The sequence below is a fragment of the Pseudomonas sp. P1.8 genome (genome assembly GCF_001269805.1).
In the GTDB taxonomy this organism is placed as follows: domain Bacteria; phylum Pseudomonadota; class Gammaproteobacteria; order Pseudomonadales; family Pseudomonadaceae; genus Aquipseudomonas.
The window spans coordinates 172,676-285,459 of the sequence record NZ_LHVM01000023.1 but is presented as its reverse complement, the minus strand read 5'-3'; the positions used below and the strand labels follow the sequence as shown (position 1 = coordinate 285,459).

Sequence of the window (112,784 nt, the reverse complement as noted above, 5' to 3'; positions counted from 1 at the left end):
GCGAGCAAGGCGTTGGGCCTGTTGATCGGCGATCAAGCGTTCCAGTTGTGGCCGTGCGGTTTCCAGCAGCAGAGCGAGACTTTCGTAGAGCCGGCGTTCGCCATCCTCGGGCGGCGCCACGCTATCGAAACGCACCAACGCATGCAGGCCCAGTCGCGCTAGGGCGTCACGCCACGCCGGCTCGCGATGGTTGGCGCTGCTGACGAAATTCAACACCGGCAACAACGGTTTGCCGCAACTGGCGAGCACTTCGAGTTCATCGCGATACTTGGCGAGTACGGGCTCGCGGGCATCGATCACGTAGAGCCCGGCGTCCGACGCCAGCAACTGGCGTAACACTTTGGCTTCCTGTTCAAATCGTTGCCGGGCTTCGCTGCCTTCGAGAAAGCGTTCCAGCCGTTCCGGACCATCCAGGCGCTCGCCGGGACGCTCCAGGCGTTCGAGGTAATCGAGCAGGGCGATAGCGTCTTCCAGGCCGGGCGTGTCGTAGAGATCCAGCAATGGCTCGCCATCCACCGACAGGCGCGCCCCTTCGACGTGCCGCGTGGTGCTGGGGCGATGGGACACTTCGCCAAAGCCGACATCGCGCGTCAGCGTACGCAGCAACGAGGTCTTACCGACGTTGGTGTGGCCGACGACGGCGAGTTTCAGAGGCTGCTTCCTGGTGTCAGTCATGACCCGTCTCCAGCCAGTTCATCGGTGCGCAATCGGCAAACGGCAGTTCCAACTGTTGCAGTGCTACATGCCAATCACCAAGACGCTCGGCGTCCAGCGCTTCACCGGGTGGAGCTTGCAGCAGCCAGACGCGGGTGGCGCTGGCGCTGCGGGCGAGCTCGGCAATCAATGCCAGGCTACCGCGATCCGGCGAGCGTCTTGGATCGCAAGCAATCGCCAATCGTGCCGGGGGGAAACGGCTGAGTTGCTCGAGAAGTTTGTGCCGCGATTCACGGCTGTCGAGAATGCCGGCGTTGCTGACGTTTTTCGGCAGTTGCGGTGGCCAGGGTCGGTCGTTGTCCAGTTCGATGGCGACCAACAATGCGCCGTCGCTTTGCTGTTCACTGACGCCACTTTCCACGCGATGCAGTTGTGCCGGTGCGGCGTCGCTGACACCCAGGCGTTCACTGGTGGGCATCAGCCGTTCTCGCAGCTGGGCGTAACCCGGCAGGTTCAGATCGAGTTGCAAGCTGGCTCGGCCGGACTTCCAGCGCCACAGGCAAAACAGCGCCAGTAACAGGCGCGGCACCACGCCGTAAATCAGTAGCACGCCAACCAGCCACGCGGCCCAGGCCTGACGGGCGCTTTCGATGTTCAGTGCGGCATCGCCGCTGGCGCGGATCATTTCTTCGGTCGGCACGCTGAAGCCGATCAAGGCCGGCAGTGCGCCTAGGGCTTGGGTTACGGCAATGAAGGTGTCGGCGCTGAGGATGGTAGTTTCCCAGACGAAGCCGTAACGCCGGGTCGCCATCAGCGTCAGCAGAATGACCAAGGCACTAAGCATCGCCAGCAACCACAGGCTGTTGACCAGCACGCCAATGGCCCAGCGATTGAGTTTGCGGCGTTGCAGCAACAGGAGCAGGGCGGGGGCCAGTTGTGCCGCTTTGGCGTCGCGGGCGAGTTTCTCACTCAGCCACAGCCACAAGCGCCCGAGGCTGGCGCCGTGCTCGCCAGCGAACAAAAGGCCCAAGGCCCAGCTCAGCAGCAGGATCGAATTCAGCCCGAGCAGACTGCCCAGGGCCCAGAACACATTCACCGGATGCAGGCCGTCGCCCAGCGCGGCAAACGCCAGCCCCGCGCCGCTGACCACAGCCAGCAGCGCCATCACGATCAACGCCAGTTGCGCGCCTTGCAACCAGTGTTTGAGCGCATCGGCCAGACCATCGCGCTCGGCCAGCCACAGGGCGCGGCGTTGAATGCGCGCCGGCAGATCGCCGCCAGCGCTGCGGGCCATTCGGTTGGCTTCAAGGTCTTCCAAAGGGCCTGCATGTTCTTCACGCAGGCGAATGGTTTCTGTCAGCCAGAGGTTATTCAGTTCAGTCACGCGGCATCCCGTCGCTTAATTGAGATGTGAGCATAACCGTTGTGGCGCTTATCGGCGAAAGCGTGGCTCTGGTATCCTCGCCGGCATGACTAAATCACTCCCCCTCAGCCTGATCGCAGCCCTCGGTGAAAACCGCGTGATCGGCGTCGACAACAGCATGCCCTGGCACTTGCCGGGGGACTTCAAGTACTTCAAGGCCACGACGCTCGGCAAGCCGATCATCATGGGTCGCAAGACTTGGGATTCCCTCGGTCGACCGTTGCCGGGCCGCTTGAATATCGTGGTCAGCCGTCAGGCGGATCTGGTGCTGGAAGGCGCGGAGGTTTATCCGTCGCTGGAAGCTGCCGTCGTTCGCGCTGAAGAGTGGGCGAAAGAACAGGGCGTCGATGAGCTGATGCTGATCGGCGGTGCGCAGTTGTATGCGCAAGGATTGGCGCAGGCTGATCGGTTATACCTGACCCGCGTCGCGCTGAGCCCGGACGGGGATGCGTGGTTTCCGGAGTTTGATTTGGGCCAGTGGAAGTTGGTGTCGAATGCGCCGAACCCGGCGGAAGGCGACAAGCCGGCGTACAACTTCGAAGTCTGGGAAAAAGCCTAAAAGCATCGCTGGCAAGCCAGCTCCTACAGGGGAAACGCATTCCATTGTAGGAGCTGGCTTGCCAGCGATAGCGGTCTATCAGGCTCCGATCAAGCCTGCGCCAACGCTGAATGCTCATCCGCATCCAGCAACGCTTTATCGGTCTGCTGCATCACCTGACTGGTAATCGCACCCGCCGTCATCGAACCACTGACATTCAACGCCGTACGCCCCATATCAATCAGCGGCTCGACCGAAATCAGCAGCGCCACCAGTGACACCGGCAAGCCCATCGCCGGCAGCACAATCAACGCCGCAAACGTCGCACCGCCGCCAACCCCGGCGACACCGGCCGAACTCAACGTGACAATCGCCACCAGTGTTGCGATCCATAGCGGGTCCAGCGGATTGATCCCCACGGTCGGGGCCACCATCACCGCCAACATCGCCGGGTACAGGCCGGCACAACCGTTCTGGCCAATGGTCGCGCCGAACGACGCCGCGAAACTGGCGATCGACTGCGGAATACCCAAGCGACTGGTCTGCGCCTCGATGCTCAACGGAATCGTCGCAGCACTCGAACGGCTGGTGAAGGCAAACGTCAGCACTGGCCAGATCTTGCGGAAGAAACGCAGCGGATTGATCCCCGCCGCCGACACCAGCAGGCCATGCACCACAAACATCAGCCCCAGGCCGAGGTAGGACACCACCACGAAACTGCCGAGCTTGATGATGTCCTGCAGGTTGGAACCAGCGACCACTTTGGTCATCAACGCCAGAACGCCATACGGCGTCAGCTTCATCACCAGACGCACGAGGCGCATTACCCAGGCTTGCAGGGTGTCGATGGCGTTGATCACTTTCTGACCATTTTCCACATCATCCTTGAGCAATTGCAGCGCCGCGACGCCGAGGAACGCAGCGAAGATCACCACGCTGATGATCGACGTCGGCTTGGCGCGCGCCAAGTCGGCGAACGGGTTTTGCGGGATGAACGACAGCAGCAACTGCGGCACATTCAGGTCCGCGACCTTGCCTGCATAGTCGGTCTGTATGGTTTGCAAACGGGCCATTTCCTGGGTACCGGCCACCAGGCCTTCGGCGGTCAGACCGAACAGGTTGGTCAGGCCGATGCCAATCAGCGCCGCGATGGCGGTTGTGAACAGCAGCGTGCCAATGGTCAGGAAGCTGATCTTGCCCAGCGACGAAGCATTATGCAGGCGGGCCACGGCACTGAGGATCGAGGCGAACACCAGCGGGATCACGATCATTTGCAGCAACTGCACGTAACCATTACCCACCAGATCGAACCAGCCGATCGAAGCTTTCAGCACCGGGTTGCCGGCACCGTAAACGGTGTGCAACGCCACACCGAATGCCACGCCCAGTACCAAGGCGAGCAGGACTTTTTTTGCCAGGCTCCATGTGGTGTGGCGGGTTTGCGCCAGGCCGAAGAGCAGGGCGAGGAACACCAGCAGATTGAGGATCAGCGGCAGATTCATGAGAACTCCGAAAGTGACTTGTGCCAGCCACCTTCCGGGGCAGCTGCGAACCGGTAAGCCTAACAGCTTGAAAAGTAATGAATTAATATCAAAAAATCAGGGTGTCCGTCGTTTTTGGAATAAGTGAATGTCGCTGTCAGAAATGCAACTGGCGCGAAAGGGACGTGGGCGGTCGCTGACAGACCGGGGATGTCACACTTTTTTGTTAGCGTCGATCTCCTATAAATCAGGGAGATTACCAATGAAGTTCGCACCGAAGTTTCTCGCGGCAGCACTTTGCCTCGGTCTTGCCGGCCAGGTTCTCGCAACGGATTTGAAACACTGGCCAGCCGATCAGGCCAAGGCGCTGGACGCGATGATCGCGGCCAACGCCAACAAAGGTAACTACGCGGTGTTCGACATGGACAACACCAGTTACCGCTACGACCTCGAAGAGTCGTTACTGCCTTACATGGAAAACAAGGGCCTGATCACCCGCGACAAGCTCGATCCTTCCCTGAAGCTGATGCCGTTCAAGGACACCGCCGACCACAAGGAAAGCCTGTTCAGCTACTACTATCGCCTCTGCGAACTCGACGACATGGTTTGCTACCCATGGGTCGCCCAAGTGTTCTCCGGTTTTACGCTGCAAGAACTCAAGGGCTACGTCGACGAGATGATGGCCTCGGGCAAACCGGTGCCGGCCACTTATTACGAAGGCGACGTGGTCAAGAAACTCGACGTCAACCCACCTAAAATCTTCACCGGCCAGCAAGAGCTCTACAACAAGTTGATGGAGAACGGCATCGAGGTCTATGTGATGACCGCCGCCTCCGAAGAACTGGTGCGTATGGTCGCGGCCGATCCGAAGTACGGTTACAACGTCAAACCGCAGAACGTGATCGGCGTGACACTGCTGCTCAAAGACTCGAAAACCGGCGAGCTGACCACCGCGCGCAAGCAGATCACCGCTGGCAAATATGACGAGAAAGCCAACCTCGGTCTGGAGATGACTCCTTACCTGTGGACCCCGGCAACCTGGATGGCCGGCAAGCACGCGGCGATCCTGACCTACATCGACGAGTGGAAAAAACCGGTACTGGTGGGCGGCGACACGCCGACCAGCGACGGCTACATGCTGTTCCACGATGTCGACGTGGCCAAGGGTGGCATTCATCTGTGGATCAACCGCAAGGACAAATACATGACCCAGATTAACGGCATGATGGCCAAGCACGCCGCGGCCCAGGCCAAGGAAGGACTGCCGGTGACGGCGGACAAGAATTGGGTGATTGTGAAACCAGAGGAGATTCAGTAAGACCGGGGTGCCTGCATCGCCAGCAAGCCGGCTCCTACAGGAGGGGCTTCGGTAATGGGTCGGTAAAAACGATCGGCAAAAAAATGCCCCGCACATGGCGGGGCATTTTTATGGGCGACGGTTGACGCTTACAGCCCGTCGAGCATCGCCTTGTTACGCACAGCACCCTTGTCGGCGCTGGTGGCCAGCAGAGCGTAGGCTTTCAGTGCGGTGGTCACTTTACGTGGACGCACTTCCACCGGTTTCCAGCCTTTCTTGTCCTGCTCGACCCGGCGCGTGGCCAGTTCTTCATCGCTGACCAACAGGTTGATCGAGCGGTTCGGAATGTCGATCAGCACTTTGTCGCCGTCCTGCACCAGGCCAATCGCGCCGCCGGCAGCGGCTTCGGGCGAAGCGTGGCCGATGGACAGACCGGAAGTGCCGCCGGAGAAACGACCGTCGGTCAGCAGGGCGCAGGCTTTGCCCAGGCCTTTGGATTTCAGGTACGAAGTCGGGTAGAGCATTTCCTGCATGCCCGGGCCGCCTTTCGGGCCTTCGTAGCGAATGATGACGATGTCGCCTTCCTTCACTTCGTCAGCGAGGATGCCACGCACGGCGCTGTCCTGGCTTTCGAAGATCTTGGCGTTGCCTTCGAACACGTGGATCGATTCGTCGACGCCAGCGGTTTTCACCACGCAACCGTCCAGGGCGATGTTGCCGTAGAGCACGGCCAGGCCGCCTTCTTGCGAGTACGCGTGCTCGACACTGCGGATGCAGCCGTTTTCACGGTCGTCGTCCAGGGTTTCCCAACGGGTCGACTGGCTAAACGCGGTTTGCGTCGGAATGCCCGCAGGACCGGCCTTGAAGAAGTGGTGCACGGCTTCGTCGGAGGTCTGGGTGATGTCCCACTTGGCGATGGCTTCTTCCATGCTGCGGCTGTGCACGGTCGGCAGCTGGGTGTGCAGCAAACCGCCACGGGCCAGCGAACCGAGGATGCTGAAGATCCCGCCGGCACGGTGCACGTCTTCCATGTGGTACTTCTGGATGTTCGGCGCGACCTTGCACAGCTGAGGCACGTGACGGGACAGACGGTCGATGTCGCGCAGGTCGAAATCGATCTCGGCTTCCTGGGCAGCGGCCAGCAAGTGCAGGATGGTGTTGGTGGAACCGCCCATGGCGATGTCCAGGGTCATGGCGTTTTCGAACGCCTGGAAGTTGGCGATATTGCGCGGCAGTACCGAGTCGTCGTTTTCGCCGTAGTAACGCTTGCACAGTTCGACGATCGTGCGACCGGCCTGCAGGAACAGTTGTTCGCGGTCGCTGTGGGTGGCCAGGGTCGAACCGTTGCCCGGCAATGCCAGACCCAGCGCTTCGACCAGGCAGTTCATCGAGTTGGCGGTGAACATGCCGGAGCACGAGCCGCAGGTCGGGCAGGCGCTGCGCTCGTACTCGGCGACTTTCTCGTCAGAAGCGCTGGAGTCGGCGGCGATCACCATGGCGTCGACCAGGTCGAGGCCGTGGGAAGCGAGTTTGGTCTTGCCGGCTTCCATCGGGCCGCCGGAGACGAAGATCACCGGGATGTTCAGGCGCAGGGACGCCATCAGCATGCCAGGGGTGATCTTGTCGCAGTTGGAAATGCACACGATTGCGTCGGCGCAGTGGGCGTTGACCATGTACTCGACGGAGTCGGCAATGATCTCGCGGCTCGGCAGCGAATACAGCATGCCGTCGTGGCCCATGGCGATGCCGTCATCGACAGCGATGGTGTTGAATTCTTTTGCCACACCGCCAGCGCGTTCGATTTCGCGGGCGACCAGTTGGCCCAGGTCCTTGAGGTGCACGTGACCCGGTACGAACTGGGTGAACGAGTTGGCAATGGCGATGATCGGCTTCTTGAAGTCGTCATCTTTCATCCCCGTGGCGCGCCACAGTGCGCGGGCACCGGCCATGTTGCGGCCGTGGGTGGATGTTTTCGAGCGGTAATCAGGCATGAAGCACTCCGGGCGGCTAATCAGGTATCAAAAGGGAAGTGAGCTTCTATTGACGTCTGGAACACTCAGAAATAGCCGCGTGTCCGGAAGTTGCCGATAACTTTGCGGGATCGCCGCGCGCTTCAGCTTGAGCTCATAAACCCGCCGGGGATGACTGGCGATGAATGTTCGCGATTCTACACGGCTGACGGCTGGAGGGAATGCCTGCAAGCATTCACGAGACGTGTGGAAAGACGCAACGCTGTAGGAGCGAGCATGCTCGCGATGAACCTGAGAGCGCTGCGGGGTGTCAGGTTGCCAGCGTTATCGTTGACGATCATCGCGAGCATGCTCGCTCCTACAGTGGGGCGGGCGTCAGAGCCACATAGCGTCCCAGAGTGGGTAATCGCCGATATGGTCGACGAGGCCTGCGCGTAGGGGGTTGGCGATGATGTATCGAGCAGCGGCTTTCAGGTCCTCCTCCCGACGTAGTGCCCGGTCGAAATAACCTCTCTGCCATAGTCTCTCGGGCTGGCCCCGCTTGAGATTGATCGCGCGGGCACTTCGGGCTTTGGTGGCTTGCATCAGTTTCGGTAAATCACCGTTATGCAACTCGACCAGCCAGTGAAAGTGATCCGGCATGACTACCCAAGCGATAGAGGTGGCATTTCCTGTTTCATGAGCCTTTCTGAATTCATGCACGAGCAGGCGCCCCAAGCGCCAGTCTTTGAAGAACGGGGTTCGCTCGTGAGTAACAGCGGTGAGCAGATAGGTGCGGCCATGTTCTGAGTGGCGGCCGGTACGTAAGCGGTGGCCGTGTGGCGTGCTGGACATTCCGTTGTCCTCTTCTGTGATTGGAAGAGAAAACGTTAGACGCCACAGGCGGGGCTGTCGTTATGACAGCGAGTCAGAATGTGTCGCCAATGCTTGATCTGTAGGAGCGAGCAGGCTCGCGATGGACTCAAGGACGTCGCGGGGTGTCAGGTTCCCCGCGTTATCGTTGACGACCATCGCGAGCGTGCTCGCTCCTACAGAAATCGCGTTAGCTGTTTGGCAGCAACCGGCAAGTAATGCTCTTGATGTAGCGTGTCTCAGCAATCGCCGGGTGTACCGGATGATCCGGACCCTGACCGCCACGCTCCAGCATCTGGATATTGCGGTCCAGGTGACGGGCGCTGGTCAGCAGGATGTTCTGCAGGTCGTCTTCCGGCAGGTGCATCGAGCACGATGCGCTGACCAGGATGCCGTCCTTGGTGAGCAGGCGCATGGCTTGCTCGTTCAGGCGGCGGTAGGCGCCTTCGCCGTTCTTCATGTCTTTCTTGCGTTTGATGAACGCCGGCGGGTCGGCCACGATCACGTCGAAGCGTTCTTCGCTGGCTTTCAGTTCTTTAAGGGCTTCGAACACATCGCCTTCGATGCAGGTCATTTTCTCGGCGAAGCCGTTCAGTGCTGCGTTGCGCTCGACACCGTCAAGGGCGAAGGCCGAAGCGTCGACGCAGAACACTTCACTGGCGCCGAACGCCGCAGCCTGCACGCCCCAGCCGCCAATGTAGCTATAGAGGTCGAGCACGCGCTTGCCTTTGGCGTACGGCGCCAGGCGTGCGCGGTTCATGCGGTGGTCGTAGAACCAGCCGGTTTTCTGACCCTGGATGACCGGTGCTTCGAATTTCACGCCGTTCTCTTCCAGTGCAACCCACTCCGGCACCAGACCGAACACGGTTTCGACGTAGCGGGTGAGGCCTTCGGCGTCACGGGCAGCGGAGTCGTTCTTGAACAGGATACCGCTTGGCTTGAGCACTTGGGTCAGCGCCGCGATCACGTCGTCTTTATGGGCTTCCATGGTGGCCGAAGCGATCTGCACCACCAGGATGTCGCCGAAACGATCGACTACCAGGCCTGGTAACAGGTCGGAATCACCATAGACCAGGCGATAGAACGGCTTGTCGAACAGGCGATCGCGCAGGGACAGGGCTACGTTCAGGCGATGCACCAGCAGCGACTTGTCCAGCGGCAACTTGATGTCACGCGACAGCAGTCGGGCGCAGATCAGGTTGTTCGGGCTCATGGCCACGATGCCCAGCGGCTTGCCGCCGGCGGCTTCGAGGATCGCCTGGTCGCCGGCCTTGAAACCGTGCAAAGGGGTCGCGGCTACATCGATTTCGTTGCTGTAGACCCACAAATGACCGTTGCGCAGACGACGGTCGGCATTGGCTTTGAGGCGCAGGCTAGGCAGGGACATGACGTCGCTCCGGAAAAAAGAGCGGGAGTATAGCGTGTTGAGATCCCGGATAGGCTTGCGAATGGACATGTGGCGCGTGCTGTCTTGCGATTGGGTATGTTGGATCCATCTTCATAAAGGTTAGAATCGCCGCCTGACCCAGAGTGTGTACTTATGTCCCAAGAGCTGACTTCCGAACAGATCCAACAAGCCCTGCAGGGCATCAGCGTACCGGCCCAGCCGCAAATCATGGTGGATTTGCAGATGGAGCAGTACATGCCTGACCCGGATCTGGAAGTCATTGCCAAGCTGATTTCCCAGGATCCGGGCCTTTCCGGATCCTTGCTGAAGATCGTCAACTCGCCGTATTACGGCCTCAGCAACAAGATTGCCTCGATCCAGCGTGCGGTGAATCTGCTGGGCAGTCGTTCGATCATCAATCTGATCAACGCGCAGTCAATCAAAGGCGAGATGAACGACGACACCATCGTCACCCTGAACCGTTTCTGGGACACCGCCCAGGATGTGGCGATGACCTGCCTGACGCTGGCCAAGCGAATCGGCATTGAAAATGGCGATGAAGCCTATGCGCTGGGCCTGTTCCACGACTGTGGCGTGCCTTTGATGCTCCAGCGTTTCCCCGATTACATGGGCGTTCTGGAACAGGCCTATGCCAATGCCAGTGCCGAATGCCGGGTGGTCGATACCGAGAACAAGGCCTTCAACACCAATCACTCGGTGGTCGGGTATTTCACTGCCAAATCCTGGCGCTTGCCCGAACATGTGTCTGCCGCGATCGCCAATCACCACAATGCCCTGGCGATTTTCAGCGAAGAGTCGTCGCGCAACAGTTCGCTGAAGAACCTGCTGGCGATCCTGAAGATGGCGGAGCATATTTGTGCCTCTTACCGGGTGCTGGGCAACCAGACCGAAGATCACGAATGGAACAGCATCGCGGCGTCAGTGCTCGATTATGTCGGTCTGTCGGACTACGACTTCGAGACGCTCAAGCAGACGATTCGCGACCTCGGGACTCATCGCTGAGTGTCGGACGTTCTTCTTACAAGAGAGCACCATGCCTGAACTGCCAGAAGTCGAAACCACCCGTCGTGGCATCGCGCCTCACCTGGAAGGCCAGCGTGTCAGCCGGGTGATCGTGCGTGACCGACGCTTGCGTTGGCCGATTCCCGAAGACCTCGATGTGCGGTTGTCCGGGCAGCGCATCGTGTTGGTGGAACGACGCGCCAAGTACCTGCTGATCAACGCTGAAGTCGGCACGTTGATCAGCCATTTGGGCATGTCGGGCAATCTGCGCCTGGTAGAGGCCGGCTTGCCGGCGGCAAAGCACGAGCATGTGGATATCGAACTGGAGTCGGGTCTGGCCCTGCGCTACACCGACCCGCGACGGTTCGGTGCGATGCTTTGGAGCCTTGATCCGCTGAACCACGAGTTGCTGATTCGCCTCGGGCCGGAGCCGTTGACCGATCTTTTCGATGGCGAGCGATTGTTCCAGCAGTCCCGCGGCCGCTCGATGGCGGTCAAGCCGTTCATCATGGACAACGCGGTGGTGGTGGGGGTCGGCAATATCTATGCGACCGAAGCGCTGTTCGCTGCCGGAATAGACCCGCGCCGCGAGGCCAAGAGCATTTCCCGGGCGCGTTACCTGAAACTGGCCATTGAGATCAAACGTATCCTGGCTGCCGCCATCGAGCGTGGTGGCACCACGTTGCGGGATTTTATCGGTGGCGATGGGCAGCCCGGTTACTTCCAGCAGGAACTGTTCGTGTACGGCCGTGGCGGTGAACACTGCAAAGTATGTGGCACAGGGTTGCGGGAAGTGAAGCTGGGACAGCGCGCGAGCGTTTTTTGCCCGCGTTGTCAGAGCTGATGCGTTCGGACGATCTGTAAGCTAATCAAGCCTTACCGGTAATCTTCCGGTACTTCTCCATCAACTGCTCTTCAGTCTCTGGATGGGCTTCGTCCAGCGGAATGCAGTCCACCGGGCAGACCTGCTGGCACTGCGGCTCGTCGTAGTGGCCGACACATTGAGTGCAGAGGTTGGGGTCGATCACGTAGATCTCTTCGCCCTGGGAAATGGCGGCGTTCGGGCACTCGGGTTCGCAGACGTCGCAATTGATGCAATCGTCGGTGATGATCAGGGACATGCTAACTCCAGCCGGGGCGGCAGGCCCGGGCGCAATAAATCAATGCGCGTAATTGTGCCGCATTGGCGCCCGCAGTGCACGCGGGCGCGACGTACTGTAGGAGCCAGCCTGCTGGCGATGAACCCGAGAACACCGCGGGGTGTCAGGTTTTCCGCGTTATCGTTGACGTCCATCGCGAGCAGGCTCGCTCCCACAGTTGCTGGATTTACTTCTTGAAGCGCTCGGTCAGGGCATCCGCCACCACAGGGTGCACGAACTTGGTGATATCGCCACCCAAGGCTGCGATTTCACGGACCAGCGTCGAAGAAATAAACGAATAACGCTCGGAAGGGGTAAGGAACAGACTTTCCACATCCGGCGCCAGCTGGCGGTTCATGTTGGCCAGCTGAAATTCGTATTCGAAGTCCGACACCGCTCGCAAACCACGCAGGAACACATTGGCGTTCTGCTCTTTGGCGAAGTGTGCCAGCAGGGTCGAGAAGCCGACGACTTCAACGTTCGGCAGATGTCTGGTGACCTCGCGCGCCAGTTCTACGCGCTGTTCCATTGGAAACAGCGGGTTTTTCTTGGGGCTCGCGGCAACGGCAATGATTACGTGGTCGAACAGGCGCGAGGCGCGTTCGACCAGATCTCCATGGCCCTTGGTAATAGGGTCGAAGGTACCTGGGTACAACACTCGGTTCATCGCGTCGTCCTGGCGGGAATCCGTTGGGGAGTCGGATGGTATCGCAGCCTTCCCGGTCGGCCAAGTCGCCTGTTGGGTAAGAAAGCACTATAGACGATAGGGATAATCGTCTTTTTCATGGGTTTTTTAAACGTTCGGCCAGGAAAGTCGCCAGTTGCGCCGTCAGTCCGTAGACCGACAGTTGTGGGTTGGCGCCAATGCTGGTGGGGAACAGCGAGCCATCGTGGATCGACAGATTGCCCAGTTGATGATGCCGGCCAAGGCTGTCGGTCACGGCATTTTTCGGGTCCTCCCCCATGGCGCAACCGCCCATCACGTGAGCACTGCCAAGGCGCGTGCGGTACAACTCCAGGCTCAGGCTGTCGATCAGCGTGCGGGCCTCGCCCAGGGTTTTGACGTAGCGAGCGTCGGCGTGCATCGGCATGACCGCCTTGGCGCCGCCGGCAAACTGGATTTCGGCCATGCTGTGGAACGCGCGGCGCAAGCCGTCCCAGGCGTAGGTTGAAACCTGATAGTCGAGCACGGGCGTGTTGTCACCGCGCAACTCGACGCTGCCGCCCTGGCTGTCCGGGTGAAAACCGTCCCTGAGCAATGCCAGCATGGCATGCGTGTGCGGCAGGTTGGCCATGTGTTCTGAGTTTTCCTGGCCGAACCCGCCCAGCAAGGTCGCGGCCAGCGCCGGGTGCAGGGGGGGAACTTCCAGTTTGTAAGCCATCTTGCCGCTGGTGCCGTCCAGCCATTGGAAATGATCGGAGTAGATTGACTGAGGTGCGCCATAGAACGGGTTGATCACCTCGTCGAATAACGCCGCGGACATGTTCACCGGGTGCAGGAACGTGCGTTTGCCGAGCCGCTTGTGCGGATCAGGCGCGCCGGAGCGCATCAGCAAGGCCGGGCTGTTGATACCCCCGCCTGCCAGCACGACATGCCGCGCCTTGACCGTAATGGTGCGGCCCGTCGGCGCAACGCAGCGCTCGTCCATCGCCGAGCATTGCAGCCCCGTGACCTTGTCGCCGCTGATGATGAGCTTTTCCGCCCGAGCCAGGTAAATCAGCTCGCCACCTTTTTCCAGGGTCGCCGGAATGGTGGTGACCATCATTGATTGCTTGGCGTTGGTCGGGCAGCCCATGCCGCAATAACCGAGGTTCCAGCAGCCACGAACGTTACGCGGGATGACGTGCCAGCTGTAGCCGAGCTTTTCACAGCCATTGCGGATCACGTCGTTGTTGGCATTGGGCGGCACCATCCACGGCGCAACGCCCAGGCGCTGCTCCATTTTTTCGAACCAGGGGGCCATTTCGGCCGGGCTGTGACCCTTCACGTTGTGCTCTTTGCCCCAGTGTTCCAGGGTCGGCTCTGGGGTGCGGAAACTGGAGGTCCAGTTGATCAGCGTGGTGCCGCCCACCGCACGGCCTTGCAGAATGGTGATCGCGCCATCCTTGCTCATGCGGCCGATACCTTCCTGGTACAGGCTGGCGTAAGCCTGGTCTTCGAGCAGCTTGAAGTCGGTGCTGGTCTTGAGCGGGCCTTCTTCGATCAACAACACTTTGTAGCCGGCAGCGCTGAGGATTTCGGCGGTGGTACCGCCACCGGCACCGCTGCCGATGATTGCCACGTCGGCTTCGAGGGTCAGGTCCTGGCTCAGTCGCGAGCCGTCATAGGTTTTCCAGCCACGGGCCATGCCCTCGCGGAACGGATCGGGTACGGGCATCTTCGGGTTCTCTTTTTATTGTGTTCGACGGTGTTAGCAAGATCGCCTGTAGGAGCAAGCTTGCTCGCGATCGGGTCGACTCGATTTCAAACGGTAGGCGGCCCGGGATACCCGCAATGCGCCCACGATTCCTTGCGCCCATACCAAGCCATCATCACCAGTTGCACCAAGGAACTGTGACCCATGCGCAGCAAGCTCAACGCGCTGTTTTCCCAGCGATCGAGGAACCGCCGGATGTCGTCGGCACTGGCGTTTTCCCAACTGCCCCAGATCCCGGTCAGCGGTCCGCGGGTGACGGCCATGCCCAGCACATCAAACAGTTGGCGGGTCAGCTTGAGCATTTCCGGTGACAGGTGACCGAGGTTGTAATCCAGGCTTTTCAGCGTGCCATCGACAGCATCGGTCATGCGCTCGACGGGCGCGGCACCGTCGAGCATGACCGGCAGCACGGCCCGCAGAAACAGCAAGTCGGCATCGCGCAACGTGGCAAAACCATTCGCTGAAACACTCGACGAGCAGCCACTGAGGCTGACGCCCAACCCGGCCGTGGCCAGAAAGGCGCTGGCGCCGAGGCTGAATTTAAGCAGGCCGCGCCTTGACAGCGCGGGTGTATCGGACAGGCTTGGGCTCATTATTGTTATTACCCGACAGTGACGATCGTTAGCGGATGAACAGCTTCTGGATCAGCTTCTGAATGGATTTACCGTACGGCGGGTAAATCAGTTTTGCCGCGTTGAGCCGTTGCTTGATCAGTACACCCTTGGCCTTGCTGAAGGTCAGGAATCCTTCATGACCGTGGTAATGACCCATGCCCGAAGCGCCGATGCCGCCGAAGGGCATGTCGTCCTGGGCGACATGCAGCAGGGTGTCGTTCAGGCACACGCCACCGGAATGGGTTTCATGCAGCACGCGGTGTTGTTCGCGCTTGTCGTAGCCGAAGTAGTACAGCGCCAACGGGCGAGGGCGCTGATTGATATAGGCAAACGCCTGGTCCAGATCCTTGTACGGCACGATCGGCAGCAATGGGCCGAAGATCTCGTCCTGCATCAGCGTCATCTCGTCAGTGACATTGAGCAGCAGGCTATGGCCCATGCGTCGGCCCTGGCCCTGTTCGAACAGCGGGATCAGCAGCGCGCCCTTGCTGGTAGCGTCGCTGATGTAGCCGTTGAGTCGTGCCAGTTGTCGTTCATTGATGATGGCGGTGTAGTCCGGGTTGTCGGCCAGGGTCGGATAAAACCCGCGAACGGCAGTGCGATAGGCTTCGACGAAACCGCCGACGCGGTCTTCCGGCACCAGCACATAATCCGGGGCCACGCAGGTCTGGCCGGCGTTCAGTGTTTTGCCGAAGGCGATGCGCTCGGCGGCGTCCTTGAGGGGGACGTCGTGGGAAACGATGGCCGGCGACTTGCCGCCCAGCTCCAGAGTCACCGGCGTCAGGTTCTCGGCGGCGGCGCGCATCACATGTTTGCCGATGCTGGTGGCGCCGGTGAACAGCAGGTGATCGAACGGCAGTCGCGAGAACGCCACGCCGATGTCAGCTTCGCCCAGCACCACGCAGACCAGGTCTTCTGGGAAGATTTTCGCCAGCAGTTCTTTCATCAGCAAACCGGTGGCCGGAGTCGACTCGCTTAGCTTGAGCATCACCCGATTGCCTGCCGACAACGCGCCGACCAACGGGCCGATGGCCAGGTACAGCGGGTAGTTCCACGGCACGATCACACCGACCACGCCCAACGGCTGATAAATGACTTTGGCCGAAGCGGGCTGGAACGCCATACCGACTTTGCGCCGCGAGGCTTTCATCCAGCCTTTGAGATGTCGGCTGGCGTAATGAATGCCGTGCAGGCTGGGCATCAGTTCTGCAACGAGGGTCTCGTCGGCGCTGCGATGGCTGAAGTCCTGGCTGATGGCATCGATCAGGGCCTGACGCTCGTTGTTCAACATGTCTTTCAACGCTTTGAGCCATTGCTGGCGCTGGGCTGCCGGCGGCATCGGGTTGCCGGCATAGGCGGTGCGCTGAGCGTCGAACCGGGCCTGAAGTTCTTCCAGCGGCTGCTGCAGGTTCTGTAGGTAGGAAATATCAGCAGTCATGGTCGGCTCCGGATTTATTGTAATGAGGCACTTTTTAGAGTCTATGCTCTATAAAGTCAAATGACATCCTGGAACAGCTTTGTTTTATCGCCTTCAGTTAGGCCGTAAGATGCCCGTCAACGCACTCTGAATTTAAGCTCAAGCCATGGCCCCAAGGATAAAAACCAGCGAGCGCATCGTGCAGAACAGCCTGGAGCTGTTCAATCAGCAGGGCGAGCGCAGCATCAGCACCAACCACATTGCTGCCCACATGGAAATTTCCCCGGGCAACCTGTACTACCACTTCCCTAACAAGCAGGCGATCATCGCCGTGCTGTTCAGTGAGTACGAAAGCCTCGTGGACAGCTTCCTGCGCCCGCCACAAGATCGTCTCGCCACGGTGGAAGACAAGCGTTTCTATCTCAAGGAACTGTTGTCGGCGATGTGGCGTTACCGGTTCCTGCACCGCGACCTCGAACATTTGCTCGACAGCGATCCGGACCTCGCGGACCGCTATCGACGTTTTTCCCAGCGCAGCCTGATCCACGGAGCAGCCATCTATGAAGGCTTCGTCGCCGCCGGCATCCTGAAAATGGATCGGGTGCAGATCGAATCCCTGACGCTCAATGCCTGGATCATCCTCACGTCCTGGGTGCGTTTTCTGTGCACCACGCGGGAAAATTCCAGCCATCTGAGTGAACAGGCGATTAAACGCGGGGTGTATCAAGTTTTGGTGCTCGAGGCCGGGTTCGTCACGGATCAGTCGCGCGACGAAGTGAATGCGTTGTTCGAAGAGTTTTATGTGCCGCTGTCCCAGGCGCTTGAGGAAGTGAAGTAGCATCGACATTCGAAAACAATCACAGGAGCCCGTTATGCCCATTGCGCAACTGATCAGCCCGCAAGCACTGGACCTGAGAAAGGATCAGCCGGGGTTGGTGATTGTGGATTGTCGTTTTGCCCTCGAAGACCCGGATTACGGCCAGCGTAGCTATGCCGAGGGGCACATTGCCGGTGCGGTATTCGCCGACCTGGAACGTGATCTCAGCGGGAAGGTGGTCAAAGGTGTGACCGGGCGTCATCCCTTGCCTGAACCGGAACAGCTGATCGAGCGTTTGCAAGCCTTTGGCCTTGATGCCGACAGTGAAGTGGTTTTGTACGATGACGGCCCAGGTGCTTTTGCGGCACGGGCCTGGTGGTTGCTGGCCTGGCTGGGCAAGCGCGATGGCGTGTTTATCCTCGATGGCGGACTAAAGGCCTGGCATGCGGCCGGTCTGCCGTTGAGTCTGGATGCTGCGTCGAACATTCGCGGTACTTTCAACGGTAGTCCTGATGCCTCGCTGTTGCTTGATGCCGAGCAACTGCAAAAACGTCTCGGTCAACCGGCGCTGACCTTGCTCGATGCCCGTGCCTTGCCACGTTTCAAAGGTGAAGTGGAACCGATCGATCCGATTGCCGGGCACATTCCCGGTGCGTTATGTGCGGCGTTCACCGACAACCTGGGCAGCGACGGGCGCTTCCTGCCGGCCGATCAGCTCCAGCAGCGGTTTGCGGAGAAACTCGGTAATCGCTCCACCGGTGATCTGGTGGCGTACTGCGGCTCCGGCGTGACGGCTTGCCACAACCTGTTCGCGTTGTGCCTGGCCGGTTATCCGCTGGGTTCGTTGTATGCAGGGTCGTGGAGCGAGTGGATCAACGAACCCTCCAGAGGCATCGCCACCGGCGAATAAATCACCACAAATCCCCTGTAGGAGCGAGCTTGCTCGCGATGGCGGCGTCACAGTCAGCATTTTCAGTGGTTGATAACCGCAATCGCTAGCAGGCCAGCTAGCTCCCCACATTGAATACCGTCGATTCAAGCTCCGTGGAGCTGCCGGGCGCTGCGATACGCCCCCGGCCCAACACCGTAAACCTGCTTGAACTGCCGGCTCAGATGACTCTGGTCGGAAAAGCCCAATTGCATGGCCACTTCGAGTGGCAGGCAGCCACTCTGCAGCAATGCACGGGCGCAGGCGATGCGCTGTTGCATCAGCCAGGTGTGCGGTGGCATGCCGGTTGTGCGGCGGAACACGCGGGCGAAGTGAAAGGGCGAGAGGTTGACGGCGGCGGCGAGTTCTTCCAGAGAGGGCGGTGCTGCGAGTTGTGCTCGCAGCAACTCCTTGGCCAGGCTCACAGCGCGATGTTCCTTGCCGGGTCTGGCTGCGTCGGGAATCGCTGCGTGTCGTTGCAGCAATGACAACATCAATTCGCGCCAGGCCGTCTGCTGTTGCAGGGCGGTGGCAGGGCTTTCCAGCAATCGGTGCAATTGGCAGAACCCGTTCACCAGGTCCAGATCGCGGTACAGCGTGGCACCGAATGACGGCAGGTTATGGGCCGGCAATTCGAGCTCGGCCAACAGCGACAGAATCTGCCTGCTGTCCGGGTAAAACGCCCGATACAGCCAACCGTCCTCGGTGCCCTTGTGGCCGGTGTGCAGTTCGTCGGGATTGATCAACACCAGTGTGCCGCTGCCCGCCAGGTGCTCGGCGCCGCGATAACGGTACCGTTGGGCACCAGCCATGATCATGCCGATCACATAACCGTCGTGCACATGGGGGGCGAAACGGTGATCGATGTAGCGCGCAGACAACAGCTCGACCCCGGCCAGCGGTGCCGTTTGCCAGAAACGAATTGACTCGCCCTGATCCGCGTCCATGGCTCACTCGTGCCCAATGGCGGCGAGCCACTGGGGAATTCGTCGCTCCAGGTAGTAACCTGGTTGCCGGACCGTGCCATCGACAAAGCCGACATGCCCGCCCTTTGCCTGCAATTCGAACTGCGTGCAGGCGGACAATTCGTCTCCGTGCGGCAAGCTGTGGGGAAACACAAAAGGGTCGTCGGCGGCCTGGATCATCAAGGTCGGCGTGCGAATTTCGCCGAGAAAATAGCGGCTTGATGCGCGGCGATAATAATCCTCGGCATCGCTGAATCCGTGAAGCGGCGCGGTGACGCGACCATCGAAGTCCCAGAACGTGCGCATGTTTTCCAGCGAGCCAAGCGCGGCCAACGCTGCCAGGCCATCCTCGCGCCCGTCGTGTTGAAACTGTCGCTGTTTGTTCTTGATGTAAGCCACCATCTCGCGCATGAAATGCGCTTGGTAGACCTTGGAAAATCCCTGGCCGATGCGGTCGGCGCATTGGTCCAGGCGAAACGGCACCGACACCGCCGCCGCGCCGAGTATTGCGCTGTCACTGCCGGTCTCTCCCAGGTACTTGAGCAGGACATTGCCGCCCAGCGAATAACCCACGGCATACAACGGTGCGAGGGGGCGCTTGGCGCGCAAGTGTTTGATGGTTTCGGCCAGGTCTTCGCTGGCACCGGAATGGTAACTGCGCGCCAACAGATTGGGTTCGCCCGAGCAGCCGCGCCAGTTCAGCGCGACGCTGGCCCAGCCACGGTCGCCCAGCGCCTTTTGCATGCCGGCGACATAGGGCGAGTTCGACGAACCGGTCAGACCGTGCAGCACCAGTACCAACGGTGCATCGACGCTGTGTGGGCCATGCCAGTCGAGGTCGAGAAAATCGCCGTCTGCAAGCCAAAGACGTTCGCGTTCGCGGCCGATGTGCACGGTTTTACGCCACAGCGGCCCCCACAAGGTTTGCAAGTGCGGATTGCCGATGCCGAAGGCGGGGGTAAAGGGCGGCGGTAAGGCCAGTGCGGGGTGCGGTTGCACAATCATTCTCGGTGGAAGTGTTCATGAGTCTGCCCGAAGACGCGGTGGGACAGCGCCGCGACCGCGTCATCGTGGCTGTCTAACTTGCCACAATCTCGCCAGGCACGCGACACATGGCATTGGTTGCACTTTCGCTCGGCGCTGGCAGCGGTTGTTGATCTGTCTTCGGCCCGAGGATGACAGCGCGCCATTGGTCGGCGTGGTAATGCCGCTGGAGTGCGTTTTTGATGGATACAAGGTTCAGCTTCAAGCCTGCTTGCGTGGCAAAGTCGAGGTCCAGCGGCAGATTGTGAGCGCTGATGGCGTACAACTGTCTCAGGATCTGCGCGTTGGTAGCGCTGTTCAACGGTGCGCTACCGTTCAGTTGCTGTTGGATGTCTGCGAGTTCCTGTTGGGTCGGCCCTTGGGCGAGGAGGTCGCTGAACATCGTCTTGATATGGGCCAGCACAGCATCGGCCTGTTCCGGTCGGGTTTGCACATTAATGGTCAGCAACCCTTGTGCCTGAAGGGCTGAGAGATCAGCTTCAACGTGGTAGGTCAGGCCTCGGCGTTCACGGAGTTCATTGGTCAGTCGGTTGGTGAAAACCCGCATGGCCAGCTGTAGCGCGACGTAGTCCGGACTGTTTCGCAGGACACTTGGCTGGACAAGGCGAAGGTGAGCCTGGGTCGATGGTCGCTCAATGCGCAGCAGATTTGCAGCGGCTGGACTTGTCACTGGCTGGACCGCGGCAGCGGCCGGTCCCGGGGGCAAGGCCGCGGATATCTGGGCGCCGATGCGCTGGGCTTCTTCCTCGGTGAGGTCGCCGACCAGTATGATTTGGGCATTGCCCGCGGCATAAGCCTGGCGATGAAAGTCTTGTGTCTGGGCGCGGGTGATGGAGGCAAGCCCGGCGCGGGTTCCGTAGAGGGATTGAGCATAACCGTGGCCAGGAAACATCTGGCCGAGATTGGCTTCTCTGGCTTGAGCGCCATGGGACTGGTCTTCACGGTCCAGAAAGTACTGCAGTTGGGATTTCACCGCAGGCAGGGACTCTAGCGGCAACAGCGGTTTGCCGAGTACTTGGGCAAACACCTCCAGGGCTGGAGTACGCCGTGATTCGTCACTCAGGCTACGCAGGGAAAACCAGGTCCGGTCCTGGCTGATACCCATATTCATTCTTGCACCCAGATTATCGAACGTAGTCTGTATGGCATTGACGTCCTTGCCAGCCACACCCTCATTCAAAAGGCTGAAGGTCACTGCGGCCAGGCCGGGTTGATGCGGGGTGTGGGCGCTGCCGGCAGCAAAACTCACCAAGGCATCAAACATCGGCAGGCCAGGGGTGCGGATGAACAGGATCTTGGTTCCACTGAGGGTTTTGTAACCCTTGATCGGCAGCGTGCGGTGGGTTGCCGGAGTCTGTGGTTCATTGAGCGATTGCAGCACGGGTTTGCGGGGTGTCGTGGTTGCAGTGGCATGGGCCTGTGCACTCAACAGCAGGCCGGCCAGGATCAATCCATTGATGAGGCCTTTGAGCTTATCCATTGTTTTTCTCCGGCAGGATTTTCGCGGTACTCAGGCGCTCAGGTGTCAGGTAAGTCTTTGCGACCTGTTGAATATCCAGGGGCGTCACCTTGTTCAGCTCATCCGTATCCTGATCGGCCAGCCGCCAGTCGAGGCCGATGGTTTCCAGCAGGCCCAAGGTATTGGCTTGCCCTTCCAGATCATCCTGCGCATAAACCGTGTTGGCGATCAGGAGGTTTTTGGCGCGCTCCAGTTCTGTCGATTCCGGTGCCTTGCTCTTCAGTGATTCGATCACGTGCCACAGACGGGCGAGGGCTTCGTCAGCGTCATTGAGCTTGTCCGGGTTGAGTTGGGTGCTGATGGTCAGCAACGAATCGCCGCGATTGAAAGCGTCGTACTCTGAGTGGGCCTCAGTGAATATCGCCTCGCTCAGTTGCAGTTGCTGTGTGATCCGCGCGCTACTGGTTCCGGCCAGTAACATATTGAGCAAGCGCAGGGCATGGGCGGTCCTACGATCCAGTGCCGTGGCCAGGCTGGGTGCGTTGAAGCTCATGATCAAGCGCGGGGATGTCACGGGTGCGTGCAGGGTCAGTGATCGTTCACCGACAGAAGCCAACTCCACAGGTGCAGGCGCCACGGGTGTCGCACGTCGCTCAAGATGGCCGAAGTGCTGCTGTGCCAGTGTCTTGATTTGCTCGGGTACAACATCACCAACGACCACCAGCGTCGCATTGCCAGGCGAATACCAGGCCTGATACCACTGCCGCAATTGCACGGCGTTCATTCGTTGCAGATCGTGCATCCAGCCAATCGTCGGGGTGCGGTAGCCACTGGCCGGGTAGGCAATGCTGTTCAGTCGTTCTTGAACCGACACGGTGATTTCATCATCAACGTACATCCGGCGTTCTTCCTGAATGACTTTGAGCTCCGGTGTGAAGTCTTGGGTACTCAGCTCGGCCGTACTCATCAGGTCGGCCAGTATTTCGAAGGCGACGCCAGTGCGGCCGGAAGGCAGTGTCTGGTAAAAAACCGTGAAGTCAGTACCGGTAAATGCGTTTTGGCTGGCGCCCAGTTTTTCCAGTATCGCCGCGAACTCGCCGGCGCAGGCCTTGCTGCTGCCTTTGTAGACCATGTGTTCGAGGGCGTGGGACAGGCCCGACTGACCGGGTGGTTCGTAGCTAGAGCCGGCCTTGATCCAGAGTTGAGCAGTGGCGATGGGGGAGCGGTGGTCCTCGCGCACGACAACCTTGAGGCCGTTATCGAGTACGAAATCTTGCGTCGCAGGGGGTGTCGCCGCGCCAGCCATGAGCGGCAGCCAGGCGATAAAGGGCAGCATGAATGTGCTGGGGGAGATGTTCATCCGTGGTCATCCTCAGTGGTTTGCAGGTCATTGCGCAAACCACTGTGGATGATCCGTAAGGATGTCAGGCGGTAACTATGTAGTGCACCCCACAACCAATTCGTGGGGCAGTGGTGTGGCCGAATGTCAGGCGCTGCGCTGCCACAACGAGTAATACACACGCCCGGATTTCTGCTCTCGGTGCAGGCGCCAGTTCTCCGGCAGGCCCAGGGTCGAAGGCGCGGACTCGCTTTCGGTGTACACCCAGGCGTCCTCGGCCAGCCAGTGGCGCTCTTCGAGCAAGGTACAAACCGCAGGCAGCAGGTTCTGGTTGAACGGCGGGTCGAGGAACACCAGGTCGTAGGCCATGGCTGTCTGGGTTTCCAGGTAGCGCAGGGCGTCGGCGGTCTGGACCTGGCCGTTAGTGCAGCGCAGTGTGCCCAAGTGTTCCTTCAGGCTGGATACCGCGATACTGCTGGCGTCCAGCGCCTGGCCCATGGCCGCGCCACGGGACAAGGCTTCAAGAAACAAAGCGCCGCTGCCGGTGAACGGGTCGAGCACTTTCGCGCCCGGCACGTAAGGTGCGAGCCAGTTGAACAGGGTTTCACGCACGCGGTCCGGCGTCGGGCGCAGGCCCGGGGCGTCGGGGAAGCTAAGCTTGCGGCTGCGCCATTCACCGCCAATGATGCGCAGTTGGTTCACGCCGTTATGGACGTTTTTGGCGGGTTTTTTTGGACTGGCCATTAATGCTCCGGAACCCCGAGCGGTTGCTCGGAAGGTTTATCAGTAGGGGCCGGTAACGGCTTTTGCGGCACGGTCGGGCCAGCGCTGACGATGACCATTTTGTCCGTGCTCAGGTGTTTGTTCAGTGCGGCTTTGACTTGCTCGACGGTCAGGTTCTGGGACTGTTGCATGAAGTCTTCCAGATGACTGAGTGGCAGATTATAGAAGCCGATGGCGCCGAGTTGCCCGACGATGTCGGCGTTACTGGCGGTGGACAGCGGGAAGCTGCCGGCCAGTTCGCGCTTGGCATCGTCGAGTTCTTTTTCGCTCGGACCGGTTTTAAGGTAGTCGGCGAGCACATCCTGCACCAGTTTCAGGGTGCCTTCGCTCATCTCGGCGCGGGTTTGCAGGTTGATCAGGAACGGACCGCGCGCCTGCATCGGGGTGAAGCCCGAATAGACGCCATACGCCAGGCCGCGTTTCTCACGCACCTCGGTCATCAGTCGCGTGCCGAAACCACCACCGCCGAGGATCTGGTTGCCCATGGACAAGGCCGCGTAGTCCGGATCGTCACGGTCGATACCCAGTTGCGCGAGCATCAGGTTGGTCTGCTTGGACGGAAACTCGATGTGGCCGATGCTCGCCTTGGGCTCGGTCGGTTGCGCGATCTTCGGCAACGCCGGGCCTTTGGGTAGGGCGGCGGAAACCTGTGCGGCAATGGCTTCGGCTTCTGCGCGGGACAAGTCACCAACCAGCGCAATCACCACGTTACCGGATGCGTAGGCTTTCTCGTGGAATGCACGCAGTTGCGCAACGGTAATTGCCGGAACGGTTTTCGCGGTGCCATCGCTGGGATGCGCGTACGGATGATCGCCGTACAGGCGGTTCATCAGCTCAAGGCTGGCCAGTTTGCCCGGGCTTTGCTTTTGGTATTCGAAGCCGGCAAGCATCTGGTTCTTGATGCGGGCAAACGAATCGGCGGGGAAGCTTGGCTTGCCGACGACTTCAGCAAACAGCTTAAGCGCGGGTTCGCGTTTGTCCGAGGCGCTCAGGCTTCGCAGGGAGGCAACGGCCATGTCTTTATAAGCGCCGTTGCCGAAATCGGCCCCCAGTCCTTCAAAGCCCTGGGCAATGGCGCCGACGTCTTTACCGGGCACACCTTCGTTGAGCATGGCGTTGGTCAACATGGCCAGACCCGATGCGTCGCCATCCTGGCTGCTGCCGGCGGAAAAGATCAGGCGCATGTCGAACATCGGCAGTTCGCGGGCTTCGACGAACAACACCTTGGCGCCTTCGGCGGTGTTCCAGGTCTGAACGTCCAGTGTGCGGTGGCTTGGGGCCTTTCCGTTGAGCTCGGCCAGAGATTGCAGTTTCTGGCTGGCCTTGGCCTTGTCGAGGGCCTCACTGGCAATGGTTACGCCGGAACGCGACAGGTAGAACGCGGCAGAGCCGATCAAGGCAACGGCGATCAGTCCAGCCAGGACCAGACGGGATGGTTTGCGCTCACTCATGAGTCGTCTCCAGTGGCAGAACATGGGCGACGCTGAGACGTTCGCGGGTGAAATACAGCTTGGCGGCTTTCTGGATGTCTTCCGGCGTGACGCTTTCCAGATCGGCCAGTTCGGTGTCCATCAGTTTCCAGGACAGGCCGACGGTTTCCAGTTGGCCGATAGCGGTGGCCTGGCTGGTGATCGAATCACGTTCGTAGACCAGGCCGGCGATGACCTGGGCGCGGACGCGCTCCAGTTCTTCGCTAGACGGTGCGGTGGTTTTCAGTTGCTCAATCAACCTCCACAAACCGGCTTCCGTCTGGGCGATGGTTTTGTGTTTCTGGGTGTTAGGCGTTGCCGACAAGGTGAACAAGCTGTCGCCACGGGTGTAGGCGTCATAATTCGACGAACCGCCGGACACCAGCTCTTCGCCGCGTTCCAGCTGTGTCGGGATGCGTCCACTGTAGCCGCCGTCGAGCAGGGCGGAGATCAGGCGCAGGGCGTTGACCAGTCGCTTGTCTTCGGCAGTTGCGATGCTCGGTACGTTGAAAGCCAGCATCAGGCTCGGAAGTTGGGTCTGCACGTGCAGGGTGATCTGGCGCTCGCCGGGCTCGGCCAGCTCCAGCGGTTTTTTCGCGGCCGGTACATCGCGTTTGGCGATCGGGCCGAAATAGCGTTGGGCCAGGGCTTTGACTTCGTCCGGGGTGACGTCGCCGACCACCACGAGCGTGGCGTTGTTCGGCACGTACCAGGTTTCGTACCAGTGGCGCAGTTCTTCGACCTTCATGCGGTCAAGGTCCGCCATCCAGCCGATGGTCGGCGTGTGATAACCGCTGGCCGGGTAAGCCATGGCCTTGAAGCGTTCGTGGGCCTTGGACATCGGCTTGTCATCAGTGCGCAGGCGCCGCTCTTCCTTGATGACTTCGATTTCCTTGGCGAACTCATCAGGCGGCAGGCGCAGGCTGGCCATGCGGTCGGCTTCCAGCTCGAAGGCCACGCCCAGGCGGTCGCGTGCCAGCACCTGGTAATACGCGGTGAAGTCGTCGCTGGTGAAGGCGTTCTCTTCGGCGCCGAGGTCGCGAAGGATCAGCGACGCTTCGCCAGGCCCGACTTTGTCGCTGCCCTTGAACATCATGTGTTCCAGGGCGTGGGACAGGCCGGTGTTACCGGGCGTCTCGTAGCTGGAGCCGACCTTGTACCAGACCTGGGAAACCACTACAGGCGCACGATGGTCTTCACGCACAACCACCTTCAAGCCGTTGTCGAGGGTGAATTCATGGGTGGGTTGCGGGTCGGCAGCCAGGGCCGAAAGTGGCAGGCAGACTGTGCTGAGCAGCAGGCCTGCGGCGCGGCGGGCTAGAGCAATCATTCGTTTTTAAACCTTTGGGGCTGCCCGCTTGTTCTTAGCGTCAGCGGGCGAGAGGGTGCTAGGATACTGATCCGTTTTAGCGGCGGCCACGCCTATCAGGCCTTTATGCTTGATCAGGTTGAATGGGTTTGCGACGGAAGGTGGATATTTATCAACTGAATTCCGCTTTTTCGCCGATTTTGCTGCTTTAGTCCAATGAGAAATCGATTCTGGGAGGTGCCATTGAGCACCTCGACAAAATGTTGCGCGTGAACAAGCTGGATCAATCGCAGTCTGTTCTGCATCGATTATTTATTTGCCGGGGCGCCATTGGCGCGTCGCTACCGTGAGATAGCCGTCCTCCATGTTTGGTTCCAACGACGACAAGAAGACCCCAGCTGCGGCTGGCGAGAAAAAAAGCCTGTTCGGATGGCTGCGCAAAAAGCCGCAGGAACCCGTCGTCGAACAGCCACAACCGATTCCCGAGCCTGCGCCGGCGCCGGTAATAGAAGAAACGCCCGCGCCGGTTGTCCTGCCGAATGCCGAGCCCGTGCTGCAACCTGTGGTTGAAGCCGCTCCCGAGCCTGTCAGCGAAATTGCTGTCGAGCAACCGCTGAGTCAAACCGCTGAGCCGTGGCTGACCTTGCCAGTGTCGGAAGAGCCGGTGGCGTTGGTCGAAGATGATCGGGCGCCGCATGTGACACCGCCGATTCCTGCGACGACAGCGTTTACCCCGGCGCCGGTTCAAGAGCCGGTGGTTGAAGCTGTGGTTGAAGCTGTGGTTGTGGCTGAGCCAGTACCTGTTGTCAGCGAACCCGTGGCTGCGGTATTCGTTGCCCCGGTTGCCCCGGTTGCCCCGGTTGCCCCGGTTGCCCCGGTTGCCCCGGTTGCCCCGGTTGCCCCGGTTGCCCCGGTTGTCCAAGAGTCCGCACCTGTTCCCGCTCCAATGCTGGAACCGATCGCCGCTCCCGTCGAAACCCCGGTCGAGCCCGCGCGCACGGAAGAGTCCAAAGCCGGTTTCTTTGCCCGCCTCAAGCAGGGCCTGTCCAAGACCAGCGCCAGCATCGGTGAAGGCATGGCCAGCCTGTTCCTCGGTAGAAAGGCCATCGACGACGAGTTGCTCGAAGACCTCGAGACCCGTTTGCTGACCGCCGACGTGGGTGTCGAAGCCACCTCGGTGATCATTCAGCGCCTGACCCAAAAGGTCGCGCGCAAGGAGCTGGCGGATGCCGACGCCTTGTACAAATCTCTGCAAGCTGAACTGGCCGCGATGCTCAAGCCTGTCGAGCAGCCGCTGAAAATCGCCTCGCAGAACAAGCCCTTCGTGATTCTGGTGGTTGGCGTCAACGGTGCTGGCAAGACCACCACCATCGGCAAGCTGGCGAAGAAGCTCCAGCTGGAAGGCAAGAAAGTCATGCTTGCTGCCGGCGATACCTTCCGCGCCGCGGCCGTCGAGCAATTGCAGGTCTGGGGCGAGCGCAACAAGATTCCGGTGATCGCCCAGCACACGGGTGCCGACTCGGCCTCGGTGATCTTCGACGCCGTTCAAGCGGCCAAGGCCCGTGGTATAGACGTGCTGATCGCCGACACCGCCGGTCGTCTGCACACCAAAGACAACCTGATGGAAGAGCTGAAAAAAGTTCGCCGGGTAATCGGCAAGCTCGACGCCGACGCGCCACACGAAGTGTTGTTGGTACTCGACGCCGGTACTGGCCAGAACGCTATCAACCAGGCCAAACAATTCAACCAGACCGTCGAACTGACCGGCCTGGCGCTGACCAAGCTCGATGGCACCGCCAAGGGCGGGGTGATTTTTGCCCTGGCCAAGCAATTCGGGCTGCCGATCCGCTACATTGGCGTCGGTGAGGGCATTGACGATTTGCGTACCTTTGAAGCCGAACCCTTTGTCCAGGCATTGTTTGCCGAGCGGGAGCGTTCATGATTCGTTTCGAACAGGTCGGTAAACGCTACCCGAACGGTCACGTCGGCTTGCATGAGCTGAGCTTTCGAGTCCGTCGGGGCGAATTTTTGTTTGTTACTGGCCATTCCGGTGCCGGTAAAAGCACTTTGTTGCGACTGTTGTTGGCCATGGAGCGTCCGACCAGCGGTAAGTTGCTGCTGGCCGGGCAAGACCTGAGCACCATCAGCAACGCGCAGATCCCTTTCTTGCGTCGGCAGATCGGGGTGGTATTCCAGAATCACCAGTTGTTGTTCGATCGTACGGTGTTCAACAACGTCGCGCTGCCCTTGCAGATCCTCGGCCTGTCCAAGGCCGAAATCGCCAAGCGAGTGGATTCGGCGCTGGAGCGCGTGGCCCTGTCGGACAAGACCGACCTGTACCCAGGCGACCTGTCCACCGGTCAACAGCAGCGCGTCGGCATCGCCCGAGCCATTGTCCACCGCCCGGCCTTGCTGCTGGCAGACGAACCGACCGGTAACCTCGATCCGCGTCTGGCCGCTGAAATCATGGGTGTGTTCGAAGACATCAACCGCCTGGGCACCAGCGTGCTGATTGCCAGTCACGACCTGGCCCTGATCGCCCGCATGCGCCACCGCATGCTGACCTTGCAGCGCGGTCGACTGATCGGCGACGGGGAGGCCGCGGTATGAGTGCAACACGTAGCCCAAAAGTTTCCGAGCGTGTGGCCCCGAAGGCCGCCGATCCGCAGCCACAGAAGAAAAAGCGCGACGATGACGACGGGCCGGACTTTGCCACGTTATTCCGCGCCTGGATCGAAAGCCATCGCGCCAGCCTTCTGGACAGCCTGCGTCGTCTGGGCAAGCAGCCCATCGGCAGTTTTTTCACCTGCATGGTGATGGCGGTTGCCCTGAGTCTGCCTATGGGGCTGTCACTTTTGCTAAGCAACGTGGAGCGACTTGGCGGCTCATGGCAGCGTGCGGCGCAGATTTCCCTGTACCTTCAACTCGAAGCCAGTCCGTCGGAAGGCGAGTCCCTGCGCGAGCAAATCAAGGGCATGCCTGGCGTGGCCGATGCAGAGTTCGTCAGCCGGGATCAGGCGCTTGAAGAGTTCCAGCAGCAGTCCGGTTTGGGCGATGCGCTCAAGGAGCTACCGGAGAACCCGCTGCCAGGCGTGGTTCTGGTGACGCCGAAGGAAGTCGACAAACCGGCGCTTGAAGCATTAAGACAAAAACTTTCCGAGCTGCCCAAGGTGCAGCAGGCGCAACTTGATCTAGTCTGGGTCGAGCGTCTGGCAGCCATCCTCAAGCTGGGTGATCGATTTGTCTTTGGTCTGACCGTGCTGTTGGTTTCCGCATTACTTTTGGTGATAGGCAATACCATTCGTCTTCATATTGAAAACCGCCGCACAGAGATAGAAGTGATTAAACTGGTCGGCGGCACTGACAGCTATGTACGCAGACCCTTTCTCTACATGGGTGCGCTTTACGGCTTGGGTGCGGGGGTTCTGTCCTGGGGCTTGCTGGCGTTTGGCCTGGATTGGCTGAACGACGCGGTGGTCGGGCTGGCCGGTTTGTACGGCAGTGATTTTGCGCTGGCCGGTGTACCGGCTGCCGACGGTCTGTCTCTCTTGCTTGGCGCGGTGCTGTTGGGGTATATCGGTGCATGGATTGCAGTCGCACGCCACCTGAGGGAGCTTGCGCCTAAGTAGTATCATTTTGCTCGTATTGACCTTTCAGCAAATTTAGGGTTTTGGGAACTTCTTTTTCGGGTTCCGGTCAATTTTCGCAGTGCTGAACTGCACGAGTTATGTAAGTCGGAGGTTTTTTCGTATGACCAATTCTTTGCAGCCTGCATATGCTCTGGTCCCGGGTGCGAACCTGGAGGCCTATGTGCACACCGTCAACAGCATTCCATTGCTGACGCCGGAGCGGGAGCGTGAACTGGCCGAGAGTCTCTATTATGAGCAGGATCTTGAGGCGGCTCGGCAGATGGTGCTCGCCCACCTGCGTTTTGTCGTACATATCGCCCGTAGCTATTCCGGCTACGGTCTGGCTCAGGCTGATCTGATCCAGGAAGGTAACGTCGGCCTGATGAAGGCTGTGAAACGCTTTAACCCGGAAATGGGTGTGCGTCTGGTTTCGTTCGCCGTGCACTGGATCAAGGCTGAAATCCACGAATTCATCCTGCGCAACTGGCGCATCGTGAAAGTCGCGACCACCAAGGCCCAGCGCAAGTTGTTCTTCAACCTGCGCAGTCAGAAGAAGCGTCTGGCGTGGCTGAACAACGAGGAAGTCCATCGTGTGGCGGAAAGTCTCGGTGTAGAGCCTCGGGAAGTGCGCGAGATGGAAAGTCGCCTGACCGGTCATGACATGGCCTTCGACCCGGCTGCCGAAGCCGACGACGACAGCGCTTTCCAGTCGCCGGCCAACTATCTGGAAGACCACCGGTATGACCCGGCCCGTCAACTGGAAGACGCTGACTGGAGCGACAACTCCAACCACAACCTGCACGAAGCGCTGGAAGTGCTGGACGACCGTAGCCGTGACATCCTCTACCAGCGTTGGCTGGCAGAAGAGAAAGCCACGCTGCATGACCTGGCGCAGAAGTACAACGTGTCGGCCGAGCGTATTCGTCAGCTTGAGAAGAGCGCGATGAACAAGCTCAAGGTGTCGATCGCTGCATAAGCGCTGTCCAGGCAATAAAAAACGCCCCGATCATTGATCGGGGCGTTTTTGTTTGTGTGCGGTTCTGCTCTTGTAGGAGCTGGCTTGCCGGCGAAGGCGGTATGTCTGATGCACCGAGTCGTCTGGTTCGCTGGCAAGCCAGCTGCTACAAGGGTCTATTGGTCCTTCCACGGCGCCCGGCGCGAATCATTGAGGCCTACCAGATAGCTATCGCCACCCAACTGACTCATCTGCCGCCGAATCCAGCCTGCACGCCGCGCCACGTACGCGGTCGGATGGCTGGCACTCCACACGCGAGGATTAGGCAGCACGGCCGCCAGCATGCTCGATTGCTGACGGCTGAGGCTCTTGGCGCTCACGCCAAAATGATGCCTGGCTGCCGCTTCGGCACCAAACACACCGTCATCCCACTCGACGCTGTTCAGGTAAACCTCAAGGATTCGCTCCTTGGGCCAGAAAATCTCGATCAGCCCGGTAAACCAGGCTTCCAGGCCTTTGCGCAACCAGCTGCGACCGGACCACAGGAACAGGTTCTTCGAGACTTGCTGGCTGAGGGTGCTGGCGCCGCGGATGGTGCCGCCCAGTTCGTTGTGGGCCAGGGCTTTCTGGATCGCACCGAAGTCGAAGCCCCAGTGCTCGGGGAATTTCTGGTCTTCACCCGCGATTACCGCGACTTTGAGGTCGTCGGAGATCTCGTCCCAGGGTTTCCAGTCGCGTTGCAGATCGATAGGTTCGCCGTCGAACCAGGATTCGATCTTGCGCTCGACCATCAGCATCGTCCCTGGTGGCGGCACCACACGGAAAATCAGCACCAGCAATACGCTACCGCCCATGAACCAGAGCACGGCTTTGATGAAGCGACGGAAATAGATACGCAGCATAGAGATGGCTTGGCCGAACCCGTTGAGCGGGCCATTATACAGACCCTGCTGATCGAGACTGACTGGAGTTCTTCATGCTGCGTGGCTTTTTGATGCTGGCTGCTTTTTTCGGCTTCACCGGTGTCGGTCTTGGGGCGTTTGCCGCTCATGGCTTGAAAAACCGCCTGAGCGCCGAGTACCTGGCGATTTTTCATACCGGTGTCACCTATCAGTTGGTGCACACCCTGGCGTTGTTGGGCGTCGCCTTGCTGGCCACGCAGGTCCCCGGGCGTCTTGTGACCTGGGCGGGCGCATCCTTTGCTATTGGCATCTTGTTGTTCTCCGGCAGCCTGTATCTGTTGACGCTGACCGGTGTCAGCAAACTTGGGATCATCACGCCATTCGGCGGTCTGGCGTTTCTGGTGGGCTGGTTTTGCCTTGGGTTGGCCGCCTGGCGCCTGACCTGAACTTTATCGCTTGACCTGGCCCTGTAGGAGCTGCCGCAGGCTGCGATCCTTTGATTCTAAAAATCAAAGTCAAAAGATCGCAGCCTGCGGCAGCTCCTACAGGATTGCATTTCAAGACGAATGGCTTGGGTCAGTCTGACTGATCGGGCTAGAATGCCTGCCCCTAAAAATGATGGCGGCATTCGGCATGCGCATTCAGTTGAACGGCGAATCCTTTGAACTGCCCGACGGTGAAACCGTTGCGGCCCTGCTGGCCCGTCTGGACCTGACCGGTCGCCGGGTGGCGGTCGAACTCAATCTGGATATCGTCCCGCGCAGTCAGCATGCAGACACCGCGTTGAACGACGGCGACAACGTCGAAGTCGTCCACGCCATTGGTGGCGGCTAGCCGTCCGGCCCGCAGGCCGACAGAATTCTGCAAGTACCTCACCCCTACAGAGGATTTCCCATGAGCATCGTTCGTAGCGACAAGCCTTTCGTCCTGGCCGGTCGTACTTACCAGTCGCGTTTGCTGGTCGGTACCGGCAAGTACCGTGACATGGAAGAAACCCGCCTGGCCATCGAAGCCTCGGGTGCCGAGATCGTGACCTTCGCCGTGCGCCGCACCAACCTTGGCCAGATCGAGGGCGAGCCGAACCTGCTCGAAGTACTGTCGCCTGATCGCTACACTTTCCTGCCGAACACTGCCGGATGCTACGACGCCGTCGAAGCTGTGCGCACTTGCCGCCTGGCCCGTGAGCTACTTGATGGCCACAACCTGGTGAAGCTGGAAGTGCTGGCCGACCAGAAAACCCTGTTCCCCAACGTGATTGAAACCCTCAAGGCCGCCGAAACGCTGGTCAAGGAAGGTTTCGACGTGATGGTTTACACCAGTGATGATCCGATCATCGCTCGTCAATTGGCGGAAATCGGCTGCATCGCGGTGATGCCGCTGGCCGGTCTGATCGGTTCGGGCCTGGGCATCTGCAATCCGTACAACCTGCAAATCATCCTCGAAGAAGCCAGGATTCCAGTGCTGGTGGATGCGGGTGTCGGTACTGCATCCGACGCGACCATCGCAATGGAACTGGGCTGCGACGCTGTGCTGATGAACTCGGCCATCGCCCATGCCCAACAGCCAGTGATGATGGCCCAAGCCATGCAGCACGCCATCCTTGCTGGTCGTATGGCTTACCTCGCCGGCCGCATGCCGAAAAAACTCTATGCCAGCGCCTCTTCGCCGCTGGATGGTCTGATCAAGTAAGAGCTATTGATGACTGAATCGAACGACACGCCAATCCAGACGGAAGAAGGCGACGAGCGCCAACACCGCCGCATCAAGAGTTTCGTGATGCGCGCCGGGCGCATGACCGAAGGCCAACAGAAAGGCCTGGAGCAGGGCACGCCGCTGTTCGTGCTGCCGTTGGCCGAGGCACCGGTGGACTATGACCAGGTGTTCGGTCGCTCGGCGCCGCGCTCGCTGGAAATCGGTTTCGGCATGGGCCACTCGCTGCTGGAAATGGCCGCCGCGTCGCCGGAGCAGGATTTCATCGGCGTGGAAGTTCACCGTCCGGGTGTCGGCGCGCTGCTCAATGGCGTGCTGACGCAAGGCCTGACCAACCTGCGGGTCTACGATTGCGATGCAATCGAAGTGCTCAATCGCTGCGTGGCCGATAACAGCCTTGATCGCCTGATGCTGTTTTTCCCGGACCCGTGGCACAAGAGCCGTCACCACAAGCGCCGTATCGTTCAGGCATCCTTCGCTGAGCTGGTGCGTAGCAAGTTGAAAGTAGGCGGCGTTTTGCACATGGCCACCGATTGGGAGCCATATGCCGAGTACATGCTGGAAGTGATGAACGTCGCGCCGGGTTACCGTAACCTCGCCGAAGACGGCAAGTGCGTGCCACGCCCGGCCGAGCGCCCGATCACCAAGTTCGAACGCCGTGGCGAACGTCTTGGGCATGGCGTGTGGGATTTGAAGTTCGAAAAACTGTCCTGAGCCGTAACGCTTCAAACCTGTAGGAGCCGGCTTGCTGGCGATGGTGTCAGCCCACATCGATGTGGCTGACCCGCCATCGCCAGCATGCCGGCTCCTACAGGTTTTTGGGCAACCCGAAATCAGCGACGGTCGGCTACGACGCCAATCAACACCAACACCACCAGCAACACCGGCGCCAGGCTGTAGTTGTTGAACTGGCTCAAGCCGCGCACGACCCAGGGCGTGGCGTAGATCAGCGCCGCACCGCTGCCGATCACGCACAGCAGGGCCATCATCGGTACGCGCAAGGCGCCAGCGATGCTGCCCAGGCGTTGCTCGACCCAGCCTTTGAAATCGGCACCGAACAGCACCAGCAGGCAGCCCACCAGGGCCAGGGCGATTTCCGAGAGGTTACTGCGGCTCCAGCGAGAAACAGTGGCGAGCAGGTCGAGTACCAAATCCATTCGATTTCCTTATGTCAGAAATTTCTGCAGCAAGTCGTTGAGGAAGAGTTGTCCGCGCTCGGTTGCCGCCAAACGTGACGGTTCGACCTGCAACAGGCCACTTTGTTCGGCTTCGCGACGCGCTTCGGCGAGGCTTTCCAGCGTCAGCCCGGTGCGCTCTGGATAAAGACGCGATTCGACGCCTTCAGTCAGACGCAGCGCGTTCATCAGAAATTCGAACGGCATTTCATCATTGGTCAGCGCTTTCTCACCTGCCTTGAAGCTTTTTGCCGGGTTCAGGTAATCCTTTGGCAAGCGCGTTTTCCAGGTGCGGACGATGCGCCCGTCCGGATGGCTGAGCTTGCCGTGAGCACCGGCACCGATACCGATGAAGTCGCCAAAACTCCAGTAATTGAGGTTATGCCGCGCCGGGCGTCCGGGTTGTGCGTAGGCCGAAACTTCGTATTGCGCGTAACCGTGTTCGGCCAGCAGCGCTTGCCCCGCTTCCTGAATGTCCCACAGCGTGTCGTCTTCCGGCAGCGTCGGCGGTTGGTTCCAGAACACGGTGTTCGGTTCCAGGGTCAGCTGATACCACGACAGATGCGTCGGTTTCAGGGCGATGGCGGTGCGCAGGTCGTTCAGAGCGTCGTCCAGGGATTGATCGGGCAAGCCATGCATCAGGTCCAGATTGAAATTATCGAACCCGGCCTGCCGTGCCATGCCGGCCGCGCGTATCGCTTCGTCACCGTTGTGAATCCGCCCCAGCGCCTGAAGTTTTTCCTGTTGGAAGCTCTGGATGCCGATCGACAGGCGATTGATCCCCAGTTTCCGGTACGCCACAAACTTGTCTTGTTCGAAAGTCCCCGGATTGGCTTCCAGCGTGATTTCGATATCGCTGGCAAACGGGATGCGCTGTTCGACGCCTTTGAGCAGGCGCCCCAATGCCTCGGCACTGAACAGGCTGGGCGTGCCGCCACCAAAGAAGACCGAACTCAACTCTCGGCCATAAACCGCGTGCAGATCCTGATCGAGATCCGCCAGCAGTGCATCGACGTACTCTTCTTCCGGCAGCACAGGGCTGGCGGTGTGAGAGTTGAAGTCGCAATATGGGCATTTGCGAACGCACCACGGGATGTGGATGTACAGTGCGAGAGGTGGCAGCACGGGCAGGGCGGCCCGCGGCGATTGCGCATCGCCGCCGAAGATCAGCGGCGAAGCGGATGATTCAGGGGTCATTTCAAGCCCAGGCGCTGGCGCAGCAAATCCATTGCACGGGCGCGGTGGCTGATCTGGTTCTTGTCGCCTGGGCTCAACTCGGCGCTGGAGCAGTCGCGTTCCGGCACCCAGAACAGCGGGTCGTAGCCAAAACCGTGCTCGCCACTGGCGGCGGTCAGGATGCGCCCGTGCCACAGACCTTCGCAGAGGATCGGTAACGGATCATCAGCATGACGCACCAGCGCCAGAACGCAGACGAACTGCGCGCCGCGTTCGGCTTCAGGCACGTTTTTCAACACGTCGAGCAGTTTGGCGTTGTTCGCCGCATCGCCCTTGCCATCGGCATAACGCGCCGAATAGATACCCGGCGCACCGCCGAGGAAATCCACCGCCAGCCCGGAATCGTCGGCCAGTGCCGGCAGGCCGGAAATGCGTGCGGCATTACGCGCTTTGAGGATGGCGTTCTCGACGAACGACAGGCCGGTTTCTTCAGGCTCCACGCTGCTGAACTCGCCGATCGAGCGCAGTTGCACCGACTCGCCGAGCATGGCCTGGAGTTCTTTGAGTTTGCCGGCGTTATGGCTGGCCAATACGAGTTGCGTGAAGTTGATCATTGGCCGGGGAAGAGCTCTTGGTTGAAATTGATGGTGTTGATTTTGTCGCCGGTCTGCACCTTGATGTCGAAGGTACGGACTTCCTGCTGATCCACCGGGTATTGCGCGATGTAGTAGATCGCGCCTTGTTCGGTGATCTGTCTGAACTGCAGAGGAACACTCTGGCTAGTCAGGTCCTTGACCGAGCCGCTCACCTGGGCCATCAGCGGCTTGCCTTCCTTGATGACCGAAATATTGATCACGCCCTGGTTCTTGCTGCGGGTGAGTTCCGCTGCTTTGGCAATGTCCGGTGTCAGGAAGGTGGAGTTGAAGGTGTTGTAGTGCACCGTCACGTCGCCGAATGTTTCCTGGCGATCACCCTTGATCGCGTCCGCGGCGATGGCGCCGACGCTCAGGCAGGCAGTGAGTAGAAACAGCGCTAGACGACCCATGATCGTTCTCCTCGAAATGTGGTGGTTCAGACCGCGACCTTGTGGTCTGCAAGCCCCGGGCTGCTGACGCGGTAAATACCGATCTCACCTAACAGATTAGGCCAAAGCTTACTGGCCCACCCGTGTCGATGCTGTTGATCCACGGCAAGCCGATCAATGACCTTCGCTTCACGTTCGCGGCACAAGGCTTCAAAGTCGGCGAAGGTGCAGAAGTGGATGTTCGGCGTGTTGTACCAGGTGTACGGCAGAAACTCGGAAACCGGCATCCGTCCCTTGCTCGCCAGGTACCAGCGGCAGCGCCAGTGGCCGAAATTGGGGAAGGTGATGATGCACTGGCGGCCGACGCGCAGCATCTCGTCGAGGATCTTGTCCGGGTAGTGCACCGCTTGCAGCGCCTGGGTCATGACCACGACGTCAAAACTATTGCTGGCAAAGTTGCCCAGGCCTTTGTCGAGGTCCTGTTCGATGACGTTGATGCCCTTGGCCACGCACTCGGCGATGTTGTCCGCATCGTTTTCCAGGCCGTAGCCGGTCACTTGCTTGTTGTCGCGCAGCCAGGTCAGCAGCTCGCCGTCGCCGCAACCGAGGTCGAGCACGCGGCTGCCGGCGGGGATCCATTCCTGGATGATTTCCAGATCAGCTCTCATGGCTATCTCACAACGTAATGCGGTTCATGTAATTGCCGAATGCCTGCAAGTAACGCGGGATCGGAATCAGGAAGGCGTCGTGGCCTTGCGGCGCGTCGATTTCCAGATAACAGACGTCCTTGCGCGCAGCCATCAGCGCGTCCACCAGTTCCCGCGAGCGGGCAGGGGAGAAGCGCCAGTCGGTGGTAAACGACATCACGCAGAACTTGGCTGTGGCGTTTTCGAATGTTTTGGCCAGGTTATCGTCGAAGTTGGCCGCCGGATCGAAGTAGTCCAGGGCTTTGGTCATCAACAGATAAGTGTTGGCATCAAAACGCCCGGAGAACTCTTCGCCCTGATAGCGCAGGTAGCTTTCGACCTGGAACTCGACGCTGTGGAAGTCGTAGTTGAGCTTTTCGCTTTTGAGGCCGCGACCGAATTTCTCACCCATGGAATCGTCGGACAGGTACGTGATGTGTCCGACCATCCGTGCGAGCATCAGTCCGCGTTTGGGGATGACGTTGTGTTCCTGGAACGAACCGCCGTGGAATTCAGGGTCTGTGAGGATCGCCTGGCGGGCCACTTCGTTGAAGGCGATGTTCTGTGCCGACAGTTTGGGTGCCGAGGCGATGGCCAGGCAATGGCGGATGCGGTCAGGGTAGGTGATGCTCCACTGCATCGCCTGCATGCCACCGAGGCTGCCGCCGATTACGGCCGCAAACCGGGCGATGCCCAGTCGATCCGCCAGACGCGCCTGGCTGTGCACCCAATCCTCGACGGTCAAGACGGGGAAGTCAGCGCCGAACGGCTTGCCGGTGTCAGGATTGATGCTGCTCGGGCCGGTCGAACCGTTGCAGCCACCCAGGTTGTTCAGGCTGACCACGAAGAACTTGCTGGTATCGATCGGTTTGCCCGGGCCGATGCAGCTGTCCCACCAACCGGGTTTTCGGTCGTCGACACTGTGATAACCGGCGGCGTGGTGGTGGCCTGACAAGGCGTGACAGATCAGTACGGCGTTGCTCGCCGCGGCGTTCAGCGTGCCGTAGGTTTCGTAGATCAGGTCATAGGCTGGAAGCGAGCGACCGCAGGCCAACGCCAAGGGTTCGCTGAAGTGCGCCGTTTGCGGCGTCACCAGACCAACAGAATCGGGGGGGAAGGCAGCTGGCATCGACCCTGCTCTCATTGAAATGAGGCGTAAGTCTAAAGACCGCTGGGGTTAGCGGCAAGCAACGATCGGGCCTGAATGTTCCCTGTAGGACCGAGGTGTGGCCATCGCGAGCGAGCTCGCTCCTACAGGGGGAATGCATTCCAATGTAGGAGCGAGCTTGCTAGCGATGAACGATGACACGATCAGATCAGAAGGCGCAGGATTTCCGGCATCATCGTCATGGCGGCGAGGTTGTTGATCACCAGCATGTCGATCAGCTTGAGTGCCAGGAACGCGAAGATCGGCGACAGATCCAGGCCGCCCAGGTTGGGCAGAATCTTGCGGAACGGCGCCAGGGCCGGTTCGCAGATGTCGTTGACCAGCTCAGCGCCCGGATTATGGCTGCCTGGCGCGACCCAGGAGAGGATCACGCTGATGATCAGGGCGAAGAAGAATATCTTCAGGAACAGCGCGGTCACGCCGATGAGCGACCAGATCAGCAGTTGCAACGGGTTGCCGGTGGTGCCGTAGGTCAGCAGCAGGGTCAGGGCCATCAGCGCCAGTTGCACCAGAATCGCCAGCACCAGGGAGGACATGTCCAGGCCGAACATGCTCGGGATAATCCGGCGCAGTGGCTTGAGCAGCGGCTGGGTCGCCTTCACGGCGAACTGGCAGAGCGGGTTATAGAAGTTTGCGCGCACCAGTTGCAGCACGAAACGCAACAACACGATCAGCAGGTACAGGCTGCCGAGGGTTTGCAGCACGTAAACCGCTGCGGTGTTCAATCCAATCATGAAAAGCTCCTTAGTTGCCCAGTTGTTCGGCCATCTCGGCCGAGCGGTGCGCGGCGGCGCCGAGTGCTTTTTCGACCAGGGCTTCGAAACCGTTGGCCTGGAACGACTTGATGGCGGCTTCGGTTGTGCCCGCAGGTGAAGTCACGCGGCGGCGCAGTTCGGCGGCGTCGACGTCGCTTGCGACTGCCATGTGTGCGGCACCCAGTGCGGTTTGCAAGGTGAGCTGCGCCGCGATGTCTGCTGGCAGGCCAAGTTTTACCCCGGCAGCGGTCATGGCTTCGATCAGCAGGAAAAAGTACGCCGGACCCGAACCGGAAACGGCGGTGACGGCGTCCAGTTGCTGCTCCTCATCCAGCCACAGGGCGATGCCGACTGCGGACAGCAGTTCTTGAGCCTGCTGACGCTGCTCGGCAGTCACTTCGGCGGTAGCGAACAAACCACTCACACCCTGGCGCAAGAGGGCTGGGGTATTTGGCATGCAGCGCACGATGGGCTGGGCACCGAGCCAGTTGTTCATGCTGGCACAGGTAATACCGGCGGCAATCGATACCACCAGCTGACCTGGTTTGAGGCTTTGGCGAATGGCTTCGCAGACGGTTTTCATCGCCTGGGGTTTTACCGCCAGCACGACCACGTCGGCGCCTTCGATGGCCTGGGCGTTGTCGGCAAAGGTTTCGATGCCATGCTCGGCGCTCACGCGGGCGCGAGTCTCCTCGCCCGGATCGCTGGCGCGGATCTGCGCGGCATCCAGACCCTTGGCCCGCAGGCCGCCGATCAGGCTGGCGGCCATGTTGCCGGCACCGATAAAGGCAATACGCGTCTTGCTCATGTCAGGTCCTTATAAAAGAAGAGAAGCGGCCATGGGTTATGACCGATCGTAATCACGGGCGCCAAACAGGGCGGTACCAATCCGCACCCAGGTAGCGCCTTGGGCGATGGCCGACTCCAGGTCGTGGCTCATGCCCATGGAAAGTGTGTCTAGAGGCAGGTTCAGGCTGTCTTTCAGGCTTTGTACGGCAGCAAAAGCAGCATCCTGCGCGGCGCGATCTTCAGTCGGCTCGGGAATCGCCATCAGTCCACGCAACTTCAGGTGCGGCAAGGCGTTGATGGCGTTGGCCAAGGCTGGAAGGTCGGCCGCAGTGCAGCCGGATTTGCTGGCCTCACCGCTGACGTTGACCTGAATGCAGATATTCAGGGGCGGCAAATCGGCAGGGCGTTGTTCGGACAGGCGTTGTGCGATTTTCAGACGATCCACGGAGTGCACCCAGTCGAAATGCTCGGCGATAGCGCGAGTCTTGTTCGATTGAATGGGGCCGATGAAGTGCCAGATCAAGGGCAGGTCGGCCAGTTCAAGCTGCTTGCCCAGTGCCTCTTGCAGGTAGTTTTCGCCAAAATCACGCAGGCCGGCGGCATACGCTTCGCGCAGGGCTTCGGCGGGTTTGGTCTTGCTCACGGCCAGCAACTGGACGCTGTTTTCGGCACGTTTGGCAGCAAGTGATGCGGCATGTATGCGCGAACTAACCTGGAGAATGTTGTCTGCTATGGTGGACATCAATAAGCGCCAGCGGTCTGAAGGTTCGCGGCATTCTACTGGAATTGAGGGGCGCAATGGATATCACTGAGCTGCTGGCGTTCAGCGCCAGACAGGGCGCGTCCGACCTGCACTTGTCTGCCGGTCTGCCGCCGATGATTCGGGTGGACGGCGATGTGCGGCGCATCAATCTGCCCGCCATGGACCACAAGCAGGTGCTGGCGCTGATCCATGCCATCATGAGCGATACCCAGAAGGAGGACTTCGAGGCGCATCTGGAAACCGACTTTTCGTTCGAAATCCCCGGTGTGGCTCGTTTTCGGGTCAATGCGTTCAACCAAAACCGGGGCGCAGGTGCGGTGTTCCGCACCATTCCCTCGAAAGTGCAAAGCATGGAAGAGCTGGGCATGGGCGAAGTGTTTCGAAAAATGACTGATGCGCCGCGGGGCCTGGTGTTGGTGACCGGCCCGACCGGGTCTGGCAAGTCCACCACGCTGGCGGCGATGATCGATTACCTCAACACCCACCGCCATCACCACATCCTTACCATCGAAGACCCTGTCGAATTCGTGCACGAGCCGCGTAAATGCCTGATCAATCAGCGCGAGGTGCACCGTGACACCCGCAGTTTCGCCACGGCTCTGCGCTCGGCGTTGCGCGAAGACCCGGACGTGATTCTGGTGGGGGAGATGCGTGACCTGGAAACCATTCGCCTGGCGTTGACGGCCGCCGAAACCGGCCACCTTGTGTTCGGCACGCTGCACACCACATCGGCGGCGAAAACGATCGACCGGGTGGTGGACGTGTTTCCAGGTGACGAGAAGGCGATGGTGCGTTCGATGCTCTCTGAATCGCTAGTGGCGGTGGTATCGCAGGCGCTGGTCAAGAAGGTTGGCGGCGGGCGCATTGCCGCGCACGAGATCATGCTGGGGACGTCGGCGATCCGGAATTTGATCCGCGAGAACAAGGTGGCGCAGATGTATTCATCTATTCAGGCGGGCGGGTCGCTGGGGATGCAGACGCTGGATATGAGCTTGAAGGATTTGGTGGGCAGGGGGTTGATCAGTCGCGAGCATGCGCGGGAGAAGGCGCGGTCACCGGATGGTTTTTGATAATGCTGACAGCAAAAGATCGCAGCTCCGGCAGCTCCTACAGGGAAATACGAACCCTGCGTAGGAGCTGCCGAAGGCTGCGATCTTTTGCTCTTGCCGCCAATCAGCGCTGAACAACCCGCAACGCGTTCTGTTCTTTTGGCAGTACACGTTTGGCAACGACGTAGTGTTTTTCCCAGTACGGTTTCTTCAAGGTGTCGATGGAAACCGACTTGCCGCGGCGCGGTGCGTGGATGAAGCGGTCGTTGCCCAGGTAGATGGCTACGTGGTTGACTCGACGGCTCTTGATGTTGAAGAAAATCAGGTCGCCGGGTTTCAGGTCTTCGCGATCGACTTTCTCCCCATGACCGCTGGCCATGGCATTGGAAGTGCGTGGCAGGTCAAAGGTGGCGTCGTTGAACGCGTATTTTACCAGGCCGCTGCAATCGAAGCCTTTGCTCGGGCTGCTACCGCCCCAGCGGTACGGTGTACCCAGGACGTTTACGGCGCGGCTCAGCACGTTGCTGCTTTCCTTGGATGCCATAGGTGGCACCAGGCTGCTTTTGCTGGTCAACTCTGGAGCGTTTTTGACCGATTTATTGCTTTTGCTGGATGGAGCAGAAGCGTGGGATTTTGGGGTGTAACCATTAACGTTTGGAAGACGTTGCTCACGATTGGTGGCGTGGGCGGCCAGTGGCATCAAAAGGCAAATGGTTAGCCATGTCTTTAAAAATGAACGCATTAGGCAGGGCTCGAATAGGTGAACGCGCAACTTTATAACAGCTTTTTTTGTGCTTCCGAGGCCGTTGGTCGATTCAGCTTTTGTTCGGTGGAACTAAAAAAGCGTCTTTTAGAAGCAATTGTCGGACAGAAGTCAGGCTCTATAAGGCTTTGGCGGGAAGGACCATAGCACTTGCCGTACGTCGGGTGCCTGTAAAAAAGTCACAAAGAATTCAACAATATTTATCTATCGTGTGAAACGAGGTTATCCATGAACCCCTATCAACAAGCTGTCCAACAGCAAGACACCCACAGCAAAGTCATCGGTTATTTGCTGTGGGTTTTCGGCTTTACCGGCGCTCACCGCTTCTATTACGGCAAGCCGGTGACCGGGACGATCTGGTTCTTCACCTTTGGATTGTTGGGGATTGGCTGGCTTATCGACCTGTTCCTGATCCCGGCGATGGACCGTGAGGCTGATTTTCGGTTTACCGCTGGGCCGATCGAATACAACGTGGCGTGGATTCTGCTGACGTTTCTCGGCGTATTCGGTGTGCACCGGATGTATCAGGGGAAATGGATCAGCGGGCTGCTGTACCTGGTAACGGGCGGGTTGTTCTTTCTGGGAGTGCTGTATGACTTTTGGACGTTGAATGATCAGGTTTCGGTGCGTAACGCCCAGAGCCGATAAGCGAAGATCAAAAGATCGCAGCCTGCGGCAGCTCCTACACGGGAATATGCGTTTCCCCGTAGGAGCTGCCGCAGGCTGCGATCTTTTTGTTTTTACGCCTGGTGGCTGATCCGTCCGTCCACCAGGGTATAGCGCACCACGCCCGGCAGGCTGTGGCCAATGAACGGGCAGTTCTCGCCCTTCGACAGCCAGGTTTCACCCGCGACGGTCGAAGCTGCAGGGTCGAACAGCACGATGTCCGCCGCACCACCCACCGCCAGTTTTCCTGCTGGCAGGCGCAACGCCTCGGCAGGGCCGGCGCTGAGGCGTGCCAGTAGCGTCGGCAAATCCAGCAAGCCGTCTTCCACCAGCGTCATCGCCAGGGGCAGGAGCAATTCAACACTGCTGATGCCCGGTTCGGTCGCGCCGAACGGTGCCAGTTTGGCGTCGCGTTCGTGGGGTTGGTGATGACTGGAAATGGCCGAGATCACCCCCGACTTTACGGCAGCACGCAGGCCGTCGCGGTCGGCGCGGGTGCGCAGCGGTGGCTGCACGTGATACAGGCTGCTGAAGTCGATCAAGGCTTCGTCGGTCAGAATCAGCTGATACAGCGCTACGTCTGCTGTGACTTTCAGCCCGCGAGCCTGAGCCTGGGCAATCAATTCCACGCCACGGGCACTGGTGAGCTGGCTGAAGTGCGCACGCACGCCACTTTGCTCAACCAGCAGCAGGTCCCGGGCCAGGGCCACGGTTTCGGCGCTTTCCGGAATGCCCGGCAGGCCAAGGAAGCTCGCGGTCGGGCCTTCGTGGGCGAGTCCGCCCTCGGCGAGGTCGTGATCCTGGGAATTGAAAATTACCGTCAGATCGAAGGTGGCCGCGTATTCCAGGGCCCGGCACAGGGTGCGGGTGTTGCGGAAGCTTTCCAGGCCGTTGCCGAAGGCTACGCAGCCGGCATCGCGCAGGGCGACCAGTTCAGCCAGTTGTTCGCCGTCCAGGCCTTTGCTCAGGGCACCGATCGGGAAAACTTTGGTGTTGCCGGCTTCGCGTGCCCGATCAAGGATCAGTTCGGCCACGGCCGAGGTGTCCAGCACCGGTTTGGTTTTTGGCGGGCAGCACAGGCTGGTGACGCCACCGGCCGCGGCGGCGCGGGTTTCGCTGACAATCGAGCCTTTACGGCTGTAGCCTGGCTCGCGCAGGGCGACGTTAAGGTCGACCAGGCCAGGCGCGGCCACCAGACTTTGGGCGTCAAGGGTGTCGACGGCGACAAAACCGGCCGGTGCGGCGCCAAGGGCGACGATCTTGCAGGCTTCGATATGGATGTCGGTAACTTGATCCAGGCCGCTGCTTGGATCGATGACGCGTGCGCCGAGAATGCTGAGCTTCACTGGGCGTTCTCCTGCTCGAATTGACGTTGCGCAGTCTGCCCGCTCATGGCCATGGACAGCACGGCCATACGAATCGCGATGCCGTAGGTCACCTGGTTGAGGATCACCGAGTGCGGGCCATCGGCCACCGCCGACTCAATCTCCACCCCACGGTTTATCGGCCCCGGGTGCATGACGATGCAATCGGGCTTGGCCCCGGCCAGGCGCGCGGTGGTCAGGCCAAACAGGCGGTAGAACTCGCCTTCACTCGGCAGCAGGCCACCGGTCATGCGCTCGCGTTGCAGACGCAGCATGATCACCACGTCGACGTCTTTCAGGCCTTCGGCCATGTCGGTGTAAACCTTCACGCCGTATTGCTCGATGCCGATCGGCAACAGGGTTTTCGGCGCGATTACGCGGATATCCGGGCAGCCGAGGGTTTTGAGCGCCAGCATGTTCGAGCGAGCCACCCGCGAGTGCAGGATGTCGCCGACGATGGCCACCGAAAGGTTTTCGAAGCCGCCCTTGTGTCGGCGGATGGTGAGCATGTCGAGCATGCCCTGGGTCGGGTGTGCGTGTCGGCCGTCGCCGCCGTTGATGATCGCCACTTGCGGGCACACATGCTCGGCGATGAAGTGCGCGGCACCGGAGTCGCCGTGGCGCACGACGAACATATCGGCGGCCATGGCTTCGAGGTTGCGCAGGGTATCGAGCAAGGTTTCACCCTTGCTCGCCGATGATGTCGATACGTTCAGGGTAATCACGTCCGCCGACAGGCGCTGGGCCGCCAGTTCGAAGGTGGTGCGGGTGCGGGTCGAGTTCTCGAAGAACACGTTGCACACGGTCTTGCCGCGCAACAACGGGACTTTTTTCACCGCCCGGGCGCCGACTTCCAGGAAGGAGTCGGCGGTGTCGAGGATTTCCGTCAACAGCTCGCGGCGCAAACCGTCGAGCGAGAGGAAGTGACGCAGCTGGCCCTGATCATTGAGCTGCAGCGGGCGCTTGGTTTCTAGAGGCGTCATCGCGAGGGGGACTCTCAATAGGGCGAATTAAAGGGCGAGGTCTTGCAGTTCGAGCGCAAGCTCCGGACCGGACAGCTTCACGCGCTCGTGGGCGGCCAGCGACAGGGTCGCGCCGACCACGTTCGGGCGGATCGGCAGTTCGCCGGCATCCAGGTCCAGCAGGCAGACCAGCGTCACGCTGGCCGGGCGGCCGTAGTCGAACAGTTCGTTCATGGCGGCGCGGATGGTCCGGCCGCTCATCAGCACGTCGTCGATCAGCACCAGGTGCTGGCCTTCGATCTCGAACGGCAGCGCCGAAGGGCGCACCTGCGGATGCAGGCCGTTCTGGCTGAAGTCATCGCGATAGAAGGAAACATCCAGGGTGCCGAGAGGCTCGTCGTTGCCCAATTCCTTGAGCAAGGCCTGGGCGACCCAGACGCCGCCGGTACGAATGCCGATGAAACGCGGCTCGCTGATGCCACGGTGTTCCAGGTGGGCCTTGAGGCGCGTGGCCATCTGGCTGATCAGTTCGGCGGGATTGGGCAGGCTCATGGTTGCTCCTTCTTGGGCCCGAGCCGGTGCTGCTTCAACGGCAGGCTCGGGTTGTAGCTAAGGGAGGCGTATTAACGACTCGTCAGGATTCGAACAATGCAGTGTTTTCGTCGAGCCAGCCTTGCAGCAGCAGGGCCGCGGCGATGGCATCGACCGGGTTGTCGCGGTAGCTGCCCTTTTGTCCGCCGCGATCGCGGCGCTCACCTTTGGCTTCAAAGGTCGTCAGGCGTTCATCGTGGGTGTAGAAGGGCAGGTTGAAACGGCCGTTCAGGCGACGGGCGAATTTTTCCGCTCGCAGGCACATGTCGCTCGGCGTGCCGTCCATGTTCAGGGGCAGGCCGACCACCACGGCGTCAGGTTTCCACTCTTTAATGAGGGCTTCGACCTGGTTCCAGTCGGGGATGCCGTTCTGTGCTTTGAGGGTGCACAGCTCGCGGGCCTGGCCGGTGATCACCTGGCCGACCGCAACGCCGATCTGTTTGGTGCCGTAGTCAAAACCCAGAATCAGCTTCAGGGCCATCAGGCGTGCCCCGCCTGGCTGGTGAGCAGGTTGAGATTGACGCCCAGGTGTTTGGCCGCCGCTTCCAGGCGCAACTCGCTGCTGGTGTTGAACAGGATGTCGGGGTCAAACGGGCAATTGAGCCAAGCGTTCTGCGCCAGCTCGGCCTCCAGCTGCCCGGCTTCCCACCCGGCGTAACCGAGGGCGATCAGGCTTTTTGCCGGGCCCACGCCGTCAGCGATGGCGAACAGCACATCCTGGGAGGTCGATAGGGACAATTCGTCTTCCAGATCAACGGTTGCCTGGAAGCTCTGACCTTTCGGGTGCAAGACGAAACCACGGTCAGTTTGAACCGGTCCACCGATGAAGATCGGCACATGCTGGCAGAGTGCTGGAGGTTCGATATCCGGGCGCAGTTGCTCAAGGATATCGGCCAGACTCAGTTCTTGCGGACGGTTGACCACCAGCCCCATGGCTCCATTGGCCGTGTGCTCGACGATGTAGGTCAAGGTGTGCGCAAAGTTCGGGTCGGCCATGTGTGGCATGGCGATCAGGAATTGATGCTTGAGGTAGCTGGGGCTGACGTTTTTCATGAGCGCTAGTGTGGCGTTCGAGGGGCAAACTGACAAGCTGGGGAGTGATGTTTGCTTGAGATTGGTCGCTGGTTCGCACGGTCAAACGGGTGTAACGCGGTCCTGTAGGAGCCGGCTTGCTGGCGAATGCGATTTCAAGGACGCCATCGCCAGCAAGCCGGCTCCTACAGGTCATAGGCCCGTCAGTTGCTGGACAGTCGATCGCCGCGGGCAAACTTCCAGGTGCGGATGATTTCCAGGCGATCGATGTCCGACAAATCGCCGGTAAACGGTGCAAAAGGCGCTGCCAGTCGCACAATCCGCTGCGCTGCCTGATCCAGCAGCGGTTGCCCGGAGGACTCCAGCACCAGCACTTCATACAACGAGCCATCGCGGTTGATCGACACCATCAGGCGCAGGTTGCCATAGATCTGCTTGCGCCGTGCCTCATCGGGATAGTTGAGGTTGCCGATGCGCTCGACTTTCTTGCGCCACTCGTCTTTGTACCAGGCGCCCTTGTCGCGCATGGTCGAGGCGGCGCTCAGGCGGTGGATGCGCGGGCGCTTGGCGTAAAGCTGCTGTTCTTTGGCCAGTTCCGCTTCAAGGCTGGCGATGTCGCTGGACAGCTGCTCGCTGTCGAACGTCGGCGCCTGGACCACGGGCTTGGCTTCAGTCTTGGGCTCTTCGGTCTTGGCCGGGGCTTTTTTCGGTTTTGGCGCGACGGTGGTCACGGCAGCCTTTGGCGGCGCTTGCTGCACTTCAGGCTTGGCGGCCGGTGGTGGCGTGACCTTCTGCACCTTGTTGTCCTGGAAGGGTGCGACCTCGGTGGTCTTGGGAATTGCCTTTTTATCCAGGGTGCCGCTGCCTTGCTGATTTTCCTGGGCGAGGAAATCGGCTTTCTCGGGCTTCTTTTCGCTCTTGAAGGTCGCGAGGGTGATTTCCAGGGTTTTGCTGATCTGCCTGGGCTCGACCACTGCAAACCCGACGCCCAGCAACAGCGCCAAGTGGATCAGCGCCGCGAGGAACAGGGTAAAACCGAGGCGATCGGCCGGGCGCACGCCACGGTGGGCGAGTTCTGCAGGCAGATCGGACGGGAGTGTCATGACAAGGAAACCAGCATCGCGTTTTTCACAGGCCGGGCATGATAACGCAATGTTGGTTCTTCATCGGCTGTTCTATATCAACGCGCTTTGAGCTTCTGATCGATGGCATCCATCAGCATGCCGCCGATGTCGGTGCCAAACGCGTTATCAATCTCGCGAATGCAGGTCGGGCTGGTGACGTTGATCTCGGTCAGGTGCTCGCCGATCACGTCCAGGCCAACGAACAGCAGGCCTTTTTCACGCAGCGTCGGGCCAACTTGCGCGGCGATCCAGCGATCCTTGTCGGTCAGCGGGCGCGCTTCGCCACGGCCTCCGGCCGCCAGGTTGCCACGGGTTTCGCCTGCCGCGGGAATTCGCGCCAGGCAGTAATCCACCGGCTCGCCGTCGATCATCAGGATGCGTTTGTCGCCGTCCTTGATCGCCGGCAGGTAGGCCTGGCCCATGATTTGCTGGGCGCCGAGGGCGGTCAGGGTTTCGAGGATCACCGAAAGGTTCGGGTCGCCGGCGCGATGACGGAAGATCGACGTGCCGCCCATGCCGTCCAGCGGCTTGAGGATCACATCGCCGTGTTTGGCGGCGAATTCACGCAGCACGTCGGCACGGCGGCTGACCACGGTCGGCGGCGTGCACTGCGGGAACAGCGTAGCGAACAGCTTCTCGTTGCAGTCACGCAGGCTTTGCGGCTTGTTGACGACCAGCACACCGGCGCGCTCGGCCTGCTCCAGCAGATAGGTGGAGTAGACGAACTCCATGTCGAACGGCGGATCCTTGCGCATCAGGATCACGTCCAGATCGCTCAGCAACGCATCGCTTTCGGCGCCCAGTTCGAACCATTTTTCCGGGTTGGCGAACACCTGCAACGGCCGCATCCGCGCCCGGGCCTGGCCTTCGCCCTGGTACAGGTCGCGCTGCTCCATATAGAACAGTTCCCAGCCACGCTTCTGCGCGGCCAGCAGCATGGCCAGCGAGCTATCCTTTTTATAGGAGATGCTGGCGATAGGGTCCATGACAATCCCGACGCGAACGCTCATTGGGTTTTCCTCGAAATTTGGGGGAGCGAGAACCGCTTTTCTGTAGGAGCGAGCATGCTCGCGATGAACTCAAGAACCCCGCGGGGTGTCAGGTTTCGCGCGTCATCGTTGACGTCCATCGCGAGCATGCTCGCTCCTACAGTTAAAAGAAGCGGTGCCGTATAAAAGTGGCGTCAGAGTGGCGCTGAGTGTGTTCCCGGTCAAGGAAAAACCACCTTGAGGGTCGGCCGATAGATTGGCACTGGAGACTGTGCTAAAAAGACTGCCGAGTGGTACTGGCCCTTGAGTATCAAGGGTTTCGAGCCGCGTTAGCCGGCAAACGGACAATTTGTTTCGCAAAGGCGACGGTAGAGCATTTTATGGAACAGCAACCCAACGCCTTGAAGGTCATGGTGATCGACGATTCGAAGACGATTCGTCGCACCGCCGAAACGCTGCTCAAGAATGTGGGTTGTGAGGTCATCACGGCCATCGACGGTTTCGATGCCCTGGCCAAGATTGTCGATAACCACCCCGGCATCATCTTTGTCGACATCATGATGCCGCGCCTGGATGGCTACCAGACTTGCGCCCTGATCAAGAACAACAGCGCGTTCAAGTCCACGCCTGTGATTATGTTGTCGTCCAAGGACGGGCTGTTCGACAAGGCCAAGGGGCGCATCGTCGGCTCCGATCAGTTTTTGACCAAGCCATTCAGCAAGGAAGAATTGCTTGATGCGATCCAGGCCCACGTGCCTGGGTTCGCCGCCATATTGCCGTAGTAGGACATGCACAGTGATGCTCGGCCAACGGGTCCGGCGTCGACCAAAATGGGGAAGACCATGGCACGTATTCTGATCGTCGATGATTCGCCGACCGAAATGTACAAACTGACCGGCATGCTGGAAAAGCACGGTCATGAAGTGTTGAAAGCGGAAAACGGTGCCGACGGCGTCGCTCTGGCACGTCAGGAAAAACCCGACGCGGTCCTGATGGACATCGTCATGCCCGGCCTCAATGGTTTTCAGGCGACCCGTCAGCTGACCAAAGACCCGGACACCGGGCACATCCCGGTGATCATCATCACCACCAAGGATCAGGAAACCGACAAAGTCTGGGGTACACGCCAGGGGGCCAAGGATTACCTGACCAAGCCGGTCGATGAAGAAACCCTGATCAAGACCCTGAACAACGTGCTGGCCGGTTGATCGGGCGCCCATGAACGGATCGCTGACGGCTTTCGAACTGCTGCTGCAGATCGACCGACGCTGTCGTTTACTGGCGGCAGACTTGCCGTCCCAACCGACGCGACGGGACAGCTGGAGCGGCGTCGGTTTTCGCCTGGACGAGCACTGGTACGTGGCGCCCATGAGTGAAGTCAGCGAGGTGTTGCACGAACCGCGTGTCACTCAAGTGCCGGGCGTCAAACCCTGGGTCAAGGGTGTTGCCAATTTGCGTGGACGTTTGCTGCCGATCATGGATCTGGGCGGCTTCTTCGGGCACGAGGTGTCGGCAATGCGCGGGCAGCGTCGGGTGTTGGTGGTGGAGCATGACGACGTGTTTGCCGGGCTGATGGTCGATGAAGTCTTCGGCCTCCAGCACTTCGCCCAGGACAGCCTGGAGCCGGTTTCGGCGGATGATTTGCAAGGGCCGATGTCGACGTTTGTCAAAGGACGTTTCCAGCGTGAGCAATGCTGGCAGGTGTTCAGCCCGTTTGCGTTGGCGCGGTCCCAGGGATTCATGAACGTCGCGTTGTAGCTGCGACCCCTACAGGGATTTCGGCAAGCTGCGCAAGTGTGGGTTAACAGGCGAGTACCGATGACAAAAGCAAAAGCAGGCAAACCAATGGAAGGGTCGCGCAGCCGGTCGCAGATTATCGTGCTGTTCATCGCGCTGATCATCTTCATCATGCTGCTGTTCGCCAACTTCGCTTACCTCAATACCCAGGCCACCTACGATAAACAGTACATCGGTCATGCGGGCGAGCTGCGCGTGTTGTCCCAGCGTATCGCCAAGAATGCCACCGAGGCTGCCGCTGGCAAGGCTGCGGCATTCAAGCTGCTCAGCGACGCGCGCAACGATTTCGCCCAGCGCTGGGGTTATCTGAAGAAGGGCGATCCGTCCACCGGCTTGCCTGCGGCACCGTCCGTCGTACGCCCGGAAATGCGAACCGTGCAGCAGGACTGGGATCGGCTGCTGAAAAACACCGACGCGATTCTTTCCAGCGAACAGACCGTGCTGTCTCTGCATCAAGTCGCAGCGACCCTGGCCGAAACCGTGCCGCAATTGCAGGTCGAGTACGAAAAAGTCGTCGAGACACTCCTGCAGCGTGGAGCACCCGCCACGCAGGTGGCGCTGGCCCAGCGTCAGTCGTTACTGGCCGAGCGGATTCTCGGCGCGGTGAACACCGTGTTGTCTGGCGACGAAAGCTCGCAACAGGCCGCGGACGTCTTCGGCCGCGACGCCGCGCAGTTCGGCAAAGTGCTCAACGGCATGCTTCAAGGTGATCCGGCGCTCAAGGTCAGCCAGGTGGAAGACCGCGATGCCCGTGCGCGGCTCCTGGAGATTTCCGAACTCTTCGAATTCGTCTCGGGCTCGGTGGATGAAATCCTCGAAACCTCGCCGGAGCTGTTCAAGGTCCGAGAGGCGGCAACCAATATTTTCGGTCTGTCACAAACCCTGCTCGACGAAGCCTCGCAATTGGCCAACCGTTTCGAAAACCTTGCCGGCGGACGCGACACCGACACCATCGGCGGTTATGTCCTGGGCCTGGCGGCATTGATGTCGATCATCCTCATCGGTCTGGTGATGGTTCGTGAAACCAATCGCCAACTGCGCGAAACCGCTGAAAAAAACGAGCGCAACCAGAACGCGATCATGCGCCTGCTCGATGAAATCGAAGATCTCGCCGACGGCGACCTGACGGTGACAGCCTCGGTGACGGAAGACTTCACAGGCACCATCGCCGACTCGATCAACTATTCGGTGGACCAGTTGCGCGACCTGGTGGCGACCATCAATCTCACGGCCGGCCAGGTCGCCGCCGCTGTGCAGGAAACCCAGGCCACCGCCATGCACCTGGCCCAGGCCTCGGAGCATCAGGCCCAGCAGATTTCCGAAGCGTCCACGGCGATCAACGACATGGCCGAATCCATCGACCAGGTGTCGGCCAACGCCGCTGAATCCTCGGCGGTGGCGGAGCGCTCCGTGGAAATCGCCAACAAGGGTAACGAGGTGGTGCACAACACCATCCACGGCATGGATAACATTCGTGAACAGATCCAGGACACGGCCAAGCGGATCAAGCGACTGGGTGAGTCCTCACAGGAAATCGGCGACATTGTCAGCCTGATCGATGACATCGCCGATCAAACCAACATACTTGCGCTTAATGCCGCTATTCAGGCTTCCATGGCGGGTGATGCGGGGCGCGGTTTTGCCGTGGTCGCCGATGAAGTGCAGCGCCTGGCCGAGCGTTCATCGGCCGCAACCCGGCAGATCGAAACCCTGGTGCGGGCGATCCAGACCGACACCAACGAAGCGGTCATCTCCATGGAACAGACCACTACCGAGGTGGTGCGCGGCGCGCGTCTGGCGCAGGATGCCGGGGTGGCCCTTGAAGAAATCGAAGGTGTCTCCAAGACCCTGGCGGCGCTGATCCAGAGCATTTCCAATGCGGCACAGCAGCAGACATCCTCGGCCGGGCAGATTTCCCTGACGATGAACGTGATCCAGCAGATCACTACACAAACGTCGTCTGGTTCCTCCGCCACCGCCGAGAGCATCGGTAACCTGGCGAAAATGGCCAGCCAGTTACGCCGGTCGGTGTCCGGTTTCACCTTGCCCGCTGCCAAGGCGCAGGTTGTGGACAAAGCTTGAACCGCCCATGGGTAACTGAATTGTGATTGGAGTGGTTATGGGTGATCGGCACGACTATGTGGCCCTCGAGTGGGTCAAAGGCGAGATTGCCGAAACGCTGAAGCAGGCTCATCGCGCGATCGAAACCGTGCTCGATGACCCGCAGGCGACGCACGTGCTGGATGCAAGCCTTTCATGCATCCATCAGGTTCACGGCAGTTTGCAGATGGTCGAGTTCTACGGCGCGGCCTTGCTCGCCGAAGAGATGGAGCAACTGGCCCTGGCCTTGCGGGACAATCGCGTCAGCCATCGTGACGAGGCATTGCACCTGTTGATGCAGGCTTTGGGGCAACTGCCGATTTATCTGGATCGGGTGCAAGGCGCGCGCCGCGATCTACCGCTGGTAGTGCTACCGCTGATCAACGACCTGCGCAGCGCCCGTGGTGAAAAACGGTTGTCGGAAACCAGCCTGTTCAGTCCGCAGCTGCCTGACTTGCCGTCGCTGACGGCTGAGGTGCTGGCACAGCTCGAGCCGGCGGATTTCCCCAGTGTGGTGCGCAAGCTGCGGCAGCTGCTGCAGATGGCACTGGTGGGTTTTTTGCGTGAGCAAGACAGCGAGAGCAACCTCGATTGCCTGGCCAAGGTCTTCGCCCGCCTCGAAGGATTGTCCGGCGACGCCCCCTTGAGCCCGTTGTGGCAGGTGGCTTCGGCACTGGTCGAAGGCATGCGGGGCGGCGTGATCGCCAACAGCCCGGCCCTGCGCAGTCTGTTCAAGGACGCCGACAAGGAGCTCAAGCGCCTGCTCGATCAGGGTATGCGCGGCATCAATCAGCCGGCACCGCCGGAGTTGCTCAAAAGCTTGCTCTTTTACATTGCCAAGGCCGAATTTCCCACCGGGCAGATGCTGACCATGAAAGAACGCTACTCACTGGACGACGCACTGCCCGACAGCGCGATGGTCGATGAAGAACGCGCACGGCTGGCCGGTCCTGACCGTGACGCCATGCGCTCGGTGCTGGCCGCGCTCTGTGAAGAACTGGTGCGGGTCAAGGAACGCCTTGACCTGTTCGTGCGCAGCGACCGCCAGCACACGTCCGATCTCGACAGCCTGCTGGCGCCCTTGCGGCAAATTGCCGATACCTTGGCGGTGCTGGGCTTTGGTCAGCCGCGCAAGGTCATCATCGATCAACTGGCGGTGGTGTTGAGCCTCGCCCAGGGCCTGCGTGCGCCGGATGATGCGATCCTCATGGACGTCGCCGGAGCCCTGCTGTATGTCGAGGCGACGCTGGCCGGCATGGTCGGCACTGTGGAGCCCGAGAGTCAGGAAGACAGTCGCCTGCCGACCACCGACCTGACGCAGATCCATCAGATCGTGATCAAGGAGGCCCGTATCTGTTTGCAGCAGGCCAAGGACATGATTGTCGACTACATCGATGCGGACTGGGATCGCCAACATTTGCAGGCATTGCCGGCCTTGCTGACTCAAGTGCGTGGCGCGTTGGCGATAATTCCGCTGAGCCGCGCGGCGAGTCTGGTCGAGACGTGCAATCACTTCATTCGCGAGCATTTGCTGTTGGAGCCGGGTCAGCCGGGTTGGCAGGAACTGGATAACCTGGCTGACGTGATCACCAGCATCGAGTATTACCTTGAGCGCCTCAGTGATGACCCCGAGGCGCCGGGCGAAGCGGTGCTCGACGTCGCGGAAAAAGGCCTGGCATCCCTCGGTTTTGTCCCCAACGAACAGCAGGTGCCGTTGCTTGATGATGTGCTGAGCCTCAGTGAGGCGCAGGACATGCAATCGATGCAGGAACTGGCTGATCCGCAGCTCGTCCAGACCCTGGCCGACGTGCTCGCCAGCCCGGTATCGGCGCTGAACCCTCCCGCGCTGAATACGCCGGGCAGTCTATTGCCGCCACCGGCCGGTGAAGAGCCGGTAGATGAGGAGTTACGGGAAGTCTTTCTGGAGGAAACCGCGGAAGTCCTGGACATCCTTCGCGAATACTTGCCGCGCTGGTCGATCAATCCTGACAACCGTGCGGCCCTCAGTGAACTGCGTCGTGCCTTTCATACGCTCAAGGGCAGCGGCCGGATGGTGCGCGCGCTGGTGCTTGGCGAACTGGCCTGGGCTGTGGAAAACCTGCTCAATCGCGTGCTGGAGCATAGCGTTGAGCCGGGCGCCACCGTGCATCAGCTGATCGGCGATGTGCTGAATCTGTTGCCGGAACTGGTGGCCGAATACGCGGCGAACACCCAGCGCCAGCGCAACGACGTTGATCAGTTGGCCGCTCGCGCCCATGCATTGGCCAAGAGCGATGAGTCGGTGTCCGACGAGGACACGCAAGACGTGGCGGCACTCGATCCGTTGTTACTGGAGATCTTTCGCAAGGAAGCCGAGACTCATTTGGGCAGTCTTGACCGTTTCCTCGATCAGGCCGCCGAGCAAGTACCGTTACAGGCCAGCGACGAGTTGCAGCGCGCTCTGCACACCCTCAAGGGCAGCGCCTCCGTGGCAGGTGTCTTGCCGATTGCCGAACTGGCAACGCCGCTGGATCAGCTGGCCAGGGAGTACAAGGCGCACCTGATTGCCCTGGACCTGGACGAAGTCGAACTGCTGCTGGAAGCCGAAGGCTTGTTTCATCTGGGTCTGCGCCAACTCAAGAGCGATCCGCTGGCGGTAATCCCCGGAGCACAGCGCGTCGTCGAGCGGGCTCGGGCGCTGCTGGCCGAGCGTCTGCAAACCCACCTGAATACGCCGAACGCCGGGTTGCGCCTCAAGCGCGATCCACAGTTGATCAACAACTTCCTCGCCCAGGGCATGGACATTCTTCTGGACGCCGAAAGCCTGTTGCAGGGCTGGCAGCAACATCCCGGTGAGCGTCAGGAACTCAGCGCGCTGCTGGACGAATTGACCACCCTTGGTGAAGGCGCCCACTTGGCCGACCTGCAACCGGTGGATGAGCTGTGCGAAGCCTTGCTCGACCTCTACGGCGCGGTGGAAGAAAGCAGCCTGGCGGTCAGCGAACGGTTTTTCCATGAAGCGCAGGGTGCTCACGAGGCACTGATCAACATGCTCGACGAACTGGCTGCCGGCCAGGAGGTCAGTGCGCAACCGCAGCGGGTCAGGGCCTTGCGCGAGTTGCTCGACGAGAGCCTCGATCCGTCGGCCATGGGCCTTATTCGCAGCGACGGCAGCCGCACCCTGAGCATCCGCGAATTGGGCGACGCTACAGCGGATCTGGCACGTTCCAATGCAGGAGCCGGCTTGCCAGCGATGGACGTCAGCGATGTCGCGTTTTCATTGGAAAAACGCGGTGCCGGTGAGTTCTTCGCTGGCAAGCCAGCTCCTACAGAGGACCGAGCGGCCGGGCTGGACGATGAAATCGTCGAGATCTTCCTCGAAGAGGCGGTGGATATTCTCGAAAGCGCTGGCCAGGCCTTGGAACGCTGGCTGCGTGATCCGGACAACGCCGCGCCACTGTCCTCTTTGCAACGGGATCTTCACACCCTCAAGGGTGGGGCGCGCATGGCCGAAGTCGGGCCGGTCGGTGATCTGGCCTATGAACTGGAATGCCTGTACGAAGGCCTGGCGGATCGCCGTTACAGCTACAGCGACGGGCTCGCCACTTTGTTGCAGCAGAGCCATGATCGTTTGGCGCATTTGCTTGAGCAGTTGCAACAGCACCAATCCCTCGGCGATCCGAGCGAGCTGATCGAAGCGATCCGTGCGTTGCGCCAGGGTCACGCGGGCCATGCCGATGTGATCGAGCCGGTGGTCAGTAATGACTCGGCCCATCACGACAGCGAGCTGCTGGAGATCTTCCTGGAGGAAGGTTTCGACATCATCGAAAGCTCTGGCGCCGCCTTGACCCGTTGGCAGGCACAGCCTTCAAACCGTCAGGAAGTGGAGACCCTGTTGCGCGACCTGCACACCCTCAAGGGTGGTGCGCGGATGGTGGAAATCGCCGCGATTGGTGATTTGGCCCATGAGCTGGAGTTTCTCTACGAAGGCTTGTCCTCCGGTGTATTGCAACCCACCGCGCCGTTGTTTGCGCTGTTGCAGCGCAGCCACGACCGACTTGCACAAATGCTCGACGCCGCCCGCGCTGGCGAACAAATGCCGCCGGCGGATCGCTTGATCGATGCGATTCAGAACTTCAGCCACCCGGCCGTGCCGCAAGCGCCGGCACCGACTCCCGCCACAGCAAAACTTGAACCGCTGGCACCACAACAGGACGCCGGCGCGGACATGGTCAAGGTTTCGGCGGAGTTGCTTGACGATCTGGTCAACCTGGCGGGCGAAACGTCGATCTTCCGTGGCCGGATCGAGCAACAGGTCAGCGATGCGCAGGTCGCGCTGAACGAGATGGAAACCACCATCGAGCGGATGCGCGACCAGTTGCGCCGACTCGACACCGAAACCCAGGGGCGGATTCTCAGCCGTCAGCAAGTCGACGCCGAGCGCCAGGGCTACGAAGACTTCGATCCGCTGGAAATGGACCGCCATTCGCAGTTGCAGCAACTGTCCCGCGCGCTGTTCGAATCCGCGTCCGACTTGCTCGACCTCAAGGAAACCCTCGATCGGCGCAATCAGGACGCGCAAAACCTGCTGCAGCAACAGGGCCGCATCAACACGGAACTGCAGGAAGGCCTGATGCGCACGCGCATGGTGCCGTTCGAGCGCATGCTGCCGCGCTTGCAGCGCATCGTCCGTCAGGTGGCCGGCGAGTTGGGCAAGGATGTAGATTTCATCGTCGATAACGCCGAAGGCGAGATGGATCGCAACGTGCTTGAACGCATGGCGGCGCCGTTGGAGCATATGTTGCGCAACGCCGTCGACCATGGCCTGGAGTCCGCCGAGGCTCGGCTGGCGGCGGGGAAACCGGCCAAGGGCAAGATCACCCTCGATTTGCTGCGCGAGGGTGGCGACATCATTTTCGACATCCGCGATGACGGTGCCGGTGTGCCGCTCGAAGCGGTGCGGCGCAAGGCGATCAAGCGCGGCCTGCTCGCACCGGACAGCGTCATCAGCGATCACGACGTGTTGCAATTCATCCTGCAGCCGGGGTTTTCCACCGCCGAAAAAATTACCCAGATCTCCGGGCGCGGCGTCGGCATGGACGTGGTGCACGAAGAGGTGCGGCAGCTGGGCGGCACCATGAGTATCGACTCGGTACCGGGGCAGGGCGTGCATTTTCGCATTCGCCTGCCTTTTACCGTGTCCGTCAACCGGGCGCTGATGGTGCAATGCTTTGATGACCAATATGCGATTCCACTCAATACCATCGACGGCATCGTCCGCGTGCTGCCCAATGAACTCGAAGGCCATTACCGACTCGATCCGCCGACTTACGAGTACGCTGGTCAGCGTTATGAGTTGGTTTATCTGGGCGAGTTGTTGAAAACCAGCCTGCGCCCGAAGCTGTTGGGCCAAAGCCTGCCGCTGCCGGTATTGCTGATGCAGAGCAACGAACGCCACATCGCGGTGCAAGTGGATACGATGGCCGGCACTCGCGAAATCGTGGTCAAGAGCCTGGGGCCGCAATTTTCAGCGGTGCAAGGCGTGTCTGGCGCCACGATTCTCGGCGATGGTCGGGTGGTGCTGATTCTCGATTTACTGGCGCCGATCCGCGCCTTGCAAGCCCATGTGCCGCAACGTCCGGCGGGCCACGAAATCGAGGCCGAGCCGCAGCGGCCTTTGCTGGTGATGGTGGTCGACGACTCGGTCACGGTGCGCAAGGTCACCAGTCGTCTGCTTGAGCGCCATGGCATGAATGTGTTGACCGCCAAGGATGGCGTCGACGCCATGCTGCTGCTTGAAGAGCATATGCCGGACCTGATGTTGCTCGACATCGAGATGCCACGCATGGACGGCTTCGAAGTCGCGACCCAGGTGCGCAATGACGAACGCCTGCGACACCTGCCGATCATCATGATCACCTCCCGCACCGGCCAGAAGCATCGCGACCGCGCCATGGCCATCGGCGTCAACGATTACCTTGGCAAGCCGTACCAGGAGTCGGTGCTGCTCGAAAGCATCTCCTTGTGGAGCAAGACCCATGCTTGAGCATCGCACCAGCAACCTCACCGGCCTGCTGCTGCCGTTGGCGGACCGCAACCTTATCCTGCCCAACGTCGCTGTCGCCGAGCTGATCGATTACCAGCAGCCAGGGACGTTCGACCTCGATACGCCGCCGTGGTACCTGGGGCTGGTGACGTGGCGCGACCGGCAGATTCCGCTGCTGAGTTTCGAGTCGGCGTGCGGCCAGAAAACCGTGATTGGAGAGCGCGCACGAATCGTTATCCTGAATGCCCTGGGCGGCCGTCCGGAGTTGAAATTCATTGCGCTACTGGTGCAGGGAATTCCGCGTTCCTACAAGCTCGACAGCCAATTGAGCTACGTGGATGTGCCGTTGTGTTCGCTGGAACAGGCCGCAGTGCAAGTGGGGGATCAAGTGGCCAAGGTGCCGGATCTGTTGGCGCTGGAGGCGTTGCTGGTGGATGCCGGGTTGATCGGCTGATCGCGGTTTTTGTATTGAAAGTGCTGGCCTGATCGCGAGCAAGCTTGCTCCTACAGAGTTATCGGATGTACTCGGCATTGGCGTACAACCGAAATACCTGTAGGAGCTGGCTTGCCAGCGATGGGGCCGCCATGAACGCCGCCCATATTGATCATTAACCTGAGCGTAACGATCCTCCACTCTGCTTGATTGATACGCCCCACCCAACGCTCCTAAGGTAGCTCCACGACAGCGAACCCGTGGAGTGGTCATGACAACAACAATATCCCCCGACTCGCGATGGACGCGGCGGCGCAGCGAAAAGCAGCGACGCCTCGAGCTGGTGCGAGGTCTTGCCGACGGCGTGGTGTTGCCCACCGATAACATCGTCGCGGCGCTTGAAGCGCTGATTCTGCCCGGTGACCGCGTGGTGCTCGAAGGCAACAACCAGAAGCAGGCGGATTTCCTTTCCCGCTCCCTGGCCAAGGCCGACCCCGAGAAGCTGCATGACCTGCACATGATCATGCCCAGCGTCGGACGTTCCGAACACCTGGACCTGTTCGAGCGTGGCATCGCCCGCAAGCTCGACTTCTCTTTCGCGGGTACCCAAAGCCTGCGCATCAGCCAGTTGCTTGAAGATGGCTTGCTGGAAATCGGCGCGATCCACACCTACATCGAACTCTACGCACGGCTGGTGGTGGACCTGATTCCCAACGTTGTGCTGTCGGCCGGGTTCATGGCCGACCGCGCCGGCAACATCTACACCGGGCCGAGCACCGAAGACACCCCGGCGCTGATCGAACCGGCGGCCTTCAGCGACGGCATCGTCATCGTCCAGGTCAATCAGCTGGTGGACGACGTCAGCGACCTGCCGCGTGTGGACATTCCCGCCTCCTGGGTCGACTTCGTGGTGGTGGCCGACAAGCCGTTCTATATCGAACCGCTGTTCACCCGCGACCCTCGGCACATCAAGCCCGTGCACGTGCTGATGGCGATGATGGCGATTCGTGGCATCTACGAAAAACACAACGTGCAGTCGCTTAATCACGGCATCGGTTTCAATACCGCTGCCATCGAACTGATCCTGCCGACCTACGGCGAATCCCTCGGCCTCAAAGGCAAGATCTGCCGTAACTGGACCCTCAACCCGCACCCAACACTTATCCCGGCGATTGAAAGTGGCTGGGTCGAAAGCGTGCATTGCTTCGGCACCGAGTTGGGGATGGAGAACTACATTGCGGCGCGGCCGGATGTGTTCTTTACCGGGCGCGACGGCTCCCTGCGTTCCAATCGGATGTTCAGCCAACTGGCCGGGCAATACGCCGTGGACCTGTTCATCGGCGCGACTTTGCAAGTCGATGGCGACGGTCATTCCTCCACCGTTACCCGCGGGCGCCTGGCCGGTTTCGGCGGGGCACCGAACATGGGCCACGACCCGCGCGGTCGCCGCCACGGCACTCCGGCCTGGCTCGACATGCGCAACACCGATGTGGCCGAACCGATGCTCGAGCGCGGCAAGAAACTTGTGGTGCAGATGGTCGAGACCTTCCAGGAGGGCGGCAAACCGACCTTCGTCGAAACCCTCGATGCGGTCGATGTGGCGAAGAAAAGCGGCATGCCGTTGGCGCCGATCATGGTCTACGGCGACGACGTGACCCACCTGTTGACCGAAGAAGGCATCGCCTACCTGTACAAGGCGCGCTCACTGGAAGAGCGCCAGGCGATGATCGCCGCCGTCGCCGGGGTGACCACCATCGGCCTGCGCCACAACCCCAAAGACACTGCGCGCATGCGCCGCGAAGGCCTGATCGCCTTGCCTGAAGACCTCGGCATCCGCCGCACCGACGCCACTCGCGAGTTGCTCGCGGCAAAAAGTGTGGCCGATCTGGTGGAGTGGTCCGGTGGCCTCTATAACCCGCCCGCCAAGTTCAGGAGCTGGTAATGCACGCACTTAACCTGCAACCCAAAACCCTGAGTCTGGCCGAATGGCTGGCGGACCTGGCGGTGGACGCGCTGATCGACGAAGCTGATCTGTCGCCGAAACCGGCACTGGTCGACCGTCGCGGCAATGGCGCCCACACCGATTTGCACCTGGGGCTGATGCACGCGTCGGCGCTGTCCTTGTGGTCGGCCTTTAAGGAAATGGCTGAAGCCGCCATCGAGTGCGGCGAGATCGGCTTACCCCTGCGCGAAGCCGTGGGTCGCATCGGTCGCGAAGGCGAGCAAGCCATGCTCGACACCACCGGCGGGGTGAACACCCACCGCGGGGCGATCTGGGCCTTGGGCTTGTTGATCACTGCCGCGGCGCTGGAGCCTCAATCCTGCAGCGCCAATAGCGTGGCGTTACGGGCTGCGCGGTTGGCCCTGCTCGACGATCATTTTGCTCCACGCCCGCTCAGTCACGGTGCGCAAGTCGCCCAACGCTACGGCGCTCGCGGCGCCCGTGAAGAAGCGCAACTGGGTTTTCCGGCGGTGACTCAACGGGCTCTGCCACAACTGCTGCGCAGTCGCGCCGCCGGCTATGGGGAACAGAACGCCCGGCTCGATGCGCTGCTGGCGATCATGACGAATCTGGCCGACACCTGCGTGCTGTACCGCGCCGGGGAAGAAGGCCTGCACACCATGCAATCCGGCGCTCAAGCGGTGCTCGACGCGGGCGGCACTGCCAGCCTCGCGGGCCGTCGCCGTCTGCATGAACTGGATCAACAACTCATCGCATTGAATGCCTCGCCCGGTGGTGCCGCCGACTTGTTCGCCGCCACTCTGTTGCTCGACCGTATCGAGCGCGACGGCATCCTTCAGGGAGCGTTTTGATGGAAACCTTATCCTTTGAATTCCCCGCCGGGCAGCCGCCACGCGGTCGTACCCTGGTGGGCTGTGTCGGCTCGGGTGATCTGGAAGTGCTGATCGAACCGGGTCAGGCCGGCAAGCTGACGATCAACGTACAGACCTCGGTCAATGGCAGTGAACAACGCTGGCAACATCTGTTCGCACGGATGTTCGACGGCCAGACGCCACCGGCGATGGACATCGATATCCACGATTTCGGCGCGACTCCCGGTGTGGTGCGTCTGCGTCTGGAACAAGGCTTCGAGGAGATCGGCCATGACTGACAGCGCATCCCTGCTCAACAAGCTCAGCTTCGTCGAACTCGGTGCGCGGCAACGGGCCAAGGCGTTGCTCGACGCCGGTACGTTCCGCGAACTGCTCGACCCCTTTCAGCGGATCATGTCGCCGTGGTTGTCGCGCCAGGGCGTGGTGCCGCAAGCCGACGACGGCGTGGTGATCGCCAAGGGCAATCTCGATGGTTTGCCGGTGGTGATCGCGGCCATCGAAGGGGCGTTCCAGGGCGGCAGCCTCGGTGAAGTCGGCGGAGCAAAAATTGCCGGCGCACTGGAACTGGCCGCCGAAGACAACCGCAACGGCATCCCGACCCGCGCCGTGCTGCTGCTGGAAACCGGCGGCGTGCGCTTGCAGGAAGCCAATCTGGGCCTGGCGGCGATTGCCGACATCCACGCCGCGATTGTCGATTTGCAGCGGTATCAACCCGTGGTCGGTGTGGTGGCGGGCAGTGTCGGTTGCTTTGGTGGCATGTCGATTGCCGCCGGGTTGTGCAGCTATCTGTTGGTGACCCAGGAGGCGCGACTCGGCCTGAACGGCCCGCAAGTGATCGAGCAGGAAGCCGGGCTTGAGGAATACGACTCCCGCGACCGGCCTTTCATTTGGAGCCTGACCGGTGGCGAGCAGCGCTTCGCCAGTGGCCTGGTGGACCGCTATGTTGCCGACGACGTGGCGCAGATCCGACAGCAGGTGGGTGAGTTACTCCAGCAAGGTTTGCCGGCGCAACCCCGTAGCCAACAGGTCGAGCTGTTCCTGCAACGGTTGGCGCGTCTGGACGCCGAACCGCAAATCGAGCCGTCTGTGGTTCGCGATCTGTACCAAGGAGAACGCCCATGAGTTCGTATTCCCTGCGAGGCTTGAACTGGTTCAACGCCTTGAGCGCCGGGGCGAAAGCGGTCGAAGGTTTGCCCGCTTCGCTGAAGGTCGCGGACGGTTCGCTGGGCAATCAGCCGGTGCGTTTCATTGCGGTGGTGGCGGATCCGGAAAACCGATTCGTCCGTGCACGCAACGGCGAGGTGGGCTTGCTCGAAGGCTGGGGCCTGGCCAAGGCCGTGGATGAAGTCATCGCCGCCGATCAGAACAGGACACACAAGCGCGCCGTGATCGCTATCGTCGACGTGCCGAGCCAGGCCTACGGTCGACGCGAAGAAGCCCTCGGCATTCATCAGGCACTGGCCGCTGCGGCGGACAGTTATGCCCGTGCCCGTCTGGCGGGTCATGCGGTGATCGGTTTGCTGGTGGGCAAGGCAATGTCCGGGGCGTTTCTGGCCCACGGCTATCAGGCCAATCGCTTGATCGCCCTACGCGATCCGGGGGTGATGGTGCACGCCATGGGCAAGGCATCGGCGGCGCGGGTGACCTTGCGCAGCGTCGAAGAACTCGAAGCCCTGGCGGCCAGCGTGCCGCCGATGGCCTATGACATCGACAGCTATGCCAGCCTCGGGCTGCTGTGGGAAACCCTGTCGGTGGAACAGATCGAGCAGCCGACGGCAGCGGATCTGGCGCGGGTGACCGATTGCCTGTATCAGGCGATTGGCGATGTGGCTGCTGGTGACCGTGATCTGAGCGGTCGTCTGGGGGCCGCCAACCGGGCGGCGTCGAGCAAGGTTCGCCAATTGCTGAGAGCTCAGTGGTGAGCACGCTATTGGCTCACGACCTGCTGTGGGGCATGACCCCGCAGCAGTTGCCTGTGGATGCGCCTGCCTGGGTGATCGAGTCGATCAGTGCCGGTCAGCCGGTGGTGGTCCGTCGCGCCTTGAGCGCGGCGGGGCAGGTGGCTGTGGGCGTGCGCGGTCCGTTGCGCGAACAGCGATTTGCCGCGTTGATGCAAGTCTCTTCCCTTACGCGGCGGGTGCGGCCTGAAGAGCTGTGCCATGTTCAAGGCCAGCGCGATTTCCCGGCGCTGCGGGCCTTGGCGCAACTGCGCTCGCACCTCGATGACAGTGGTTGGGTCTGGGGTGTCAGCGGCAGCGCCGGGTTCGAGTTGGCCAGTGGATTTGCCGCTTTGCACGAGGGCAGCGACCTCGACCTGATCCTGCGTACACCGAGTCCGTTGAGTCGTCGCGACGCCCAGGCGTTGGTGGCCGTTCTTGATGCCGTCTTGTGCCGCGTTGACCTGCAATTGCAGACACCGTCGGGCGCCGTTGCCTTGCGCGAATGGGCCGGCACTTCGTCGCGGGTCCTGCTGAAAAGTGCCACTCAAGCCACGCTGGTGACTGATCCGTGGAATCCTCAGGAGCAAGCAGCATGAGCAGCTTGCTGGTGTTCCCCGGCCAGGGCGCGCAACAACCCGGCATGCTCGCGCGTTTGCCTCGGGAAACGTTGAACGAGGCAAGCGACCTGCTCGGTGAAGATGTGACGCAGCTGGACTCTGCCGAGGCGTTGCGGTCGACGAGGGCGGTGCAGCTTTGCCTGCTGATCGCCGGTGTCGCCGCTTCACGCCAGTTGGCCATGGCCCCGGACTACGTGGCCGGCTTGTCGATCGGCGCTTACCCGGCAGCGGTGGTGGCCGGTGCCCTGGGTTTCAGCGATGCGTTGCATCTGGTTAGCCTGCGCGGTGAGTTGATGCAGCAGGCTTATCCACAGGGCTACGGCATGACCGCAATCATCGGTCTGGACCTGGCCGCCGTGGAAGGGTTGCTGGCCCGGGTGCACAGCGCGCAAATGCCGGTTTATCTGGCCAATATCAACGCCGATAACCAGCTGGTGATTGCCGGTAGCGACGCGGCGATGAAAGCGCTGGCCGAGTTAGCGAAAGGTTGCGGGGCTGGCCTGGCCAAACGTCTGGCAGTGAGCGTGCCGTCCCACTGCCCATTGCTTGAGGCGCCCGCACAACGGTTGGCCCAAGCCTTTGCTCAGGTGTCGCTGCACACCCCAAAAATCGGCTACCTGAGCGGCAGTCGCGCGCGACCGCTGATCAAGCCCGAAGCCTTGCGTGACGACCTGGCCTTCAACATGTGCCGCATCGTCGATTGGCGCGGCACGGTACAAAGCGCTTACGAGCGCGGTGTACGTTTACAGATCGAACTGCCGCCCGGTGCGGTGTTGACCGGGCTGGCGCGCCGGGTGTTCGAGCAGGGCACCGTGATTGCCTACGACGGTGCCCGGCTCGATACCTTGCAGGCGCTGATGCGTGAGGAGGGAAGTCGCCACTCTTAAATCACCCGACTTAAGGCTTCGAACAACAAAAACAACATTCGAAATGCACTTTGAGGACTACGACAATGATTATTTACGGTGTGGCGCTGTTGGCGATCTGTACGCTGGCAGGGGTGATCATGGGTGACATGCTCGGTGTTTTGCTAGGCGTGAAGTCAAACGTCGGCGGCGTCGGGATCGCGATGATCCTGCTGATCTGCGCACGGTTGTGGATGCACCGCCACGGCGGCATGACCAAGGATTGCGAACTGGGCGTCGGCTTCTGGGGCGCGATGTACATCCCGGTGGTGGTGGCGATGGCGGCGCAGCAAAACGTGGTCACGGCACTGCATGGCGGTCCGGTGGCGGTGTTGGCGGCGATCGGTTCGGTAGTGATCTGCGGCTGCACCATTGCCCTGATCAGCCGGACCCACAAAGGCGAACCCTTGCCCGATGAACCGGTGGATGTAACGCCGGTTGGCGCACCGGCAGGAGGTCGCTGATATGTGGGATCTCATCAAGAGCGGTCTGGAACACAACGGTCTGGTCACCGCATTCGCCTTTGTCGGCGTGATCATGTGGGTGTCAGTGCTGATTTCCAAACGTCTGACCTTCGGGCGCATCCACGGCTCGGCGATTGCCATCGTCATCGGCCTGGTGCTGGCTTGGGTCGGCGGCACAATGACCGGGGGGCAAAAAGGCCTGGCGGACCTGACGCTGTTTTCCGGCATCGGGTTGATGGGCGGTGCCATGCTGCGGGACTTCGCCATCGTCGCCACGGCATTTGAAGTGCAGGCCACGGAGGCGAAAAAGGCCGGTTTGATCGGTGTGATCGCGCTGCTGTTGGGCACAGTGTTACCGTTTATTGTCGGTGCTTGCCTGGCCTGGGTTTTCGGTTACCGCGACGCGGTGAGCATGACCACCATTGGTGCCGGTGCGGTGACCTACATTGTCGGGCCAGTGACCGGCGCGGCCATTGGCGCCAGTTCCGATGTGGTGGCGCTGTCGATTGCCACCGGTCTGATCAAGGCGATTCTGGTGATGGTCGGCACGCCGATGGCGGCGCGCTGGATGGGCCTGGATAACCCGCGCTCGGCGATGGTGTTCGGTGGGCTGGCCGGGACGGTCAGTGGCGTGACCGCCGGATTGGCGGCGACGGATCGGCGCCTGGTGCCTTATGGCGCGTTGACCGCGACCTTTCACACCGGGCTTGGCTGTTTGCTCGGGCCTTCGTTGTTGTTCTTCATCGTTCGCGGGATTGTCGGCTAAACCGCGAGTTGTATTGCCTGGTCTGACGCCATCGCCGGCAAGCCGGCTACTACAGGATTTACGCAGTCTTTGAAGGAGCCGGCTTGCCGGCGATGGGGGCAACACGGTTTCAAGCCTGCCGATTGGCATACATCCGACATTCCGCCAGCAACGCCAGCAGATTCGGATCACGCTCCTTGGCTTTCAGGAACACCACGCCAATGTGCTGCTGCAACCGGTACTTTTCCTGCAATGGGATCAGCTTCACACGGTTCTCGTACACCGCCGCGATCCTTCCTGGCAGCAACGCATAACCGACGCCCGAACTGACCATGCTCAGCAGGGTGAAGATGTCGTTGACCTGCATCGCCACCTTCGGTTCGAACCCTGCCTGCTCGAATACCCGCTTGCCGTCCTGATGGGTGGCGAAGCCCTGGGTCAGGGTGATGAAGGTTTCGGCGCGAACCTCGGCCAGGTCGACTTCGGTTCGTTGGGCAAACTTGGAGTCGGCGGGTGTGGCGAGGAAGATGTCGTCGGAAAACAGCGGGATCTGCTCGCAATCCGGATCGTTGACACTGTCGTCCAGCGACACCAGGATCGCATCGACTTCCATGTTCTTCAGCTTGTAGAGCAGGTCGAAATTGGAGCCCAGAATCAGGTCGATATTGAGTTCGCTACGGCGGATCTTCAAACCCATGATCAGCTGCGGCACTGTCTTCACTGTCAGTGAATACAGTGAGCCGAGTTTGAACCGTTCGGCGGAGAACCCGGCGGCTTCGCGAGTCAGGCGCACGCTTTCGACGACATCCTGAATCAGCTTCTGCGCCCGCTCCTCCAGCACATAAGCGCTTTCCAGCGGTGTCAGGTTGCGGCCTTCGTGCTTGAACAACGGGCACCGCAGAGCGCTTTCCAGGGAATGGATCGCCCGATGCACGCTGACGTTGCTGGTCTGCAATTCGGCAGCGGCCCGCGCCAGGTTGCCGGTGCGCATGAAGGCCAGGAATACCTCAAGCTTTTTCAGGGTCAACTCTTCATCGATCAGCATGGGGCGTGGCTCTTATTCGAATGCCTCGATTGTGCCTAATTCCATAAGCCCACGCAGGCCTTTGTAGGCGCTGGCTTGCCGGCGATAGCAATCTTCAAAGCAGCGCAAAATACCATGGCCCCATCGCCGGCAAGCCGGCTCCTACAGGGGGATTTGTGTTCTGAAACATTGCGCTTTTACGCTTCAGGCCTGAGCCTTGCGTTCTGCGGCAATGAATTGCGAGGTGAGCAACCTATGTATCACGGGGAAAGACTGAACGCCTGGACGCACTTGGTGGGAGCGGTCGCGGCGACGGTCGGCGTGGTGTGGATGCTGGTGATCGCCAGCCTCGACGGCAGTCCATGGAAGATCGTCAGCGTGGCGATCTACGGATTTACCTTGATGTCGCTCTACAGCGCTTCGACCGTTTACCACAGCGTTCGCGGGCGCAAAAAAACGATCATGCAGAAGGTCGATCACTTTTCGATCTACCTGTTGATCGCCGGCAGCTACACGCCATTCTGCCTGGTGAGCTTGCGCGGGCCGTGGGGCTGGACGTTGTTCGGGATTGTCTGGGGGCTGGCGTTGATCGGCATCCTGCAAGAGATCAAACCGCGCTCGGAAGCCCGCGTCCTGTCGATCGTGATTTACGCGGTGATGGGTTGGATCGTGCTGGTGGCGGTCAAGCCGCTGTTGGCTGCATTGGGTATAGCAGGGTTTGCCTGGCTGGCGGCGGGCGGGATTTTCTACACCGTGGGCATTATCTTTTTTGCCCTGGACCATCGCTTGCGGCATGCCCACGGGATCTGGCATCTGTTCGTGATCGCGGGGAGTTTGCTGCACTTTGTGGCGATTTTCTTTTATGTCCTCTAGACCGCGTCGCGGTCTTCGCCAGCAAGCCGGCTCCTACAGATGCCTTTGATCTTCGTAGGAGCTGGCTTGCCAGCGAAAGGGCCCTAGAAGTCACCCCAAAGCTGCTGGGCCACCGCCAATGCCACCACCGGCGCAGTCTCGGTACGCAATACCCGAGGGCCGAGGCGGGCAGCATGGAAGCCGGCGCCCTTGGCCTGATCCACTTCAGCATCCGACAATCCACCTTCCGGCCCGATCAGAAATGCCAGGGTCGCAGGCTTGGCGTGACTGACCAATGGCTCGGCGACCGGATGCAGCACCAATTTCAATTCGGCTTCAGTCTGTTTCAACCAGTCGGCCAACAGCAGCGGCGGATGGATCACCGGCACTGTGGAGCGACCGCATTGCTCGCAGGCGCTGATTGCCACCTGACGCCAGTGCAGCAAGCGTTTGTCGGCGCGTTCATCCTTGAGCCGGACTTCGCAGCGTTCGGTGAAGATCGGGGTGATTTCAGTGACGCCCAACTCCGTGGCCTTCTGAATCGCCCAGTCCATGCGTTCGCCCCGGGACAGGCCCTGGCCGAGATGGATTTGCAGCGGCGACTCGATCTGCCCGGCGAAATTTTCATCGATCTGTACCACCACGCGTTTTTTGCCGACGTCGACCAGCGTGGCGCGAAACTCCTGGCCTGAGCCGTCGAACAGTTGCAGCGCATCACCCTCGGCCATGCGTAGCACACGGCTGATGTAATGGGCCTGAGCCTCCGGCAGTTCGTGCTCGCCGATGCTCAGGGGGGCGTCGATAAAGAAGCGGGACAGTCTCATGCTGGGTCTCTGAAAAAGATACAAATCATCTGAAGGTCGTACCGACCTTATAGCTGGCAAGCCAGTTCCTACAGGTTAGGTGCCGCACACAAAGTTTGTGGAACATACAAATCCTTGTAGGAGCTGGCTTGCCAGCGAAAACGGTCTACCAGATCCAACAGGATTACGGTTGAAATCAATCAGCCCGGATCACGGAACCCCGGATGAAAGTCCTTCGGCACCGCCACGCTGACGCTTTCGCGGGTCGCGATGTCGATGCCTTCAGTGGCCACTTTGGCGAGGAAGTCAATCTGCTCCGGGGTGATCACATACGGCGGCAGGAAATACACCACACTGCCCAACGGACGCAGTAAAGCACCGCGCTCCAGCGCGTGCTGGAACACCTTCAGGCCGCGACGCTCCTGCCACGGATAGGCTTCTTTGCTCGCCTTGTCCTTGACCATCTCGATGGCCAGCACCATGCCGGTCTGGCGCACTTCGCTGACGTTCGGGTGATCGACCAGATGCGCAGTGGACGAGGCCATGCGCTGGGCCAACGCCTTGTTGTTCTCGATGACGTTGTCTTCTTCGAAGATATCCAGCGTCGCCAAGGCTGCCGCACACGCCAACGGGTTGCCGGTGTAGCTGTGGGAATGCAGGAAGGCGCGCAAGGTCGGGTAGTCGTCGTAGAACGCGCTGTAGACCTCGTCGGTGGTTATGCACGCCGCCAGCGGCAGATAGCCGCCGGTCAGGGCTTTGGACAGGCACAGGAAGTCCGGGCGGATGCCGGCCTGCTCGCAGGCGAACATCGTCCCGGTGCGGCCGAAGCCGACGGCGATTTCGTCGTGAATCAGGTGCACGCCATAGCGGTCGCAGGCTTCGCGCAGCAGCTTGAGGTACACCGGGTGGTACATGCGCATGCCGCCGGCGCCCTGGATCAGCGGCTCGACGATCACCGCCGCGACCGTGTCGTGGTTTTCGGCCAGGGTCTGTTCCATGGCGGCGAACATGTTGCGCGAGTGCTCTTCCCAGCTCATGCCTTCGGGACGCAGGTAGCAGTCCGGGCTCGGCACCTTGATGGTGTCCATCAACAGCGCTTTATAGGTCTCGGTGAACAGCGGCACGTCGCCCACCGACATCGCGGCCATGGTTTCGCCGTGGTAGCTGTTGGTCAGAGTGACGAAGCGCTTCTTGTTCGTCTGGCCGCGGTTGAGCCAGTAATGAAAGCTCATTTTCAGTGCCACTTCGATGCAGGACGAGCCGTTGTCGGCGTAGAAGCACCGGGTCAGGCCTTCCGGTGTCATCTTCACCAGACGCTCTGACAGCTCGATCACCGGTTGATGGCTGAAGCCGGCGAGGATCACGTGCTCCAGCTGATCGACCTGATCCTTGATGCGCTGGTTGATCCGCGGATTGGCGTGACCGAACACATTGACCCACCAGGAGCTGACCGCATCGAGGTAGCGCTTGCCTTCGAAATCTTCGAGCCAGACGCCTTCACCGCGCTTGATCGGGATCAGCGGCAGTTGTTCGTGATCTTTCATCTGGGTGCAGGGATGCCACAACACCGCGAGGTCGCGTTGCATCCACTGATTATTCAGGCCCATTTTCACTCTCCTGGAGGCGGTCCGAGACAAGCGCGGACCTACAATCGCGCAAGCCTATGCAATGCGTGCCACGGGGACAACCCATTGTGTCGATTGAGCTACTTTGTATAGGTCGATAGACGTCGCTGGCGGCGTTTTGATGGCTGACGTATTCTTCGCGGTTCTTGAGCCGTCTGGCTGCAAAAAAAACCGCTGTTTTCCTCGTGTATTTCCGGAGTTCGCTGAATGTCTGTCGGTTGGCTGCGCGCCTGTGCGCTGGTGATGTTGGGGCTGTTCAGCGTGTCTGCGCTGGCCAAGGATAAAACCGCAATCGTGATCGGCGGCGGGGTCTCGGGCCTCACGGCGGCATACGAGCTGCAAAACAAGGGCTGGCAGGTCACCCTGCTGGAAGCCAAGTCGAGCCCGGGCGGTCGCTCCGGCATGGCCACCAGTGAGTGGATCGGCAACGACAAGGCCCAGCCAGTGCTGAACAAATACGTGTCGACCTTCAAGCTGAGCACCACGCCGGCGCCTGAATTCGTGCGGACTCCGAGCTACCTGATCGACGGCGAGTATTTCTCCGCCGCCGACCTGGCGACCAAGCAACCGGCCACCGCCGAGGCGCTCAAGCGCTACGAAAAGACCGTGGACGATCTGGCGCGCTCGATCGACGACCCGCAGAACCCGTCGGCCAACAGCACCCTGCACGCCCTGGACCAGATCAACGTGTCCAACTGGCTGGATCGCCTGAATCTGCCGGCCACTGCCCGTCAGCTGGTAAACCAACAGATTCGTACCCGTTATGACGAACCGTCGCGGATCTCGCTGCTGTATTTCGCCCAGCAGAGCCGCGTTTACCGTGGCGTGTCCGACCGCGACCTGCGCGCTTCGCGTCTGCTCGGTGGCAGCCCGGTACTGGCCCAGGCCTTCGTCAAGCAGCTGAAAACCATCAAGACCAGCTCGCCCGTCTCGGCCATCGTCCAGGACAAGGACGGCGTGACCGTCAAGGTCGGCAGCGTCGGTTATCAGGCGGATTACGTGGTTCTGGCCGTGCCATTGCGCGCCCTGAACAAGATCCAGATGACCCCTTCACTGGACGCCCAGCACCTGGCAGCGATCAAAGGCACCAACTACGGCTGGCGCGACCAGATCATGCTGAAGTTCAAGACGCCGGTGTGGGAGCCTAAAGCGCGCATGTCCGGTGAGATTTACAGCAACGCCGGTCTGGGCATGCTGTGGATCGAGCCAGCCCTGAAGGGCGGCGCCAACGTGGTGATCAACCTGTCCGGCGACAATGCGCGAGTGATGCAGGCGTTCGGCGACAAGCAAATGGTCGACCAGGTGCTGATTCGTCTGCACGCGTTTTATCCACAGGCGCGCGGCTCGTTCACCGGCTATGAAATCCGTCGCTACAGTACCGACCCTTCGATGGGTGGCGCTTACCTGGCGTTCGGCCCAGGCCAGATCAGCAAATTCTGGCGCCTGTGGGAACGTCCGATCCAGCGCGTAGCCTTTGCTGGCGAACACACTGACACCCTGTACCCAGGCACCCTGGAAGGTGCGTTGCGCACCGGTCAGCGTGCGGCCGCTCAGGTTGAAGACATGGCCGCTGGCAAGTCGTTCGAAGCGGAAAAACTGGTTCCGGCCACCGCAGCGGCGGTAGGCGCTGGCGCGGTTGCCGCGAAGAAGGGCAACTTCTTCAGCAACCTGTTCGGCGGTTCGGATGACGAGAAGAAGCCAGAGCCGGTCAAGGCACCTGAGCCTGTCGCACCGCCAGCTCCGGCGCCAGTTCCAGCCCCTGCAGCTGCACCGGTCCCGGTTGAAGCGCCGAAGCCTGTGGCCCCGGTGAAAACCGAGCCGGCGAAGAAAGCACCGGCCAAAGCACCTGCGAAGAAAACCGAGGCGAAAAAAGCCCCGGCCAAGACACCGGTGAAAAAAACCGATTCGGCCAAGACACCGGCGACCAAACCAGCGGCTACGACGCAAGCGAAGGCTTAACAAGACTTCGTGATGAACAGAAGCGCGGCTCATGGGCCGCGCTTTTTTTTGCCTGGACCATCGCTTTCGCGGGCAAGCCCCGTCCCACAAGGATCAGCGCAAACCCTGTATGAGCAGGCTTGCCCGCGATCAGACCGGTTCAGGCGACGATTTTTTATAAGCAGTTCATTCACACCCCGCCACAATTTCGCCTTTAATCTTTCCTTAACTCACCTGTTTCAGACTCTTGATCGTATTTCTCGATATTTCAAAGCGAAATTTTCGGCTTTAATTCGATAGATAAATCTTTAGTCTTGGTCGCAGTTCTCACAGGATTTGGGCAATGCAGCTACGAAACTCTACTTCCCGTTACGGTTGGGTCAGCATCTTCATGCATTGGGGTGTAGCGCTGGCGGTGTTCGGTTTGTTCGCCCTGGGGCTGTGGATGGTCGGCCTCGACTACTACAGCACCTGGCGCAAAGATGCACCGGACCTGCACAAGAGCATCGGCCTGGTGTTGTTGGGTGTGATGGTGTTGCGCGTACTGTGGCGCTTCATCAGCCCGCCGCCGCCGACCTTGTCCAGCTACAGCCGCACGACGCGCCTTGGCGCCAGGTTCGGCCATGGCTTTCTGTATCTCAGTCTGTTCGCTGTGATGATTGCCGGTTACCTGATTTCCACCGCAGAAGGTGTCGGGATCCCGGTGTTTGGCTTGTTTGAAGTCCCTGCGCTGGTCTCCGGACTGCCGGACCAGGCAGACACTGCTGGCGTGATTCATCTGTACCTGGCATGGGCGCTGGTAATTTTTTCCGGCCTCCATGCGTTGGCAGCATTGAAACACCACTTTATCGATCGTGATGTGACCCTCAAGCGAATGCTGGGTCGCAAAGCCTGAAGTTCAACCTCGACTCCAAAGGAAAACAAAGCATGTTGAAAAAGACTCTGGCCGCTCTGGCAATCGGTTCGGCCCTGTTGTCCGCCGGTAACGCAATGGCTGCTGACTATGTCGTCGACAAGGAAGGCCAGCACGCCTTCGTTGACTTCAAGATCAGCCACCTGGGCTACAGCTACATCACCGGGACATTCAAGGACATCGACGGCAAGTTCAGCTTCGACGCAGCCAAGCCTGAAGACAGCAAGATCGAGTTCAACGTGAACACCGCCAGCGTGTTCACCAACAACGCCGAGCGCGACAAGCACATCTCCAGCAAAGACTTCCTGAATGGCAGCAAAGCTACGTTCGTTTCCACCAGCGTCAAATCCACCGGTAAAAACGCCGCTGGCAAGGACACAGCTGACGTAGCGGGCGACCTGACCATCCTCGGCGTAACCAAGCCAATCGTGGTCAAGGCCACTTTCCTGGGTGAAGGCAAGGATCCATGGGGCGGCTACCGTGCAGGCTTCGAGGGTACCTTCAGCCTCAAGCGCTCCGATTTCGGCAAGCAGAAAGACCTGGGCCCATCGTCCGATGCCGTTGAAATGTACGTGACGTTTGAAGGTGTGAAAGCGAAGTAATGCTGAGCCCGTAGGAGCCGGCTTGCTGGCGATAGCGTCTTTCGCAACACAGCCAAATCGAGTTGCTGGCGATAGCGTCTTTCGCAACACAGCCAAATCGAGTTGCTGGCGATAGCGTCTTTCGCAACACAGCAAAACCGAGTCGCCCCCATCGCCAGCAAGCTGGCTCCTACAGGTTTTTCGCCATAAAAAATGCCCCGACTCTCACGAGCCGGGGCATTTTTTATTTCAGCGATAACTCAGCGATTGCGGGTCAGCAATGCCGGTTTTTCGCCGCGAGGACGGCTTGGCAGTTGATCCAGCTGCTCAGGTGTCGGGAAGCGATCAGCCTTCGACTCCTTGTGCATGATCTTCGGCGCAGGGCCACGCGGATTTTGCACAGCCGGTTCCGAACGCGGTTGATCGTCACGGGCCGGGCGGCGATTGCGCGAGTCTTCACGACGGGCCTGACCGTCACGCGGCGCACCGCTGCGTGGACCGCTGCGCTTGGCTGGCGGCGTACCGGTGCTGGCACCGTCGCTGTTGCGTGGAGCGTTCGAGCGACCGCCCTGTGGCTTGCCGGAGCGCGGAGCCCCCGAACCTGCCGCAGTGCCTTGTGCCGGAGCACCTGGACGGCGGCCACGGCCTTGAGCAGGTTTTTGCTGCGGCACGTAGTCGACGCGATTGCCGAAGTTATCGATATCGTCGTCCAGGAACTCGTCCGGCGCACGATCTGCGGCGGCGCGTGGCGGCTGCGACGGACGCTGTTCGCGAGCCGGAGTGCCTTCACGTGGCTTTTGCTGACGGGCCGGACGTTCGCCGCGCTCGCCTGCCGGTTTTTCCTTGCCCTTGTCCTTGCCTTTGTCCTTGCGACCGCCGCCGCCACCACCGCCGTTCGGACCGTCGCCGCGTGGGCCACGTGGATTGCGCGGGTTGCGCATGTCCGGACGCTCGCGGACTTCAGGCTTCTCAGCCTCAATGGTGCTGGCATCGAAGCCCATCAGGTCGCCGTCGGCGATTTTCTGCTTGGTCATGCGTTCAATGCTTTTCAGCAGTTTTTCTTCGTCCGGCGCCACCAGCGAAATCGCCTCGCCCGAACGACCGGCACGGCCGGTACGGCCGATGCGGTGCACGTAGTCTTCATCGACGTTCGGCAGTTCGAAGTTGACCACGTGTGGCAACTGGTCGATATCGAGGCCGCGAGCGGCGATGTCGGTGGCGACCAGGATGCGCACGGTGCCAGCCTTGAAATCGGCCAGGGCTTTGGTGCGCGCGTTCTGGCTCTTGTTGCCGTGGATGGCGACGGCGCTCAGGCCGTGTTTGTCCAGGTACTCGGCCAGGCGGTTGGCGCCGTGCTTGGTGCGGGTGAACACCAGCACCTGTTCCCAGGCGCCGGCGGTAATCAGGTGAGCCAGCAAGGCGCGCTTGTGGCTGGCCGGCAGGCGGAATACGCGCTGTTCGATGCGCTCGACCGTGGTGTTCGGCGGCGTGACTTCGATGCGTTCCGGGTTGTGCAACAGCTTGCCGGCGAGGTCGGTGATGTCCTTGGAGAAGGTCGCCGAGAACAGCAGGTTCTGGCGCTTGGCCGGCAGACGGGCCAGGACCTTCTTCACGTCATGGACGAAGCCCATGTCGAGCATGCGGTCGGCTTCGTCCAGCACGAGGATTTCCACGTGGGACAGGTCGACGCTGCCTTGGCCGGCCAGATCGAGCAGACGGCCAGGGCAGGCCACCAGCACGTCGACACCACGAGACATGGCCTGAACCTGCGGGTTCATGCCGACGCCACCGAAGATGCAGGCGCTGACGAACTTGAGGTCACGGGCATAGACCTTGAAGCTCTCATGCACCTGTGCCGCCAGTTCGCGGGTTGGGGTCAGGACCAGTACGCGCGGTTGGCGCGGGCCGTGACGCTGGGATTTGTCCGGATGACCGTTGGGGAACAACCGCTCCAGGATCGGAAGGGCGAAACCGCCGGTTTTACCAGTACCTGTCTGTGCCGCGACCATCAGGTCGCGACCTTGCAACACGGCGGGAATGGCCCGCTGTTGCACCGGAGTAGGCTCGGTATAGCCCGCTGCCTCGATGGCGCGGACTAAAGCCTCGGAGAGACCGAGGGAAGCAAAGGACATGAGTAATCCTGTTCTAAGTTAGGGCTTGGCCCAATGGGAGTCTTGCCTGGCGCGAATAGCGTTTAAGAGGAACGCAATCCCGTCCGGTCCTGCTTCGGTCACGAAGGCTCGTCTAGAGCGCTCGCGCGGGCTGCAAAGCTGCGCTGTAGCGGGGTATAGATGCCTTGAACGATTCCGAGCGTCCGGGCGTGAGCCTGGCGGGAAGGCCGGAGTATAACAGAGCAATCACTGCGCGCTGCTTTCATGCTGCTCAACGGCTTTTTCTGTGGCGGCGGTGGTTTTTTCTTTCTTCATGATGGCGGACGGCTCCGCGCCATAGCGCGCGCTCAATTCGGCGTAGGCGGGTTCGCGCTTGAAACGTTTGAGTTCTGCGCCGAAACGTTGAACCAGCAAATCCATGCCGGCATTGCGGCGCACGGCAAGGAACTGGCTTTGTTGGCTGATGACCATCGGGTTTTCGGTGATCTTGTCGCGGATTTTCAACTCGTCGAGCAAGTGTTGACCAACCCGGCGGTCGGTAATGAGCAGGTCGATTCGGCCGCGAACCAATTTGCCGAAGTTGGCCTCGTGGCTCGGTGCCGGCTCGCGGGTGAATACCGTCGAGTCGCTGAAGTCCTTGCTGTACAGGTAGCCCGGCGAGGTGCCGATAGTCAGGCCGCGCAGATCTTCCAGCGTGCGAAACGGATGAGGTCGGTTGTTGGCGTAGAACATTACGAACTGCACGTCAGAGAGGGGCTCGCTGGGGTAGAGCAAGGTCGCATCGCGTTCGTCGCTGTGGAAAATGTCCAGCGCGCCATCGGCCTGGCCGGACTCCAGCATCGACAGGCAGCGTTTCCACGGCAGGAACTGCCATTCCACTTCAATGCCCAGACGCTTGAACACAATGGCGGTGGTTTCGTAGTCCAGACCCAGAGCCTTGCCGCCGTCCTCATACACGTAAGGTGCCCACGGTTCAGTGACAATACGCAACTTCTCGCCCCGAGCGGCGAAGCTCAGGCAAGTGAAAGCAAGCACGGCGATTAACTGCTTGATCAAAGGCATGGGCTGAGATTACGACGAGAAATCGGAAAGAGCCAGAAACCGAGCGCAGATGCTCTAACTCCGTGGATTACTGCACAAAAAAAGTGCGTTGAAAGTAAAAGATCGCAACCTTCGGCAGTTCCTGCACAGGGATGTGTAACCCGTGTAGGAGCTGCCGCAGGCTGCGATCTTTTGATCTTGCTTGAACGACTTTTCTAGCGAGGCAACTTCAGGTTGTTCCACACCGCCAGGCTCGCTTCAGCCTGGTTCAATGTGTAGAAGTGCAAGCCAGGAGCGCCGCCTTGCAGCAGGCGTTCACACATCTCGGTGATGACTTGCTCACCAAAGCCTTGAATGCTTTGGGTGTCGTCGCCGAAGGCTTCCAGTTGCTTGCGGATCCAGCGCGGGATTTCCGCACCGCAGGCATCGGAGAAGCGCGCGAGCTTGCTGTAGTTGGTGATCGGCATGATCCCCGGAACGATCGGAATGTTCACGCCCAGTGCCCGTACACGCTCGACGAAGTAGAAGTAACTGTCGGCGTTGAAGAAGTACTGGGTGATTGCACTGTCGGCGCCAGCGTTGGCCTTGCGCACGAAATTGGCGATATCGTCTTCGAAATTGCGCGCTTGCGGATGCATCTCCGGATATGCGGCCACTTCGATGTGGAAATGATCGCCGGTTTCTTCACGAATGAATTCAACCAGGTCATTGGCGTGGCGCATTTCACCGCTGGCCATGCCCATGCCCGAAGGCAGGTCACCGCGTAGCGCTACGATGCGCTTGATGCCAGCTGATTTGTACTGGGCCAGCAGGCCGCGCAAGTCTTCCTTGCTGTCGCCTACGCAAGACAGATGTGGCGCGGCCGGCACTTTGACTTCGCTTTCGAGCTGCAACACGGTGTTGAGCGTGCGATCACGGGTCGAACCGCCGGCGCCGTAGGTGCAGGAGAAGAAGTCGGGATTGTAGGTAGCCAACTGGCGAGCAGTGGCGAGCAGCTTTTCATGCCCAGCATCGGTCTTCGTAGGGAAGAACTCGAAGCTGTAGCGACGATCTTGGGACATGGTCATACCCTTTAAAACGCGTAAGCCTGTGAGCCGGTTTGCCCGCAATCGCCAGCAAGCCGGCTCCTACAGGATTTGTGTCGTACGCGTTACTCACATACGACCGTCCCTTGTAGGAGCCGGCTTGCCGGCGAATCAGGCGACGCGGTGTATCAGCACACCGCGATCAACCAATCAGTAGCGGTAAGCGTGCGGCTTGAACGGACCTTCAACGGTCACGCCGATGTAGTCGGCCTGGGTCTTGGTCAGTTGAGTCACGACGCCGCCGAAACCGCGGACCATTTCCAGGGCCACTTCTTCGTCGAGTTTCTTCGGCAGTACTTCAACGGTCAGACGCTCGGCTTTCTGGGCTGGCGACAGGTCGGCGTACTTCTGGCCGAACAGGAAGATCTGGGCCAGAACCTGGTTGGCGAACGAGCCGTCCATGATGCGGCTCGGGTGGCCAGTGGCGTTGCCCAGGTTAACCAGACGGCCTTCGGCCAGCAGGATCAGGTAGTCGTCGTTCTGCGGATCGAAATCGCCAGCGCCGGTGCGGTGGATCTTGTGAACCTGTGGCTTCACTTCTTCCCATGCCCAGTTCTTGCGCATGAAAGCGGTGTCGATTTCGTTGTCGAAGTGGCCGATGTTGCAGACAACCGCACGTTTCTTCAGAGCTTTGAGCATGTTCGAGTCGCAAACATTGACGTTGCCGGTGGTGGTCACGATCAGGTCGATCTTGCCCAGCAGTGCTTTGTCGATGCTCGCTTCGGTGCCGGTGTTGATACCGTCGATGAACGGCGAAACCAGTTCGAAACCGTCCATGCAGGCTTGCATGGCGCAGATCGGATCGACTTCGGAAACTTTAACGATCATGCCTTCCTGACGCAGGGACTGAGCGGAACCCTTGCCCACGTCGCCGTAACCGATGACCAGCGCTTGCTTGCCGGACAGCAGGTGGTCGGTGCCGCGCTTGATCGCGTCGTTCAGGCTGTGACGGCAGCCGTACTTGTTGTCGTTCTTGCTCTTGGTCACCGAGTCGTTGACGTTGATGGCCGGGATCTTCAGCTCGCCCTTGGCCAGCATGTCCAGCAGGCGGTGAACGCCGGTGGTGGTTTCTTCGGTCACGCCGTGAACGCGGTCCAGAACGGCTGGGTATTTCTTGTGCAGCAGCTCGGTCAGGTCGCCGCCATCGTCGAGGATCATGTTGGCGTCCCATGGCTGGCCATCCTTCAGGATGGTTTGTTCCAGGCACCACTCGTACTCTTGCTCGGTCTCGCCTTTCCAGGCGAAAACCGGGATGCCGGCAGCGGCGATGGACGCTGCAGCCTGGTCTTGAGTCGAGAAAATGTTGCAGGACGACCAGCGTACTTCGGCACCCAGGGCAACCAGGGTTTCGATCAGCACGGCAGTCTGAATGGTCATGTGGATGCAGCCAAGGATCTTGGCGCCTTTGAGCGGCTGCTCGCCGGAGTACTTGCGGCGCAGACCCATCAGGGCTGGCATTTCGGATTCAGCGATGATGGTTTCGCGACGGCCCCAGGCAGCCAGGGACATGTCGGCGACTTTGTAGTCGTTGAAATCTGCAGGCGTGTTGACAGCGCTCATGAAGAGCCTCCATTCGTAATGTATGCGAATGGGCGCCGTTGTGCGTTTAGTGTCCGGCCTCAAGGCCAGGCAACGCCCCATCCGAGCCTGACAGGTCAAACCTGCTGCAGCGCCCCTCGGACAGGTGGCGGGAAAACGGTAGCAATTGAAGATGACCGTTTTGAAACGGGGGCGATTATAGCGGGCTATGCTGATCTTCCAAAGCGTTTCTGTTGGGCAATGTCCGAACGGTAATCGAGCCCATAGTTTAAGCGTGATAGAGCTCTGGCCCGCGCTCTGCCAAGATACCGTCCATCATTCGGCAAGACGCTCAGGAGTGAACATGAATTTCCACACCCGCAAATGGGTAAAACCCGAAGACCTCAACCCTAATGGCACCTTGTTCGGCGGCAGTCTGCTGCGCTGGATCGATGAAGAAGCGGCGATTTATGCCATCGTCCAGTTGGGCAACCAGCGCGTGGTCACCAAGTACATTTCCGAAATCAACTTCGTCAGCGCCTCGCGCCAGGGCGACATCATCGAACTGGGCATCACCGCCACCGAGTTCGGCCGCACCTCGATCACGCTGACGTGCGAAGTGCGCAACAAGATCACCCGCAAAAGCATTCTGACGGTGGAGAAGATGGTCTTCGTCAACCTCGGGGAAGACGGCTTGCCCGCACCGCACGGCCGGACCGAGATCAAGTACGTCAAAGACCAGTTCCAGGACGACGACACCGGCTCTTAATGCGAGCCGTGTAGGACCTGCCGCAGGCTGCGATCTTTTGACTTTGATCCTGGCGTCATCTCTGACTGCTTAAAATCAAGATCAAAAGATCGCAGCCTTCGGCAGCTCCTACAGAACGTAAGGCCAACCCCGCGTGTCGTAGCTAGATAACCCGCCACCGGTTGCGCAGCTCATGAACTCGGCACAAAAAGGCAAGACCCCGAATCTTTCGGCGCAAGAAGAGCACGAAGTCGAAAAGAACCAGCCGCCCCGTGCAGCGGTATTGCACGAGATCATTCGCACCCAGGGCGATCAGGAACTGGAGCGCAGCATTGCGGCGTTGTGGTGGTCGGCGCTGGCGGCGGGGTTGACCATGGGCCTGTCGCTGATGGGCATGGGATTGCTCAACTCGCGTCTGCCGGACGGCGAAGGGTTCAAGGTGGTGGCGAGTTTCGGCTACTGCGCGGGTTTTCTCGCGGTGATCCTCGCTCGTCAGCAATTGTTCACCGAAAACACCCTGACCGCCGTGCTGCCGGTGATGACCAAGCCGACGCTGGCCAATTTCGGACGTTTGTTGCGTCTATGGACGGTGGTGCTGGTCGGCAATCTCTGCGGCACCCTGCTGGTGGCGTACGTGATGCTGGAGCTGCCGATTTTCGACAGCAAGACCGACGTGGCCTTTCTCGACATCGGCCGCAAGGTCATGGAAAACGACGCCAGCCAGATGTTCGCCAAGGGCATCGTTTCCGGCTGGATGATTGCCACCATGGTCTGGATGATTCCGTCCATGGAGAGCGCCAAGATGTGGATCATCATCCTCATCACCTATCTCATGGCGCTGGGGGATTTCACGCATATTGTGGTGGGGTCGGCGGAGGTGTCCTATCTGGTGTTTGCCGGGGAATTGCCATGGCGCGATTTCTGGCTGGTGTTTGCCGGACCGACGCTGCTGGGGAACATCATCGGCGGCAGCTTCATCTTTGCGCTGATCAGCCATGCGCAGATTCGCAGCGAAAGCGGCCCGCCCAAACCGCCTGCGAATCAAGCACAGACGCCTGATTCGCAGTCGCTCAAAAAGTAGACATCACGACACTCAGCCAGCCACATTCAGTGGGGCGGCGGCCCGACGCTGGCGGTAGATAAAAAACAGCGCGGTCAGTACCGTCAGCACGCTGACCAATGCGCCGGTCCACGGCAGATCCGCCAGATCGGCACCACTGGCGACCACCAGCCCGCCAATCCATGCGCCGGCCGCGTTGCCGAGATTGAACGCACTCTGGTTCAAGGTCGACCCCAGGTTCGGCGCTTCGTGGGCCTGATCGATGATCAGCAGTTGCAGGATCGGGCACAGGGCAAAAGCAAAAATTCCCCACAACACCAACGTGATGGCGGCCGGGATCACCGAATGGCTGGTCTGGCTGAAGGCCGCCAATACCACGACGACCGCCAGTGCCATCCCCACCAGTGACGGCAACAAACGGCTGTCGGCCAGTCGCCCCCCGAGCATGCTGCCGGCGGTCAGGCCTACGCCGAACAACAGCAACATGATGGTCACACCGTGGGGACTGACACCGGTGATGTCCTGCAGAATCGGCGCGATGTAGGTGAACACGCTGAACAGGCTGGTCGAAGCCAGTACGCTCATGCCCAGCGCCAACAGCACGTTGGCCTTGCCCAGTACCTTGAATTCGCTGGCGAGGTTGGCTTTGTCCATTGCAATGTTTTTGGGCAGCCAGAGCCATTGCGCGATGGCGGCAATCACGCCAATCACCGACACGGCCCAGAAAGTCGAACGCCAGCCCGCGTATTGTCCAAGGGCCGTGCCCAGTGGCACGCCGAGCACGTTGGCCAGGGTCAGGCCGGTGAACATCATGGCAATCGCCTGGGCGCGTTTGTTTGGTGCGACCAGCCCTGCAGCCACCACCGAACCGATGCCGAAGAATGCACCGTGACACAACGCAGTCACCACCCGCGCGGCCATCAGCGTGGCGTAATTCGGTGCCAGTGCGCAGAGCATGTTGCCGAGGATGAACATCAAAGTCATGCCCAGCAGCGTGGCCTTGCGCGGCATGTTGGCGGTGCCGACCGCGAGGATCGGCGCGCCGAACACGACGCCCAGGGCATAGCCGGTGATCAGCAAGCCGGCATGAGGAATGCTCACGGCAAGGTCGCGTGCAACGTCGGGCAGCAGGCCCATGATGACGAACTCGGTGGTGCCGATGCCGAAGGCGGCAACGGCGAGGGCTAGCAAAGCAAGTGGCATGCGCAAGGTCTCTGTCGGTAGTCTTGACGCTGTGATCAGGCATACGCAGACCGGTGTCCGTTCTCGACGAGAGCGGCCAGGGCAGGATTTTTATTGGAATTAGTCGTGCGCAACTGAGTGCGGCGTGGTCGGTTGCAGTATAAACAGCCACTGACATATGGCGAATCAATTCTCTCCCCCCCCCTTGTAGGAGCCGGCTTGCTGGCGATGGCGTTCTTAAGGTCACTTCGCCAGCAAGCCGGCTCCTACAAGGGGGGGACAATAAAAGGAGTGGGCCGTGCTTGCGACGGCGTTGGTGTTGGTGGCGGCGCTGTTGCACGCAGCGTGGAATACCCTGATCAAGTTCAGTGCCGAGCGGTTGCTGGTAGTGGCTTGCATGGACAGCGTGGCGCTGATTTTTGTCGCTCTGATGCTGCCTTTCGTGGCGTTACCGCCGCTGGACATCTGGCCTTGGATACTGGCGTCGGCGGCGTTCGAACTGCTCTATCGCTATTTGCTGATCCAGGCTTATCGGGTCGGGGATCTGGGGCTTGTTTACCCGTTGATGCGTGGCCTGTCACCGCTGGTGGTGCTGGCCTTGACGCTGATCTTTGCCGGGGAAGTGCTGACCCATCAGCAGATTTTCGGAATCCTGCTGATTCCCTTCGGCATGTTATGCCTGCTCTGGCAGGGCGGTGGTGGCGCGCGTCTGCCGTGGTCGATGCTGCCGGTGGTGGTGTTGATCGGTCTGTGCATCGGCTGCTACACCTTCATCGATGGCCAGGCACTGCGGCGCTGGTCGCATCCATTGGATTACCTGGTCTGGGTCACCCTGCTCAGTGCCTGGCCGTTTCCGCTGCTGGCGTGGGTGCGCAAGCGACCTGCGTTCATGCTGTTCTGGCGCGAGCAGTGGCGGTTGGGACTGGCCGTCGGATTCTGCGTGTTGTTCAGCTACGCTCTGGTGCTGTGGGCCATGCAGCTGGGATCGATTGCCGAAGCGGCGGCACTGCGCGAGATCAGTGTGATTCTGGTGGTGCTGTTCGGTATGCGTTATCTGAAAGAACCTTTTGGCGGGCCGCGCCTCTTAGCCTGTGGATTGGTGTTGATCGGCATATTGGTGATGAAATTTTGATCACCGTTGATGGATGCGATTTTCTATAATTTGAAGAAGGGACTGCGTAATGACGGTTGCTCTGTGGTGCATTTTGATTGCGATCTTCCTGCCTTACCTGTGCACGGGCGTCGCGAAGGTCAGTGGCGGATACAGGCTGAGAGACAACCATGACCCTCGGGATTTTCTCGACTCCCTGGAAGGTTTGGGCAGGCGGGCGAATTCGGCGCAGTTGAACAGCTTTGAGGTGACTCCGGCGTTCGCGGCCGCAGTGATCGTTGCGCACCTGGCCGGCAATGCCGAGTTGGTGACGATCAATGTGTTGGCGGTATTGTTCATTACCAGTCGACTGCTTTACATCATTTGCTATCTGGCGGACTGGGCAACGTTGCGGTCGTTGATGTGGTTTGTGGGGATGGGGTTGATCATCAGTTTCTTTGTGGTTTCTGTTTAAAGGCTGGATCAAAAAGATCGCAGGCTGCGCCAGCCCCTACTGGATTTCGAGTCATCTGTAGGAGCTGGCGCAGCCTGCGATCTTTTTGCTGTTAGAGCTTGTCAGCCACCTGCGGCACTTGCGGAAGTGCCGCGCCTTTAGGCCAGAGCATCCAGATCTGTCCTTGCTGTTTCATGTCCCCAGCCAACTGCCCGGCCGCCTCGCCGGTGCCCCAGAACAGGTCCGCTCGAACCTCCCCGGCAATTGCACCGCCGGTGTCCTGTGCCGCCACGGGGCGAACCAGCGCCGTGCCATCCGGTTTGGTGGTAGACAGCCACAGCAGGCTCCCCAGCGGAATCACCTTGCGATCCACCGCTGCGCTATAGCCCGCAGTCAGTGGCACGTTCAGCGATCCGCGAGGACCTTCGTTGCTGTCCGGGTTGCGAGTAAAAAACACGTAGCTCGGGTTGCTGCCGAGCAGTTCAGGAATGCGTGACGGGTTGGCCTTGGCCCACGTGCTGATGGCGCCCATGGTCACGTCTTCCTTTTTCAGCTCGCCTTGCTCCACCAGCCAACGTCCGATGGGGCGATACGGGTGTCCGTTCTGGTCGGCATAAGCAATGCGCAATTGACGCCCGCTATCGAGCTGGATGCGACCCGAGCCCTGGATTTGCAGGAATTGCAGGTTCATCGGGTCGGTCAGCCAGGCCACGACGGGTGCCTTGACCCCGTTGCTCTCGATAGTGGCTGCATCGTCGTAAGGCTTGAGCACGCGGCCTTCGAGCCGGCCGCGCAGGCGTTTGCCCTTCAATTCCGGATAAATGCTGTCGAGGGAAACGATGATCATGTCTTCGGGCACGCCATACACCGGGACATTCGCCACGTCGGTCTGGGTCAGGCTGCCGGGGTAGACCGGCTCGTAGTAGCCGGTGATCAGGCCGTTCGGGTTGTCATTGGCGGCGCGCAGGCCGTAGACGTCGAGGTTCTGCTTGAGGAAGCCGCGAATGTCGCTGGCGGTTTGCGGCACATTGGCAGCCGCGGCGCAGGTGCCGCCCCAGACAGCGTCAGCCTTGAGTCGCGTGCAGGCGCTACGCCATGAGCCGAAACCGGCGACGAGGTCGCTGTCGGACACCGCTGGGAGTGCTTCCCACGTGGCGCTTGAGTACGTGGCCAGGGCGTGGGTTTTCGGTTTGTTGTCATCGCTTCCACCGGTGCAGCCTGCGAGCACGGCCACCATCGGAAGGGTCCAGGCAAGGCTGTGACGCCAGGCCTTGAAACGGCTGTTCATGGAGTGATTCCTTTGCCGGTTGCCCGAGTGCTCCATGCGCTCAAACAACCCGTATTGATAATAGGGCTATTGGTCTTTACCGATCAGGCGAGGATACTGGCCGCCGTTTTCCGTGACCTGAAGCCACCATGACTCTTAAAAGACTTTCTGTTGTATTGCTGGTCTGTCTGACCCTGTCCGCCTGTGGCGGGGTCGACCCCAACTCGCCGCTCGGTCAACGCAAGGCCATTTTCAAGCAGATGCTCAAGACCGGTGAAGATCTGGGGGGCATGTTGCGTGGGCGTATTGCGTTCGACGGCCCGAAGTTCGCCGAGGGTGCGGTGAAGCTTGATGCCTTGTCCCATGAACCCTGGAAACATTTTCCGAAGGTGCGCGAAGAAGATCACACCAGCGCCACGAGCGATGTCTGGGAGCAACAGGCTCGCTTTCAGGGAATGGCCCGCGACCTTGAGGCGGCCACCGGTGAATTGGTGATTGCCAGCCAGGTCCAGCCCTACAAGGCCAGCAATCTGGGGCCGGCGGTGCAGAAGGTCGAAGATGCTTGCAGCGCATGTCATAAGGCGTTTCGGGACCATTGATTCAGGAAAGGATCGCAGCCTTCGGCAGCTCCTGCGTAGGCTGCGATCTTTTAATCTCAAGCCGAGCGGTTACTTATCCAATTCATCCAGCGCTTCCTGCAATTCCTTGCGGGATTCGGCGAGCTTGTCCTTGCGCTTGTTGATCTTGTCGGGATCGCCTTTTTTCATGGCCTTGTCGAGATCGGCCTGACGCTGGCTGACTTCATGCTTGGCGTCGAGCACCTTGTTTTCCCGTTCTTTTTTCAGCGATGCGTCCGTGCAGTTTGCCTCGACTTCGCTCAGAGCCTTTTCCAGACCGGCCTGTTGGTCGAGATTAGCGTGGGATTTGGCCAGTTCGATCTGGTTGATGATGCCTTGCTTCTTGGCGGCGCATCCGGTCAGCCCCGGTGCTTCTTCATCCGCCATCAGCGGAGTGGCCAGCACGCTGCAAAGGGTCAACAGGGCCAGCGGTGAAAGAAGTTTCATAAAAGCTCCATGTAAGAAAGCAAGCGGGGTGACGATGGCTTGTTTGAGCCGATCGACACCTTGGGGTTCCCGGTGGACGTCGGCTAAAAGCCGTCGATCCCGATGTCACGTAACGTTTCACTCAGAGCCAGCACCTGCGGATCGCGGAAAAAGGCGTTCAATTGTGCCGCGCGCCCCGGTCCGATACCGGCTTCGGCCTGCCACTGTTCGGTGTTTCGTTGTGCCAGTGCCTGCCATGAGTCGGCGAGTTTCGCCTGGCCTGTCGGCGGCAATCCCAACGCGTTGAGCCAGCGAGCGAAAGGACGTTGTCGGGCGCTGCTGAAACTGGCAGCAAGACGCATTGCACTGCGTTCGCCGAAACCGTCAATGTTAGCAAGCTCTCGGGCATCAAGGGTCATCCAATCCAGCAGGCTATTCAGGTGACCTGTTGCAAGAAGTTTTTCCCAGGTGCCGGCGCCGACATGGGGCAAGGCCAGGCCTTGTTTGCCGCTAAGCCAGGTCAGGCGCGCAAGAAACTGGCTTTCGCATCCAGGGGTCGGCTGCCAGCAGCTCAACGGATGAAAGTTCTCGGTCTGGGGCACGTTTAATTCAACGCGTTCCGTACTGCGCAAAACGACGTCATCGAGCCTCGGAATCGTCAGGCCGGCAAGGCTGATGGAGACCCGATCGCCCGGGCGAATATCCATCTCCTGCCAGCGTTGCAGGGAGCTGGCGCTGACACGCTTGATTTGCCGATCATCCAGTTTCACCGGTTTGAGCTCCAGCACCGGGGTAATGCGCCCGGTCCGTCCGATCTGGAAGTGAACCTTGCGCACGTCGGCCAGAGCCTGGGCGAACGGGTACTTCCAGGCCGCGCCCCAGTAAGGCGGTTTCGCCTGCCAGCGGTCGGCGGACGGACGCTGGCTCTGGCGCAGGACAATGCCGTCACTGGCGAAGGGCAGGGCGGAGCGATACCAGTGGTCGCGCCAGCGTTCGGCGTCGGCCAGTCCATGGATCGGCTGGCTATACGCGACGGTGTCGGGGAAACCCAATTCATTCAATGCAGCCGCTCGTGCTGGCAAGCTCGCCGGGCCTTGGGGCCAGTCCCAGACGAACACACCGATACCGGCAGCCTGTGCATCATTCAACATCTTGCGACCCATCAACCCGGCCACCGTGGCACGGGCATTGAGACTGCCGTCCCGGGCTTGTACGTGTTTGTTCAGGCGCCAATAGATTTCACCTTGTACAAGCAGGTTCAGGGATTGTGATAACTGGTTGGGAATGGCCGGAATCTGCCGTGCGGCCACTGTCCAGTCCAGACCCTTTACGCCGTCGCCGCGACTGATTGCCTGAGCCAGTTGTCCATTACGGTAAATCAGCGTGACCGCCACGCCGTCGATTTTCGGTTGTGCCCAGACATCTACCCGGTCGCGCAACCATTTTTCGACAGCACTTGCATCGTGCAGTTTTCCCAGCCCGGTATGGACAATCGGGTGGGAGATTGTCCCGCGAGCCGTGCGTAAAGGATCCGCGGCAGGGCCCAGATTGAAGCATTGGCGCCAACTGCTCAGCCGCGCGTGGGACTGATCATAGAGTTCATCGGCAACCAGTGAGCGACCTTGTCGATGATAGTTGTCGTCCCAGATGTCGATTTGCTGTTGCAGCTTGCCGACTTCATTCAGGGCGCGTTCGGAAGGCCAGTCGGGGCACTCAGTGGCGCTGGCGGTCAGGTGGGCAACGGTCAGAAGAGCGGAAAAAAGCAGGCGCAGGTCGGGAAGCATCTTGAGCGTCCTTGCTCGGTGAGGTGCGTGAAGGCTAGATCAGTATCAGTTGGTGCAGCGAGGGGGTGTTTTGCCGGGTATTGCCGGTGACAGGACTGGCCGCGCCACGGTGTAAAGCCAACCCCAATAAAAAGCCCCGCAGGGCGCGAACCGTGCGGGGCTTTTGGGTGCAGCAGGAAGTTACAGGCCGGCAGCGGAACGCAGGGCGTCGGCGCGGTCGGTTTTCTCCCATGTGAACGTGGTGAAAGTGTCGTCACCAACGGTCTTGGTTGCCGGGGTGCGACCGAAGTGGCCGTACGCTGCGGTTTCCTGGTACATCGGGTGCAGCAGGTCGAGCATGGTGGTGATCGCGTATGGACGCAGGTCGAACACTTCGCGGACCAGTTTGACGATCTTGTCGTCGCTGATCTTGCCGGTGCCGAAGGTGTTCAGCGAGATCGACGTCGGCTGGGCAACACCGATGGCGTAGGACACCTGAATCTCGCAACGCTCAGCCAGGCCGGCAGCTACGATGTTCTTGGCCACGTAACGCCCGGCGTAGGCTGCCGAACGGTCAACCTTCGATGGATCCTTGCCGGAGAATGCGCCGCCGCCGTGACGGGCCATGCCGCCGTAGCTGTCGACGATGATCTTGCGACCGGTCAGACCGCAGTCACCCACTGGGCCGCCAATGATGAACTGGCCGGTCGGGTTGATGTGGAACTGGGTGTCCTTGGACAGCAGTTCGGCAGGCAGCACGTGCTTGACGATCAGCTCCATCACGCCTTCGCGCAGGTCGTTGTACGACACTTCAGGGTTGTGCTGGGTCGACAGAACGACGGCGTCGATACCGACAACCTTGCCGTTTTCGTAACGGCAGGTTACTTGCGACTTGGCGTCCGGACGCAGCCAAGGCAGCAGGCCGGATTTACGGGCTTCAGCTTGCCTTTGTACAAGCTGGTGCGAGAAGGTGATCGGTGCAGGCATCAGCACGTCGGTTTCATTGCTGGCGTAGCCGAACATCAGGCCCTGGTCGCCGGCGCCCTGATCTTCAGGCTTGGCACGGTCGACACCCTGGTTGATGTCCGGGGACTGCTTGCCGATGATGTTCATCACGCCGCAGGTCGCGCCGTCGAAGCCAACGTCGGAGCTGGTGTAGCCGATGTTGGTGATCACGTCACGAACGATCTGCTCCAGGTCAACCCAGGCCGAAGTGGTAACTTCGCCGGCGATGATCGCCACGCCCGTTTTCACCAGAGTCTCGCACGCCACACGGGCGAACTTGTCTTCAGCAATGATGGCGTCCAGCACCGCATCAGAAATCTGGTCGGCGATTTTGTCCGGATGCCCTTCAGACACGGACTCGGAGGTGAAAAGGGAGTATTCGCTCATCTCGATGTTTTCCTGAAATTACCGATGGTGAGTGTCGCCAGCCGGCCGCTGAAAGTTACGGACCTGGATCTGGAAACCATTACGTAAGCCTACATAGAGGCTTTCCCCGGGAACGAGTCCCGCAGCGGTGGCCCAACGGGCCAGATCGTCCTGTTCAAACCCCAACCAGAGATCACCGCAGGCCTCCTTGGCCCAACTCTGGTTGTGGCTACATAACTCTGTCACTAACAGGCTACCGCCTGGTTGCAGCAAGTGGGCCATGTGCTTGAGTGCATCGGCCGGTGCGGCAAAGTGGTGCAGCACCATGTTCAGTACCACGCAATCGGCCTTGAGAGAGACGCCGTTCAAGGCGTCGGCCAGTTGCAGGCTGACGTTAGTCAGCTTGTCGCGTTCGCAGACCTGGCGCGCCAGTTCGAGCATCGCGGTGCTGTTGTCCAGCGCCGTGACCTCGGTGAAGCGGCGCGCCAGTTCCGGCAGAAATGCGCCGTCTCCGGGGCCGACTTCAATGGCTGTGGCGCCTTGACCGAAGCTCAACTTGTCGAGCAGGGCCACCACGCTGTCGCGGTACTGCGGCAGGCCGGCGATCAGGTCTTGCTGGGCGCGAAACTTCTCCGCGACCCGTGAAAAAAAGTCCTGGCTGGCCGCTGCGCGTTGCCCATGGACCTGCGCGATGCGCCCCAGTACGTCAGCCGGCAGCGTCAGGTTGTCCACTTCGTCGAGCAGCGCGGCGTGCAGTTTGCCGCCCAGCAGTTCGGTGTGAGGCAGGGCGCGACGGTAGAAAATCGCGTTGCCCTCACGGCGGGTCGCCACCAGGTCGGCCTGGGCCAGGACCTTGAGGTGGTGGCTCATGCCCGACTGGCCAATGCCGAAAATCTGCGCCAGTTCCAGCACGCCGAACGAGTCGTTGGCCAATGCGCGCAAGACATTCAACCGCAGAGGATCGCCGCCAGCCTTGCACAGGGCCGCCAGCTCATCGCAATCGTCATGTTGAATGGAGGGCACGCGTAAGTTCATAGGGCCGGCAGTCTAGTCATGGGTCGAAAGCATCGCAAGGGCAATATCAAAAAGTTTTGATATTGCACGATAGATGGCACTTCCAGGCGTTAGCTTCAGTCAACAAACGGACGGCGGAAAGGATTCACCAACCGAAACCGCCGTTATCCGTTGGAAAAACGCCTTCAGATGACTATCTGTCATTGCCCCGAGGCGTCCGGGTGAGGGAAAATGCTCGCCTTTTTTCCGATTCGTTTTAATCAAGCCCCCAGGAGAACAGCGATGCCTAGCCGTCGTGAGCGTGCCAACGCCATTCGTGCCCTCAGCATGGATGCCGTGCAAAAAGCCAACAGCGGCCATCCGGGTGCCCCCATGGGTATGGCGGATATCGCCGAGGTACTTTGGCGCGACTACCTCAAGCACAACCCGAGCAATCCATCCTTCGCCGACCGTGACCGCTTCGTGCTGTCCAACGGTCACGGCTCGATGTTGATCTACTCGCTGCTGCACCTGACTGGCTACGACCTGTCGATCGAAGACCTGAAGCAGTTCCGTCAGCTGCACAGCCGCACCCCGGGTCACCCGGAACTTGGCTACACCCCGGGTGTTGAGACCACCACCGGTCCATTGGGCCAGGGCTTGGCCAACGCCGTGGGCTTTGCCCTGGCTGAAAAAGTCCTGGCGGCGCAGTTCAACCGCCCAGGCCACAACATCGTCGATCACCACACCTATGTGTTCCTGGGTGATGGCTGCATGATGGAAGGCATCTCCCATGAAGTCGCTTCCCTGGCCGGTACCCTGGGCCTGGGCAAGCTGATTGCCTTCTACGATGACAACGGCATCTCCATCGACGGCGAGGTTGAAGGCTGGTTCACCGATGACACGCCGAAGCGTTTTGAATCCTACAACTGGCAGGTGATTCGCAACGTCGACGGTCACGATCCGGAAGAAATCAAGACCGCCATCGATACGGCCCGCAAAAGCGAGCAGCCGACCCTGATCTGCTGCAAGACCACCATCGGCTTCGGTTCGCCGAACAAGCAAGGCAAGGAAGACTGCCACGGCGCCCCACTGGGTGACGCGGAAATCGCCCTGACCCGTGCGGCGCTGAAGTGGAACCACGGCCCGTTCGAAATTCCGGCCGACATCTATGCCGAGTGGGATGCCAAGGAAGCAGGTAAAGCTGCCGAAGCCGAGTGGGACCAGCGTTTCGCGGCCTACTCCGCAGCATTCCCGACCGAAGCCAACGAACTGGTTCGTCGTCTGAGCGGCGAACTGCCGGCTGATTTCAGCGAAAAAGCCTCGGCCTACATCGCTGAAGTCGCTGCCAAAGGCGAAACCATTGCCAGCCGTAAAGCCAGTCAGAACGCGCTGAATGCATTCGGCCCGTTGCTGCCTGAGTTCCTCGGCGGTTCGGCTGACCTGGCCGGCTCCAACCTGACCCTGTGGAAAGGCTGCAAAGGCGTGACTGCCGAAGACGCCAGTGGCAACTACATGTATTACGGCGTGCGCGAATTCGGCATGACCGCGATCATGAACGGCGTTGCCCTGCACGGCGGCCTGGTGCCTTACGGCGCGACCTTCCTGATGTTCATGGAATACGCCCGCAACGCAGTGCGCATGTCCGCTCTGATGAAGCAGCGTGTGATCCACGTCTACACCCACGACTCCATCGGTCTGGGCGAAGACGGCCCGACTCACCAGCCAATCGAGCAACTGGCCAGCCTGCGCTGCACGCCGAACCTCGACACCTGGCGTCCAGCCGATGCTGTTGAATCGGCCGTGAGCTGGAAATACGCACTGGAGCGCAAGGACGGTCCTTCGGCCCTGATCTTCTCGCGTCAGAATCTGCAGCACCAAACCCGTGATGCCGGCCAGATCGCCGACATCAGCCGTGGTGGTTATGTGCTGAAAGACTGCGCTGGTGAGCCAGAGCTGATCCTGATCGCTACCGGTTCGGAAGTGGGTCTGGCCGTTCAGGCCTTCGACAAACTGACCGAGCAGGGCCGCAAGGTTCGCGTGGTTTCCATGCCATGTACCAGCGTCTTCGATGCCCAGGACGCCGGCTACAAGCAATCGGTTCTGCCGTTGCAGGTCAGCGCCCGTATCGCCATCGAGGCTGCTCACGCAGACTACTGGTACAAGTACGTGGGCCTGGAAGGTCGCGTGATCGGCATGACCACCTACGGCGAGTCGGCGCCTGCGCCTGCCTTGTTCGAAGAGTTCGGTTTCACCCTGGAAAACATCCTGGGTCAGGCTGAAGAGTTGCTGGAAGACTAAGCAACAACGGCATCTGCGATACCCTGTAGGAGCTGCCGAAGGCTGCGATCCTTTGATCTTGATCTTTAAAGATCGCAGCCTCGTTTCACTCGACAGCTCCTACAGGGGTTGTGTTGTTAGCGAATACTATCGAGAACCCCATGCCTCAACCGCGTCCCTACAAAGTTGCACTCAACGGCTACGGCCGGATTGGTCGTTGCGTCTTGCGTGCGTTGTTCGAGCGAGGCGACAAGGCCGGGTTTGAAATTGTCGCGATCAACGATCTGGCGGACATGGCCAGCATCGAATACCTGACACGCTTCGACTCTACTCACGGGCGTTTTCCCGGCGAAGTGAAAGTCGACGGCGATTGTCTGCATATCAATGGCGACTGCGTGAAGGTCCTGCGCAGTGCCACCCCCGAAGGCATCGATTGGACGTCCCTGGGCGTTGATCTGGTGCTGGAGTGCTCCGGCGCTTATAACACGCGCGAAGACGGCCAGCGTTTCCTCGACGCCGGCGCCCCGCGCGTGCTGTTTTCCCAGCCGATGGCCAGCGAGACCGATGTCGACGCCACCATCGTCTACGGCGTGAACCAGGACTGCCTGACCGGCGACGAACTGCTGGTGTCCAACGCGTCCTGCACCACCAACTGCGGCGTGCCGTTGTTGCGTCTGCTGAACCAGGCGATCGGTCTGGATTACGTGTCGATCACCACGATTCACTCGGCGATGAACGATCAGCCGGTCATCGATGCCTATCACCACGAAGACCTGCGCCGCACCCGTTCGGCGTTCCAGTCGGTGATCCCGGTGTCCACCGGTCTGGCGCGCGGCATCGAACGCCTGTTGCCGGAACTTGCCGGGCGAATTCAGGCCAAAGCCGTGCGGGTGCCGACGGTTAACGTGTCCTGCCTCGACATTACGATGCAGACCGCCACCGCGACCGACGCCTGCGAAGTCAACCGGATCCTGCGCGAAGCCGCCACCAGCGGACCGCTCAAAGGCCTGCTGGCCTACACCGAGCTACCTCACGCAAGCTGTGATTTCAACCATGACCCACATTCGGCGATCGTCGATGCCAGTCAGACCCGCGTTTCCGGCCCTCGGCTGGTGAACATCCTGGCCTGGTTCGACAACGAATGGGGTTTTGCCAACCGAATGCTGGACGTTGCAGAGCACTATCTGCAAACAGCGACTTCAAAAAAACCTGCTCTCTAAGATCAGCTACTCAGGAAATGCGACCCATGACCGTGTTGAAGATGTCCGACCTCGATCTGCAAGGTAAGCGCGTATTGATCCGCGAAGACCTCAACGTCCCAGTCAAGGACGGTGTTGTCACCAGCGATGCGCGTATCCTGGCCTCGCTGCCGACCATCAAGCTGGCCCTGGAAAAAGGCGCGGCCGTGATGGTCTGCTCGCACCTTGGCCGACCGACCGAAGGCGAGTTCTCGGCCGAGAACAGCCTCAAGCCAGTCGCCGACTATCTGAGCAAGGCGCTGGGCCGTGAAGTGCCACTGGTCGCTGACTACCTGGGCGGTGTTGACGTCAAGGCCGGCGACATCGTGCTGTTCGAAAACGTGCGCTTCAACAAAGGCGAGAAAAAGAACGCCGACGACCTGGCCCAGCAATACGCAGCCCTGTGCGACGTGTTCGTGATGGACGCCTTCGGCACCGCTCACCGTGCCGAGGGTTCGACCCACGGCGTGGCCAAGTTCGCCAAAGTTGCTGCTGCCGGCCCGTTGCTGGCCGCTGAACTGGATGCACTGGGCAAAGCCCTGGGCGCTCCGGCCCAGCCAATGGCGGCCATCGTCGCCGGTTCCAAGGTGTCGACCAAACTCGACGTGCTGAACAGCCTGAGCCAGATCTGCAACCAGTTGATCGTGGGCGGCGGTATTGCCAACACCTTTCTGGCCGCTGCCGGTCACCCGGTCGGCAAATCCCTGTACGAGCCGGACCTGCTGGACACCGCTCGCGCCATCGCCGCCAAGGTCAGCGTACCGCTGCCAGTCGACGTAGTGGTTGCCAAGGAATTCGCTGAAAGCGCGACGGCCACCGTGAAGCTGATCGCTGACGTCGCGGCTGACGACATGATCCTGGACATCGGCCCGCAGACCGCGGCGAATTTCGCCGAGTTGCTGAAGTCGTCGCAAACCATTCTGTGGAATGGTCCGGTCGGCGTGTTCGAGTTCGATCAATTCGGTAACGGCACCAAAGTTTTGGCCCAGGCGATCGCCGACAGCGCAGCGTTCTCCATCGCTGGCGGCGGCGACACACTGGCCGCCATCGACAAATATGGCGTTGCCGCGCAAATCTCCTACATTTCTACCGGCGGCGGTGCGTTCCTCGAATTCGTTGAAGGCAAAGTGTTGCCAGCCGTTGAAGTCCTGGAAAGCCGGGCCAAGGCCTGAGGGTCGCCCGTTTGACCAGGCAAGGGAGTGTTGAAATGGTCAAGACGCTAGCGCTGTTGATTGTCGCAGGTTCACTGGTGGCTTGCGGGAGTAACCCGAAAGCCACAGCGGAACCTGCGCCATCCGCGCCGGAAAAAAGTTGCTACCAGGCCGACTGGCAAGCGGAAACCAACCCGGTGCTCAACAAGCGTTCCGGACCTGATGGCCTGGACAAATACGAGACACAGACCCCCGCCAAGGAACATGGCTGCCCTTGACGGGTCTGACTCTTTACTCAGGGCCGGCGGCGTGTGCCATCGGTCGAGGGACATGGATGAAAGGTTTTATCGCCGTTACGGCACTGGCATTGCTGGCAGGGTGCGCCTATCTGAATCCGTTCCAGTCGTCCGCCCCCGTGGATAACTGGACGGCCTGGACCTGCGACAGCCAGGCCAAAGTGCTGTGGCGCTTCACCGATGACAGCCGCAAAGAAGTCGACGTGCGCCTGGGCGGTGCCGATCAGGTTTATCGCTTGAAAGAGGAACCGGGTGCGTCGGGCTCGCTGTACAGCAACGACATGCTGGCGTTTCACATGAAAGGTGAGGAAGGCCTGGTTTACTGGGTCGCCACCAATGATTTGATTGGCCGCGGCTGCAAGGCGCAATAAACAGACTATGCCGTACCTGTAGGAGCGAGCCTGCTCGCGATGGTCGTTAACGATAACGCGGGGTGCCTGAATGCCCGCGTTGTCTGGGCCACCATCGCGAGCAGGCTCGCTCCTGCAGAGGGCAGTGACCAGATGCAGCACTGAATTCGCAGGTACGGGCTCAACCCCCGATCTGCAATAACTTGAATAGCCGCCGCCGCTCCGGCAGGCTGGCACGATTAACGACCCTCAACCGGGAGAGATACACACAATGGCACTTATCAGCATGCGCCAGATGCTGGACCACGCAGCCGAGTTCGGCTACGGCGTTCCAGCCTTCAACGTCAACAACCTTGAGCAGATGCGCGCCATCATGGAAGCCGCTGACAAGACTGACTCCCCGGTGATCGTCCAGGCTTCGGCCGGTGCTCGCAAATACGCCGGTGCACCGTTCCTGCGTCACTTGATCCTGGCCGCCATCGAAGAATTCCCGCACATCCCGGTGTGCATGCACCAGGACCACGGCACCAGCCCTGACGTCTGCCAGCGCTCCATTCAACTGGGCTTCAGCTCGGTCATGATGGACGGTTCCCTGGGTGAAGACGGCAAGACCCCGACCGACTACGACTACAACGTCCGTGTGACCCAACAAACTGTAGCCTTGGCTCACGCCTGCGGCGTTTCGGTAGAAGGCGAGCTGGGTTGCCTGGGTTCGCTGGAAACCGGCATGGCCGGTGAAGAAGACGGCATCGGCGCCGAAGGCGTTCTGGATCACAGTCAGATGCTGACCGACCCGGAAGAAGCCGCTGACTTCGTAAAACGCACTCAGGTCGATGCCCTGGCCATCGCCATCGGCACCAGCCACGGCGCCTACAAGTTCACCAAGCCGCCTACCGGCGACGTGCTGGCCATCGACCGCATCAAGGAAATCCACAAGCGCATTCCGAACACTCACCTGGTGATGCACGGTTCGTCTTCGGTTCCGCAAGAGTGGCTGGCGATCATCAACCAGTACGGCGGCGACATCAAAGAAACCTACGGCGTACCGGTTGAAGAAATCGTTGAAGGCATCAAGCACGGCGTGCGCAAGGTCAACATCGATACCGACCTGCGCCTGGCGTCCACCGGCGCCATGCGTCGCCTGATGGCCACCAACCCGAGCGAGTTCGACCCACGTAAATTCTTCGGCGCCACCGTTACCGCCATGCGTGACGTGTGCATCGCTCGCTACGAAGCCTTCGGCACTGCCGGCAACGCTTCGAAGATCAAGGCGATCTCGCTGGAAGGCATGTATCAGCGTTACCTGAAAGGTGAGCTGAACGCCAAGGTCAACTAAGCCTTAGTGTTTGAGTCGCATAAAAACCCGCCGAGAGGCGGGTTTTTTTTTATTGAAATCCAATGATCGCAGCCTGCGGCAGCTCCTACGGTTTGAATACCTGTAGGAGCTGCCGAAGCCTGCGATTTTCTACTTGTCGTGATCAATATCCAGCTTGCTGAACGTCACCTTCCCGCCCTCGCTGGTGTAGCCGGTGTTGTCCTGTACATACACCCCGGCTTTGAAATACAGCGGTTTGTCGCGCCAGGTCGCGCTTATGTTGGTGTCCCACTGGTAGCCTGCCGCACTGATGCCCAACGCGCCGCCGGGGCTCAGGTGAATGAGGTAGGAGAATTCGCGGTCGAGTTTGACCCCGGTGGCAATGGTGATCACCCGGCCTGTGTCATCGGTAGGGTGCATGCGTACCTTCGCGACGATGTTGCCGGTCTGGGTTTTGGTCTTGTACTGATACTCCACTTTCACCATGGGTTTTTGGCTTTCGTACGCATGGATTTGACCAATGACGATTTTCCCTGAACTCGGCACCTGGTTGACCGCCAGGGTGGCGCGCAAGGTGTTGTCGGCGTCGGGGTAATACCAATTGCGCAAGGTGCCATTGCTGTAGGTTTCGCGTAGTTCGGTACGCGGATAGATCGCATTTTCGGTGCGAGAACCGGTCACCGGGGTCCAGAAAAACAGGGTGCCGGTGTCGGAATGGAAGTATTGATCCTTGAAGCCGTCCACCAGTCTGGAGGTTTGTACGGTGTACGGCGGGCTGCCAACAGGAACGCTGAGGTTCCAGGTTGCGAGGTCGATCATGTCGGTTCTTCCATTTGATTCATGCTGCACGCACGTGCCAGAAGCTCTAGCCCGCGCCTTTTGGGGCGGTCTTTATAATCGTGGAGGGGTGGTTTGTTAACGCCCGTCTGGCAGATGGTTGACGCCAACATCCTGTCGTATTGCCATCTGTCCCGGTTTTAGCGGCCTGCAGGTGTGACCGTTAGTCGGCGAATTAACCCTTTGGTTAGATGATGGCGCACTGACACCTACTGCTTTATTGGATCCAGGTCTAGAGTAATGGCTTAGTAAATGTCCGGTTTTCACGAGACACCGGCCTGACTCCCCCGCAGAAAGAGAAGCAGCATGGAATGCGCGCAACCCACGCCGGATGAAAGCCGCTCAACATTATTGATAGTCGATGACTACCCTGAAAATCTGATCAGCATGCGCGCCTTGCTGCAGCGTCAGGATTGGCAGGTCATTACCGCTGCGTCGGGTTTCGAGGCGCTGGGCCTGTTACTTGAATACGATGTCGACCTGGTGCTGCTGGATGTGCAGATGCCAGGCATGGACGGACTTGAAGTGGCCCGTCTCATGCGCGGAAGCCAGCGGACTCGCCTCACGCCGATTATCTTCCTGACGGCCAATGAGCAGTCCCAGGACGCGGTGATCAAGGGCTACGCCAGCGGCGCCGTGGATTATCTGTTCAAGCCCTTCGACCCACAGATCCTCAAGCCCAAGGTTCAGGCGCTGCTTGAGCATCAGCGCAATCGCCGACAATTACAGCGCCTTAGTCAGGCCCTGGAGCGCGCTCGGGCTTTTAATGCGTCGGTGCTGGACAACGCCGCCGAAGGGATCCTGGTAGTGGGCGAGGACGGTGTCATTCGCTTCGCCAACCCGGCGATTTCGCGGCTGCTCAACGCGACGGTGCAGGAACTGCAAGGCGAAGAATTTCTCGATTACCTGCAAAAACCACATTTTTCAGTCTGGGCCGAATCCGATTTTTTCGCCTGTTACAAACGGGGCGAAACCCTGCGTCTGCACGATGCCGTATTACGTACGGCGCCCGGACAGCAGTTGCCGGTCGCGTTGTCCTGCGCGCCACTGCCCTCGGAGCAGCCGTCGATGGTGGTGACCGTGCTGGACATGTCGGTGGTGCGCCATCTGCATCAGCAACTGGAGTTCCAGGCCGTCACTGACCCACTCACCGGTTTGCTCAATCGCCGGGGCTTTTACCAGACCGTGGAAAACCTGTTGCTGCGGGGCGAGCGTTCCGATAGCGCTTGGGTCTTGCTGTATCTGGATCTCGACGGTTTCAAGCGTGTCAACGATTCCCTGGGGCACGACGCCGGCGATCGTGTGTTGCGTTGGGTGTCCGAACAGTTGAAATCCTGCCTACGGCCCTTTGACATTCTGGCCCGCATGGGCGGAGACGAGTTTACGGCGTTTCTGGATCTGGAGTTTCCCGAGCAAGCGGCCAAGATTGCAGAGAAGCTCATCGAACGAGTATCGATCTGTCAGCAAATTGACGGGCTCGATATCGCCCTGGGGGCCAGCATCGGGATTGCCACATTTCCCGATTGCGGTGCCAACCTTGATGGGCTGCTGCGGGCCGCTGACATCGCCATGTATGAAGCCAAGCGTGCCGGGCGTCAGCAATATCGATTCTACGATCATGAGATGAACGGACGGGCACGCTCGCGCCTGATGCTCGAAGACAGCGTGCGCAGCGCCATCGACAATCGGGATTTCAATCTGGTGTATCAGCCTCAGGTGGCGATCGCCGACGGGCGGATTCGCGGATTCGAGGCCTTGCTGCGCTGGCAGCATCCGAGTGTTGGTGATGTGCCGCCGGGGCTGTTTTTACCCTTGCTGGAAGAAGCGCGGCTGATCAGTCGTCTGGGCAGCTGGATCTACCATCGCAGCGCCGGACAACGCAAAGCCTGGGAAACGTTGTTTACCGAGGACCTGGTCCTGGGCATCAGTTTGAGCAGCACGCAATTCGGCATGCCCAATCTGGCCACCGAACTGCGTCAGGTGCTTGAGCGTCATGGCTTGCAACCGCGTCATCTGGAAGTCGAAGTCACGGAAGAAGCCTTGATGCATAACCCCGAAGAAACCCGCAAACAACTGCGCCTGCTGCGCGATCTCGGGGTGCGGGTGGCGTTGGATGATTTCGGTTGCGGGTCCTGCTCGCTGTCGCATCTGCGCGACCTTGAACTGGACACGCTCAAGCTGGACCGCCACTTGATCGCCCGGCTGCCGGAATCCGTACGCGATGCGGCATTGGTGCGCAGTGTGATCGATCTGTGCAAACAGTTCGGCATGCTGGTGATTGCCGAAGGCGTGGAAACGGTCGCGCAATATGACTGGCTGCGAGCCAATGGCTGCGAGTATGTGCAAGGGTTTCTGGTTGCGCGGCCCATGACAGCCGAAGACTCTGGCGAATTTGTGCAGCCATTCGACTGGAGCGCGCTGAGCCGCTGAATTCGCTACACTGGCGACCTTTCAGTGACTCTAATGCCGCCCCGATGACCGTGTTGAAATACCTCCAGGCCTATCCCGCCAACTTGCAGGATCAGGTGCGACAGCTGATCGCCGACGCCCGGCTGGGCGATTACCTGAGCCAGCGTTACCCGGAAAAACACGCGGTGCAGAGCGACAAGGCGCTGTACACGTATGCGCTGGATCTCAAACAGGAGTACCTGCGCAATGCTCCGTCCATCGACAAAGTGTTGTTCGACAACCGCCTGGATCTGACTCACCGCGCGTTGGGCCTGCACACCACGATTTCCCGTGTGCAGGGCGGCAAGCTCAAGGCCAAGAAGGAAATCCGCATCGCGTCGCTGTTCAAGGACGCGCCGTCCGAGTTCCTGAAAATGATCGTGGTGCATGAACTGGCGCACTTCAAGGAGTCGGACCACAACAAGGCGTTCTACAAGTTGTGTGAACACATGTTGCCGGGGTATCACCAGGTCGAATTTGATGTGCGGGTGTACCTGACGTGGCGGGACCTGTAGGAGCTACCGCAGGCGGCGATCTTTGACATTGAAAGGACTGAACGTGACGGACGTAAGCAAAACCAAAAGCAGCTTTTATCGCCGATTGTACGTGGCGTACCTGATCGACAGTGGACTGGCCAGTAGCGTACCGGCACTGATCGAAGCGACCGGCATGCCCCGGCGCACGGCTCAGGACACCATCGTGGCGTTGGCGGATCTGGATATCGTTTGCGAATTCAAGCAGGAAGAGGGCGCTCGCAACCATGCGGGGTGTTATCTGATCCGCGATTGGGGGGCGATTGACCCAGGCTGGATCGAACGTCATCTGCGGGAGATCAAGGCGGTGTTGGAGTATCCCTGAGATTTGCGTTGCCTGTGCTGACGCCTTCGCGAGCAAGCTCGCTCCTACAGTAATCGCGGTTGGATCAAAATTTTTCAATCCAATCGGTACCCTGTGAGAGCTGGCTTGCCAGCGATGGGGCCGTCAGGAACGACGCATTCCAATATGTGGAATACCGTCCTCGTCAAACTCCTCACCGGCCACAACAAATCCGTACCGCCCGTAATACCCCTGCAAATGCGTCTGGGCCGAAAGGTAGATTGGTGTCTGCGGCCAGCGTTCTTCAATCTGCTTCAACGCCTGGTCCATCAACGTATGTCCAAGCCCGGCGCCGCGTGCGTGCGGGGCGATGATCACCCGGCCGATCACGACGTCCCCGCCTTGCAGCTCAGGGTCAAGCAAGCGCAGATAGGCCACCAGTTGATTGCCGTCCCAAGCCATCAGGTGGCACGTGTCACCTTCCAGGTCCTGGCCATCCACGTCCTGATAAGCGCACTGCTGCTCGACGACGAACACCTCGGCGCGCAGCTGCAAAATGGCATACAGCTGTTCCTTTCCCAGATCGCTGTGATGTTTGCAGATCCAATCGACTGTCATTTTTTTACTCCCTGAAAACGTCGTTCCGATACTAAGCGCACTGGCGGCAGAAGTCTTTATGGCGGAGGAATCTGTGATAAAGGCCAAAATGCCATCATTCAATTGTCGCAGCGCAGACTTCTTTGTGTAATCTGCAATGAAGGGCTTTGCAGTGGTTCGATGAGCTAAAGATGGGTACCCGGGGCATGCCGGAACGGGCCTTGGGGTTTTGGCTGAAAACAAGACGGGTAAACCGCCCACTAAGGATTTTCTGGCATGCCGCGATTGCATCGAGCCGTTGCCTTGATTGGATTGTTGCTGGTTCAAAGTGCGGCAGCAGAAAGGTTGCGCCTGGTCGCTGATGCCTGGCCGCCCTTTACCGATGCCACGCTCGTCAATGGTGGCCTGGCCACGGATATCGTCAGCACGGCATTGGCCAGGGCCGGTTATGCCAGTGAGTTTGAACAGGTGCCTTGGGCAAGGGCGCTGATGGGATTGGGTGACGGGCGCTACGATGTGCTGGTCAACGCCTGGTACAACGATGAGCGCAGGAAGATTGGCCAGTTTTCCGGCGAGTACTTGCTCAACCGCGTGCGCTTTATCAAACGCAAAGACGCGCCGATTGAATACAACGATTTGCAGCAGCTGCACACTTACCTGATCGCTGTCGTGCGCGGTTATGCTTATTCGCCGGCGTTCGATGAAGACGAATCGATGCAGAAAGTTCCGGTGCACAGCTTTGCCATGGCAGTGCGCATGCTGGCTGCCGACCGGGTCAAGCTGACCCTTGAAGACGAGTACGTCGCGCGTTATTACCTGGCGCGCGAATCACCCAAAGTACGCAATGCCGTGGAGTTCCTCCCCAAGCCGTTGAGCGAGAACAGCCTGCACATCCTGGTCAGCCTGAAGAACCCCAGGCACCAGCAGATCGTCGCCGGTTTTGACCGGGAGATAGCGGCAATGAAGGCGGATGGAAGTTATGCCAAATTGATGAGGCAGCATGGGATGTGAGTAGGCGGATCCAGAATTGCCGGCCTCATCGCGGGCAGGCCCGCTCCCACAGTGGGCGAAGGTGAACGCAAAACGTGTGACCACCAGATAACCCTGTGGGAGCTGGCTTGGCAGCGATTGCGTCGGTCCGGACAGCGAAAATCTCAATCCTCACTGGTGTCCTTGATCAGGTGCGCCGCCAATGTCCGCAGCGGCCCAAGCTGCCGGCAGATCAACGCCAGTTGAGTCTGCACCAATCGCTGGCCTTCATCGATTTCATCGGGCATTTGTTCCAGCTCGTTGGCCAGCGCTTCCTCTTCATCGCTCTGAATCGCAATCGCGGATTTGCTCGCCAGGCCCTGCGCGATCTCGTCGATACTGGCGGCCAGCTTCACGCCGGCGCCTTCGATCAAGTGCTCGCGCACGTCCGCCGGCAGCGGGGTTTCGCGGTGAGCGCCCAGGCCTGACAGGTAACTGAGCAGCGTGTGCGACAGCACCAGGAAACGAAAGCCCACGTCCGCCTCCTTACGGAAATGCCCTGGCTCCATCAGCATATTGGCCAAGGTGGTCGACAGCGCCGCATCGGCGTTGTGCGCGTTGCGGCGCGCCAGGCGATAGGCCAGGTCGTCACTTTTGCCGGCGGCGTATTGCTGCATGATCTGGCGCAGGTAAATGCTGTTGCAGGTCAGGGTGTTGGCCAGCACTTTGTTCAGGCGTCGACCCTGCCAGTCCGGCAGGAACAGGAACACCGCCAGCCCGGCGATCAGACTGCCGAGCAAGGTGTCGAACAGCCGCGGCAGGAACAGACCGTAACCATCGCCAACCTGATTGAAGCAGAACAGCACCATCAACGTAATCGCCGCTGTCGCCAAGGTGTAACGGGTGGTGCGGTTGGTAAAGAAGACGATCCCGGCGGCGATAGCAAAGCACGACTGGATCAGCGGGTTGGGAAACAGGTCGAATAGCGCCCAGGCCAGAGTCAGGCCGATGGCGGTGCCGATGATTCGCTGACCCAGTTTGCGCCGGGTCGCGCCGTAGTTCGGCTGGCAGACAAAAAGCGTGGTGAGAATGATCCAGTAACCCTGGGACGGGTGGATCAAGTGCACCATGGCGTAGCCGATACTCAAGGCCAGGGGCAATCGCAGGGCATGACGGAACAGCAGCGAAGTCGGCGTCAGCTGCGTGCGCAAACGCAGCCATACATCCTTGAGGTTGCGGGGTGAGCGATCGAGCAGGCTGCTGTCGGTGGCATCGGCCAGGGCATCGGGGTTGCTGGCGTCGCTGAGCAAACGGTCGAGGGTGCCAAGGTTCGCCGTCAGTGCCCGCAACGAGCGTAGCAAACCACGCCAGGCCGGGTTGCTCTGGATGCGCAGGTGTTCGAGGGAGGCATCCAGATCGCTCAACGCTTCGGCGAAGCTGGCGTCGTAGATGAACGGCTGGCGCATCTGGATCGACTCAGCCAGGGCCCGGCAAGCCTTGCCCTGCTGGCGCAGCAGGCGCTGACAGCGGAACAGCACGTCGCTGTGAAAAAACGCTTCGGCCAAGGCGTTGTAAGGATAGTGCGAGGAACTGGCCCGCTCGTGGATGTCCTGGGCGAGGAAATAGAGTTTGAGGTAGCGGCTGACTTTCGAGCCCGGCCGACCATTGCCGACCCGGTGCAGAATGATTTCCTTGGCGGCGTTCAGTGCGGCGACAACACGGCCATTCTGCTGGGCCAGTTCCAGACGTCGTGCTTGCACGTCCATCTGCCGGATCGGCTCGAACAACGACGATTTCAGCTTCAGGTAAAAACCCAGCTCCCGAAACAATCGCGCCAGGCTCTGCTGTACCGGTTGATTGGAAAACAGCGCCTGCCACAGCACCGACAGCAGGCCATACCACGCGGCGCCGGCCACCAATAGCACCGGCTCGTGCCAGAAATCGGTGACCGCACCGCCACGCTGGTCCACGCCGATCATGGTGTAGACCGACAGAATCAGCGTCGCCGAGGCAATCGCGCCATAGCGTTCGCCCAAGGCACCGAGCATGGTCAGGCAGAACGCGGCGAGGGCGAAAGCGATGATGAAGAGGTAGGGATAGGGGAACAGAAGTTCGACGGACAGGGCGGCAACGGCGAAACACACCAGGGTTACCGCCAACGCGTTGAGGCGGCCCTGCCAACTGTCGTCGGTCTCGGCGAGGGCGCTGGCGATAATCCCCAGGAACAACGGGATCAATAGCCCCATTTCATCCTGATACCAGCACAGCGCCATGGTGCCGGTCAGGGCGATGAACACCCGCACGCTGTAGCTGAATTTATCCAGCGCCCACAGGCGCCGCAGAGACTGACGGAGCGAAGTCGATGACATGAAGTGCGAAGGCCTTCCGAGGCAATGACGCTAAATTGAGCCACTAATGACGCCGACGCAATGGCGCCGATCACATCTGACAGCAAAATTTGTTCCTTCCCTGTGACACACGGCATTTGTAGGAGCCGGCTTGTTGGCGATGAATGATCAAGCGGTCTGTCTGGCAGACCGTGTTGTCCGCATCGCTGGCAAGCCAGCTCCTACAGGGCTTTGGGTGTCAGGCGTATTGCGCCGCCGCGTAACCCGAGGCCCAGGCCCACTGGAAATTGAACCCGCCCAAATGCCCGGTCACATCGAGCACTTCGCCGATGAAGTACAAACCAGGGCTTTTCAGCGATTCCATGGTCTTGGAGGAGACTTCATTGGTGTTTACGCCACCCAGAGTCACCTCGGCTGTGCGGTAGCCTTCAGTGCCCGCCGGCACGACTTTCCAGCTTGCCAGTTTTTCCGCGATGGCGGCCATTTCCGCGTGGGTGTATTGCTTCATCGGTTTGGAAACGAACCAGTTGTCCGCCAACAGGTTGGCCATCTTCTTGGTGAAGATTTCACCGAGCAGGGTTTTCAGCTCGCTGTTGGGGCGTTCGGCCTGCTGCTGTTGTAACCAGCTCGGCACGTCGTGGTCCGGCATCAGGTTGATCTCGACCGTATCGCCGGATTCCCAGAACGAAGAAATCTGCAGAATCGCCGGGCCGCTGAGGCCTCGGTGAGTGAACAGGATATTTTCGCGGAAGCTCTGGTCGTTACAGCTCACCAGGCAATCCACCGACGTGCCAGACAGCTCGGTGCACAATTCCTTGAGCTGATCGGTGATGGTGAACGGCACCAGACCGGCACGGGTCGGCAGCAGCTCGTGACCAAATTGCCTGGCCACTTGATAACCGAAACCGGTTGCGCCCAGGGTCGGGATAGACAGACCGCCAGTGGCGATCACCAGGGATTCGCACGTCACTTGACCAAGCGTCGTATCCAGCAAATAGCCTTTTTCCAGCTTCTCGATGGTCTGGATCGAGGTGTCCAGGTGCAGGCTGACGCCGACCTGATCGCACTCGTTCAGAAGCATTTCGAGGATGTCGCTGGACTTGTTATCGCAGAACAACTGGCCGAGTTTTTTCTCGTGGTAAGGCACGCCGTGCTTAGCGACCATGCCGATGAAATCCCACTGGGTGTAACGGGCCAGAGCGGATTTGCAGAAGTGCGCGTTCTGCGAGAGAAAATTGTTCGGTTCGGTGTACATGTTGGTGAAATTACAGCGGCCACCACCCGACATCAGGATTTTCTTGCCAGCCTTGTTGGCGTGGTCGAGCAACAGCACCTTGCGCCCGCGCCCAGCGGCTGTCAGCGCACACATCAATCCTGCGGCGCCAGCGCCAATGATCACGACTTCGGTAGAGCGCAAAACGGTGTCCTCACAAATTTTTAATCCAACGCAAAACCAGTAGGAGCCGGCTTGCGGCGATGCAAACGCTGCGGTCCATCGGGTCGACCGCGTCATCGTTCATCGCCAGCAAGCCGGCTCCTACAGTGAATCAGAGGATGCGAACGCGCAACGAACGGCCCTTGATCTTGCCGTCGTTCAAACGCTGCAGGGCCTGCTTGGCGACGCTGCGATCCACGGCCACGTAAGCCTGGAAGTCGAAGATCGCGATCTTGCCGACCTGAGCGCCCGGAATGCCGGCGTCACCGGTCAAGGCGCCCAGAATGTCGCCCGGACGAACCTTGTCCTTGCGGCCAGCGCCGATGCACAGGGTGCTCATCTGCGGCAGCAGCGGACCACCGCCCTGGGAGGTAAGGTTGTCTACCTGATCCCAGGTCAATGGGGTTTTTTGCAACAGTTCGATGGCTTGTGCGCGCTGTGCTTCGGACGGTGCGACCAGGCTGATCGCGAGACCTTTTTCACCGGCACGACCGGTACGGCCGACGCGGTGGATGTGGATTTCCGAATCACGGGCCAACTCGACGTTGATCACCATGTCCAGGGAATCGATGTCCAGACCACGGGCAGCAACGTCGGTGGCAACCAATACCGAAGTACTGCGGTTGGCGAACATTGCCAGCACCTGATCGCGGTCGCGCTGTTCCAGATCGCCGTGCAGGCCGACGGCGGAAATGCCTTTGGAGGACAGGTGATCAACGGTTTCCTGCACTTGCTGCTTGGTGTAGCAGAAGGCGACGCAGGACGCCGGACGGAAGTGACCCAGGACCTTGGTCACGGCGCTCATGCGGTCGTCCGGGGAGATTTCGTAGAAGCGCTGCTCGATCTGCGTGTCGTCGTGGAACGCTTCGGCCTTCACCTGCTGCGGGTTGCGCATGAACTTTGACGCAAGCTGCTTGATGCCTACCGGGTAGGTGGCAGAGAACAGCAGGGTCTGGCGACGCTCCGGGGCCTGCATGATGATTTCTTCGATGGAGTCGTAGAAACCCATGTCGAGCATGCGGTCGGCTTCGTCGAGGATCAGCGTGTTCAGGCCATGAAGGACCAGCGAACCCTTGCGCAGGTGCTGCTGGATACGACCCGGGGTGCCGACGATGATGTGTGCGCCGTGCTCCAGCGAAGCGATCTGCGGGCCGAGGGAAACACCGCCGCACAGGGTCAGGACCTTGATGTTGTCTTCGGCGCGGGCCAGACGACGGATTTCCTTGGCGACCTGATCAGCCAGTTCGCGGGTCGGGCACAGGATCAGTGCCTGGCAACCGAAGTAGCGCGGGTTGATCGGGTTCAGCAGGCCGATACCGAAGGCAGCGGTCTTGCCGCTGCCGGTCTTGGCCTGGGCGATCAGGTCCATCCCCTTGAGGATCACCGGCAAGCTTTGCGCCTGGATCGGCGTCATCTGGGCATAACCGAGGGAGTCGAGGTTAGCCAGCATGGCGGCGGACAGCGGCAAAGTATTAAATTCGGTGGCGATGGTGGTCACGGGACTGGCCTGCAAAACAAAATGTCGCGCAGTGTACCAGTCCGGTGGCCATTCGCCCTAAGGTTCGATGTGCTCTTCCGGACGCTTGACGCGCCGTCCGTCTTCCTTTGAGAGTTGCGAGAAGATGGTCGCGGCCAGCATGGCCATGATTCCGACGGTCACGAAGGTCAGCTGGAATGCACCCAAAACCGTCTCTACGCCGTCGTTTCCAATCTCCGCCGTGAACCCGCCAAGCAGCGCACCGGCGCAGGCAACGCCCAGGCTCAGGGACAACTGCGCGACCACCGACAGCAGGCTGTTGCCGCTGCTGGCGCTGGCGTCGTCGAGGTCGATCAGGGTCACGGTGTTCATCGCAGTGAACTGCAAGGAGTTGATCGCCCCGAGCACTGCCAGCAGACACAACAGCAGCCAATATGGCGTCTGCTCGCTGACAAGTCCCATGCTCGCCAGCATGATCCCCAGCGCCAGGGTGTTGCCGGTGAGCACGATGCGGTAGCCCAGGCGTTCGATCAGCGGTCGCGCCACCCACTTGGCGACCATCGCCGCAGCGGCCAGCGGCAACATGCTCATCCCGGCCTGGGACGGTGAATAGCCCAGCGCCACTTGCAGCAGCAACGGCACCAGAAAGGGCAGGGCACCGCTGCCGAGGCGGGCGAACAGGTTGCCGAGAATGCCCACGGCAAAGGTCCGGGTCTTGAACAGCGAAGGCGCAAACAATGGGTTTTCGATATGCCCGGCGCGCAGCCAGTACGCGGCGAGGCACGCCATGCCGCCGAACAGCAGCAACATCACTCGCAAGTGCGGCAGGTGCAGTTCGCCCAGGCCTTCCATGGCGATGGTGATCAGAATCATCGCCGCGCCAAACAGCACGAAGCCCAGACTATCGAAACGGGTGCGCTCGGAACCGCGCAGGTCCGGGATGAATCTCCACACGGCGTAGCAGCCGACCAACCCCACCGGCAGGTTGATCAGGAAGATCCAGTGCCAGGTCAGGTACTGCACCATCCAGCCGCCCATGGTCGGGCCGATCAACGGGCCGAGCAGGCCGGGAATGGTGATGAAACCCATGATCCGCACCAGTTCCGAGCGCGGGTAGGCGCGCAGCACCACCAGTCGCCCGACCGGCAACATCAATGCGCCGCCCAGTCCCTGAATGACGCGGGCACCGATCAACTGGGACAGGCTGGTCGATAGCGCGCAGAGCAGCGAGCCGAGACTGAACAGCAGGATCGCACTGAAGAAGATTTTCTTGGTGCCGAAGCGGTCGGCAATCCAGCCAGAGGCGGGAATCAGCAAAGCGACGGTGAGCATGTAGGCGATGATCACGCCCTGCATGCGCAACGGGTCTTCGGCAAGGTCCCGGGCCATGGCCGGCAGGGCGGTGTTGAGGATGGTGCCGTCGAGGGACTGCATGAAGAAGGCAATGGCAACCACCCAGGGAATCCAGCGGGCGGTAACGGCGTCGAGAGGCGGGCGGTTGGGCATGGGACCTCTTGTCAGGGAAGATCAGCGTTTCACCGATACTGTAGGAGCTGGCTTGCCGGCGATGAGGCGGTCAAATTCAACATAGTTGTTGGCAGAAAGACCGCGATCACTGGCAAGCCAGCTCCTACAGGGTATTGCGGTGTTACAGGGTCAAGGTCAATCGGCTGACAAGGGCCCCCGGCAGGAGCGCCGATGCCGTTGCCCGCTGACTGTAAGTACTCGCCGACAGCAGCAACTCGCGCTCCTCGGTCAGCGCTTCCAGCTGCGAACCCAGCAGGCTGAAGGCACTGTCATCAAACCGCATGGTGCTCACCGGCGCCTGAATCTCGCCGTTCTCGACCCAGAACGTGGCAAACCGAGTCATGCCGGTCAGGCGTGCCGCCGGTTGATCCGAGTAGTTCAGGTACCACAGGTTGCTGATGTACAAACCGGTCCCCAGTTGTTGGAGGATGTCTGCCTCTGGCAATGCCCCGGCCTGCATGTTCAACGCGCTCGGCGATTCACCGCCGCTGGCACCGTTGGCGCTCAGGCCATATTCAGCGGCGCTGCGTGAGCCCACCAGTTGCGCGCCGGCCTTGCCCTGGACAATCAACTCAAGGTCGCTGCGTGGATAGCCTTCCTCGGAGAACGCCGGGCTCAATGAACCGCTGACTTTTTCATCCAGCGAAACCAGCGGGCTGAACGACTGGTCGCCGCCGTAGAGCTTTTGCAGCGGGCTGCTTTTACTGGCAATCGACTGCGCCGAAAAACCGCCCCAGCACAGCATGCCCATGATTTCTTCCAGCGCGGCCGGCGCAAGGTAAGCGCGGTACTGACCCGGTGCCAGCGTGCGCAATGGGCGACCCAAATACTCCAGTTGTTCTCGGGCCTGCTGGAAGCGCCTGGCAAATCCTTCGCTGCTCCAGTCGTGCCCGGCATAGCAGGCTTTCACCGCCTGACCGTTTGCGTGGAACAGGCTGAAATCGAAATTGAAGCTGTTGGCCTGATGCCAGCCGAATGCGCCTGAGGAGCTGGCGAAGCCGCGGCTGATGGGGCCGGCCGCGTAAAAGCCGACCAGGTCCAGTCCTTCGGCGGCCTTGGCAATCTCGGCGACCACCTGTTCGGTATCCGGCAGCGGATGCTCCTGCACATTCTCGCTCTGCCAGCCGTTATGGTTGAGCAGCAGGTACGGGTCCTGCGGCAGCAGCGGCAGCGTTTCGCGCAGCTGTTGCACACCTTCCATCAAGCGCTGAAGGTCAACTTCAGCGTCGCCCGACAGGGTGATGTGCAGGTCGGCGTGGCGACCATCGTTGATCAGCTTCAGACCGATGCTCGCTTGCTGCACCTGTCCGGCCTGACGCACCTTGGCGTGATTGAAGCGCACGAAGGCCGATGACTCGGCGGCGTAGCTGAGGGTGAACTGCTCTGGTTCGTTCAGCGCTTCGCGCAAACCAGTGACCAATGCCTTGAACGACTCGGCCTGAGCTTTCGATGGACTCATCAGGCATCTCCCCCAAACACATCAACGTTGCTGAACACGCAGGCCGGCGAGGCATGGCCGACGCGAATCACCTGATTCGGTTCGCCCTTGCCGCAGTTCGGTGTGCCGAGCACCTTGAAGGTGCTCGCATCGCCAACAGCGCTGAGGCTCTTCCAGAACTGCGCGGAAATCGCCCGGTAATTCGGATTTTTCACCACGCCTTTGAGCTCGCCATTCTCGATCAACTGGCCCCATTCACAGCCGAACTGGAATTTGTTGCGCGCATCGTCGATGGACCACGAGCGGTTGGTGCTCATCAGGATGCCGTGCTCGATGTTGCCG

107 protein-coding genes and 1 riboswitch (2 of these 108 running past the window's edge) are annotated in these 112,784 nt (G+C 60.3%); of the genes, 50 read left to right on the top strand and 57 right to left on the bottom strand.

Annotation, left to right across the window (positions count from 1 at the left end):
- Both AD668_RS25520 and AD668_RS25515 read right to left on the bottom strand, forming a co-directional pair.
- Positions 1–675: the start of a GTPase/DUF3482 domain-containing protein gene (locus tag AD668_RS25520; protein WP_053163409.1), read on the bottom strand. Its footprint begins 702 nt before the window's first position; the window shows 675 of its 1,377 coding nt (coding positions 1–675); it begins with the start codon at positions 673–675; its stop codon lies off the left edge, out of view.
- A complete protein-coding gene (locus tag AD668_RS25515; RefSeq protein ID WP_053163406.1) occupies positions 668–2,038 on the bottom strand; it encodes a DUF2868 domain-containing protein in 1,371 nt (456 codons plus the stop codon). Before AD668_RS25515 ends, AD668_RS25520 begins: the two co-directional genes overlap by 8 nt.
- Positions 2,039–2,123: 85 nt before the next feature.
- Here AD668_RS25515 and AD668_RS25510 point away from each other — a divergent pair, with 85 nt between their 5' ends.
- Positions 2,124–2,636, top strand: a complete 513-nt coding sequence (locus tag AD668_RS25510; RefSeq protein WP_053163403.1) for a dihydrofolate reductase — start codon at positions 2,124–2,126, stop codon at positions 2,634–2,636.
- An 89-nt stretch (positions 2,637–2,725) separates the two neighbouring features.
- Here AD668_RS25510 and AD668_RS25505 read toward each other — a convergent pair whose 3' ends face one another.
- Positions 2,726–4,117 (bottom strand): L-cystine transporter, encoded by a 1,392-nt coding sequence (locus AD668_RS25505; protein WP_053163400.1) that lies wholly within the window; start codon positions 4,115–4,117, stop codon positions 2,726–2,728.
- 241 nt (positions 4,118–4,358) lie between these two features.
- On the opposite strand from AD668_RS25505, the gene AD668_RS25500 reads away from it, so the two are divergent.
- The gene (locus AD668_RS25500) at positions 4,359–5,414 is read left to right on the top strand and encodes a phosphorylcholine phosphatase (RefSeq protein ID WP_053163397.1); all 1,056 of its coding nucleotides are present in this window, start codon (positions 4,359–4,361) and stop codon (positions 5,412–5,414) included.
- 128 nt (positions 5,415–5,542) lie between these two features.
- Here the strand turns inward: AD668_RS25500 and ilvD are convergent, their stop codons facing one another.
- From ilvD to AD668_RS25485, 3 genes are all read right to left on the bottom strand, one after another.
- Positions 5,543–7,384: a dihydroxy-acid dehydratase gene (ilvD, locus tag AD668_RS25495; RefSeq protein WP_053163394.1), complete on the bottom strand. Its 1,842-nt coding sequence runs from the start codon at positions 7,382–7,384 to the stop codon at positions 5,543–5,545.
- Between the two features lie 354 nt (positions 7,385–7,738).
- Entirely contained in the window at positions 7,739–8,197 is a 459-nt protein-coding gene (locus AD668_RS25490) for a transposase (RefSeq protein WP_053163391.1), read from the bottom strand.
- A gap of 208 nt (positions 8,198–8,405) precedes the next feature.
- Positions 8,406–9,602 (bottom strand): class I SAM-dependent rRNA methyltransferase, encoded by a 1,197-nt coding sequence (locus AD668_RS25485; protein ID WP_053163388.1) that lies wholly within the window; start codon positions 9,600–9,602, stop codon positions 8,406–8,408.
- 153 nt (positions 9,603–9,755) lie between these two features.
- Between AD668_RS25485 and AD668_RS25480 the strand changes: the two genes are divergently transcribed.
- Both AD668_RS25480 and mutM read left to right on the top strand, forming a co-directional pair.
- A complete protein-coding gene (locus AD668_RS25480) occupies positions 9,756–10,625 on the top strand; it encodes an HDOD domain-containing protein (protein WP_053163385.1) in 870 nt (289 codons plus the stop codon).
- A gap of 31 nt (positions 10,626–10,656) precedes the next feature.
- On the top strand, positions 10,657–11,469 hold the full coding sequence (gene mutM, locus AD668_RS25475; RefSeq protein WP_008065060.1) for a bifunctional DNA-formamidopyrimidine glycosylase/DNA-(apurinic or apyrimidinic site) lyase: 813 nt from the start codon (positions 10,657–10,659) through the stop codon (positions 11,467–11,469).
- Between the two features lie 25 nt (positions 11,470–11,494).
- Here the strand turns inward: mutM and AD668_RS25470 are convergent, their stop codons facing one another.
- The 5 genes from AD668_RS25470 to AD668_RS25450 all read right to left on the bottom strand — a co-directional run bounded on the left by AD668_RS25470 (position 11,495) and on the right by AD668_RS25450 (position 16,233).
- Positions 11,495–11,746 carry a YfhL family 4Fe-4S dicluster ferredoxin gene (locus tag AD668_RS25470; protein ID WP_003195146.1) on the bottom strand — a complete coding sequence of 84 codons (252 nt, stop codon included), beginning with the start codon at positions 11,744–11,746 and terminating at the stop codon, positions 11,495–11,497.
- A gap of 205 nt (positions 11,747–11,951) precedes the next feature.
- Positions 11,952–12,431, bottom strand: coding sequence for a pantetheine-phosphate adenylyltransferase (gene coaD, locus AD668_RS25465; protein ID WP_053163382.1), 480 nt, complete (start codon positions 12,429–12,431; stop codon positions 11,952–11,954).
- A gap of 115 nt (positions 12,432–12,546) precedes the next feature.
- Positions 12,547–14,142, bottom strand: a complete 1,596-nt coding sequence (locus AD668_RS25460; RefSeq protein WP_053163379.1) for a GMC family oxidoreductase — start codon at positions 14,140–14,142, stop codon at positions 12,547–12,549.
- Between the two features lie 86 nt (positions 14,143–14,228).
- Positions 14,229–14,774, bottom strand: coding sequence for a hypothetical protein (locus tag AD668_RS25455; protein ID WP_053163376.1), 546 nt, complete (start codon positions 14,772–14,774; stop codon positions 14,229–14,231).
- Positions 14,775–14,802: 28 nt separating this feature from the next.
- Positions 14,803–16,233, bottom strand: coding sequence for a coniferyl aldehyde dehydrogenase (locus AD668_RS25450; protein WP_053163372.1), 1,431 nt, complete (start codon positions 16,231–16,233; stop codon positions 14,803–14,805).
- Positions 16,234–16,378: 145 nt separating this feature from the next.
- Between AD668_RS25450 and AD668_RS25445 the strand changes: the two genes are divergently transcribed.
- Positions 16,379–17,050 (top strand): TetR/AcrR family transcriptional regulator, encoded by a 672-nt coding sequence (locus AD668_RS25445; RefSeq protein ID WP_053163369.1) that lies wholly within the window; start codon positions 16,379–16,381, stop codon positions 17,048–17,050.
- 34 nt (positions 17,051–17,084) lie between these two features.
- The gene (locus tag AD668_RS25440; protein ID WP_053163366.1) at positions 17,085–17,939 is read left to right on the top strand and encodes a sulfurtransferase; all 855 of its coding nucleotides are present in this window, start codon (positions 17,085–17,087) and stop codon (positions 17,937–17,939) included.
- A 125-nt stretch (positions 17,940–18,064) separates the two neighbouring features.
- Here the strand turns inward: AD668_RS25440 and AD668_RS25435 are convergent, their stop codons facing one another.
- The 7 genes from AD668_RS25435 to AD668_RS25405 all read right to left on the bottom strand — a co-directional run bounded on the left by AD668_RS25435 (position 18,065) and on the right by AD668_RS25405 (position 26,346).
- Positions 18,065–18,904, bottom strand: a complete 840-nt coding sequence (locus AD668_RS25435) for an AraC family transcriptional regulator (protein WP_053163362.1) — start codon at positions 18,902–18,904, stop codon at positions 18,065–18,067.
- A gap of 3 nt (positions 18,905–18,907) precedes the next feature.
- Complete coding sequence (locus AD668_RS25430) at positions 18,908–19,921, bottom strand: hydrolase (protein WP_371259841.1); 1,014 nt, start codon at positions 19,919–19,921, stop codon at positions 18,908–18,910.
- Between the two features lie 79 nt (positions 19,922–20,000).
- Positions 20,001–21,446 carry a pitrilysin family protein gene (locus AD668_RS25425; RefSeq protein ID WP_053163358.1) on the bottom strand — a complete coding sequence of 482 codons (1,446 nt, stop codon included), beginning with the start codon at positions 21,444–21,446 and terminating at the stop codon, positions 20,001–20,003.
- Positions 21,439–22,785 carry a pitrilysin family protein gene (locus AD668_RS25420; protein WP_053163356.1) on the bottom strand — a complete coding sequence of 449 codons (1,347 nt, stop codon included), beginning with the start codon at positions 22,783–22,785 and terminating at the stop codon, positions 21,439–21,441. The genes AD668_RS25425 and AD668_RS25420 overlap by 8 nt, the downstream gene beginning before the upstream one ends.
- Positions 22,786–22,911: 126 nt before the next feature.
- Positions 22,912–23,508: a 16S rRNA (guanine(966)-N(2))-methyltransferase RsmD gene (gene rsmD, locus AD668_RS25415; RefSeq protein ID WP_053163354.1), complete on the bottom strand. Its 597-nt coding sequence runs from the start codon at positions 23,506–23,508 to the stop codon at positions 22,912–22,914.
- Positions 23,508–24,998, bottom strand: a complete 1,491-nt coding sequence (locus tag AD668_RS25410) for a pitrilysin family protein (protein WP_053163352.1) — start codon at positions 24,996–24,998, stop codon at positions 23,508–23,510. Before AD668_RS25410 ends, rsmD begins: the two co-directional genes overlap by 1 nt.
- Positions 24,991–26,346, bottom strand: a complete 1,356-nt coding sequence (locus AD668_RS25405) for a pitrilysin family protein (protein WP_053163349.1) — start codon at positions 26,344–26,346, stop codon at positions 24,991–24,993. The genes AD668_RS25410 and AD668_RS25405 overlap by 8 nt, the downstream gene beginning before the upstream one ends.
- Positions 26,347–26,689: 343 nt before the next feature.
- Between AD668_RS25405 and ftsY the strand changes: the two genes are divergently transcribed.
- From ftsY to rpoH, 4 genes are all read left to right on the top strand, one after another.
- Positions 26,690–28,267, top strand: coding sequence for a signal recognition particle-docking protein FtsY (ftsY, locus tag AD668_RS25400; protein WP_053163347.1), 1,578 nt, complete (start codon positions 26,690–26,692; stop codon positions 28,265–28,267).
- Positions 28,264–28,935 (top strand): cell division ATP-binding protein FtsE, encoded by a 672-nt coding sequence (gene ftsE, locus AD668_RS25395; protein WP_007975383.1) that lies wholly within the window; start codon positions 28,264–28,266, stop codon positions 28,933–28,935. Before ftsY ends, ftsE begins: the two co-directional genes overlap by 4 nt.
- Positions 28,932–29,954, top strand: a complete 1,023-nt coding sequence (gene ftsX / locus AD668_RS25390) for a permease-like cell division protein FtsX (RefSeq protein ID WP_053163344.1) — start codon at positions 28,932–28,934, stop codon at positions 29,952–29,954. Before ftsE ends, ftsX begins: the two co-directional genes overlap by 4 nt.
- 121 nt (positions 29,955–30,075) lie before the next feature.
- Entirely contained in the window at positions 30,076–30,930 is an 855-nt protein-coding gene (gene rpoH, locus AD668_RS25385; protein WP_053163341.1) for an RNA polymerase sigma factor RpoH, read from the top strand.
- 155 nt (positions 30,931–31,085) lie between these two features.
- Here rpoH and mtgA read toward each other — a convergent pair whose 3' ends face one another.
- Entirely contained in the window at positions 31,086–31,811 is a 726-nt protein-coding gene (gene mtgA, locus AD668_RS25380) for a monofunctional biosynthetic peptidoglycan transglycosylase (protein WP_053163337.1), read from the bottom strand.
- A 74-nt stretch (positions 31,812–31,885) separates the two neighbouring features.
- Here mtgA and AD668_RS25375 point away from each other — a divergent pair, with 74 nt between their 5' ends.
- From AD668_RS25375 to trmB, 4 genes are all read left to right on the top strand, one after another.
- The gene (locus tag AD668_RS25375; RefSeq protein WP_053163335.1) at positions 31,886–32,257 is read left to right on the top strand and encodes a DUF423 domain-containing protein; all 372 of its coding nucleotides are present in this window, start codon (positions 31,886–31,888) and stop codon (positions 32,255–32,257) included.
- A 187-nt stretch (positions 32,258–32,444) separates the two neighbouring features.
- The gene (thiS, locus tag AD668_RS25370; RefSeq protein WP_053163830.1) at positions 32,445–32,645 is read left to right on the top strand and encodes a sulfur carrier protein ThiS; all 201 of its coding nucleotides are present in this window, start codon (positions 32,445–32,447) and stop codon (positions 32,643–32,645) included.
- 60 nt (positions 32,646–32,705) lie between these two features.
- On the top strand, positions 32,706–33,500 hold the full coding sequence (locus AD668_RS25365) for a thiazole synthase (protein ID WP_053163332.1): 795 nt from the start codon (positions 32,706–32,708) through the stop codon (positions 33,498–33,500).
- A gap of 9 nt (positions 33,501–33,509) precedes the next feature.
- Positions 33,510–34,235 carry a tRNA (guanosine(46)-N7)-methyltransferase TrmB gene (gene trmB, locus AD668_RS25360; protein WP_053163329.1) on the top strand — a complete coding sequence of 242 codons (726 nt, stop codon included), beginning with the start codon at positions 33,510–33,512 and terminating at the stop codon, positions 34,233–34,235.
- A 119-nt stretch (positions 34,236–34,354) separates the two neighbouring features.
- Here the strand turns inward: trmB and AD668_RS25355 are convergent, their stop codons facing one another.
- The 9 genes from AD668_RS25355 to AD668_RS25315 form a co-directional block, all read right to left on the bottom strand.
- Positions 34,355–34,678 (bottom strand): DUF3392 domain-containing protein, encoded by a 324-nt coding sequence (locus AD668_RS25355; RefSeq protein ID WP_053163326.1) that lies wholly within the window; start codon positions 34,676–34,678, stop codon positions 34,355–34,357.
- A 9-nt stretch (positions 34,679–34,687) separates the two neighbouring features.
- The gene (hemW, locus tag AD668_RS25350) at positions 34,688–35,893 is read right to left on the bottom strand and encodes a radical SAM family heme chaperone HemW (RefSeq protein ID WP_053163323.1); all 1,206 of its coding nucleotides are present in this window, start codon (positions 35,891–35,893) and stop codon (positions 34,688–34,690) included.
- Complete coding sequence (gene rdgB / locus AD668_RS25345; RefSeq protein WP_053163320.1) at positions 35,890–36,486, bottom strand: RdgB/HAM1 family non-canonical purine NTP pyrophosphatase; 597 nt, start codon at positions 36,484–36,486, stop codon at positions 35,890–35,892. The genes hemW and rdgB overlap by 4 nt, the downstream gene beginning before the upstream one ends.
- Positions 36,483–36,917 (bottom strand): DUF4426 domain-containing protein, encoded by a 435-nt coding sequence (locus tag AD668_RS25340; RefSeq protein ID WP_053163317.1) that lies wholly within the window; start codon positions 36,915–36,917, stop codon positions 36,483–36,485. The genes rdgB and AD668_RS25340 overlap by 4 nt, the downstream gene beginning before the upstream one ends.
- Before the next feature lie 26 nt (positions 36,918–36,943).
- Positions 36,944–37,564: a methionine biosynthesis protein MetW gene (gene metW, locus AD668_RS25335; protein WP_053163314.1), complete on the bottom strand. Its 621-nt coding sequence runs from the start codon at positions 37,562–37,564 to the stop codon at positions 36,944–36,946.
- Positions 37,565–37,571: 7 nt separating this feature from the next.
- Entirely contained in the window at positions 37,572–38,711 is a 1,140-nt protein-coding gene (locus tag AD668_RS25330; RefSeq protein ID WP_053163311.1) for a homoserine O-acetyltransferase, read from the bottom strand.
- Between the two features lie 182 nt (positions 38,712–38,893).
- On the bottom strand, positions 38,894–39,484 hold the full coding sequence (locus tag AD668_RS25325; RefSeq protein WP_053163308.1) for a YggT family protein: 591 nt from the start codon (positions 39,482–39,484) through the stop codon (positions 38,894–38,896).
- 10 nt (positions 39,485–39,494) lie between these two features.
- Positions 39,495–40,313: a pyrroline-5-carboxylate reductase gene (gene proC, locus AD668_RS25320; protein WP_053163305.1), complete on the bottom strand. Its 819-nt coding sequence runs from the start codon at positions 40,311–40,313 to the stop codon at positions 39,495–39,497.
- 36 nt (positions 40,314–40,349) lie between these two features.
- Positions 40,350–41,036 (bottom strand): YggS family pyridoxal phosphate-dependent enzyme, encoded by a 687-nt coding sequence (locus tag AD668_RS25315; RefSeq protein WP_053163301.1) that lies wholly within the window; start codon positions 41,034–41,036, stop codon positions 40,350–40,352.
- A 56-nt stretch (positions 41,037–41,092) separates the two neighbouring features.
- Between AD668_RS25315 and AD668_RS25310 the strand changes: the two genes are divergently transcribed.
- Positions 41,093–42,127: a type IV pilus twitching motility protein PilT gene (locus AD668_RS25310; protein ID WP_053163299.1), complete on the top strand. Its 1,035-nt coding sequence runs from the start codon at positions 41,093–41,095 to the stop codon at positions 42,125–42,127.
- A 103-nt stretch (positions 42,128–42,230) separates the two neighbouring features.
- Here AD668_RS25310 and AD668_RS25305 read toward each other — a convergent pair whose 3' ends face one another.
- Positions 42,231–42,848, bottom strand: a complete 618-nt coding sequence (locus tag AD668_RS25305) for a C40 family peptidase (protein ID WP_053163296.1) — start codon at positions 42,846–42,848, stop codon at positions 42,231–42,233.
- 249 nt (positions 42,849–43,097) lie between these two features.
- Between AD668_RS25305 and AD668_RS25300 the strand changes: the two genes are divergently transcribed.
- Positions 43,098–43,517 (top strand): TM2 domain-containing protein, encoded by a 420-nt coding sequence (locus AD668_RS25300; RefSeq protein ID WP_053163293.1) that lies wholly within the window; start codon positions 43,098–43,100, stop codon positions 43,515–43,517.
- A gap of 92 nt (positions 43,518–43,609) precedes the next feature.
- On the opposite strand, the gene AD668_RS25295 is transcribed toward AD668_RS25300, so the two are convergent.
- The 7 genes from AD668_RS25295 to gshB form a co-directional block, all read right to left on the bottom strand.
- Positions 43,610–44,881, bottom strand: a complete 1,272-nt coding sequence (locus AD668_RS25295; RefSeq protein WP_053163290.1) for a dihydroorotase — start codon at positions 44,879–44,881, stop codon at positions 43,610–43,612.
- On the bottom strand, positions 44,878–45,882 hold the full coding sequence (locus AD668_RS25290; protein WP_053163287.1) for an aspartate carbamoyltransferase catalytic subunit: 1,005 nt from the start codon (positions 45,880–45,882) through the stop codon (positions 44,878–44,880). The genes AD668_RS25295 and AD668_RS25290 overlap by 4 nt, the downstream gene beginning before the upstream one ends.
- A 27-nt stretch (positions 45,883–45,909) precedes the next feature.
- The gene (pyrR, locus tag AD668_RS25285; protein WP_053163284.1) at positions 45,910–46,413 is read right to left on the bottom strand and encodes a bifunctional pyr operon transcriptional regulator/uracil phosphoribosyltransferase PyrR; all 504 of its coding nucleotides are present in this window, start codon (positions 46,411–46,413) and stop codon (positions 45,910–45,912) included.
- 82 nt (positions 46,414–46,495) lie between these two features.
- Positions 46,496–46,933 (bottom strand): Holliday junction resolvase RuvX, encoded by a 438-nt coding sequence (ruvX, locus tag AD668_RS25280; RefSeq protein ID WP_053163281.1) that lies wholly within the window; start codon positions 46,931–46,933, stop codon positions 46,496–46,498.
- Positions 46,933–47,505 carry a YqgE/AlgH family protein gene (locus AD668_RS25275; protein ID WP_053163278.1) on the bottom strand — a complete coding sequence of 191 codons (573 nt, stop codon included), beginning with the start codon at positions 47,503–47,505 and terminating at the stop codon, positions 46,933–46,935. Before AD668_RS25275 ends, ruvX begins: the two co-directional genes overlap by 1 nt.
- A gap of 182 nt (positions 47,506–47,687) precedes the next feature.
- Complete coding sequence (locus AD668_RS25270; RefSeq protein WP_053163275.1) at positions 47,688–48,587, bottom strand: energy transducer TonB; 900 nt, start codon at positions 48,585–48,587, stop codon at positions 47,688–47,690.
- A 77-nt stretch (positions 48,588–48,664) separates the two neighbouring features.
- Positions 48,665–49,618, bottom strand: a complete 954-nt coding sequence (gene gshB / locus AD668_RS25265; protein ID WP_053163271.1) for a glutathione synthase — start codon at positions 49,616–49,618, stop codon at positions 48,665–48,667.
- A 359-nt stretch (positions 49,619–49,977) separates the two neighbouring features.
- Here gshB and pilG point away from each other — a divergent pair, with 359 nt between their 5' ends.
- From pilG to madM, 15 genes are all read left to right on the top strand, one after another.
- On the top strand, positions 49,978–50,379 hold the full coding sequence (gene pilG, locus AD668_RS25260) for a twitching motility response regulator PilG (protein WP_053163269.1): 402 nt from the start codon (positions 49,978–49,980) through the stop codon (positions 50,377–50,379).
- Positions 50,380–50,439: 60 nt separating this feature from the next.
- A complete protein-coding gene (gene pilH / locus AD668_RS25255) occupies positions 50,440–50,805 on the top strand; it encodes a twitching motility response regulator PilH (protein WP_027926574.1) in 366 nt (121 codons plus the stop codon).
- Positions 50,806–50,815: 10 nt separating this feature from the next.
- Positions 50,816–51,355, top strand: a complete 540-nt coding sequence (locus tag AD668_RS25250; RefSeq protein ID WP_053163266.1) for a chemotaxis protein CheW — start codon at positions 50,816–50,818, stop codon at positions 51,353–51,355.
- 60 nt (positions 51,356–51,415) lie between these two features.
- The gene (locus AD668_RS25245; protein WP_053163263.1) at positions 51,416–53,476 is read left to right on the top strand and encodes a methyl-accepting chemotaxis protein; all 2,061 of its coding nucleotides are present in this window, start codon (positions 51,416–51,418) and stop codon (positions 53,474–53,476) included.
- Positions 53,477–53,513: 37 nt separating this feature from the next.
- Positions 53,514–59,519 carry an Hpt domain-containing protein gene (locus AD668_RS25240; protein ID WP_053163259.1) on the top strand — a complete coding sequence of 2,002 codons (6,006 nt, stop codon included), beginning with the start codon at positions 53,514–53,516 and terminating at the stop codon, positions 59,517–59,519.
- Entirely contained in the window at positions 59,512–59,973 is a 462-nt protein-coding gene (locus tag AD668_RS25235; protein ID WP_053163257.1) for a chemotaxis protein CheW, read from the top strand. Before AD668_RS25240 ends, AD668_RS25235 begins: the two co-directional genes overlap by 8 nt.
- Positions 59,974–60,223: 250 nt before the next feature.
- Positions 60,224–61,894: a malonate decarboxylase subunit alpha gene (mdcA, locus tag AD668_RS25230; RefSeq protein ID WP_053163254.1), complete on the top strand. Its 1,671-nt coding sequence runs from the start codon at positions 60,224–60,226 to the stop codon at positions 61,892–61,894.
- Positions 61,894–62,766: a triphosphoribosyl-dephospho-CoA synthase gene (locus AD668_RS25225; protein WP_053163251.1), complete on the top strand. Its 873-nt coding sequence runs from the start codon at positions 61,894–61,896 to the stop codon at positions 62,764–62,766. Before mdcA ends, AD668_RS25225 begins: the two co-directional genes overlap by 1 nt.
- Positions 62,766–63,065 carry a malonate decarboxylase subunit delta gene (locus AD668_RS25220; protein ID WP_007975424.1) on the top strand — a complete coding sequence of 100 codons (300 nt, stop codon included), beginning with the start codon at positions 62,766–62,768 and terminating at the stop codon, positions 63,063–63,065. The genes AD668_RS25225 and AD668_RS25220 overlap by 1 nt, the downstream gene beginning before the upstream one ends.
- Positions 63,058–63,909, top strand: coding sequence for a biotin-independent malonate decarboxylase subunit beta (locus AD668_RS25215; RefSeq protein ID WP_053163248.1), 852 nt, complete (start codon positions 63,058–63,060; stop codon positions 63,907–63,909). The genes AD668_RS25220 and AD668_RS25215 overlap by 8 nt, the downstream gene beginning before the upstream one ends.
- Positions 63,906–64,709 carry a biotin-independent malonate decarboxylase subunit gamma gene (gene mdcE, locus AD668_RS25210; protein WP_053163245.1) on the top strand — a complete coding sequence of 268 codons (804 nt, stop codon included), beginning with the start codon at positions 63,906–63,908 and terminating at the stop codon, positions 64,707–64,709. The genes AD668_RS25215 and mdcE overlap by 4 nt, the downstream gene beginning before the upstream one ends.
- Positions 64,703–65,323, top strand: a complete 621-nt coding sequence (locus tag AD668_RS25205) for a malonate decarboxylase holo-ACP synthase (protein ID WP_053163242.1) — start codon at positions 64,703–64,705, stop codon at positions 65,321–65,323. The genes mdcE and AD668_RS25205 overlap by 7 nt, the downstream gene beginning before the upstream one ends.
- The gene (mdcH, locus tag AD668_RS25200) at positions 65,320–66,231 is read left to right on the top strand and encodes a malonate decarboxylase subunit epsilon (protein WP_053163240.1); all 912 of its coding nucleotides are present in this window, start codon (positions 65,320–65,322) and stop codon (positions 66,229–66,231) included. Before AD668_RS25205 ends, mdcH begins: the two co-directional genes overlap by 4 nt.
- Positions 66,232–66,296: 65 nt before the next feature.
- On the top strand, positions 66,297–66,713 hold the full coding sequence (madL, locus tag AD668_RS25195; RefSeq protein WP_053163237.1) for a malonate transporter subunit MadL: 417 nt from the start codon (positions 66,297–66,299) through the stop codon (positions 66,711–66,713).
- Between the two features lies 1 nt (position 66,714).
- Positions 66,715–67,479, top strand: coding sequence for a malonate transporter subunit MadM (gene madM / locus AD668_RS25190; RefSeq protein WP_053163234.1), 765 nt, complete (start codon positions 66,715–66,717; stop codon positions 67,477–67,479).
- Between the two features lie 109 nt (positions 67,480–67,588).
- Here the strand turns inward: madM and AD668_RS25185 are convergent, their stop codons facing one another.
- On the bottom strand, positions 67,589–68,503 hold the full coding sequence (locus AD668_RS25185; RefSeq protein WP_053163230.1) for a LysR substrate-binding domain-containing protein: 915 nt from the start codon (positions 68,501–68,503) through the stop codon (positions 67,589–67,591).
- A gap of 234 nt (positions 68,504–68,737) precedes the next feature.
- Between AD668_RS25185 and AD668_RS25180 the strand changes: the two genes are divergently transcribed.
- Positions 68,738–69,355 carry a hemolysin III family protein gene (locus tag AD668_RS25180; protein WP_053163227.1) on the top strand — a complete coding sequence of 206 codons (618 nt, stop codon included), beginning with the start codon at positions 68,738–68,740 and terminating at the stop codon, positions 69,353–69,355.
- A gap of 83 nt (positions 69,356–69,438) precedes the next feature.
- On the opposite strand, the gene AD668_RS25175 is transcribed toward AD668_RS25180, so the two are convergent.
- Both AD668_RS25175 and AD668_RS25170 read right to left on the bottom strand, forming a co-directional pair.
- The gene (locus AD668_RS25175) at positions 69,439–70,158 is read right to left on the bottom strand and encodes a 16S rRNA (uracil(1498)-N(3))-methyltransferase (RefSeq protein ID WP_053163224.1); all 720 of its coding nucleotides are present in this window, start codon (positions 70,156–70,158) and stop codon (positions 69,439–69,441) included.
- Between the two features lie 179 nt (positions 70,159–70,337).
- Positions 70,338–71,744, bottom strand: coding sequence for an adenosylmethionine--8-amino-7-oxononanoate transaminase (locus tag AD668_RS25170; RefSeq protein WP_053163221.1), 1,407 nt, complete (start codon positions 71,742–71,744; stop codon positions 70,338–70,340).
- Positions 71,745–71,969: 225 nt separating this feature from the next.
- On the opposite strand from AD668_RS25170, the gene AD668_RS25165 reads away from it, so the two are divergent.
- The 3 genes from AD668_RS25165 (at position 71,970) to AD668_RS25155 (ending at position 75,215) form a co-directional block, all read left to right on the top strand.
- A complete protein-coding gene (locus tag AD668_RS25165; RefSeq protein ID WP_053163218.1) occupies positions 71,970–73,721 on the top strand; it encodes a flavin monoamine oxidase family protein in 1,752 nt (583 codons plus the stop codon).
- Between the two features lie 322 nt (positions 73,722–74,043).
- Positions 74,044–74,595, top strand: a complete 552-nt coding sequence (locus tag AD668_RS25160) for a cytochrome b (RefSeq protein WP_053163216.1) — start codon at positions 74,044–74,046, stop codon at positions 74,593–74,595.
- Positions 74,596–74,627: 32 nt separating this feature from the next.
- Entirely contained in the window at positions 74,628–75,215 is a 588-nt protein-coding gene (locus tag AD668_RS25155) for a YceI family protein (RefSeq protein WP_053163213.1), read from the top strand.
- Between the two features lie 239 nt (positions 75,216–75,454).
- Here the strand turns inward: AD668_RS25155 and AD668_RS25150 are convergent, their stop codons facing one another.
- The 4 genes from AD668_RS25150 to ahcY form a co-directional block, all read right to left on the bottom strand.
- Positions 75,455–77,326 (bottom strand): DEAD/DEAH box helicase, encoded by a 1,872-nt coding sequence (locus AD668_RS25150; RefSeq protein ID WP_053163209.1) that lies wholly within the window; start codon positions 77,324–77,326, stop codon positions 75,455–75,457.
- Positions 77,327–77,551: 225 nt separating this feature from the next.
- Complete coding sequence (locus AD668_RS25145) at positions 77,552–78,367, bottom strand: ABC transporter substrate-binding protein (RefSeq protein ID WP_053163207.1); 816 nt, start codon at positions 78,365–78,367, stop codon at positions 77,552–77,554.
- 194 nt (positions 78,368–78,561) lie between these two features.
- Positions 78,562–79,407, bottom strand: coding sequence for a methylenetetrahydrofolate reductase [NAD(P)H] (gene metF, locus AD668_RS25140; RefSeq protein ID WP_053163204.1), 846 nt, complete (start codon positions 79,405–79,407; stop codon positions 78,562–78,564).
- 174 nt (positions 79,408–79,581) lie between these two features.
- The gene (gene ahcY, locus AD668_RS25135) at positions 79,582–80,991 is read right to left on the bottom strand and encodes an adenosylhomocysteinase (RefSeq protein ID WP_053163201.1); all 1,410 of its coding nucleotides are present in this window, start codon (positions 80,989–80,991) and stop codon (positions 79,582–79,584) included.
- Positions 80,992–81,014: 23 nt separating this feature from the next.
- Positions 81,015–81,115: riboswitch (S-adenosyl-L-homocysteine riboswitch) on the bottom strand.
- A gap of 198 nt (positions 81,116–81,313) precedes the next feature.
- Here ahcY and AD668_RS25130 point away from each other — a divergent pair.
- The gene (locus AD668_RS25130; RefSeq protein ID WP_053163198.1) at positions 81,314–81,718 is read left to right on the top strand and encodes an acyl-CoA thioesterase; all 405 of its coding nucleotides are present in this window, start codon (positions 81,314–81,316) and stop codon (positions 81,716–81,718) included.
- 172 nt (positions 81,719–81,890) lie between these two features.
- Positions 81,891–82,778 carry a formate/nitrite transporter family protein gene (locus tag AD668_RS25125; RefSeq protein WP_053163195.1) on the top strand — a complete coding sequence of 296 codons (888 nt, stop codon included), beginning with the start codon at positions 81,891–81,893 and terminating at the stop codon, positions 82,776–82,778.
- Positions 82,779–82,790: 12 nt separating this feature from the next.
- Here AD668_RS25125 and AD668_RS25120 read toward each other — a convergent pair whose 3' ends face one another.
- Positions 82,791–83,960, bottom strand: a complete 1,170-nt coding sequence (locus AD668_RS25120; RefSeq protein WP_053163192.1) for an MFS transporter — start codon at positions 83,958–83,960, stop codon at positions 82,791–82,793.
- Between the two features lie 277 nt (positions 83,961–84,237).
- Between AD668_RS25120 and AD668_RS25115 the strand changes: the two genes are divergently transcribed.
- Entirely contained in the window at positions 84,238–85,071 is an 834-nt protein-coding gene (locus AD668_RS25115) for an EamA family transporter (protein ID WP_053163187.1), read from the top strand.
- Positions 85,072–85,120: 49 nt separating this feature from the next.
- Positions 85,121–85,504, top strand: coding sequence for an MAPEG family protein (locus AD668_RS25110; RefSeq protein WP_053163183.1), 384 nt, complete (start codon positions 85,121–85,123; stop codon positions 85,502–85,504).
- 91 nt (positions 85,505–85,595) lie between these two features.
- Here AD668_RS25110 and AD668_RS25105 read toward each other — a convergent pair whose 3' ends face one another.
- A complete protein-coding gene (locus tag AD668_RS25105; RefSeq protein WP_053163180.1) occupies positions 85,596–86,771 on the bottom strand; it encodes a murein transglycosylase A in 1,176 nt (391 codons plus the stop codon).
- 128 nt (positions 86,772–86,899) lie between these two features.
- On the opposite strand from AD668_RS25105, the gene AD668_RS25100 reads away from it, so the two are divergent.
- Positions 86,900–87,349 carry a cytochrome c gene (locus AD668_RS25100; RefSeq protein ID WP_053163177.1) on the top strand — a complete coding sequence of 150 codons (450 nt, stop codon included), beginning with the start codon at positions 86,900–86,902 and terminating at the stop codon, positions 87,347–87,349.
- A 69-nt stretch (positions 87,350–87,418) separates the two neighbouring features.
- Here AD668_RS25100 and AD668_RS25095 read toward each other — a convergent pair whose 3' ends face one another.
- The 4 genes from AD668_RS25095 to AD668_RS25080 all read right to left on the bottom strand — a co-directional run bounded on the left by AD668_RS25095 (position 87,419) and on the right by AD668_RS25080 (position 91,962).
- On the bottom strand, positions 87,419–87,814 hold the full coding sequence (locus tag AD668_RS25095; RefSeq protein WP_053163174.1) for a DUF1090 domain-containing protein: 396 nt from the start codon (positions 87,812–87,814) through the stop codon (positions 87,419–87,421).
- Positions 87,815–87,897: 83 nt separating this feature from the next.
- Positions 87,898–89,577 (bottom strand): NAD-dependent DNA ligase LigB, encoded by a 1,680-nt coding sequence (ligB, locus tag AD668_RS25090; protein ID WP_053163171.1) that lies wholly within the window; start codon positions 89,575–89,577, stop codon positions 87,898–87,900.
- 180 nt (positions 89,578–89,757) lie between these two features.
- Positions 89,758–90,948: a methionine adenosyltransferase gene (gene metK, locus AD668_RS25085; protein WP_008050251.1), complete on the bottom strand. Its 1,191-nt coding sequence runs from the start codon at positions 90,946–90,948 to the stop codon at positions 89,758–89,760.
- A gap of 18 nt (positions 90,949–90,966) precedes the next feature.
- Complete coding sequence (locus AD668_RS25080) at positions 90,967–91,962, bottom strand: metalloregulator ArsR/SmtB family transcription factor (protein WP_053163168.1); 996 nt, start codon at positions 91,960–91,962, stop codon at positions 90,967–90,969.
- 261 nt (positions 91,963–92,223) lie between these two features.
- Here AD668_RS25080 and tkt point away from each other — a divergent pair, with 261 nt between their 5' ends.
- The 6 genes from tkt to fba all read left to right on the top strand — a co-directional run bounded on the left by tkt (position 92,224) and on the right by fba (position 98,571).
- Positions 92,224–94,221, top strand: a complete 1,998-nt coding sequence (gene tkt / locus AD668_RS25075) for a transketolase (protein ID WP_053163165.1) — start codon at positions 92,224–92,226, stop codon at positions 94,219–94,221.
- Positions 94,222–94,361: 140 nt separating this feature from the next.
- Positions 94,362–95,420: an erythrose-4-phosphate dehydrogenase gene (gene epd / locus AD668_RS25070; protein ID WP_053163163.1), complete on the top strand. Its 1,059-nt coding sequence runs from the start codon at positions 94,362–94,364 to the stop codon at positions 95,418–95,420.
- Between the two features lie 26 nt (positions 95,421–95,446).
- Positions 95,447–96,610, top strand: a complete 1,164-nt coding sequence (locus AD668_RS25065) for a phosphoglycerate kinase (RefSeq protein ID WP_053163161.1) — start codon at positions 95,447–95,449, stop codon at positions 96,608–96,610.
- Positions 96,611–96,645: 35 nt separating this feature from the next.
- A complete protein-coding gene (locus AD668_RS25060; protein ID WP_053163159.1) occupies positions 96,646–96,867 on the top strand; it encodes a hypothetical protein in 222 nt (73 codons plus the stop codon).
- 56 nt (positions 96,868–96,923) lie between these two features.
- Entirely contained in the window at positions 96,924–97,256 is a 333-nt protein-coding gene (locus tag AD668_RS25055) for an MliC family protein (RefSeq protein ID WP_053163157.1), read from the top strand.
- A 250-nt stretch (positions 97,257–97,506) separates the two neighbouring features.
- Positions 97,507–98,571 (top strand): class II fructose-bisphosphate aldolase, encoded by a 1,065-nt coding sequence (gene fba / locus AD668_RS25050; protein WP_053163154.1) that lies wholly within the window; start codon positions 97,507–97,509, stop codon positions 98,569–98,571.
- A gap of 129 nt (positions 98,572–98,700) precedes the next feature.
- Here the strand turns inward: fba and AD668_RS25045 are convergent, their stop codons facing one another.
- Positions 98,701–99,369, bottom strand: a complete 669-nt coding sequence (locus AD668_RS25045; protein WP_053163152.1) for a polysaccharide lyase family 7 protein — start codon at positions 99,367–99,369, stop codon at positions 98,701–98,703.
- 324 nt (positions 99,370–99,693) lie between these two features.
- On the opposite strand from AD668_RS25045, the gene AD668_RS25040 reads away from it, so the two are divergent.
- From AD668_RS25040 to AD668_RS25030, 3 genes are read left to right on the top strand one after another with little or no spacing between them, the layout of a single operon-like run.
- The gene (locus AD668_RS25040; protein ID WP_053163151.1) at positions 99,694–101,817 is read left to right on the top strand and encodes a bifunctional diguanylate cyclase/phosphodiesterase; all 2,124 of its coding nucleotides are present in this window, start codon (positions 99,694–99,696) and stop codon (positions 101,815–101,817) included.
- Between the two features lie 44 nt (positions 101,818–101,861).
- Entirely contained in the window at positions 101,862–102,350 is a 489-nt protein-coding gene (locus AD668_RS25035; protein ID WP_053163149.1) for a M48 family metallopeptidase, read from the top strand.
- 43 nt (positions 102,351–102,393) lie between these two features.
- Positions 102,394–102,693 (top strand): helix-turn-helix domain-containing protein, encoded by a 300-nt coding sequence (locus AD668_RS25030; RefSeq protein ID WP_053163828.1) that lies wholly within the window; start codon positions 102,394–102,396, stop codon positions 102,691–102,693.
- A 123-nt stretch (positions 102,694–102,816) separates the two neighbouring features.
- Here AD668_RS25030 and AD668_RS25025 read toward each other — a convergent pair whose 3' ends face one another.
- Positions 102,817–103,269 carry a GNAT family N-acetyltransferase gene (locus AD668_RS25025; protein WP_053163148.1) on the bottom strand — a complete coding sequence of 151 codons (453 nt, stop codon included), beginning with the start codon at positions 103,267–103,269 and terminating at the stop codon, positions 102,817–102,819.
- A 255-nt stretch (positions 103,270–103,524) separates the two neighbouring features.
- On the opposite strand from AD668_RS25025, the gene AD668_RS25020 reads away from it, so the two are divergent.
- Complete coding sequence (locus AD668_RS25020; RefSeq protein WP_053163145.1) at positions 103,525–104,259, top strand: ABC transporter substrate-binding protein; 735 nt, start codon at positions 103,525–103,527, stop codon at positions 104,257–104,259.
- 143 nt (positions 104,260–104,402) lie between these two features.
- Here the strand turns inward: AD668_RS25020 and yccS are convergent, their stop codons facing one another.
- The 6 genes from yccS to AD668_RS24990 form a co-directional block, all read right to left on the bottom strand.
- The gene (gene yccS, locus AD668_RS25015; RefSeq protein WP_053163143.1) at positions 104,403–106,586 is read right to left on the bottom strand and encodes a YccS family putative transporter; all 2,184 of its coding nucleotides are present in this window, start codon (positions 106,584–106,586) and stop codon (positions 104,403–104,405) included.
- Between the two features lie 217 nt (positions 106,587–106,803).
- Positions 106,804–107,982, bottom strand: coding sequence for an NAD(P)/FAD-dependent oxidoreductase (locus AD668_RS25010; RefSeq protein ID WP_053163141.1), 1,179 nt, complete (start codon positions 107,980–107,982; stop codon positions 106,804–106,806).
- A gap of 130 nt (positions 107,983–108,112) precedes the next feature.
- On the bottom strand, positions 108,113–109,450 hold the full coding sequence (gene dbpA, locus AD668_RS25005) for an ATP-dependent RNA helicase DbpA (RefSeq protein WP_256220785.1): 1,338 nt from the start codon (positions 109,448–109,450) through the stop codon (positions 108,113–108,115).
- A gap of 105 nt (positions 109,451–109,555) precedes the next feature.
- Complete coding sequence (mdtD, locus tag AD668_RS25000) at positions 109,556–110,983, bottom strand: multidrug transporter subunit MdtD (RefSeq protein WP_053163137.1); 1,428 nt, start codon at positions 110,981–110,983, stop codon at positions 109,556–109,558.
- A gap of 142 nt (positions 110,984–111,125) precedes the next feature.
- Positions 111,126–112,463, bottom strand: coding sequence for a TldD/PmbA family protein (locus AD668_RS24995; protein ID WP_053163135.1), 1,338 nt, complete (start codon positions 112,461–112,463; stop codon positions 111,126–111,128).
- Positions 112,463–112,784 carry the end of a TldD/PmbA family protein gene (locus tag AD668_RS24990; RefSeq protein WP_053163133.1) on the bottom strand. It continues 1,121 nt past the right edge of the window, so only the last 322 of its 1,443 coding nucleotides appear in the window; its start codon lies beyond the right edge, outside the window — the gene reads right to left on this strand; it ends in the stop codon at positions 112,463–112,465. Before AD668_RS24990 ends, AD668_RS24995 begins: the two co-directional genes overlap by 1 nt.

Bases quoted from the DNA above. Each gene is read 5' to 3' on its own strand.
- rpoH (WP_053163341.1), top strand. From the start codon at position 30,076: ATGACCAATTCTTTGCAGCCTGCATATGCTCTGGTCCCGGGTGCGAAC.
- AD668_RS25020 (WP_053163145.1), top strand. From the start codon at position 103,525: ATGCCGCGATTGCATCGAGCCGTTGCCTTGATTGGATTGTTGCTGGTT.
- ruvX (WP_053163281.1), bottom strand. From the start codon at position 46,933: ATGGCCCTGAAGCTGATTCTGGGTTTTGACTACGGCACCAAACAGATC.
- AD668_RS25130 (WP_053163198.1), top strand. From the start codon at position 81,314: ATGAATTTCCACACCCGCAAATGGGTAAAACCCGAAGACCTCAACCCT.
- AD668_RS25445 (WP_053163369.1), top strand. From the start codon at position 16,379: ATGGCCCCAAGGATAAAAACCAGCGAGCGCATCGTGCAGAACAGCCTG.
- AD668_RS25055 (WP_053163157.1), top strand. From the start codon at position 96,924: ATGAAAGGTTTTATCGCCGTTACGGCACTGGCATTGCTGGCAGGGTGC.
- tkt (WP_053163165.1), top strand. From the start codon at position 92,224: ATGCCTAGCCGTCGTGAGCGTGCCAACGCCATTCGTGCCCTCAGCATG.
- ftsE (WP_007975383.1), top strand. From the start codon at position 28,264: ATGATTCGTTTCGAACAGGTCGGTAAACGCTACCCGAACGGTCACGTC.
- AD668_RS25325 (WP_053163308.1), bottom strand. From the start codon at position 39,484: ATGATTGGATTGAACACCGCAGCGGTTTACGTGCTGCAAACCCTCGGC.
- madL (WP_053163237.1), top strand. From the start codon at position 66,297: ATGATTATTTACGGTGTGGCGCTGTTGGCGATCTGTACGCTGGCAGGG.
- AD668_RS25180 (WP_053163227.1), top strand. From the start codon at position 68,738: ATGTATCACGGGGAAAGACTGAACGCCTGGACGCACTTGGTGGGAGCG.
- AD668_RS25240 (WP_053163259.1), top strand. From the start codon at position 53,514: ATGGGTGATCGGCACGACTATGTGGCCCTCGAGTGGGTCAAAGGCGAG.
- pilH (WP_027926574.1), top strand. From the start codon at position 50,440: ATGGCACGTATTCTGATCGTCGATGATTCGCCGACCGAAATGTACAAA.
- yccS (WP_053163143.1), bottom strand. From the start codon at position 106,586: ATGTCATCGACTTCGCTCCGTCAGTCTCTGCGGCGCCTGTGGGCGCTG.
- AD668_RS25480 (WP_053163385.1), top strand. From the start codon at position 9,756: ATGTCCCAAGAGCTGACTTCCGAACAGATCCAACAAGCCCTGCAGGGC.
- AD668_RS25185 (WP_053163230.1), bottom strand. From the start codon at position 68,503: ATGCTGATCGATGAAGAGTTGACCCTGAAAAAGCTTGAGGTATTCCTG.
- AD668_RS25310 (WP_053163299.1), top strand. From the start codon at position 41,093: ATGGATATCACTGAGCTGCTGGCGTTCAGCGCCAGACAGGGCGCGTCC.
- AD668_RS25330 (WP_053163311.1), bottom strand. From the start codon at position 38,711: ATGCCAGCTGCCTTCCCCCCCGATTCTGTTGGTCTGGTGACGCCGCAA.
- fba (WP_053163154.1), top strand. From the start codon at position 97,507: ATGGCACTTATCAGCATGCGCCAGATGCTGGACCACGCAGCCGAGTTC.
- mtgA (WP_053163337.1), bottom strand. From the start codon at position 31,811: ATGCTGCGTATCTATTTCCGTCGCTTCATCAAAGCCGTGCTCTGGTTC.
- AD668_RS25290 (WP_053163287.1), bottom strand. From the start codon at position 45,882: ATGACGCCTCTAGAAACCAAGCGCCCGCTGCAGCTCAATGATCAGGGC.
- epd (WP_053163163.1), top strand. From the start codon at position 94,362: ATGCCTCAACCGCGTCCCTACAAAGTTGCACTCAACGGCTACGGCCGG.
- AD668_RS25040 (WP_053163151.1), top strand. From the start codon at position 99,694: ATGGAATGCGCGCAACCCACGCCGGATGAAAGCCGCTCAACATTATTG.
- AD668_RS25125 (WP_053163195.1), top strand. From the start codon at position 81,891: ATGAACTCGGCACAAAAAGGCAAGACCCCGAATCTTTCGGCGCAAGAA.
- AD668_RS25375 (WP_053163335.1), top strand. From the start codon at position 31,886: ATGCTGCGTGGCTTTTTGATGCTGGCTGCTTTTTTCGGCTTCACCGGT.
- AD668_RS25215 (WP_053163248.1), top strand. From the start codon at position 63,058: ATGACTGACAGCGCATCCCTGCTCAACAAGCTCAGCTTCGTCGAACTC.
- AD668_RS25145 (WP_053163207.1), bottom strand. From the start codon at position 78,367: ATGCCTTTGATCAAGCAGTTAATCGCCGTGCTTGCTTTCACTTGCCTG.
- AD668_RS25165 (WP_053163218.1), top strand. From the start codon at position 71,970: ATGTCTGTCGGTTGGCTGCGCGCCTGTGCGCTGGTGATGTTGGGGCTG.
- AD668_RS25175 (WP_053163224.1), bottom strand. From the start codon at position 70,158: ATGAGACTGTCCCGCTTCTTTATCGACGCCCCCCTGAGCATCGGCGAG.
- ilvD (WP_053163394.1), bottom strand. From the start codon at position 7,384: ATGCCTGATTACCGCTCGAAAACATCCACCCACGGCCGCAACATGGCC.
- AD668_RS25305 (WP_053163296.1), bottom strand. From the start codon at position 42,848: ATGCGTTCATTTTTAAAGACATGGCTAACCATTTGCCTTTTGATGCCA.
- AD668_RS25220 (WP_007975424.1), top strand. From the start codon at position 62,766: ATGGAAACCTTATCCTTTGAATTCCCCGCCGGGCAGCCGCCACGCGGT.
- gshB (WP_053163271.1), bottom strand. From the start codon at position 49,618: ATGAGCGTTCGCGTCGGGATTGTCATGGACCCTATCGCCAGCATCTCC.
- AD668_RS25435 (WP_053163362.1), bottom strand. From the start codon at position 18,904: ATGGACGCGGATCAGGGCGAGTCAATTCGTTTCTGGCAAACGGCACCG.
- AD668_RS25035 (WP_053163149.1), top strand. From the start codon at position 101,862: ATGACCGTGTTGAAATACCTCCAGGCCTATCCCGCCAACTTGCAGGAT.
- AD668_RS25300 (WP_053163293.1), top strand. From the start codon at position 43,098: ATGAACCCCTATCAACAAGCTGTCCAACAGCAAGACACCCACAGCAAA.
- AD668_RS25275 (WP_053163278.1), bottom strand. From the start codon at position 47,505: ATGAAAAACGTCAGCCCCAGCTACCTCAAGCATCAATTCCTGATCGCC.
- metW (WP_053163314.1), bottom strand. From the start codon at position 37,564: ATGAGAGCTGATCTGGAAATCATCCAGGAATGGATCCCCGCCGGCAGC.
- dbpA (WP_256220785.1), bottom strand. From the start codon at position 109,450: ATGCTGGCTAACCTCGACTCCCTCGGTTATGCCCAGATGACGCCGATC.
- mdcE (WP_053163245.1), top strand. From the start codon at position 63,906: ATGAGTTCGTATTCCCTGCGAGGCTTGAACTGGTTCAACGCCTTGAGC.
- pilG (WP_053163269.1), top strand. From the start codon at position 49,978: ATGGAACAGCAACCCAACGCCTTGAAGGTCATGGTGATCGACGATTCG.
- mutM (WP_008065060.1), top strand. From the start codon at position 10,657: ATGCCTGAACTGCCAGAAGTCGAAACCACCCGTCGTGGCATCGCGCCT.
- AD668_RS25365 (WP_053163332.1), top strand. From the start codon at position 32,706: ATGAGCATCGTTCGTAGCGACAAGCCTTTCGTCCTGGCCGGTCGTACT.
- AD668_RS25250 (WP_053163266.1), top strand. From the start codon at position 50,816: ATGAACGGATCGCTGACGGCTTTCGAACTGCTGCTGCAGATCGACCGA.
- AD668_RS25025 (WP_053163148.1), bottom strand. From the start codon at position 103,269: ATGACAGTCGATTGGATCTGCAAACATCACAGCGATCTGGGAAAGGAA.
- madM (WP_053163234.1), top strand. From the start codon at position 66,715: ATGTGGGATCTCATCAAGAGCGGTCTGGAACACAACGGTCTGGTCACC.
- AD668_RS25450 (WP_053163372.1), bottom strand. From the start codon at position 16,233: ATGACTGCTGATATTTCCTACCTACAGAACCTGCAGCAGCCGCTGGAA.
- AD668_RS25460 (WP_053163379.1), bottom strand. From the start codon at position 14,142: ATGCCCGTACCCGATCCGTTCCGCGAGGGCATGGCCCGTGGCTGGAAA.
- mdcA (WP_053163254.1), top strand. From the start codon at position 60,224: ATGACAACAACAATATCCCCCGACTCGCGATGGACGCGGCGGCGCAGC.
- AD668_RS25340 (WP_053163317.1), bottom strand. From the start codon at position 36,917: ATGGGTCGTCTAGCGCTGTTTCTACTCACTGCCTGCCTGAGCGTCGGC.
- coaD (WP_053163382.1), bottom strand. From the start codon at position 12,431: ATGAACCGAGTGTTGTACCCAGGTACCTTCGACCCTATTACCAAGGGC.
- AD668_RS25120 (WP_053163192.1), bottom strand. From the start codon at position 83,960: ATGCCACTTGCTTTGCTAGCCCTCGCCGTTGCCGCCTTCGGCATCGGC.
- AD668_RS25500 (WP_053163397.1), top strand. From the start codon at position 4,359: ATGAAGTTCGCACCGAAGTTTCTCGCGGCAGCACTTTGCCTCGGTCTT.
- AD668_RS25095 (WP_053163174.1), bottom strand. From the start codon at position 87,814: ATGAAACTTCTTTCACCGCTGGCCCTGTTGACCCTTTGCAGCGTGCTG.
- AD668_RS25455 (WP_053163376.1), bottom strand. From the start codon at position 14,774: ATGAGCCCAAGCCTGTCCGATACACCCGCGCTGTCAAGGCGCGGCCTG.
- pyrR (WP_053163284.1), bottom strand. From the start codon at position 46,413: ATGAGCCTGCCCAATCCCGCCGAACTGATCAGCCAGATGGCCACGCGC.
- AD668_RS25225 (WP_053163251.1), top strand. From the start codon at position 61,894: ATGCACGCACTTAACCTGCAACCCAAAACCCTGAGTCTGGCCGAATGG.
- ftsY (WP_053163347.1), top strand. From the start codon at position 26,690: ATGTTTGGTTCCAACGACGACAAGAAGACCCCAGCTGCGGCTGGCGAG.
- AD668_RS25235 (WP_053163257.1), top strand. From the start codon at position 59,512: ATGCTTGAGCATCGCACCAGCAACCTCACCGGCCTGCTGCTGCCGTTG.
- AD668_RS25440 (WP_053163366.1), top strand. From the start codon at position 17,085: ATGCCCATTGCGCAACTGATCAGCCCGCAAGCACTGGACCTGAGAAAG.
- AD668_RS25410 (WP_053163352.1), bottom strand. From the start codon at position 24,998: ATGAGTGAGCGCAAACCATCCCGTCTGGTCCTGGCTGGACTGATCGCC.
- AD668_RS25470 (WP_003195146.1), bottom strand. From the start codon at position 11,746: ATGTCCCTGATCATCACCGACGATTGCATCAATTGCGACGTCTGCGAA.
- AD668_RS25355 (WP_053163326.1), bottom strand. From the start codon at position 34,678: ATGGATTTGGTACTCGACCTGCTCGCCACTGTTTCTCGCTGGAGCCGC.
- mdcH (WP_053163240.1), top strand. From the start codon at position 65,320: ATGAGCAGCTTGCTGGTGTTCCCCGGCCAGGGCGCGCAACAACCCGGC.
- AD668_RS24995 (WP_053163135.1), bottom strand. From the start codon at position 112,463: ATGAGTCCATCGAAAGCTCAGGCCGAGTCGTTCAAGGCATTGGTCACT.
- AD668_RS25425 (WP_053163358.1), bottom strand. From the start codon at position 21,446: ATGGATAAGCTCAAAGGCCTCATCAATGGATTGATCCTGGCCGGCCTG.
- AD668_RS25150 (WP_053163209.1), bottom strand. From the start codon at position 77,326: ATGTCCTTTGCTTCCCTCGGTCTCTCCGAGGCTTTAGTCCGCGCCATC.
- AD668_RS25080 (WP_053163168.1), bottom strand. From the start codon at position 91,962: ATGAACTTACGCGTGCCCTCCATTCAACATGACGATTGCGATGAGCTG.
- ahcY (WP_053163201.1), bottom strand. From the start codon at position 80,991: ATGAGCGCTGTCAACACGCCTGCAGATTTCAACGACTACAAAGTCGCC.
- AD668_RS25270 (WP_053163275.1), bottom strand. From the start codon at position 48,587: ATGACACTCCCGTCCGATCTGCCTGCAGAACTCGCCCACCGTGGCGTG.
- ftsX (WP_053163344.1), top strand. From the start codon at position 28,932: ATGAGTGCAACACGTAGCCCAAAAGTTTCCGAGCGTGTGGCCCCGAAG.
- AD668_RS25245 (WP_053163263.1), top strand. From the start codon at position 51,416: ATGACAAAAGCAAAAGCAGGCAAACCAATGGAAGGGTCGCGCAGCCGG.
- AD668_RS25485 (WP_053163388.1), bottom strand. From the start codon at position 9,602: ATGTCCCTGCCTAGCCTGCGCCTCAAAGCCAATGCCGACCGTCGTCTG.
- rsmD (WP_053163354.1), bottom strand. From the start codon at position 23,508: ATGGCCAGTCCAAAAAAACCCGCCAAAAACGTCCATAACGGCGTGAAC.
- AD668_RS25405 (WP_053163349.1), bottom strand. From the start codon at position 26,346: ATGATTGCTCTAGCCCGCCGCGCCGCAGGCCTGCTGCTCAGCACAGTC.
- AD668_RS25420 (WP_053163356.1), bottom strand. From the start codon at position 22,785: ATGAACATCTCCCCCAGCACATTCATGCTGCCCTTTATCGCCTGGCTG.
- AD668_RS25170 (WP_053163221.1), bottom strand. From the start codon at position 71,744: ATGGGCCTGAATAATCAGTGGATGCAACGCGACCTCGCGGTGTTGTGG.
- AD668_RS25065 (WP_053163161.1), top strand. From the start codon at position 95,447: ATGACCGTGTTGAAGATGTCCGACCTCGATCTGCAAGGTAAGCGCGTA.
- AD668_RS25160 (WP_053163216.1), top strand. From the start codon at position 74,044: ATGCAGCTACGAAACTCTACTTCCCGTTACGGTTGGGTCAGCATCTTC.
- AD668_RS25490 (WP_053163391.1), bottom strand. From the start codon at position 8,197: ATGTCCAGCACGCCACACGGCCACCGCTTACGTACCGGCCGCCACTCA.
- trmB (WP_053163329.1), top strand. From the start codon at position 33,510: ATGACTGAATCGAACGACACGCCAATCCAGACGGAAGAAGGCGACGAG.
- AD668_RS25510 (WP_053163403.1), top strand. From the start codon at position 2,124: ATGACTAAATCACTCCCCCTCAGCCTGATCGCAGCCCTCGGTGAAAAC.
- thiS (WP_053163830.1), top strand. From the start codon at position 32,445: ATGCGCATTCAGTTGAACGGCGAATCCTTTGAACTGCCCGACGGTGAA.
- mdtD (WP_053163137.1), bottom strand. From the start codon at position 110,983: ATGCCCAACCGCCCGCCTCTCGACGCCGTTACCGCCCGCTGGATTCCC.
- ligB (WP_053163171.1), bottom strand. From the start codon at position 89,577: ATGCTTCCCGACCTGCGCCTGCTTTTTTCCGCTCTTCTGACCGTTGCC.
- metK (WP_008050251.1), bottom strand. From the start codon at position 90,948: ATGAGCGAATACTCCCTTTTCACCTCCGAGTCCGTGTCTGAAGGGCAT.
- metF (WP_053163204.1), bottom strand. From the start codon at position 79,407: ATGTCCCAAGATCGTCGCTACAGCTTCGAGTTCTTCCCTACGAAGACC.
- rdgB (WP_053163320.1), bottom strand. From the start codon at position 36,486: ATGATCAACTTCACGCAACTCGTATTGGCCAGCCATAACGCCGGCAAA.
- AD668_RS25045 (WP_053163152.1), bottom strand. From the start codon at position 99,369: ATGATCGACCTCGCAACCTGGAACCTCAGCGTTCCTGTTGGCAGCCCG.
- AD668_RS25100 (WP_053163177.1), top strand. From the start codon at position 86,900: ATGACTCTTAAAAGACTTTCTGTTGTATTGCTGGTCTGTCTGACCCTG.
- proC (WP_053163305.1), bottom strand. From the start codon at position 40,313: ATGAGCAAGACGCGTATTGCCTTTATCGGTGCCGGCAACATGGCCGCC.
- AD668_RS25105 (WP_053163180.1), bottom strand. From the start codon at position 86,771: ATGAACAGCCGTTTCAAGGCCTGGCGTCACAGCCTTGCCTGGACCCTT.
- hemW (WP_053163323.1), bottom strand. From the start codon at position 35,893: ATGACCCCTGAATCATCCGCTTCGCCGCTGATCTTCGGCGGCGATGCG.
- AD668_RS25155 (WP_053163213.1), top strand. From the start codon at position 74,628: ATGTTGAAAAAGACTCTGGCCGCTCTGGCAATCGGTTCGGCCCTGTTG.
- AD668_RS25060 (WP_053163159.1), top strand. From the start codon at position 96,646: ATGGTCAAGACGCTAGCGCTGTTGATTGTCGCAGGTTCACTGGTGGCT.
- AD668_RS25110 (WP_053163183.1), top strand. From the start codon at position 85,121: ATGACGGTTGCTCTGTGGTGCATTTTGATTGCGATCTTCCTGCCTTAC.
- AD668_RS25315 (WP_053163301.1), bottom strand. From the start codon at position 41,036: ATGTCCACCATAGCAGACAACATTCTCCAGGTTAGTTCGCGCATACAT.
- AD668_RS25505 (WP_053163400.1), bottom strand. From the start codon at position 4,117: ATGAATCTGCCGCTGATCCTCAATCTGCTGGTGTTCCTCGCCCTGCTC.